Raw genomic sequence first — 115343 nt, 5'->3', positions numbered from 1 at the left:
TCGCGATCTCGCTGGGCCCGGACACGTTCCGCGAGCTGCTCGCGGGCTTCCACGCCGTCGACCGCCACGTCGCGGAGACCCCGCTCGAGAAGAACGTGCCCGTCCTCATGGGGCTGCTCAACGTCTGGTACGTCAACTTCCTGGGCGCCCAGTCGCACGCCGTGCTGCCCTACGCGCAGCAGCTGCACCGCTTCGCGGCGTACCTCCAGCAGCTCACCATGGAGTCCAACGGCAAGTCGGTGATGTGGGACGGCTCCCCCGTCACCACGGAGACCGGCGAGATCTTCTGGGGCGAGCCCGGCACCAACGGCCAGCACGCGTTCTACCAGCTGATCCACCAGGGCACCAAGCTGATCCCGGCGGACTTCATCGCCGTCGTGAACCCGGCCTACCCCCTCGAGGACGGCGGCCAGGACGTCCACGCGCTGTTCCTCGCGAACTACCTCGCGCAGACCAAGGCGCTCGCCTTCGGCAAGACCGCCGAGGAGGTCGAGGCCGAGGGCACCACGGGCGCGCTCGTCGCGGCGCGCACGTTCGCGGGCAACAAGCCGACCACGTCGATCTTCGCGCCGTCGCTCACCCCGTCGGTCCTCGGCCAGCTCATCGCGCTGTACGAGCACATCACCTTCACGCAGTCGGTGGTGTGGGGCATCAACGCCTTCGACCAGTGGGGCGTCGAGCTGGGCAAGAAGCTCGCGCTCGAGATCGCCCCGGCGATCGAGGGGGACGATGCGGCGCTGTCCGCGCAGGACGCGTCCACCCAGGCGCTCATCGCGTTCTACCGCGCGAACCGGGCCTGACCCGAGACAGCACGAAGGGGGCCGGCCCGCTGGGCCGGCCCCCTTCGTCGTCTGCGTCGACCGGGACGCGACCACCATCGACCACTGCGAGTTCGCGATCCCGAGAAAGCGACACTCACCTACCACTTCCGAGGGCGGGTGGGACCGTCAGGCGGGGGCGGCCGCCGCCTCGCGGGCCTCGCGGGCCTTGGTCAGCGCGAGCGCGAAGGTCTCGACCGGCTGAGCGCCCGAGACAGCGAAGGCCTCGTCGAACACGAAGAACGGGACGCCGGTCGCGCCGTACGCCGCGGCCTGCGCGATGTCCGCCTCGACGGCGTCGACGTAGGCGTCCGAGTCGAGCACCGACCGGACCTCGTCCTCCGCGATGCCGAGCTCGGCAGCCAGGCCCACCAGCACGCCGTGGTCGGACACGATCGCGCCGTCGATCATCTGCGCCTGCATGAGGCGCTCCTTCATCTGCGCACCGAGCCCGCGGGCGTGCGCGAGATGCAGCAGCCGATGCGCGTCACGGGTGTTCGCCGCCATGTAGCGGTCGAAGTCGTACGCGATCCCCACCTCGGAGCCGAGGTCGATGAGCCGCTGATTCATCTCACGCACCCGCTCGGGGGTGGTGTTGAACTTCGCGGCGAGCGCCTCGGCGTGCGGGATCGCGGAGTCGGCGGGGATGCTCGGGTCGAGCTGGAAGCTGCGGTATCGGACGGACACGTCCTCGCCCGAGGCGGCGACGGCCTCCTCGAGGCGGCGCTTGCCGAGGTAGCACCACGGGCAGGCGATGTCCGACCAGACGTCGATCTGGATTGTCATGGCGCAGAAAGGTACCGCATGCGGCGGCGCCCTCCTGACCGCTCAGCTCCCGCGGTAGGTGGAGTAGCCGAACGGGCTGAGCAGCAGCGGCACGTGATAGTGCGGGTCGCCGTCGACGCCGAAGGCGATGCGCACCTCGGGGTAGAAGGTCGCGATCCCGTGGTCGGCGAACCACGCGCCGGTCGCGAAGACCAGCTGGTACGTGCCCTCGTGGAGCACGTCCGGGCCGAGCGAGCCGACACGGCCGTCCGCGTCCGTCACGCCCGTGGCGATCTCGACGTCGCCGTGCAGCAGCCGCACGGGCAGCCCGACCGCGGGCCTCCCGTGCACCGAGTCCAGCACATGCGTGGTCACGTGGCTCATGCCGCCACCTCCCCGTAGGTCGCGCGGAGGCGCAGGAGCGCGATCCCCCGCAGCTGATCTGCCACCTCCGCAAGCTCGACCGCGTCCTCGTTGCGCAGCCGCCGCTCGAGCTCCCCGACGATCTCCTCGCGCGAGCGCCCGGCCGCGCGGATGAGGAACACCCGGTCGAAGCGCTGCTCGTACGCACGGTTGCCCTCCGCGAGACGCGCCGCGAGCGCCTCGTCGCCGGAGGCGGACGACGCCTGCTCGGACTGCGAGAAGCGCGACTCCGCGTCGTCGCCGTCGCGACGCTCGCCGATGCGCGGGTGCGCCGCGAGCGCCTCGTCGATCTCCTCGGGCGACAGCGGCGTCGCGGCCGAGACCGCGGCACGCTCGAGCTCGAGCAGCGTCCCGTAGGCGCGCGAGGACAGCTCCTCGGCCCAGCGGCTCACGCGCAGGCAGGTGAGAAGGTCCTCCGGGGTGGGTTCGATCATCGTCCCTCCTTACGATGTCCAGTATGGCGAACGGACTGGTCGGCGTGGTGCTCGCCGCGGGTGCGGGTTCGCGCTTCGGCGCGCCGAAGGCACTGGCACGGGACGATGACGGGGCGTGGCTCCCACGCGCCTGCGATCTGCTCGCGGGCGCGGGCTGCGGCACGGTGCTCGCCGTGCTCGGCGCGGAGGCCGAGGAGGCCAGGCACCTGCTCCCCAAGGGCGCGCACGCGATCATCGCGACGCGGTGGTCCGAGGGGATCGGCGAGAGCCTCCACGTCGCGCTCACCGCGGCGCAGTCGGTGCACGCCGAGGCGGTGCTGGTGACGCTCGTGGACCTGCCGACGCTGCAGCCCGAGGCGGTCGAGCGCGTCGCGGAGCGATGGACCGGCGATCAGAAGGTCCTCGCGCGCGCGGTCGACGGCGAGACCCCGGGACACCCGGTGCTCATCGGCGGCGCGCACCTGCGCCCGCTGCTCGCGACCGTCGGCGGCACGCGCGGCGCCTCGCACTACCTGGACGCGCACCGCGCGGAACCCGTCGACTGCACGGGGCTGGGCGTCGCCGCCGACGTCGACACGCGCTGACTCACACCTCGATCTCGCCGCGGACGCACACGTCCGTCGCGCCGCCGATCCACAGCTCCTCGTCGGCGGGCGTGACATGCACGCGCCCGCGTCGCCCCATCGCGGTGCCCTGCGCGGCGACGTAGGGCGCCTCGACCCGCCCGCTCGACACCAGCCACTGCCCCAGCGACGCGTTGAGCGAGCCGGTGACCGGGTCCTCGCGCAGGCCGCTGCCGTCCGAGGTGAAGAAGGCGCGCACCTCGACCGCGGTCTCCGACCCCTCCGGCTGAGGACCCACCACCCCGATGAACCAGTCGCCCGGGTGCCCCGCCGCGTCGGGCTCGAGCGCGAGCACCTCCTCGGCCGAGGCGAGCTCGATGCCCACCCAGCCCGGCCCGTTGTCCACCCACCGCGATGCGACCACGCGGTCGACGGAGGTGCCGAGCACCGCGCAGAAGCGCTCGAGGTCCTCGTCGGAGACCGGTCCTGAGCGCAGGGGCTCGGGAGCGGCGAAGGCGAGCCGCGTGCCGTCGTCCCACACGTCGACCAGTCCGATCCCGCACTCCTGGACGATCCGCCTCGCCTCGCGCGGCCGCCCGCCCGCGTCGAGCCACGCGCGGGCGGTGCCGAGCGTGGGGTGACCGGCGAACGGCAGCTCGGCGCTCAGAGTGAAGATGCGGACGCGGTAGTCCGCCTCGGGCGTGGTCGGCTCGAGCACGAACGTGCACTCGGACAGGTTGGTCCACACCGAGATCGCGGCCATCTGCGCGTCGGTGAGACCGTCGGCGCCGAGGATCACCGCGACGGGGTTGCCGGTGTAGGGCTCGGCACCGAAGACGTCGACCTGACGGAAGGCAAGAGAAGTCATGCCGTCGACCCTAGGCGCGGACGATGCGCCGGCACAGGTCCGCGGCGCGCGGAACTGGCACCCGGCGCCGGGCGCCGCCGCCTCAGAGAGGCGACCCGTCCGTCATCCGCTGCGCCACCGCCAGCACCGCGGCCTCCATCGCGTCGATCGCGAGCGCGACGTCCTCGACCGTGACGACCTCGTCGGGGTGGTGGCTCACTCCCCCGTTGCCGTTGCGCACGAAGAGCATCGCGTAGGACGTGAGCGACGCGATCGCCATCGCGTCGTGGCCCGCCTTCGACAGCAGCTCCATGGGGTCGCGTTCCCCCGTCGCGGCGCGCACGCCGTGCTCGATCGCCTCGCTCAGGCGGCGCTCGGTCGACGTCGCGCGCGCCTCGTGCCGCAGCCGCTCGGTGAACGTGAGCCGCCGCTCGCCCGCGGCGGCGAGGGCCTTCGCGCGGATGTCCTCCCACGCCTTGTCACGGTCGGCGTCGGTCGCGGCGCGGACGTCGAGCGAGAACTCGGCGCGTCCGGGGATGACGTTGGCGGCGCCCGGCGCCACCGTGAGCTCGCCGACCGTGCCCACCACGTCCCGCGCGAGCGCGACCTTCTCGACCGCGAGCGCGGTCTCCGCGGCGCCGAGCAGCGCGTCGCGGCGGTGGCGCATCGGCACCCCGCCGGCATGGCCGGCCTCCCCCTCCATCACGAGGTCGAAACGCTTGGCGCCCATGATCCCGGAGACCACGCCGAGCGGCCGCCCGGCGTCGAACAGCAGCGGACCCTGCTCGATGTGCGCCTCGAGGTAGCCGACCACGGTCGCGGGGTCGAGCGCCGCCTCGCCCACCGCGTCGGGGTCGAGGCCGAAGGCGGTGAGCGCGTCGCGCATCGTCACGCCGTCCGCGTCCTCGAGGTCGAGCCAGGCGGGATCCCACGTGCCGGCCACCGCGCACGAGCCCAGCAGCGTGCGCCCGTAGCGCACGCCCTCCTCGTCGGCGAAGCCCAGCACCTCGATCGCGAAGGGCAGGCGCGCGCCGTGCGCGGCGAGCCGGCGCACCACCGCGATCGCGATCATCACCCCGAGGATCCCGTCGTAGCGCCCGGCGTCCGGCACGGTGTCGAGGTGCGAGCCCAGCAGCAGCACGGGGGCATCGTCCGTCGCGCCCGGGTACGAGCCGCGCACGTTGCCCGCGGCGTCCTGCCACGCGCGCATGCCCGCCGCCTCGATCCACTCGGACGCCTGGGCGTTCGCGGCCGCGTGCTCGGGCGAGAGGTAGATGCGCTCGATGCCGCCCTCCATCGAGGAGATCCCAGCGAGCACGTCGCAGCGGCGCATCACCTCGCGGGCGTCCTCGAGCGAGGCGCCGGACGATGCGGCCCGACGCGCGCGCCTCATGCGGCCGTCCCGTAGACGTCGTAGGCGGCATCGACCCCGCCGCCCGAGGGCACCGCGACGCCGTGGCGGCGCAGCACCGACTCGAGCGCCGCGAGCGTCGCGAGCACGGCGTCCTTGCGGGCGTTGTAGCCCATGGTGCCGATGCGCCACACGCGCCCCGCGAGCGGGCCGAAGGACGTGCCGATCTCGATGCCGAAGTCGGCGAGCATCGCCGCGCGCACCGCCTCGCCGTCGACCTCGTCGGGGATCACCACCCCCACAACGTTGGCCATCTTGTAGGCGCGGTCGCCGTAGACCTCGAGCCCGAGGCCCTCGACACCGGCGAGCATCGCGTTGCCGTGGAGCAGGTGGCGCTCCTGGTTCGCGGCGAGGCCCGTCTCGAGGATGAGGCGCGCGCACTCGCGCGCGCCGTAGAGCATGGTGGTCGCCTCGGTGTGGTGGTTGAGGCGCCGCGGCGACCAGTAGTCGAAGATCATCGCGAGGTCGAAGTAGTTGGAGCGGATCGGGTGCGCGGTCACCGGGTCGCCGTCGGCACGGATGCCGGCCTCGATCGAGCGACGCGCCTCGATGACCTCGACCGCGCGCGGCGAGAACGTCGCGGGCGCGGAGCCCGAGGGCCCGCCGAGGCACTTCTGGAGCCCCGCGGTCGCGGCGTCGACCCCCCACTCGTCGGTGGGGAACGGGTTGCCACCGAGCGTCGCGGTGACGTCCGCGTACAGCAGGCACTCGTAGCGGTCGCACAGCTCGCGCAGCCCGTCGAAGGGCTGCATCATCGTGGTCGAGGTGTCGCCGTGGACCATCGCGAGCAGGTGCGGCCGGACCCGCTCCATCGCCGCGGCGATGTCCTCGAGCGGCACCACGGTGCCCCACGGCGCGTCGACGGTGTGGACCTCGGCTCCGCAGCGCTCCGCGATCTCGACGAGCAGGTGGCCGAAGCGCCCCATCACCGGCACGAGCACACGGTCGCCGGGCTCGAGCAGCGACACCAGCGCCGCCTCGATCGCGCCGCGCGACGTGGAGTCCACCAGCAGCGTCTGCTGGTTCGCGGTCGCGAAGATCTCGCGGTACAGGCCCATGACCTCGTTCATGGCCTCGGTCATGAACGGGTCGTACTGGCCCACCAGCTGCGCGGACATCGCGCGCAGCACGCGCGGGTCCGCGGAGATGGGTCCGGGCCCCATGAGCAGCCGCGCGGGCGGATCGATCGGGCCTGGCAGGGACATCGAAGCCTCCACGGAATGTTGATGAGACTTACACAGTGTGCCCGAACGATGTTTCGCCTGGATTGCGCAGGATCGCGGCGAGCGCGAGGCCCGCGTCGACGAGCGCGAGCTCGGATCCGCGGGGGCCGACGAGGCACAGCCCGACGGGTCCGTCCGGGGTGTCGAGCACCGGCACGGACAGCGCGGGCCGCCCCGTGAGCCCCGCGATCGCGGTGATGCTCAGCGTGGCGCGACGGCGCGATTCGAGCTCGGCCTCGTCGGCATCCAGTCGCGGCGCGGCCGAGGCGGTGGACGGCACCAGCAGGATCCGGTCGCCGAGCTCGAGGTCGAGGCGCGCCGCGAGCAGGCCCGCGTCAGCGAGCGCATCGGCCTCCTGCTCGGGGGTGACGTCGCGGGCGAAGTCGAAGCGCTCCTGCACGTCGGGCGCGAGCGCGCCCGGATGGGCCTCGACCCACGGCCCGTCGGCGCGCCACGCCTCGGCGGACTGCGTGAGGCGGAACGCGAGGAGCATGTCGTCGAGCGCGGGGACGTCGACGGGCAGCGGCCTCACTCCGGCGCCCGCGAGAGTCGCGAGCGCCGCGTCGAACGCGTCGCGCACGCCGCGGGCGCAGGACATCATCGCGGCCGGCGCGGCGAGGAAGCCCGGCGCGGGCGCGACCGCGTCGCGCCCGGCGAGGCCGACCGCGGCGACCCTGCGCATCGTCTCCCCGTCGCGCGTGAGCCATCCCGCGGTGTCGTAGCGGGGCGCGAGCGGCGCCACGCGCTCGAGGCTGACCGCGCCGTGCGTGGGGCGCAGCCCCCACAGCCCCTGGTACGAGGCGGGCACGCGGATCGATCCGGCCGTGTCGGAGCCGAGGCCGATGCTCGCCTGGCCGAGCGCGACCGCGGACGCGGGGCCCGAGCTCGAGCCGCCGGGGATCGCTCCGGGCACCACCGCGTTGGGCGGGGTGCCGTAGTCGGGGTTGAGGCCCGCGACCGAGTAAGCGAACTGGTCGGTCTGGGCGATGCCGAGCACGTCGGCCCCGGCGTCGAGCAGCGCCTGGACCGCTGGCGCGTTCTCGTCCTCGACCGGCGCCTCGGCAAGGTACGCCTTCACCCCGACGCCGATCCGCTGCCCCGCGATCGCGAAGAGGTCCTTGACCGCGACGGTCTCACCCGCGAGCGGGCCCTCGCCGGCCCCCGCGACCAGCGGCACGCCCAGGACGCGCCAGATGCGCGGGTCGAGCGCGGGCGAGGGCGCGGTCACGTGCGCGGCGACGATGCGCCAGGCGCCGTCCGCGCCGCGCCGCCACAGCTGGGTGACGAGGCCCCGGCCGCCGGACGAGGGCGCGTTGACCGTGGTGACGTGGGCCGCATCGTCCCCCGCGAGGTGGATGCGGAGCTCGAGCACGTCCCGCGGTCCGGCACCGCCGCGGCGCGAGCGGAAGCCGGTGATCCGCTCGTGGCCGATGAGGAGCCCGTTCCGGTCGCCGCGCAGCGGGTGCGGCCCGTGCTCGAAGGCGGAGGCGAGCGCGTCGAGGTCGTCGGCGGCGAGCGCCGACTCGTACGCCAGGACGGCGTCGACCAGACCCTCGGGCGCGGGTGCGCCCCCCTCGACGACGATGTTCATCGGACCCCCTCGAAGTCGGCGCGGCGGATGCGGGCGTGGACCCCGGTGACCAGGTCCACCACCTGCGAGATCTCGAAGTCGGTCGCGGCGGACAGGTACGCGTAGGCCAGGTGCGGCGCCATCCCGTACCGCGCGCCCAGGAGCGCGATCGCCTGGCGGACGCAGGCCCGCATCGCCTCGTCGAGGTCCTCGTCCATGCCTGTGGGCATGAGGTGCGTGGCATCGGCCGCGAGCGGTCCCGCGAGCTCGCCGAACTCCCGCGCGGCCTCGGTCGCGTCCATGACGTCGAGCCGGATCCGGACCCGCAGCGAGGCCTCGAGGGCGGTGAGCGCGACCTCGCCGTTGCCCTGCGCGAAGTGCGGATCGCCCACGTAGGCGAGCGCGCCGTCCACCTGGACGGGCAGGTGCAGCGTCGCGCCCGCGGTGAGGTGACGGATGTCGATGTTGCCGCCATGCGGCCCGGGCGGCACGGAGTGGGCGCGCTCGTCCGTGTCCGTCGCGACGCCCATGATCCCCAGGAACGGCGCGAGCGGGAAGCTCACGCTGCGCTCGCCGTCCGGCGTGAGCGGCAGGCGACCGTGCCAGACGCCGTCCGCATCGGGAGCGATCGGGGTGAAGACGGAGACGTCCTCGGGACCGGCGGGCATCTCACCCGGGAGCGCGCCGCGGCCGTGACGGTTGGAGATCACCCCGTACGGCACGCGCGGGGTCGCGTCGAGCAGCGTGATCGCGAGGAGGTCGCCCGGCCGCGCGCCGCGGACCTCGATCGGTCCGGTGACCACGTGCGGGCCGTCCGAGGCGTCGCGGGTGCGGGTGGCGGCGATCGCGATCGCGTCCTCGAGCACGTCCTCGGGAGCGACGCCGTGACCGCCGAAGAACGCGAGCGGGTCGCCTCCCTGATCCGGGAGGAGGCCCTCATGGCTGACCGTGTCGACGGTGAGCTCGGCGCCCGGGTCGACGGCGAGCACCGGCGCGTCGCCGCGTCGCGGCAGGCGTCCCCAGTGCACGAGACCCGGCTCGGCGGGGACGTACGGCGTGTCGTGGACGCGCGCGCCGGGCTGAAGCGTGCCCTGGTAGTCGCCCACACGGCCTCCCCTCCGTGGCCGATGCACGGTGTGCCCTAGTCTTGGGCCGAGACTACAGCCGCCCCGGGACGCGGTCTCGGAGCCTGACCGGGGCCGTCCCCCATCGGAGGTCCCGTGCTCGACCGCATGCGTCGCAACCCGTCGAACGCCCATCTGAGCCTCATGCTCGTGCTGACGTTCTCCACCGGCATCATCGACGCCGTCGGCTACCTCGGCCTCGATCGCGTGTTCACGGGCAACATGACGGGCAACGTCGTGATCCTCGGCATGGCGCTCGCCGGAGACACCGATCTGCCGGTGGTCGGCCCGCTCATCGCCCTAGTGGGATTCATGGGCGGCGCGGCCGCGGGCGGACGCGCGCTGCGCGGCGCGGCGGCGGCGTGGACGGCCCGGCACACGGTGCTCTTCGGCGCGGTCGGCGTCGCGATCGCGCTCGCCGCCGTTCCCGCATCGCTGCTCGACACGGAGCACGTCGCTCTCCAGTACGCGATCACCGCGACGCTCGGCATCGCGATGGGCTGTCAGGCCGCGGCCGCGCGCCATGTCGCGGTCAAGGACGTCACCACCGTGGTGGTGACCTCCACCATTACGGGCCTCGCCTCCGACTCGACGCTCGGCTCGGGCGGCGGCCAGCCGTGGAAGCGCCGCGCGGGCGCGATCGGCCTCATCGGCGCCGGCGCGCTCACGGGCGCGCTGCTGCTCGAGGTGCACATCGGCGCCGGCATGGCGCTCTCGGCGCTGCTCACGCTCGGCGTGGCCTGGCTGGGCCACATCACGCACCCGGGCCGCCTCGACCGGCTCGCCTACGACCAGGTCTGAGCCGCACCGCCCGCCGGCTCGCCAGGCGCCGGCGCGCCCTGCCGGGCCCGCCGGCGCATCGTCCGACATACGTGCTCGGACCCTCCCGCATGTCGGAACGGTCACCGCACGCTCCGCCATGCGTGCCGCCGCACGCCCATGACAGGACCCTAGCGGCGGCTATCTGCCAGGCTGGACATGGAGACTTGAGTCTTGCGCGCTCAAGTCTTATCCTGAACGTGGAGCGCCGAGAGCGCCCGCCCGAGAGGGCGCCAACCCTTCCGGGCCACCCATCCTTGAAGGAGGTCAGATCATGGCACGAGAGGTTCTTCGTCGTTCGGTTCCGGCCGCGGCCGCAGGTCCCTGGCCGGACGATTTCCAGCGCATCGTCCAGCAGTTCTTCGGCGACACCGGCACGTCGCTCGCGGGAGCCTTCTCCCCCGCCCTCGACGTCGAGGAGACCGAGGACGGCTTCACGATGCACATCGAGCTGCCGGGCGTGAAGCCCGAGGAGGTCGACGTCTCGCTCGAGGAGAACGTGCTCACCGTGTCCGGCAAGCGCGACTTCTACGACGAGAAGGACGCCGACGGCTTCCGGCGCGTCGAGCGCCGCTTCGGCAGCTTCCACCGCGCGGTGCGGCTGCCCGACCGCGTCGACCCTGACAAGGTCGGCGCGACGTACAAGGACGGCCTGCTCACGGTCACGGTCGCGAAGGCCGAGTCCGCGAAGCCCCGCCGGATCCAGGTCAGCACCGACCGATGACGTGACCGCGCGCCGGCAGATCGAGGCCGGCACTCGGCCCGCCCCCAGCTGACCGAGACCGGGGACGTCACGAGGCCCCGAGCAGCGACCCCTCCTCGGGGCCTCACGCGTGCCGTGGACGCACGGCGCGCAGCGCCGTGCGCGCGTGGGCTACGACCATGTCGAGGGGCAGCGACGCCCCGACGTCCGCGAGCCGCGCCGTCTCCTCGGGACCGAGCGCGCGATCGAGCGCCGAGCACGCCGCCGTCAGGTCGCACGCGACCGTGAGAGCCGGCTCCTCCTCGCGCTCACGCGCGACGCCGAGCAGCATGGCAGCCTCGACGGGAGCGGCTTCCGCCGCGAGCGCGACGGCGGTCCGCGTCGCCGCCCGCGTCGCCGACGACCACCCGGTGCTCGCCATCACGGCCCACGCCTCATCGAGGCATGCGACCGTCATCTCGGCCCGCCCCGCGATGAGGGCGACCCGGGCGACCGCGTTCAGGCCCGCCGCGAGCGGGAAGTCGGCGCTGATCTCCCTCCACCGCGCGAGCGCGGCGAGACAGGGCCCGAGCGCCGCCTCCGCATCACCGTGCGCGGCGACGACGACCCCATCCATGAAGTCCACGTACACCAGCGGGCTGACGAATCCGTGCGCCGTCGACACGGCCCGCGCACGCGCGAGGAGCGCGCTCGCCTCAGCGAGCGCGGGTGCCACCTCGACGCTTCCGCGCACCGCCTGCGCGAGTCTCAGCTCGGCGAGCTGGACCGCTCCGAACACGACGAGCTGAGGGTCCTCAGGATCCTGCTCGAAGACCTCGCGGGCGGCCTCGACGGCGTCGGCGAGGCGCCCCTCGTTGCCGAGGATGACTCCACGGGTGAACGGCAACCACGCCGCGCCCGGCACGTGTGGAGCTTGGGCGAACGCCGCCTCGGCACGCGCGAGCAGTGCACGCGCGCGCCCGAGCCGACAGTCGATCGCCGCGATGTGCGCCGCAGTGTGCAGGATCTGTGCGGCACGCTCGGCGGAGAGCTCGGCCAGGCGCGGATCATCGATGATCCGGTTCACCCAGTCTCGTTGGCGAGCGCCATAGCCGCGGTCGCCCCACGAGCTGCCGCCGCTCTGGGCGATGTCCGCCGCACTCGAGAGGTCCCCACGGTCGAGGGCTCTCTCGATGGCGGCCTGGGCATCGAGGATGACGCGGTCGAGCGGGATCGCCCATCCCTCGACCGCGTACCACCAGTCGTCCGACACCTGCTCGAGGACCCCGTACACCCACGCCGCATGGCGTCCGTCGAGCAGATCCCGCTCTGCCCCGACACGCTCCGATGCGAATTGCCGCACCGGAGCGAGCATGCGGTACCGGTCCTCGGTGCGCTCCACGACGCAGCTGTCGACCAGGTTCGCGACAAGCGTGGCCACACCGTCCCGCGCGAGCGGCTCGTAGCCGCACACCATCGCCGCCGCATCGAGATCGAACGACGCGGCGAAGACCGACAGCCGCGCGAGCAGGGTGCTCTCCTCAGGCGAGAGGAGGGCGTGGCTCCACGCGATCGTCGCCTCGATCGTCCGATGACGAGAAGTGGTCGCGCCTCCCGCCGTCAGCAGGCCGAGGCTCGACGTCAGCGCCTCGGAGAGCGATCGCAGCGGCAACCCGCTCGCGCGCGCTGCCGCGAGCTCGAGCGCGAGCGGGAGCCCGTCGAGCCGCGCGCAGATCGCCGCGACGCTGGCCGCCGCGTCGTCATCCATCTCGAACCCGGCGTCGACCAGCCTCGCCCGCTCGACGAAGAGCCTGCCCGCCTCGCTGCGAACGACGTCTTCCGGAGTCGCCGCGCTGGGCATGGTCATCGCGGGGATGCGCCATACCTGCTCGCCAGGGACGCGCAGCGGCGCGCGGCTCGTCGCGAGCACCCTCGACTCCGGGCCGCCCGAGGTCAGCGCGGCGACCACCGGCGCCACGGCCTCGGCGACATGCTCGCAATTGTCGAGGACCACGAGCACGCCACGGCTCCTCGCGTGCGCGGCGATCGCGTCGAGAGGGTCGCGCTCCTCCGTGTCCGCGAGGCCGAACGCGTGCAGCACCTCGACGGCGACATGCCGGCCGTCCGCGACCCCCGCCAGCCCCACCCACACCACTTCACGCGCCTGTACGGCCTCGTGCGCGACACGGAGCACGAGCCGGGTCTTGCCCGCTCCGCCGGCGCCGATGACCGTCACCACGTCGCGCCGCGCGATCAGCTCGGCCACCTCGCGGACCTCGCGCTCGCGTCCGATCAGGCGCGTCCGCTCGAGAGGGAGCGACGGCGCCTGCGCCGCCGCCTCGCTCCGACGTGCGGGCGGCGTGGACGCGACTGCGACGCCGCGCAGCAGTGCGAGATAGCGCCGCTCGATCTCCGGGTCCGGATCCACCCCGAGCTCGTCCGCGAGCGCGGCTCGCAGGCGCTCGTGGGCGCGCAGCGCGTCCGCGCGGCGACCCACCCGTCTGTACGCATCCATGAGCGCCGCACCGACGCGCTCATCCGCGGGCCTCTCGCTCGCGATCTCCTCGAGCGCCTGCACGGCCGCGTGGTCGCGGCGCACCTCGACACGCGCCGCGAGGAGGTCGACCTCGACCGCATCCCGGATGGCGGCGAGCCGCGCCGACTCGGCCTCCGCGAAGGGCAGTCGAATCCCCGCGAACGGTGTTCCCGTCCAGAGCGCGAGCGCACCCTCGAGCCTCGCGAGGCGCCCCGGGCCCTGCGTTCGCGTGGCCGACGCGGCCGCCCGCTCGAAGCGCCGCACATCGACGCTCTCGTCTGGAACCACGAGCGCATACCCGGCGGGACCGGTGCGCAGCACCTGCTTCGCCGACTCGCCGCCGCCGAGGAGCGCCCGAAGGTGGGAGACATAGGTGCGGACCACCTTGACCGCGCTGGGAGGCCTCCCCTCGGGCCACAGCGCCTCCTCGATGGACTCGACGGCGACGGGTTCGCCACGTCGAATGGCGAGCAGCGCGAGCAGCCCTCGACGACCAGAGCCTGCGACGGGGACGGTCGTGCCTCCCACGAGGATCGCGATGTCGCCGAATGCGCGGATCTCACACGCGCCTGTCCCACGGGAACCGGGCGTCAACGCCGCGTCAACCACGTGTCAACCTCCTCCCCCGAGGCTGGAACCGCATCCCGCACCGCGCCGGACCCGGTCGACGCACCAGGCACGACGCGGGGCGGCGCCGCTCTCAGCACCCTAGCGCGGCGGTCGGATGCCAGGGGAGGAATCGGGAGGAGAGATCATGACCACGCACCGCTACACGATCGCATGGCCGACGACGCTCACCGGCGTCACCAGCAGGTTCACCGGGACGAGCCGCAGCAGCGTGCGGGCCGGCTCGGCCGCACGCGGCGCCGGCCCTGCAGCCGCCGGCGACTCTCTGGCCGAGGCCCAGGCGAGGCTCGAGGCGACGCTGGCGAGCACGCGCGGCACCGAGATCGCCAGGCAGCCGACGTCGGAGCCCGCCGTGGCCCGCATGGTCGCGATGGTCCGAGCCCTGCAGCACCTGGGTCGCGGCTGAACCGCTGGCGCGGGCGGCGGGGTCAGCCGACCACCACGTCGTCGGCGTGCGCCGCGTAGAAGTCGCTCTGGCCGCGCACGATCTCGCGCATCGACGCCCCGCGCTCGACGCCGTACACCGTGCCGGTGAAGTCGAGGCCCTGCTGGATCGCCCAGACCTCCTCGTGCTGGTCCGGCGGCAGGGTGCTCGCGGGCGTCCCCACCGCGATCCACCCGATCGGCACCACCGTGCCCGCCGCGAGCGTGGTGTTGACCTGGACCACGCCGCGGATGCGCACCTCGCAGCCGTGCTCGAGCACGGCTCCCGGGAACAGCGCCGCGCCGGTCGCGATGAAGCACTCGTCCCCGACGTGGGCGCCGTTGAGGTGCACGTGCGGACCGATGACCACCGAGTCGCCGATCTCCACGTCGTGGCCCTTGCGCGCCTTCACCACGGCGTTCTCCATCACCACGACGTCGGCGCCGACGGCGATGCGGCCGTCCTCCGCCGTGAGCACGGCACCGTGGAGCACCCGCACCCCGGGGCCGAGCGTCACGTCCCCCGAGACCACCGCCGTGGGGGCGACGGTCGCGGTCGGGTCGATGGTCGGGGTGCATCCACGGTGTCTCACGATCATGCGGACCATCGTAGAGAGCCCCCCGGACGCGCGACAGGGGCCCGCGGAGGATGCCGCGGACCCCTGTCCTCGCGCGCGCCCCGGGTCGCGGGGCGCACGGCCCCCGTCAGGCGGCGGACCACCCGCCGTCCGACGGCAGGATCGCGCCGTTGAGGTTGACGCCGTCGTCCGAGAGCAGGAACGTGATCGACGCCGCGAGCTGCGCCGCCTCGACGGGAGCCGGCAGCACGGCCATGGCCGTGGTGATGCGCTCCTGCGCGAGCGGCGAGTCGAAGCGCGCCTCGATGTTGGTGATGACGGGACCCGGAGCGACCGCGTTGACGCGGATGCCCGACGGGCCGTAGAGGAACGCGCTCGACTTGGTCATGCCGACCACCGCGTGCTTCGACGCGGTGTAGGCGACGCCCGCCGCGGAGCCGCGCAGGCCCGCCTCGGACGCGACGTTGACCACCGAGCCGGCTCCCGCGGCGAGCATGCGCGGCAGGACCGCGCGTGACAGCCGCATGACGCCGTCGACGTTGACCGCGAAGACCCGCGACCAGACGTCGTCGGTGACCTCGTGGAGCGGGGTCATGTTGTCCATGATCCCGGCGACGTTCGCGAGCGCGTCGATGCGGTCGCCCGCGGCCTCGAGCACGCGCGCGATGTCCTCCTCCTTGGTGACGTCCGCGGTCACCACGGTGATGTCGAGGCCGTCGAGCTCGGCCTTGAAGTCGGCGAGGCGCTCCGCCGAGATGTCGAGCGCGATGACGCGGCCGCCCTCGCGCGCGACGCGGGACGCCGTGGCACGACCGATGCCGGAGCCTGCGCCGGTGACCACCACGGTCTTGCCGGTGAAGCGCCCCTCCGTGATCCGCTCCTCCCATTCCGGCGCCTCGACGGCGTCGGGAACCTCGGCGGCGGGCTCGACAGGGGCGGTGGACGATGCGGCGGGAGCGCCGCCGACGGCGCGGCGCTCGGTCTCGGCGACGAGCCCGTCGAGCATCTCCTGGCTGAAGCGCCCCCCGGAGATCTTGATGAGCTTGTTCATGGAGAACCGCTTGACGGGTCCGAGCGCACGCTCGGACTGACCGGACTCGGCGAGCATCTCGCGCATGACGTCGCCGGCGACGGGGTGCGCGAGCCAGTCGGCGACCTTGGTGTCGCCGTCGGGGATGGTGATGGACATGTCTACCTCTCGTGTGGAGATGGCGGGACTGCGCCCTGCACGCGCGAGCGTGCGGACGCGGATGGCCCCGGGGATGGCCAGGGAGGGATGCGTCGCGAGGCCGGCGCCCCTGGCACGGCCGCGAAGGCACGCGCGCGCGTCTCCGCCCCGCGGGACGGCCGGCATCGGTCGGACATCGTGCTCCCTCTGCTACCGGACAACGTTGTCCGGTAGCCCAACCCTATACATTCGACCCATGGCCACCAAGTCGAACCGGGGTCCGAGCGCAGCGGCGGAGAACCGCGCCGCGCTCGTCGCCGCGGCGCGCGACGTGTTCGCCGAGCAGGGCGTCGACGGCCCGATCTCCGCGGTCGCGCGCAGGGCCGGGGTCGGGCAGGCGAGCCTGTACCGCCACTTCCCCACCCGCGAGTCCCTCGCGTACGCGGTCTTCGAGGAGAACCTCGCGAGCATCGAGCGGCTCGCCGCGAGCCCCGAGGCGACGCTCCGCGACGTGACCGACCTCGTCACCCACCAGATCGAGGGGACGGCGGCGCTGATCGCCTACGCGAGCGGCTCCGAGCGGCAGGAGATGCGCGCGCTCGAGGAGCGCATGGAGGCCGCGATCGCGGGCAAGGTCGCCGCGGCGAAGGCCGACGGCACCATCGCCGACGAGACGACCGTCGAGGACGTCATGCTCGCGATCGGCATGCTCGCCGCCCTGGTGGTGCGGGCGCCCGCAGGGTCGCGGCACGCCCGTGTCGCGCAGGCCTGGGACCTGCTCATGCGCGGGCTCGGCGCCGCGGGCACCCCCTCGCGCATCGTCCCGTAGGCGGCCCTAGGCGGAGTCGCGCACCACCAGCTCGAGCGGCAGGATCAGCTCCCGCTCGCGCGAGGTGTTGCCGTGCAGGACGTCGATGAGCACGTCGGCCATGTGCCAGCCCATCGTCCGCGACGGCTGGCGCACGGTGGTGAGGGGCACCGAAGTCGCGATCGCCGCCGCGCTGTCGTCGAAGCCGACGACGGCGATGTCCTCGGGGATCCGGTAGCCGCGATCGAGCAGCACCGGGACGGCGCCTGAAGCCATGAGGTCGGACGCCACGAACACCCCGTCGACGGGCTCGCGCCAGTCGAGGATCTCGCGCATCGCCGCGGCCCCGCCGAGCATGGTGAAGTCGCCGTCGACCACCGGCCCGGCCGCGACGCCCGCGGCGTCGAGCGCCTGTCGCCACCCGGTGAGGCGGTCGATCGAGCCCTGCATGTTGAGCGGGCCGGCGATGGTGGCGATGCGCGTGCAGCCGCGGTCGATCAGCCGCTGCGTCGCGATCGCGCCGCCTGCGACGTTGTCGACGTCGACCACGTAGGTGTCGGCCCCCGCGACGGCGGACCGACCGCCGTAGACCACGGGGAGAGACTCGGTGATGCGGCGCAGGAAGCGGTCGCTCGTGTGGTGCGAGACCACGATCGCGCCGTCGACCGCGCCGCCGCCGAGGTAGCGCATCGTCTTCCCGCTCGGGTCGTGGTTGGCGATCATGAGGTTGAGGACGTAGTCGGAGTCCTCGAGCCGCGCGTCGATGCCCTTGACGATCTCGGCGAAGAAGAGATCGCCGAAGAACCGGTTGACGTCCTCGGGCGCGACGAGCGCGATCGCCTGGGACTGCTGGCTCACCAGCGAGCGTGCCGCACGGTTGGGGACGTAGCCGAGCTCCTGGACCGCGCGTCGCACCGCCTCGGCGATGGGCGGCGACACGGAGGTCGAGCCGTTCACCACGCGCGACACCGTCGCCCGTGAGACTCCTGCCAGCGCCGCGACCTGCTCGAGAGTCGGCGGCGGGGTCCGCCCGGGGGCGGTCACGGTCGGGTCCTTGCCTGCGGGCATGGGGCCATCCTTGCGGAGATCACCCCATGCCCGCGGCAGGTGCGCGTCATGTCGCGCCTAGCCCTTCACCGCCCCCGCCATGATGCCGGAGACCAGCTGACGTCCGGCGAACATGAACAGGAGGATGAGCGGCACCGTTGCCAGCAGCACGCCCGCGAGCACGAGCGAGTAGTCGACGAAGTAGTTCGCCTGGAGGATCGACAGCGACACCGGCAGCGTCGGGTTGGTCGAGTCGAGCACGATGTACGGCCACATGAAGTTGTTCCAGCTCGTCACGAAGGTGAAGAGGAACAGCATCGCCGCGGCCGGCCGTGCGGCGGGAAGGCCCACGTGCCAGAACGTCCGGATCATGGAGCAGCCGTCGACGCGCGCCGCCTCGATCAGCTCCGACGGCAGCGCCTGCGAGATGTACTGGGTCATCCAGAACACTCCGAAGGCCGTCACCAGCGTCGGGATGATGACCGCGCCGAGCGAGCCCGTCCAGCCGAACTTCTGCATGAGGATGTACAGCGGCACGATGCCCAGCTGGACCGGCACCGCCATGGTCGCGATCACGCCGACGAGCAGCGGGCCCGAGCCCTTGAAGCGCAGCTTCGCGAACGCGTAGCCGGCGAGCGTCGACAGCACCACCGTCGAGACGCCGACCGTGGTCGACACGATGATCGAGTTCGACAGCGCCTTCCAGAAGTTCACCGCCGGGTTGTTCATCACCGTGGCGGCGTTGTCGAAGAAGTTGCCGCCCGGCCACCACGACATGTTGGGGTCGTTGATGGTGAAGCGGTCGCCCGAGGCGATCAGGAACGACCAGTAGAACGGGAAGACGGAAGCGATGAGGAAGATCGCGAGGGCGGCGTATGTGAACCAGCCGGGGCGCATCGTCGACACGGCGCTCGCGCCGGTCTTCTTGCGCTTGAGGGGGTTGGCGATGGCGGTCACTTGGTCACCTTCTTCGGCTTCGCAGCCTTGCCGGCTGTCTCGCTCGCGATGAACCGCTGTGTGACGAAGAAGTTCAGCAGTCCGAAAGCGACGATGATGAGGAACAGGATCCACGCGACCGCTGCGGCGCGACCGAAGTTGAACTCGCCCCAACCCATGTTGTAGAGGTACAGCGTGATGGTCTCCCACTGATGGTTGGAGCCGCCGCGACCCACGGTGTCGTACATGCGCGGCTCGTCGAAGATCTGCAGGCCGCCGATGGTCGACGTGATGATGACGAAGATCATGGTCGGGCGGATCTGGGGCAGCGTCACGGAGAAGAACCGGCGCATCGTCCCGGCGCCGTCGATCGCGGCCGCCTCGTAGAGGTCGCGCGGGATCGCCTGCATCGCCGCGAGGAGGATCAGCGCGTTGTAGCCGGTCCAGCGGAAGTTGACCATGGTCGCGATGGCGAAGTGGCTGGGGATCACGTCGACGTGCCAGCGGATCGAGTCGATGCCGATGTCGTTGAGCAGCGAGTTGATGAGGCCGTACTTGTCGCCGAACATGTTCGAGAAGATCAGCGCGACCGCGACGGGCGCGACCACGTAGGGAAGCAGCACGCCCATGCGCCAGAAGGTCTTCGCGCGGATGTTCTTGTCGAGCATCGCGGCGATGAACGTGGCGACGATGATCTGCGGCACCGACGACAGCAGGAAGATCGAGAAGGTGTTGCGCAGCGAGAGCCAGAACTCGCGGTCCTGGAGGACGAACGCGAAGTTGTCGAAGCCCGTGAAGGTGCCGCTGTTGCGGACGAGGTCCCAGTCCTGGAACGCGATGAAGGCCGTGTAGACGATCGGGAAGAGCCCGACGAGGCCGAACACGATCCAGAACGGCGAGATGTACAGGTACGGCGAGAGCTTGACGTCCCAGCGCCCGAGGCGCTGACGCCAGGTGAGCGGGGTGCGCTTCCGGTCGGGTTCGCGCGGAGCGGGTGCCTCGGTCTGAGGCTGGGTGGTGGTCATGAGGCGGTTCCCCTGGTGGTGGTGACGATGCGGGCGAAGGGTGCGGGCCGCCTCCCGAGGGAGACGGCCCGCACCGGTCGTCCTGCTAGCCGATCGCCGTCACGTCGGACTCGAACTGCGCCCACGACTCGTCGGCGCTCATCGTGCCCTCGTCGACGCGACGGAGCGCGTTGACCATGGCGTCGTTCACCTGGAAGTAGAACTCGCCCTTGAACGGGGAGACCTCGACGGCAGCGGCGCGCTCGGCGAAGATCTCACCGGCCGGTGCGTCGTTGTAGTACGGGCGGACGTACGACGTCACCTCGTCCGAGGCGGCAGCCGACTCGGAGCTCGGGAAGGCGCCGACGTTCACGAACGCCTTGGCCTGCTGCTCGGGAGCGGTCAGCCACGCCGCGAGCTCGGTCGCAGCCTCGACGTTCTCGCCGCCGGCCGGGACGGTCAGGTACGCGCCGCCCCAGTTGCCGCCGCCGTTCGGGAACGCGTTCGCGATGCCCCAGTTGCCGTCGGGGGCGTTGCCCTCGATGATGCCGAGGAACCAGGCCGGGCAGAGCGTGACGGCGTAGTCGCCGTTGGCCATGCCGGCCGCCCAGTCGTCGCCCCACTGCTGGAGGCCGGACGAGAGGCCCGCCTCGGACGCGGCGGTGAGGGTGTCGTAGACGTCCTTCACCTCGGCGTTGTCGAGCGCGATGACCTCACCGGTCTCGGGGTCCTCGTAGGGCGCCTCGAGCTGGCCGATCATGCCCTGCAGGATCGCGGCGTTCTCCTCGTAGAAGGCGTTGCCCGTCGCGTCGACGTACTGCTGGCCCACCTCGAAGAAGGTGTCCCAGTCACCGTCGAACAGCGCGGCGACCTCGTCGGCGTCGGTCGGCAGTCCCGCCGCCTCGAAGGCGTCGGCGTTGTAGCAGATCGCCTCCGGGCCGATGTCGGTGCCGTAGCCGATCAGACGGCCGTCGGCGTCCGTCGCGGCGTCGACCTTCCACTGCAGCCAGTCGCCGTCGGGCGAGCCGCCGGTGAGGTCCGCGAGGAGGTCCGAGTACTGCATCGCCTCGGGCAGCCAGTCCACCTCGATCGCCTCGACGTCCGCGAGACCGCCGGGGCCGAGCTTGGTGAAGAAGTTCTCACGCGCGGTGTTGGAGGTGTCCGCCACGTTGTACGTGATCGTGACGTTGGGGTGCAGCTCCTGGTACTCCGCGATGAGGTCGTACATGTAGTCCGCGCCGCCCTCGGAGTCAGCCGAGTAGCCGAACTGGTTGAACGTCGCGAGCGTCAGGGTGACGGGCTCGTCGTTCGTCATGGTGTCTCCGCCGCCGGCAGAGTCGCTGGGCGCAGCCGACGAGTCCGTGTCGCCCGAGCTGGAGCAGCCGGCGAGGGCGAGGGCGAGGGTCGCAGCTCCCGCGGCGAACCCGAGGGCGGTCTTACGTCGTGAGAGGCTCACGTTCACTCCTTTGTGTCCGTACTGATGTGTGATCGTGAGAGCGCTCTCGCTGTGAGAGCGCTCTCTCGCATCGGCTTCAAAGTATTGCGGCGCGGGCGCCGTGTCAAACCGTTTCGATCGCGAGTTCGCGTTCGTAGCCGAAACGTTACGAAGGCGTGATCGATCCGCCGCGGCACGGTCGCCGCGGCATGCGCGGACACGAACTCGGGCGCCCGTCGGCACCCCGAGCGCGAGCGCCCGGATCCGTGACCGCTAGGCCGGGGCGCGCGTCAGGGTCGCCTGGCCGACCACGCGAGACCCCTGGTAGACCACCAGCGACTGGCCCGCGGCGACGCCGCGGATCGGCTCCTCCAGCGCGACCGTGAGCCGTGCATCGTCCCGCGTCGCGACTCCCTGCACGGGTGCGCCGTGCGCGCGGACCTGCACCTCGACGGGGGTGGGCTCGAGGGCGGGGACGTCGTCCGCGAGCCACACCACGTCCTCCCCGACCAGGGTGCGCACGCTCAGCAGCGTCTCGGGCCCGACGGTGACCACGTTGCGCGCGGTGTCGACGCCCGTGACGTAGCGCGGGGCCCCGTCCGCGGCCGGCCGCGGGAGCCGCAGCCCCTTGCGCTGGCCCACGGTGAACGCGTAGGCGCCCTCGTGCGCGCCGACGACCTCGCCCGTCTCGTCGACGATGTCGCCGGGCCGCTCCCCCAGCTCGCGGGCGAGGAATCCCTTGGTGTCGCCGTCGGCGACGAAGCAGATGTCGTACGAGTCGGGCTTGTTCGACACCCCGAGCCCGCGCGCGACGGCCTCGGCCCGCACCTCGGCCTTCGACGCGACGGTGCCGAGCGGGAACATCGCCCTCGCGAGGCGCTCCTGCCCCATCACCGCAAGAACGTAGCTCTGATCCTTGGCGATGTCCGCGGCGCGGTGGAGCTCGCGCGAGCCGTCGTCGTGCACGTCAATGCGCGCGTAGTGGCCCGTGCAGACCGCGTCGAAGCCGAGCGCGATGCCCCGCTCGAGGAGCGTGTCGAACTTGATGTGCTCGTTGCAGCGCACGCACGGGTTGGGCGTGCGGCCCGCGGCGTACTCGCTGAGGAAGTCCTGGACCACCGTGTCGTGGAACTCGTCGCTGAGGTCCCACACGTAGTACGGGATGCCCAGCCTGTCGGCGGCACGGCGCGCATCGTTCGCGTCCTCGATGCTGCAGCACCCGCGCGATCCGGTGCGGTGCTCCGCGCGGCTGCGCGAGAGGGCCATGTGGACCCCGACGACGTCGTGGCCGGCGTCCTTGGCGCGCGCGGCCGCGACGGCGGAGTCGACCCCGCCGGACAGGGCGGCGAGCACGCGCATGGGGACCTCCTGGGGATGGACCCCACAAGTGTACGGGGGCGCCTGTGCCGGCCGGCTGTCCGCGTCCTGGCGGGACGTGGGTGCAGGATCCGAGCCGGATCCGACCCTCATGTCCCGCTGGAGCGCGAGGCGGGCCTCACCTGCGGCCGATGCGGCGCTCCAGCTCCGCGCCGTCGCGCTCCAGCGCGGTCACGAGCCCCTCGCGCCGGGCCGCGTCGACCCGGTGCGCCGCGAACGTCACCGCGATGGCCGCGACCGGCCAGCCCGCGTGATCGCGCACCGCGACCGCGACCGAGGCGAGGCCGGGCGTCACCTCACCGTCCTCCTGCGCGTGGCCGCGCCCCCGCGTCTCGCGCACCAGCTCCTTGAGCGCCCGATAGCTCGACGGCAGCCCGGGGGCGACGCCGGCGAAGGCATCGCGGCCGGGGTAGGTCGCGCGGATCTGCGCGTCGGGCAGGGCCGCGAGGATCGCGCGGCCCGTCGCGGTCGCGAGCGCAGGCAGGCGCACCCCGACGTCGGTGATGAGCGGCGGCCTGCGCGGCGCGCGCTCCTCCACCAGGTAGACCACGTCGCGCCCGCTCAGCACCGCGAGGTGCGCCGACTCCCCCACGCGGTCCACGAGGGCCGCGAGCACGGGAGCGCCGAGCCGCGCGAGCGGCTGCTGGCGCGAGAAGCCCGAGCTCAGCTCGTAGGCCGCGACGCCGAGTCCGTAGCGCCCCTCCTCCGGCAGGTGCACCACGTAGCCGTGATCGGTGAGCGCGGCGAGCTGGCGGTACAGCGACGCGCGGGGGATGTCGAGCGCGGCCGCGAGGGCGCCGGCGGTCACCGGACCACGCTGGCGGGCGAGGAAGGTGAGCAGCGCGAGCGCCTGATCGACGGCGGGCGCCGCGGACCGGCGCGGGACGGACGTTTCGGGCACGAGTCCAGTCTCACATATGAGACACGGGCCGTCGTCAACGGGCGGCACGCGCCTTCGCGCGGCGGTTCCATGGAGGCATGAGCACGCTCGACACCCTCACCACCGTCCGCGTCGGTCGCGACGCCATCAGCCTCGCCGACGTGGTCGCCGTCGCCCGCCACGATGCGCGCATCGAGATCACGCCGGACGCCCTCGCCGCCATGGCCGAGTCCCGCGCCGTCATCGACGCGCTCGCCGCCGACCCCGAGCCCCACTACGGCGTCTCGACCGGCTTCGGCGCCCTCGCCACGACCTTCATCGACCGCGACCGCCGCGCGCAGCTCCAGCTCAGCCTGGTGCGCTCGCACGCCGCGGGATCCGGCCCCGAGGTCGAGCGCGAGGTGGTCCGCGCGCTCGCCCTCCTGCGCCTGTCCACCCTGCTCACGGGCCGCACCGGCGCCCGCCCCGTGGTCGCCGAGACCTACGCGGCGATCCTCAACGCGGGCATCACGCCCATCGTCCACGAGTACGGCTCGCTGGGCTGCAGCGGCGACCTCGCCCCGCTGAGCCACGTCGCGCTCGCCGTGATCGGCGAGGGCCCGGTCCGCGACGCCGCCGGCACCCCGATGAACGCGCGCCACGCGCTCGCGGCCGCGGACATCACCCCGCTGCAGCTCGAGGAGAAGGAGGGCCTCGCCCTCATCAACGGCACCGACGGCATGCTCGGTCAGCTCGCGCTCGCCCTCGCGGACCTCGAGGTGCTCGTGAGCACGGCCGACGTCACCGCCGCGATGAGCGTCGAGGCGCTGCTCGGCTCCGACTCCCCGTTCGCGGCGGACCTCCAGGCGCTGCGCCCCCACCCGGGCATCGCCGCGGCCGCGGAGAACATGCGCCGCGTGCTCGCCGGCTCGCTCATCGTCGCCAGCCACCAGACGCCCGAGTGCACGCGCGTCCAGGACGCCTACTCGCTGCGCTGCGCGCCTCAGGTGAGCGGCGCGGTGCGCGACACCCTCACGCACGCCCGCACCGTCGCCGAGCGTGAGCTCGCCGCCGCGGTCGACAACCCCGTCGTCACCATCGACGGGCGCGTCGAGTCGAACGGCTCGTTCCACGGCGCCCCCGTCGCGTACGCGCTCGACTTCCTCGCGATCGCCGTCGCGGACCTCGCGAGCATGTCCGAGCGCCGCATCGACCGCATGCTCGACCCGGCCCGCAGCCACGGGCTCCCGCCGTTCCTCGCGCACGAGGTGGGCGTCGACTCGGGCCTCATGATCGCCCAGTACACCGCCGCGGGCGTGGTGAGCGAGATGAAGCGGCTCGCCGCCCCGGCCACGGTGGACTCGATCCCGTCCTCCGCGATGCAGGAGGACCACGTGTCGATGGGCTGGCACGCGGCGCGCAAGCTGCGCACCGCGGTCGACGGCCTGTCCCGCGTGCTCGGCATCGAGCTCATGACGGCCTCCCGGGCCCTCGCGCTGCGCGCACCGCTCGAGCCCTCCCCGGCCACCGGCGCCGCCGCCGCGACCCTCGCGACCGGAGCCGTCCCCGGACCCGACCGCTTCCTCTCCCCCGACATCGACGAGGCCGTCGACGCCGTCCGCACGGGCACCGTGCTGCGCGCCGTCGAGGACCGCATCGGCACCCTCCACCACGCCTAAGGAGCCCCTCATGACCGAGACCCCCATCCGCACCGTCCGCGCCGCGCGCGGCAGCGAGATCACCGCGAAGTCCTGGCAGACCGAGGCGCCGATGCGCATGCTCATGAACAACCTCGACCCCGAGGTCGCGGAGCGCCCCGAGGACCTGGTGGTCTACGGCGGCACCGGCCGCGCCGCGCGTAGCTGGGAGGCCTACGACGCCATCGTCGCGACGCTGCGTGATCTGGAGGCCGACGAGACCCTGCTGGTCCAGTCGGGCAAGCCCGTGGGCGTGTTCCGCACCCACGAGTGGGCGCCGCGCGTGCTCATCGCCAACTCGAACCTCGTGGGCGACTGGGCCACCTGGCCCGAGTTCCGCCGCCTCGAGGCCCAGGGCCTCACCATGTACGGCCAGATGACCGCGGGCTCGTGGATCTACATCGGCACCCAGGGCATCCTCCAGGGCACGTACGAGACGTTCGCCGCGGCGGCCCGCCAGCGCGCCGAGCGCGAGGGACGCGACCCGCGCACCGCCTCGCTCCAGGGCACCCTCACCCTCACCGGCGGCGCCGGCGGCATGGGCGGCGCGCAGCCGCTCGCCGTCACGCTCAACGAGGGTGCGTGCCTCATCGTCGACGTCGACGCAAGCCGCCTCGAGCGCCGCGTCGCGCACGGCTACCTCGACGTGGTCGCCTCCGACCTGGACGATGCGGTGGCCCAGGCGGTCGCGGCTCGCACCGAGGGCCGGGCCCTGTCGGTGGGCGTGGTCGGCAACGCGGCCGAGGTCTTCCCCGAGCTGCTGAAGCGCGGCGTGCCGATCGACCTGGTCACCGACCAGACCTCGGCCCACGACCCGCTGTCGTACCTCCCCCTCGGGTACACCGTCGAGGAGTGGCAGGCCCGCGCCGAGGCCGACCCGGAGGGCTTCACGCGCGACGCCCGTGCGGCGATGGCGAAGCACGTCGAGGCGATGGTCGGCTTCATGGACGCCGGCGCCGACGTCTTCGACTACGGCAACTCGATCCGCGCCGAGGCGGAGCTGGGCGGCTACGACCGCGCCTTCGCCTTCCCCGGCTTCGTGCCCGCGTACATCCGCCCGCAGTTCGAGGAGGGCCGCGGCCCGTTCCGCTGGGCCGCGCTCTCGGGCGACCCCGAGGACATCGCGAAGACCGACCGCGCGCTCATGGAGCTGTTCCCCGAGCACGAGTCGCTGCACCGCTGGCTCACGGCCGCGGGCGAGAAGGTCCACTACGAGGGCCTGCCGGCGCGCATCTGCTGGCTCGGCTACCAGGAGCGTCACCTCGCGGGCCTCAAGTTCAACGAGATGGTCGCGAGCGGCGAGCTGTCCGCGCCGATCGTCATCGGCCGCGACCACCTCGACTCCGGCTCGGTGGCCTCGCCCTACCGCGAGACCGAGGCGATGAAGGACGGCTCGGACGCGATCGCGGACTGGCCCCTGCTCAACGCGCTGCTCAACACCGCCTCGGGCGCGACCTGGGTGTCGCTGCACCACGGCGGCGGCGTCGGCATCGGCCGCTCGATCCACGCCGGCCAGGTCATCGTCGCCGACGGCACCGACCTCGCCGCCGAGAAGATCGCGCGCGTGCTGGTCAACGACCCGGGCACCGGCGTGATGCGCCACGTCGACGCGGGCTACGAGCACGCGAAGGACGTCGCGCGCGAGCGCGGCCTCCGCGTCCCGATGCTGGAGGCCTGATGACGGAGGTCCAGGCGCCCGCCGCCCTCGACGCCGTCGCCGCGCTGGCCGAGCTCGCCCCCGTCGGGGCGGACCCGGTCCGCGGCGGTTGGTCGCGCCACCTGCTCGACGACGCGGACCGCGACATGCGCGCGTGGTTCGTGCGCACCGCCGAGTCCCTGGGGCTGAGCGTCGAGACGGACGCCAACGCGAACCAGTGGGCGACCTGGGCGCCCGAGGGCGCCGCGGGCCGGGCGATCGCGACCGGCAGCCACCTCGACTCCGTTCCCGGCGGCGGCCCGCTCGACGGCCCGCTCGGCGTGGTCTCGGCGCTCGCCGCCGTGTCGCGCCTCATGGCCGAGGGCCACGTCCCGTCGCGCCCGATCCGGGTCGCGAACTTCGCCGAGGAGGAGGGCGCGCGCTTCGGCGTGCCCTGCCTCGGCTCGCAGCTGCTCGCCGGCGAGCTCGACACCGATCGCGTGCGCAGGCTCACCGACGTCGCCGGCACCACGTACGCCGAGGCGATGACCGCGGCGGGCCACGACCCGCAGGCGATCGGACGCGACGAGGACCGCCTGAGCGACCTCGCGCTGTACGTCGAGCTCCACGTCGAGCAGGGACGTCAGCTCGAGCCGCTCGGCGCGCCGGTCGGTCTCGCGACGAGCATCCTCGCGCACGGCCGCTGGCGGCTGACAGTCGCCGGCCGCGGCGACCACGCCGGCGCGACCGAGCTCGACTCGCGTCACGACCCGATGCTCGTCGCCGCCGCGGTGGTGCAGGCCGCCCGCGCCCGCGCGCTCGAGGCCTCCCCCGAGACGCGGTCGCGCGCCACGGTCGGCAAGATGCGCATCGTCCCCGGCGGCTCCAACGCCATCGCGTCCGAGGTGGCGCTGTGGCTCGACGCACGCGCCGAGCACGACCCCGACGTGCGCGCGCTCGTGGAGGCTGTGCTCGCGGACGCCCGCGAGGCCGCCACGGCCGAGGGGTGCACGGTCGAGGTCGCCGAGGAGTCCTTCTCGACGCGCGTCGGATTCGACGTCCCCCTGACCGACCGGATGGCCGCCGCGCTCGAGCCTGGCTTCGGCGAGGTGCCGCGCATCCCCACGGGCGCGGGACACGATGCGGGCATCCTGTCCGCGCACCTGCCCGCCGCGATGCTCTTCGTGCGCAACCCCGACGGCGTCTCGCACTCGCCGCACGAGGGCGCGTCCGACGAGGACATCCGCGCCGGCGTGGACGCGCTCACCGCGGTGCTGCGCGACCTGACGGGGCCCTCCGCGTGAGGGTCGCGTGCGAGAGGCTCGTCACCCGTGACGAGGTGCTCGCGCATGCGGTGATCGACCTCGACGATGCCGGACGGGTGGTGAGCATCGAGCGGGACCGTCCCGGCGCCCGCGCCGACCGCACCCTCGCGCTCGCGATCCCCGGTCTCGCCAACACCCACAGCCATGCGTTCCACCGCCTGCTGCGCGGCCGCACGCATGCGGGCGGCGGCGATTTCTGGCGCTGGCGCGACACGATGTACCGGGTCGCGGAGTCGCTCGACCCCGACCGGATGCGCGCCGTGGCGACGGCCGTCTACTCCGAGATGGTCGCCGCCGGGTACACCGCGGTGGGCGAGTTCCACTACCTCCACCACGGCCCGGGCGGGCTGCCCTATGCGGGGCACGCGATGGAGGTCGCGCTCGCCGATGCCGCCGAGGCAGCCGGCATCCGCCTCACCCTGCTCGACACCGTGTACCTGCGCGCGGGCTTCGGGCGCGCCCCCGAGGGCGCCCAGATCCGCTACTCGGACGGCACCGCCGAGCGCTGGCTCGAGCGGTGGCACAGCGTGCGCGACGCGCTCGCGACCTCGCACCCCGAGGTCACGGTCGGCGCGGCCATCCACTCGGTGCGCGCCGTCGCCCCCGACGACCTGGGCCTCGCGGTCGGCGGGCTGCCCGCGGATGTCCCGCTCCACGTGCACCTGTCGGAGCAGCCGGCGGAGAACGCCGACTGCGTGGGCGCGACGGGCATGACGCCCACGGTGCTGCTCGACCTCAGCGGCGCTCTGTCGCCTCGGACCACCGTGGTCCACGCGACCCACCTCACCGACGCGGACGTCTCCCGCCTGGGCGCCGCGCGCGTGAGCGTGTCGATGTGCCCCACCACGGAGGCGGACCTGGGCGACGGGCTCGGGCACTCCGAGGAGCTCCACGCCGCGGGCGCCCGGCTCACCGTCGGCTCCGACCAGAACGTGGTGATCGACCCCTTCGACGAGCTCCGCAGGCTCGAGGGCGGCGCCAGGCTCGCCTCGGGCCGCCGCGGCGTGCTTCCGACGCCCGTGCTGTGGGACGCCGCGACCACGGCGGGCCACGCGTCGCTGCGGCCTGACGACCCGACGGGCATCAGGCCGGGCGACCAGCTCGACCTGCTCGCGATCGCGCCGCGCTCTCCGCGGCTCGCGGGCGCCCGACCGCAGGAGCTGCTCACCACGGCGGCGGCGGACGACGTGACCGCGAGCATCGTCCGCGGCAGCTACCAGGAGTCCTCCGCGCTGCGCGAGCGCGCGTGGGACGCGTTCGAGGAGGCCTCCCATGCCCGCTGAGGCGATCGTCAACATCGGCATGCTCGCGACGATGCACGACGGCGAGGGCGTCATGGGCGTCCTGCGAGACGCCGCCGTGGTCGTCGACGGCGGCCGCATCGCGTGGGTGGGACCGTCCACGGCGGCGCCCGCGGCCGACACCGTGACCGATGCGGGCGGCGCCGCGGTGATCCCCGGCTTCGTCGACTCGCACACGCACGCCGTGTTCGGCGGGGACCGGACCGCGGAGTTCGACGCGCGCATGTCCGGCGCTAAGTACACCGCGGGCGGGATCCGCTCGACCGTCGCGGCGACCCGGGCGGCGAGCACCGAGGAGCTCGCGGAGCGGACGCAGGCCCTTCTCACCGAGGCGCTGCGCCAGGGCACCACCACCGCCGAGATCAAGAGCGGCTACGGGCTCGACGTCGCCACCGAGCGCCGGCTGCTCGAGGTGGCCGCGCGCTTCACCGACGAGGTGACGTTCCTCGGCGCCCACGTGGTCGCGCCCGAGATGGCGGACCGCCGCGGCGAGTACGTCGACCTGGTCGCGGGGACGATGCTCGAGGCCGCCGCTCCCCTGTCCCGGTGGATCGACGTCTTCTGCGAGGAGGGCGCGTTCGACGTCGAGGAGACCCGGCGCATCCTCGCCGCGGGCCGCGACGCCGGGCTGGGTCTGCGCCTTCACGCGAACCAGCTGACGATGTCCGGCGCGGCCGCGCTGGGCGTCGAGATGGGCGCCGCGAGCATCGACCACTGCACGTTCCTCTCGGACGCGGACGTGGACGCGCTCGCCGGCTCGGACACCGTCGCGACCTTCGTGCCGGGCGCCGAGTTCTCGACGCGCCAGCCGTACCCGCGTATCGAGCGGCTGCGCGACGCGGGCGTCACCTGGGCGATCGCGTCCGACTGCAACCCTGGCTCCTCGTACACGACCAGCATGCCGTTCTGCATCGCGCTCGCCGTGCGGGACATGGGGATGACCCCGGGCGAGGCCGTGCGCGCCGCGACCCTCGGCGGCGCGCAGGCGCTGCGTCGCGAGGACGTCGGCCGCATCGCCGTGGGCGCCCGCGCGGACCTGGTGATGCTCGACGCCCCCGACCCGGTGCAGCTGTCCTACCGCCCGGGCGTGCCGCTGGTCGACCGCGTCTGGCGCGACGGCATCGAGACGCGGGAGTGGGCACCGCTCGGCTGACCCCGGCTCTCGCCCTCGCCTCCGACCGCCCTCCCGACCGTCCTCCACACAAAGGCGGCCGATCTGCGTGCAGATGGTGCAACTCTCGGCACATCACCCCTGGTGACGTGCCGAGAGTTGCAGAATCCGTGTGGAGCAGGGCAACGCGTGCACCGCGGCGGCGGCGCGGGGAGGCGCCGGGACGCACTCAGCCGAGCAGACGCTCCTTGAGCGCCTCGATGTCCTCCGCGGTGCCGCCGTGCGCGAGGAACCAGGCCTCCGCTCCCCCGGCGGCGGCCCACGTGTCCAGCACCGACCCGATCGCGGGCGCCGGAGCGGTGATCATCTCCGCGGGGATCTGCGTCGGGTCGACGCCCTCGGGCAGCCCGGGCGTCGCGCCGCCCCACGCGGCCGCCATGCGGGCCAGGACGCCGCGCATGTTGGCGGACGTCGCGACGTAGTCCGCGACGATGTGCTCGCGCTCGACGCCCACGAGGCTCAGCACCAGCGCGACCGAGACGCCCGTGCGGTCCTTGCCCGCCGAGCAGTGCACCAGCACAGGCCCCGGCTCGGTGGCCATCGCGGCCACCACGCGGGCGACGGTGCGACCCGGCTCGCCGGTGATCATGCCCTGGTAGAGCTCCACGAGCGTCACGCCCGCGTGCGAGGCGTCGAGCGCCGCCTCGGCGAGCACCGGCATCGCGTGGACGCGCGCCGACTCCGCGAACGGATGCCCGCCCCGGGACTCGCGCGCGTCGCGGAGGTCCACGACGGTGGCGGGCGGCCACGGGGAGAGCCCCTCGGGCGCATCGTCCCCCGCGAGCGGCGCGTCCGAGCGGAACAGCCGCCCCGGGCGCAGCCCCGGAGCCGCGTGGGCGACATCGCGGGCGTTGGCGAGCGCGGTGAGCGTCTCGGCGGTCATGCGAACCTCTTTCCTCCGCGGGGATCTCGAGCGCGGCGATCACGTCGAGAGCGCCCCGCAGGTCGTCTAGATGAATCAGGTGCGATGCACGCTAGGGAGCCCGGCGGAACATCCGGTGACGCCCAGGTGAACTCCCGGTGACGCGCAACATTCATCTAGATGAATACTGCCGCGCCTGCCTACGCTGAGGCTATGCCGGTCGACCGTTCGCTGCCCATCCCCCTGCATGTGCAGGTCGAGGAGCTGCTGCTGTCCGACCTCGACGCGGGGACGTGGCAGCCGGGAGAGCGCCTCCCCGCCGAGCCCGTGCTGGCGGCGCGCTTCGGAGTCAACCGCCTCACCGTGCGCGAGGCGATCGCGTCGCTGCGGCGCACCGGCCGCGTGGTCGCACGCCAGGGCTCGGGCACGTTCGTCGCCACGCCGCCGCTGCGGATCGACCTCGACGCGGCCGGGCGCCCCGCGGGCGATGCCGCGCGCACGGCGATGGCCACGTTCCGAGAGCCCGTGCTCGACGTCCGCCGGACGCGCCTGACCGGAGAGGCGCGCACCGAGCTGGGCGTCGACGAGGGCCTGGAGATCGAGACGCTCGCGCTGCTCTCGGACGCTCCCGTGATGCACACCGTCTACTCCATCGCGAGCGCCGCGACCGCGGATGAGGCGAGGGCGCAGCTCGACGGCCCGTGGCTGCCGGATCGCTTCGAGGCGCTCGTCGGCACCTCGCTGCGCAGCGCCTGGCGGGCCTTCGACGCGGTCCCGGCGCGTCGGCACGAGGCCGCGCTGCTCGACGTCGAACCCGGGTCCCCGATCCTGCGCCGCAGCGGCGTCAACGTCGATGCGGACGGCGTCGCACGCACCTTCCATGTGCGCGCCTACCGCTCGGACCGGCTGCGGATCGTCCTTCGCGACTAGCGCGCCGACGCCGCGCGCGCCCGCGCGACGGCGTCGGGCAGGGCCGCCACCAGCGCGTCGACGTCCTCGGCCGTCGACGTGCGCCCGAGGCTGAGGCGCAGAGTGCATGCCGCATCGTCCTCGCTCCAGCCCATCGCGATCGCGACGTGGCTCGACTGCACCACGCCGGCGGTGCAGGCGGAGCCCGAGCTCGCGGCGATGCCGGCAGCGTCGAGGAGGAACAGCAGCGGCTCGGCGCGGACCTCCGGGATCACCAGGTGGACGATGCCCGGGAGGCGCTGCGCGGGGTCGCGCGGCCCGGTAGCGGTCGCCCCCGGCACGGCGTCCAACGCCGCGGCCCGCACGCGGGCGACGAGCCTGTCGCGCAGCGCCTCGAGACGCGTGCGCTCGGCGGCGCGCTCCTCGACCGTCTCCGCGAGCGCCGCCGCGAAGGCCGCCGCCCCGGGCGCGTCGAGCGTGCCCGAACGGACCGAGCGCTGCTGCCCTCCCCCGTGCGCGACGGGCGCGAGCGGCAGCCCGCGACGCGCGACGAGCGCGCCGACCCCGACGGGACCGCCCAGCTTGTGCGCGGACACGGTCATGGCGTCGACGCCGGAGCGGTGGAAGTGCACGTCGAGGTACGGGACGGCCTGCACGGCGTCGGTGTGGACCGGCACGCCGAGCGCCGCGGCCGCGTCGACCGCCGCGCCGAGCGGCTGGACCGCGCCGACCTCGTTGTTCGCCCACATGAGGCTCACCAGCGACGTCTCCGCGGTGATCGCGTCCGCGAGCGCGGACGTCTCCACCCGGCCCGCGGGGTCCACTGGCAGCTCGACCAGGTCCGCGTCCTCGTGCGCCGCGAGCCAGCGCGCCGGGTCGAGCACGGCGTGGTGCTCGACCGCCGACACCACGAGGCGACGCCGCTCGGGATCCTCGGCGACGCGACCCCAGTGCAGCCCCTTGACCGCGAGGTTGTCGGCCTCCGTCCCTCCCGAGGTGAGGATCACCTCGGGGGCGTCCGCGCCGAGCGCGGCGGCGATGCTCTCGCGCGCGTCCTCGACGATGGCGCGGGCGCGCCTGCCGGCCGCGTGAAGCGATGAGGGGTTGCCGACCTCCTCGCTCGCGGCGAGCCACGCGTCGCGGGCGCTCGCGCGCAGCGGCGTGGTCGCCGCATGGTCGAGGTAGGTCACGCGCCCAGTCTAAGAACGGGGCGCGACACGACCGAGCGGCCCCCGGGCGCGTCGCGCGGGGGCCGCCGGGTGCGTGGCGGATCAGCCGACCGAGCAGCGCTCACCGTTGAGGGTGAAGGCCGTGACGTCCTCGGGGCCCGCCTGCGACGTGCCCAGGAAGCCGAGCGTGGTGCCGAGGCTCTTCTTCTTGCCCTTGACCTCGCTCACCGGCGCGAGGACCGAGTTCCACGGCATCGCGTCGACCGTCACCGCGGCGCCGTCCTGCGCCACCGTGCCGCCCCAGAGGGAGGACACCTCCTCGTCGCCGGCGAAGTCCCAGCCGAGCTGCCAGCCGTCGATGGGCTCGTCGGAGACGTTGCGGATCCACAGCTGCGAGATGAACCCGCCGGGCCACGTCCCGTTCACCGCGTAGCTCACCTCGCACACGGGCGTGTCGAGGTCGAGCCCGAGCACCACCGGGTCGTGGTCCGAGGTGCGGTACCAGTCGGGCGCGTACAGCGACTCGACCAGGGCGGAGGGCTTGTAGCGGGTGGTGTAGTCGAGGATGCTCGGCTCGTCCGCGTTGATGTGGACATGCGCCGAACCGGTCACCTGCGCCGCGAGCGACGGCGACGCGAAGGTGTAGTCGAGCGAGCCCCACTGGCCGGAGAAGACGTACGAGTAGTCGCCGCCGCCCAGCTCGACGTAGCCCGCCTCGCGGAGCACGTCGATCGGGTCCTCCATGCCGTAGGAGTTGAGGTCGCCGATGACCAGCGCATCGGCGTCGTGCGCGTCGGTCGGGTCGGAGGCCAGCCAGTCGACCAGCGCCTCGGCCGCGAGGGTCCGGGACTCGTTCCAGCAGCCCGCGCCGTCGCCCTGGTCCGCGTCGGCCCCGCTCGACTCCGAGCAGCCCTTCGACTTGAGGTGGTTGGTCACCACCGTGAACGCCGCATCGTCCTCGGTCACGAACGTCTGCGCGAGCGACGGGCGGTTGCGGGTGTCGTCGAAGCGCGCGTCGACGGTCGAGTCGAGGACCGCGAAGTCGCCCAGCTCGCTCACCACCGCGGAGTCGTAGAGGATGCCGACGCGGATGACGTCGGTGCCGATGGTGCCGGTGTCGACGTACGACCACGTGTCGGTGCCGAGGTACGCGTTGAGCTGCTCCGCGAGGTACGCGAGCGGCTCGACCCCCGTGGTGTTCTCCATCTCCATGATCCCGATGACGTCCGCGTCGAGGCCCGCGAGCGCCGCGACGAGCTTGTCGGTCTGACGCTCGAGCTCGGTGGCGTTCCAGGCACCGCGGCAGTCGTTCTCGGATCCCACCGGCCCGCACTGGTTGTCGCCGGCGTCGAGGGTGAGGAAGTAGTTGAGGACGTTGAAGCTCGCGACCTGGACGTCGCCGCCCACGTCGGGGACCTCGGTCGGCCGCGCGTTGACCGCCTCGAAGGCGGGGAGCGCGTCGACGGGGCGCACGCGCCACGCGTTCGAGCTCGAGTAGTAGCCGTCGTAGCCGAACGTCATCACGCCGGTGAGGCCGGTGATGGTGTCGCCGCCGCGCAGGGTGTTCTCCGCGCTGAGCGGGTCGCCTCCGCGCCCCATGAGCACGTCGGGGTTCTGGGCGTTCGTGGCGTCGTCGACGATGACCGTGCGGAGGTTGTTGGCCTCCTGAAGGGCGATCGCGTCCGCGCCGGGCTCGACCACCGCGGTGGGCTGGTCGAGGCGTCCGCCCGAGGAGACCGTGACCTCGCCGAAGCGACCCAGCTCGTACAGCTCGGTGACGGTGAGGGTCTGCGCGAACTCGACGAGCATGCCCTCGTAGCGCTCGGCCTCGTCGGCGTCCGCGAAGGGCAGGGAGACCGCCGCCGGGGTGACGGTCAGGCCCGAATCCAGGACCGTCAGCGCCGAGGGGTAGCCCAGCTGGGTCTGGCCGAAGCGCTCGGCCACCGTGCCGGTCACGGAGACGAGGTCGCCGACCTCCACCGTGTCGGAGCTGCCGTGGTAGACGAAGATCGCCTCGGAGGTGGACGGATCGGCGTCCGCGTCAGCGTCCTCCTCCTGGACGTAGAAGCCGCGCAGCGTCGGGCTGGGACCCTCGTAGTCGCCGACCACGACGCCCTCGATGGTCACCGTCTCGCCGACCATGGCGGCCGTGTCCTCGGTGCCCTGGACGTCGTGGATGAGCGTGGGGCCGTCCGCGACCGTGAAGCCGATGACCGCATCGGCCTCCATGGCGTCCGGCGGGTCGGTCTCGTCGAGGTCGGTGACCGCGGCCGCGGTCACCGTGAGGACGCAGACGGCGCCCGCGGCGAGCTCCGTCTCCGGCGCGACCGTCCACGTGGTCGGTCCGCCCGTGACGGCGGCCGGCACCGTGGCGTCGTCGCACACGAGGGCGAAGGCGCCCTCGGCCGCGACGGGCTCGGTGAAGGTGACGGTGAGCTCCGCGGCGGCGTTGACGCCCGTGGCACCGTCCTCCGGGGAGGACGAGGCGAGCGCGGGCGCCGCATCGTCCACCGGACCGCCGTCGCAGCTCGCGGTGTGCGTGCCGAGGCCGTCGACCGTGTTGCTCGCGTAGGAGTCCCAGTCGCCGGCGGAGTACGCGGCGGCGCCCGCGCAGATGCTCTCGAGGCGGCGCAGGGTGACGTTCGCGCCCCAGTTCGAGTCGTCCCCGACGGTGCCGAGGACGTCGATCGTGGCGCCGTCGTGCGTGAGGAGGACGGCGTCGTTGCCGTTCCAGGCCACCGAGCCGGTGGTGAGGTCCGCGAGCGCCGCGACGTCGTTGGTGCTGCTGGTGGTGCTGCTCGCGACCACGAAGACGTCGCCGGGCTCGAGCGTGCCGCTGAGCTCGATCGTCGTATAGGGGTCCGTGCTGCCGTTGTGGTACGGCACGACCGCGTAGTCGGCGAGGTCCACCGCGGCTCCGGTGCCGTTGAAGATCTCGACCGCCTTGTTGAAGCCGGAGCCCTCGACGTACTCCGAGATGAAGAGGTCCGGCGCGGCCGCGGAGGCCGGCGCGGAGACGACGGCCGTCGCGGCGAGCGCGAGGACCAGCGGCGGGACGATGGTGCGGCGTTGCATGGGGGCTCCCTGGTGCGGTGACGTGACCCTGCCACCGTAGGGAATGCACACCTTTGTCCAGTTTGCCGCGCTGTGAACATCCCGTGAAGCGTCGGTTACCTGGGGGACGATGCGCGCCGGACGCACGACGGGGCCGGGCCTCGCGGCCCGGCCCCGTCGCAGCTGCGTCAGCCCAGCGTGAACCGGCGGCGCGCGCCGGTCACCAGCGCGGCTCCCGCCAGCACCAGGGCGAGCGTGCCCGCGAGCCTGCCCTCGACGCCGTCGGCGCCCGTGGCGGCGAGCAGGTCGTCGTCGCTGTCCGCGACGGCGGGACCGACCGGATCGACGATCACGCCGTTGGCCTCGCCGTCGGCGTCGAACGCGCCGCCGTCGGTGAGCACGAAGGTCATGGTGGTGACCCCGCCGGCGACGCCGAACTCGACCTCGGGCCCATCGACGTACGTGCCGCCGATGAGCTTGCGCAGCACCCACGACTCGGTGTCGTAGAGGTCGTCGAGCGCGATGGTCACCTCGACGCTGGCACCCTCGGCGAGCTCCGCGATGCGGAAGCCGAACAGCCCCACGGGGAAGCTGTGGTCGGGGTCCTGGACGCTGAGCTCGGACTCCTCGTACCGCGCGAACGCCGTGATCGAGCCGTCCGAGACGGTGAGCGTGGCGCCGCCCGCGGTCGCCTCGTCTCCCGACGTGCCCTCCGCGTCGTCGATCGTCCCGCCTTCGGCCTCCTCCGCGGCGAGCGTGAGCCCGACGAGCACCGGGTCGTGATCCGAGGAGCGGTAGGCCGTCCCCTCCTCCCACGCGGCGAGGTCGCCGTAGTACTGGAGGTCGGAGACCTCGTCGGCGTTGATGTGCAGGTGCTCCGCACCCGTGACGTGGTCGACCAGCGCCGCGGACGCGAAGGCGTAGTCGAGCTGGCCCCACGCCGCGTAGTAGACGTACGAGTAGTCGTCACCCGACACCAGGCTGGTGTAGCCGCCCGCGAGGATCGCGTCGATCGGGTCCTCCTTCTCGTACGCGTTGTAGTCGCCGATCATCAGCGTGCGGTCCTCGCCGGTGCCGGTGGGGTCCGCGTTCGCCCACTCGACCAGCGCCTCGGCCGCCGAGGTGCGGGACGTGTTGTAGCAGCCGGCGCCGTCCTCGAGGTCGAGGTCGCCGCCGGTCGCGGACGAGTAGCAGTTCTTCGACTTGAGGTGGTTGACGATCGCGGTGAACGACTCGCCCGAGGCGAGCTCGGTGAACGTCTGCGCGAGCGCCGGCCGCGAGAGCGTGTCGTCGAAGTTCGGATCGACGCTCGAGTCGAGGATCGCGAAGTCGCCGGTGGGCGCGACGGTGGTCTGGTCGTAGATCAGGCCGACCTTGATGACGTCGGTGCCGATGAGCCCGGTGTCGAGCACCGCGTAGCGCTCGCTCCCCAGCTCCTCGTTCACCGCGGCGACCAGCCCGTCGAGCGCCTCGACGTCGACGGTGTTCTCGACCTCCATGAGGCCCACGACGTCCGCGTCGAGCATCGTCACCGTCTCGACGTGCTTGCCGAGCTGGAGCGCGTACTCGTCCTCGGTGGACGCGCCGCGGCAGTCGGAGTCGGCCGTCGGTCCGCAGTACGGCTCGCCGTAGCCGAGGGTCTCGAAGAAGTTGAGCATGTTGAAGCTCGCGACGGTGAGGTCCCCGCCCACCGCAGGCGCCGAGGTCGGGCGCGCGTTGGCGTCGACGAAGGCGGCGGTGTTGTCCTCGCCCGCGGCTGCGAGAGAGCCGTTCGAGTACAGGCGCCAGTCGTTGTAGCCGTAGCCGACCACGCCGGTGAGCCCCTCGACGGTCGAGCCCGCGCGCAGCGGGTTGTCGGCCGTGGTCGGCTCGCCGCCGATGCCGTAGGGGATCTCCTCGATGTCGTCGTAGGTCTTCGCCGAGGCATCGTCGAGCACGAGCATGTTGAGCGCGTTCGCGTCGGCGACAGCGTTCGCGTCCTCACCCGGCTCCGCGACCGAGGTCGGGTTCATCAGGCGACCGTTCGCGGACAGCGTCGCCTCGCCGAAGTTGAAGAGGTCGTAGACGTCCGAGACGGTCAGCTCCTGCGCGAAGGTCACGAGCATGCCCTCGACGCGCTCGAGCTGGTCCTCGGTCGCCTGCGGAAGCGCGGCCGCCGCGGGCTCGACGGTCGCCGTGCCCTCGATCTCGACGGAGCTCACGGACTTGATCTGGGTGAGGCCGTAGTACTCGTTCACCAGGCCGGTGACGGTGACCACGTCGCCGACGGAGACGGCGTTGCGGTAGTCGTAGACGAACACGCCCTCGGAGGTCGCGTCGTCGCCGTCCTCGTCCCCGGCGAGCGACTGCACGAAGTACCCGGAGAGCTGGTAGTCGCCGCTCACGCCCTGGTAGTCGCCGACCACGACGCCCGTGATGGTGACGGTGCTGCCGGCGAGCGGTGAGGCGCTGCCCGAGCCCTGCACCGCGGAGATCGGCGTGACCACGACCTCCTCGACCGGCTCCTCGCCGGCCTCGGCGGGGACGTAGGCGCCCGCGGCGCACGTGGTGGTGTGCGAGCCGAGGTACGCGGACGTGTTCTGCGGATGCACGTCCCAGTCGTCGTCGGTGGGTGCGTACGCGTCGGTCGCGTCGGTGTCGCCCTCGCAGACCGCGGCGTCGCGCACGAGCGTGTGCTCGCCCGTGGCGCCGGCGGTGCCGACCGCCCAGCTGCTGCCGGGGTCGGTGCCGACCTGCCCGATGGAGTCCACCACGGTGGCGCCGTACTTCAGCACGAGCGCGTCGTCACCGTTGTAGTAGGTCGTGGTGCTCGAGATGCCGCCGGCGATCTTGAACTCCGTCCACGCCGAGGAGTTGTACACCACGAGGGTGGCGCCCGCCGCGATCGTCTCGTCGCTGAAGGTCAGCGTGTTGTTGGGCGACGTGGCGCCGTTCGCGTACAGCTCGACGGAGTAGCCCGCGAGGGGGATCTCGTCGGTGGTGCCGTTGTACAGCTCGTACGCCTTGTTGCTGTTGGACCCCTCGACGTACTCGGAGATCAGCAGGTCGGTGATCGCCACGTCGGCGACGGCCGGGACGGCGGCGAGGACGGAGACGCTCAGGGCGCCCAGGAGGGAGGCTGCGCCTGCGCGATACAGGCCTTTAGGTGGGGTGATAGTCACCCGAGTCAGGCTATTGAGGGTTCTGACACCCGGTGCGTCCGCGCGGTTAAGCCTCGGTTGCGGCGCGATGAACAATGCGGCGAGCACCCCGCGGCGAGAGGTCACGAACCGGGACCTTTCCGCGCTAGCGTGACGAGCAGGACACGACAGCGAAGGAGCCCCTCATGGCCACCTGGTTCATCACCGGCTGCTCGACCGGCATCGGCCGCGCGACCGCCGAGAAGGCCGCGGAGGCCGGCCACCACGTCGTCGCGACGGCGCGTCGCCCCGAGACCCTCGACGACCTCGTCGCCCGCTTCGCCGACACCGTCCTCGCGCTCCCCCTCGAGGTGAGGGACGATGCGGCGATCGCGGCGGCCGTCGAGGCGGCGATCGCCCGTTTCGGCAGCGTCGACGTGCTGGTCAACAACGCGGGCATCGGCTTCTTCTCGACAATCGAGGAGTCCGGCGCGGAGGACGCTCAGGAGGTCATGGACGCCAACTTCTGGGGCGCCGCGAAGGTCACGACGGCGCTGCTGCCCCACCTGCGCGCGCAGCGCTCGGGCCACATCTTCACCATCTCGTCGATCGCGGGCGTACGCGGCTCGGCCGGGCTCGGCTACTACTGCGCATCCAAGTTCGCGGTGTCGGGCTTCATGGAGGCGCTCGCGGCCGAGGTCGGGCACCTCGGGATCCGGGTCACGCTGCTCGAGCCGGGCCCGATCCGGACCCTGTGGATCCCCTCGGGCGCGAAGAACGAGGAGACGCTCCCCGACTACGAGGACGTGATGCGCCCGTTCTGGGAGCGCATCCACGCGCTGCCGGGCAACCAGCCCGGCTCCCCCGCCGCGGCCGCCGAGGCGATGCTGCGCCTCGCGGACGAGCCCGAGCCTCCGATGCACCTCATCTGCGGTCAGCACGCGGTCACGCAGACACGCGCGAAGCTCGCACGGCTCGGCGCCGAGGTCGATCGATGGGAGGATCTCTCCCTCAGCATCGACAGGGAGGACTGATCATGGCGGGGATCCCGGGCGGCAACGCCCTGCACGCGCTGGTGCTCGCCGTGCTCGAGCACGGCATGCGTTCGCTGCCCAAGCCGGAGGGGCTCCCGGTCTCGCTGGCTCAGGAGACCGGCACCGGCGAGCGCACGATGACCACCTTCACGGGCGTCGGACTCGAGGCAGCGGTCAAGGCCGCGCGCACCAAGGCCGGCACCAGCACCGCCGAGCGGGTCGCGATCGTGTGGGACGGGAGCCTGCGCGGCCCCGAGGGCGACGAGACCGCGATCATGGTCCTCGCGCAGGAGCGCGGGCAGCCGACCACGCTGGTCTTCGCGCAGCGCTACTCCGCGAAGGGCAGCCAGATCGAGACGATCGGCGGCCCGGGCTTCGTCGGGGACCGCAAGCCGCTGCTCGGCTGACCCGGACGGGCCGCCCACCCCGCCATCGTGGGCCCAGGCCCCCGGACGCACGTCGCGCCCGGGGGCCTTCGCGTACCCCGCCGCGCCCGGATGTCGACCCCTTGCGCGACGACCCCGCGGGCGATACATTTCAATCGTGGTTGATTCAACACCTCTTGAACTGACGTCGCGCGACGACGCCGCGCCGCTCGCGACCGAGAACGCCGCGCTGCTCGCGGCGATCGCGGATCCGCTGCGGTACAGCGTGCTGCGCTTCCTCGACCGCGAGGGCGAGCAGTGCGTCTGCGACATCCAGGCGGTGATCCCCATCGCGGGGAACCTGCTCAGCTACCACCTCAAGACGCTGCGCGACGCGGGTCTGGTGACGTCGGAGCGGCGCGGGCGGTGGGTCCACTACCGCGTCGCCGAGGACGCCGCCGCCCGGCTGACCGCGGCCCTGCCGCTCGACCTCGGGAGCCCCTCATGACCTCTCCGTCCGACCTGGCCTGCTGCACGCCCGCATCGGCCCCGACCCCTGTGTCCCTGCCGGTGCTGGGCTCCGACCAGTCGGCCGCGTGCTGCGCGCCCGCGACCGCCGCGGACTCCTGCTGCACGTCCGCGCCCGCCTCCGCCGCGTCCTGCTGCGGCGAGGAGGGCGACCAGGACGACCCCTCCGATCCACGCAGGCTCCGGGCCGGCCTGGCGGCGGCCGGCCTCGGGGCGATCCTCCTGCTCACCGTCGCCGACGAGGCCTGGGCGCGCCTGCTCACGGCGTTCGGGCTCGACCTCGACACCGCCGCCGGCGGCGCGGTCCACTTCGCGCTGTACGAGTCCGGCAAGATCCTGTCGCTCATCGCGCTCATCGTCTTCGCGGTCGGCTTCCTGGGCACGTGGCTCACGCCGGCCCGCGTCCAGAGGCTGCTGAGCGGACGCCGCCGCGGCGTCGGGCATGTGCTCGCCGCCGGCCTCGGGGCGGTGACCCCGTTCTGCTCGTGCTCGTCGGTGCCGCTGTACGTGGGGATGACCCGCGCCGGCGTGCCGATCGGCGTCGGGATGTCCTTCCTCGTCGCGAGCCCCCTGGTCAACGAGGTCGCGCTCGTGATGCTGGCGGCGATGGTGGGGCCCGCGATCGCCGTCACGTACCTCGTGGTCGGGATCGCGATCGCGCTCGGCACGGGCGCGCTCGTCGGCGCGACCGCACCTCGCGACGACGCGCCTGCGAGGACGATGCTCACGATGGCGACCACCGTGCGCCGCCCGTCGCTCGACGACCGCCTGCGCGCGGGCCTCGCCGAGACCCGCACCACGCTGCGCAAGCTGTGGCCCTACGTGCTGATCGCGATCGCGCTCGGCGCGGTGGTCCACGGCTGGGTCCCCACCGAGCTCATCGCCGAGATCGGCGGACAGTGGTGGGGCGTGCCCGCCGCCGTCGTCATCGGCATCCCGCTGTACTCCGCGACCGCGACGGCCGTGCCCTTGGTCGCGCCGCTCTACGCCGCGGGCGTGCCGATCGGGACCCTGATCGCGATGATCATGGCGGTCGTCGGGCTGTCCGCCCCCGAGCTGCTCATGCTGCGCAAGGTGATGGACCGGCGCACGCTGGTCACGTTCGTCGCCGCGGTCGCCCTCGGCATCGTCGGCGCCGGCTACCTGCTCAACGCCGTGACCTGAGGCCGCGCCGCGTCAGCCCGCGCGGTGCTTCTCGATGTGCGCGATGGCCTGCGGCAGCACGTCACCGAGGTCGCCCACCACGCCGAAGTCCGCGATCTCGAAGATCGGGGCGTCCGGGTCGATGTTGACGGCGACGATGGTGCCGGAGGCCTGCATGCCGCCGCGGTGGTGGACCGCGCCCGAGATGCCGCACGCAACGTAGAGCGCGGGCGTCACGGTGGTGCCGGTCTGGCCCACCATGTGCTCGTGCGAGATCCAGCCCTCGTCGGTCGCGTCGCGCGACGCCCCCACGGCACCGCCGAGCAGGTCGGCGAGCTCGCGCACCAGCGTGTAGTCGCCGTTGGTGCCGCGACCGCCGGAGACGACCACGGGCGCCTCCGCGAGCGGCACGCCCTCGGGCGCGGGCACGGGCTCGACCGAGGCGATGACCTCGGGGACCTCAGGCAGCTCCGCGTCGACCACGACGGTGGTCGCGGCGCCGGTCTCCTCGGCGGGGGACGCGAGCGTCGTGTTGGGCCGGATCGCGACGATCGCCTTCTCCGCCGCGATGCGCGTGCGCACGTTCCAGGTCGCCGCGAACACCGTCTGGAGGGTCTCGACGTGACCGTCGACCAGCTCCACCCCGGCGGCGTCGACCACCACGCCGGCCCCGGTGAGCAGCGCGAGCCGCGTCGCGATCTCCTTGTTCACGAACGTCGAGATCATCAGCACGATGTCGGCGTCGGCCGTGGCCGCCGCGAGCGCCGCCGCGGCGCGCGCGGGCTGGCGCGCATCCTCCGCCGCGGGCACCACGCGCACCTCGGTGGCGCCGTGGATCCCCAGCCGGGCGTTCTGGGCGGGGTCGGGTGCGGCGCCGAGCCAGACGGCGACGGGGGTGCCGAGCGTGCGCGCGAGCGTGATGGCCTCGTGCGTGGGCTGGGTGGCCTCTCCCCCGCGGGACTCGACCAGGACGGCGACGGTGGTCATGCGAGGCCCCTCTCGATGAGGAAGTCGGCGAGGGCGACGCCGCCCTCCCCCGTGTCGGTGACGGTCACGCGGTTCTCGCGCGGCGGCCGCGGCGAGGCGTCGACCACGACGGTGCGGGCCGCGCCCGCGCCCACGGACGACGGGTCGACCCCGAGGTCCTCGAGCGTCCACGTCGCGACGGGCTTCGAGCGCGCCGCCATGATGAGCTTGAAGTTGGGGTAGCGCGGCGTGTTCGCCTCGTCCGTGACCGAGACGACGGCGGGCAGCGGAGCCGAGACGGTCTCGTGCGCGTCGGGCAGGTGGCGCACGATGCTCGCCGCGCCGCCCTCCACGGTGAGGCCCGAGGCGAGCGTGAGCTGCGACCAGCCGAGCTCCGCCGCGAGCGCGGTCGGGAGCATCGACGTGAGCCCGTCGAGGGCCGCCATGCCCGTGATGACGAGGTCGAGCGGGTCCTCCTCGTGGACCTTGCGGACCGCCGCGGCGATCACCTTCGCGGTGCCGAACACGTCCGAGCCCGCGACGCCCGCGTCGGAGACGTGGATCGCGTGGTCGACGCCCAGCTGGAGCGCCTTGCGCACCGCCGCCACCGCATCGTCCCCGCCGACGGTGAGGGCGTAGACCTCGCCCTCGCCCGCGGCCTCCTTGAGCTGGAGAGCCGCCTCGACGGCGTTCTCGTCCAGCTCGTTCATCGTGCCATCGTCCCCGGTACGCGTCACCGCGCCGTCCGTGAAGGACCGCTGCGACTGCAGGTCGGGGACGAACTTCACCGTCACCAGGATGCGCATACGGGACAGCGTAGCGGCGGACGATGCGGGCGCCACCTCCATCCCGCGACAGGCCCCTCGCGCGGGGCTACGTTCGAGGGAGGTCCCCGGTCGAATCCAAGGAGAGGCCATGAGCTCCGCACCCACACCTCAGGGCCGCGAGCCCGAGGGTCTCGACATCAACCCGATCTTCGCGCGCGAGGGCGAGACGGCCGAGATCCCGCGCTTCACGCTGCCCGACCGCGGCCTCATCCCCTGGACCGCGTATCAGCTGGTCCACGACGAGGCGATGCTCGACGGCAACGCCCGGCTCAACCTCGCGACCTTCGTCACCACGTGGATGGACGAGAAGGCGCGCGAGCTCTACGCCGAGACCGTCGACAAGAACATGATCGACAAGGACGAGTACCCCAAGACCGCGGAGATCGAGACGCGGTGCTGGCGGATCCTCGCCGACCTCTGGCACGCGCCCGATCCGCAGAAGGCGATCGGCACGTCCACCGTGGGCTCGTCCGAGGCGGCGATGCTCGCCGGCCTCGCGATGATGCGGCATTGGCGGAACCGGCGCCGCGCGGCGGGGCACGACATCGACCGCCCGAACCTGGTGATGAGCTCCGCGGTCCAGGTGTGCTGGGAGAAGTTCTGCAACTACTGGGACATCGAGATGCGGCTGGTGCCTGTCTCGGCCGACCATCCGTCGCTCGACGGCGAGACCGTGATCCCCTACGTCGACGAGCGCACCATCGGCGTGATCGCGATCATGGGCGTCACCTACACCGGGATCTACGAGCCGGTCGCGGAGATCTGCGCCGCGCTCGACTCGCTCCAGGCGGAGAGCGGGCTGGACGTGCCGGTCCACGTCGACGGCGCGTCGGGCGCCTTCGTCGCGCCGTTCGTCCATCGCAGCCTCCCGTGGGACTTCCGGCTGCCGCGCGTCGTGTCGATCAACGCCTCAGGGCACAAGTATGGCCTCGTGTACCCCGGGCTGGGCTGGGTGGTGTGGCGCGACGAGTCGCGCCTGCCCGAGGACATGATCTTCCGCGTGAGCTACCTGGGCGGTGACATGCCCACGCTCGCGCTCAACTTCTCGCGACCCGGCGCGCAGGTGCTGCTGCAGTACTACCTGTTCCTGCGGCTGGGCCACGCGGGCTACACCGCGGTGCAGTCGGCGACGCGCGACGTGGCGATGCACCTGGCCAAGCACATCGGCGAGATGGCGCCGTTCGAGCTCGTGAGCGACGGCGGCGACATCCCGGTCTTCGCGTGGCGCCTCAAGGAGGGCTACACCGAGAACTGGACGCTGTACCACCTCTCGGACCGGCTCCGCGGGAAGGGCTGGCTCATCCCCGCCTACCCGCTGCCCGAGGACCTTCAGGACATCGTCGTGCAGCGCATCGTGGTCCGCAACGGCTTCGGCTACTCGCTCGCCTCGGACCTGCTCGACGACATCGACGAGTGCGTGGCGTGGCTCGACAACCTCGACGGCCCGATCCCGACCGAGCACGAGGGGCCGGGCTTCACCCACTGATCCCGGCGCGCTCCTCGGGCGCCGTCACCGACGGCCGGGTGAGCACCGCCGCGACGAGGAAGCACAGCGCGCCCAGCCACGTGCCGAACAGCGTCCACCACAGGCTCAGCAGCTCGTCGGTCGCGGGCACCACGTACGCCCCGGCTGCGGACGCGCCGAACGCGACCGAGCCGGCCGCGTTGAGCCACACCGCGCCGGGGGTGCGCGCGAGCACGTCCCAGAGTTCGTGGCGCCGGCTCAGCGCCGCGAGCGCGAGCGCGCTCGAGACGAGGAACGCCAGGGACCCCCAGGCATCGGCCGTCCACCCCACGCCCACCTCGTCGGGCCGTGCGACCGCGGCCCGCCACGCGCGGAACGTCGAGACGTTGAACAGCACGGTACCGCCGAGCTGGATCGCGGCGGCCCACCAGTCGTAGGCGTCGGCGCGGGACGATGCGGCACGCGGCGGGCGCCGACCCGACAAGAGGAGCTGGAGGAGGGCCGCGCCGGTGAAGAGGACCGAGCCGACGGCGAAGGTGGCGTTCGCGACGACCGCCCCCACCGCATCGGCGTAGAGCGGGGTCGCTCCGACCAGGAAGCACAGGGACCCGAGCGCGAAGCCGTACGCCTCACGCCTCATCTGGAGGAACCGCGCGGTCCGCATCCTCCCAGCATAGGAAGGCGGACGATGCCGTGTCCGAGGGACGCATCGCGCCTGGACGCGCGGAATGTCCTGCGAACGTTCACAGTTGTCGACTAACAATATGGACATGAGCCAGCCGTCGGTCGAGCCCTCCCCCAACCCCCATCGCCTCGGGGTCCATCTGGTGGAGGGCGGCGCGACGGTCGCGGTGGTCGCGCCGCATGCGACCGCCGTGCACCTGTGCCTGTTCTCGGACGACGACCGCACCGAGACGCGCATCGCGCTGCGCGGCCCGCGCAACGGCATCTGGCACGGCTTCATCCGCGGGATCGAGGCGGGCCAGCGCTACGGCTTCCGCGCCTCGGGACCGTGGGCCCCCAAGCAGGGTCACCGCTACAACCCGGCCAAGCTGCTGCTCGACCCGTACGGCCGCGGCATCGAGGGCCGCATCGCGCCCATGACCGACCCGGGCTCCCGCGCGCTGCTGAGCTCCCGCGATGCGACGGACTCCGCGCCGCTCATGCCGCGCTCGGTGGTGACCCACAAGCCGTCGGGCCCGTGGCAGACGCCGCACCCGCACGTGCGGTGGACGGACACCGTCATCTACGAGACCCACGTCAAGGGCTTCACCAAGACCATGCCCGGCGTCCCCGAGGAGCTGCGCGGCACGTACGCGGGCCTCGCGCACCCGGCGGCGATCGAGTACCTCACGAACCTGGGCGTGACCGCGGTCGAGCTGCTGCCGGTCCACGCCTTCGCGCCCGAGCCGCACCTCGAGCACAGCGGGCTCGACTCGTACTGGGGCTACTCGTCGCTCGGCTTCTTCGCGCCGCACGCGGGCTACGCGACCGAGGCCGCGCAGGCCGCGGGCGCGCAGGCCGTCCAGGACGAGTTCTGCGGCATGGTGGACCTCCTCCACCAGGGCGGTCTCGAGGTCATCCTCGACGTGGTCTACAACCACACCTGCGAGGGGTCGAGCTCGGACCGCGTGCTGTCGTGGAAGGGCCTCGACAACCGCGTCTACTACCGCAGCCAGATGCATGCGCCGCAGCACTACGACGACACCACGGGCACCGGCAACACGCTCGACTTCTCGCACCCGATGGTCTCCAAGATGGCGCTCGACTCGCTCCGCTACTGGGCCACCGAGATGCACATCGACGGCTTCCGCTTCGACCTCGCCGCGACCCTCGGCCGCACGATGCAGGGCTTCTCGAGCGACCACCCGTTCCTGGTGGGCCTCATCACCGACCCGGTGCTGAGCGGCCTCAAGCTCATCGCCGAGCCGTGGGACGTGGGCCTCGGCGGCTGGCAGGTGGGCAACTTCCCGCAGCCCATGGCCGAGTGGAACGACCGCTTCCGCGACTACGCGCGCGCGTTCTGGCTCCAGTGGGGCGCCGCATCGTCCGGGCAGCGCCACCACCCGACCGCGCCCGAGCTCGCGACCCGCATCGCCGGGTCGTCGGACCTCTTCGGGCACTCGGAGCCGTACGGCATGCGCGGCCCCATCGCCTCGGTCAACTTCATCACCGCGCACGACGGCTTCACCGCGCACGACCTCACGTCCTACAACCACAAGCACAACGAGGCCAACGGCGAGGACAACCGCGACGGCACCGACAACAACCGGTCGTTCAACCACGGCGCCGAGGGTCCGACCGACGACCCGGACATCCTCCACGCCCGCCGCCGGTCGATGCGGAACATGCTGGGCACGCTGCTGATCTCCGCGGGCACGCCGATGCTGCTCGGCGGCGACGAGTTCGGACGCTCCCAGGGCGGCAACAACAACGCGTACTGCCAGGACAACGAGATCTCGTGGTTCGACTGGGACCACGAGCCGTGGCAGGTCGAGATGCGCGAGTCGGTCGCCGAGCTGCTGCGCCTCAGGCGCGAGCACCGCGTGCTGCGCCCCGGGCGCTTCTACGACGGCGTCGACTACAACCCCGTCGACGCGCTCTTCCGCGCCGACTCCGCGTGGTTCCGCCGGGACGGCGAGCACGAGGACGAGGAGTGGTGGGAGGACCCCGAGACCCGGGTGGTGCAGTTCATGCGGTCCCTGTCCGACGAGGCCGAGGCCGATGCGCTGGTGGTCATCAACGGCAACGGGCACGCGGTCGACGTCCGCGTGCCCGAGGACCAGGGCGCGCCGTGGAGGCTCGCCTGGGACAGCGCCTGGGACTCGCTGGCGTCACGCACCGACTCGCTCGTCGAGCCGGGCGCGACCCAGTCGATGGAGGCGCTGTCGCTGCGCCTCTACCTCACCGTCCCCGGCGGCTGACCTTCCCTGCGTTCCTCGCCTTCCCGAGCGACTCCGCGGTCGCGCACTCCTCGCCGTTGAGCGTGAAGGACTCGACCGCCGCCGCGCCGGACTCCGTGGTGCCCGCGAGGCGCACGGTCACCGCGCGACCGGGTCGCAGCTCGTCCGTGCGGCTCGAGTCGACCAGGACCACGCTCGACCCGGCCTGGAGGTAGTCCCCCGGCTCGGCGGAGGTGAGCCGCTCATCGCCCGCGAAGTCCCACGCGAGCCACCAGCCGCGGATGGTCGCGTCGGTGTCGTTGCGGAGCTGCACGGTGGCCCGGAAGCCGTCCGCGGTGTCCGTCGCGCGGTAGGCCACGGTGCACGCCGCCGGCAGCTCGCCGAGCGCGGCGAGGGCCTCCTCGAGGAGCGCCGTCGCCTCGTCCGCCTGCTCCTGCGTGGGCCGGTCCGCCGCGAGCACGATGCGCGCCTTCTCGAGCGCATCGTCCACCGCCGCGAGCGCGTCGCCGTCGTAGGCGTCGCGGTCGAGCCCCTCGGCCTCGTCCACCGCGGCCTCGAGCGCCGCCGTGTCCACGGCCGTCGCGACCGGCGTGATCGCGAAGTCGTCGATCCACACGTAGTCGCCCGCGCCGCCGGAGCCCTGGGCCCCGACGGTCACCGCGGCGCCGTCGGCCACCTCGAGCATGAGCTCGGGGTAGTCCCACGCGCCCCAGCCGGTGAGGGAGAACGGCGCCGCCTGCTCGACGCCGTCGACCGTGGCCGTCAGCTCCACCGCGAGATCCGCCTCGGCGACGTCCTCGCCGTGCGCGCCCGCGGTGAGCGTGTAGGTGCCGGCGGGCAGGGCCACGTCCTGGGCGATCGAGAACGCCCACGGCTCGTCGTCCCAGACGTTGGCGCCCTGCTCGCCGATCACGCTCCAGTCGTCCGCGAACACCCAGAAGGTCTCGGGCCACGGGTCGGCGCTGAACACCCACGGGGTGACGTCGGGCTCACCCGCATCGTCCACCGATTCGAAGCCAGGGTTGGCGAGCAGCGGCCCGTCCGTCACGGTGACCGTGGCCGTCGCGGTCCAGCCGCCCGCGGTGACGCCGGTGACGATGTACTCCCCCGGCGACGTGATCCACGCGACCGAGTCGGACCACGTGACCGGCTCGGACGATGCGGTGCCGTCGTACGCGGTGACCGTGACCTCGGCGGGCAGCGGGATCTCCTCGCCCAGCACCGCCTCGACGACCACCGGGGTGACGGTCGGGTCGGGAGGCGTCGCGCCGTCCTCGAGCGTGAGGCCGTCGAGCGCGGCCTGCAGCGCGAGCGTCACGGAGTCGACGTCCTCCTGCGCGGGACGGGACGAGGCGAGCACGTTCGACGCCGCCTCGAGGGCCGCATCGAGCATCGCGAGCGACTCGTCCGTGTAGACGTCGCGGTCGATCGCCTCGGCACGGTGCGCGAGCGTCGCGAGCGCGGACGTGTCCACATCGGAGGCGACGGCGCGCACCAGCGTGACGTCGTCGATCCAGCCCCACGCCCCGGCCTCGCCGGAGCCCCAGATCCCGATGTTGAGGACGCCGGAGTCGCCGACGGTGACGTCGAAGCCCGGCTCGTCCCAGGCCGCCCAGCCGGTGAGCGCGAAGTCCGCGCTCCCGCCTGCCGAGTCGTCCGCCCAGGCGTAGAGGTTGAGGCTCAACGCCGCGACCCCGTGTGCGGCGGCGGACAGGTGGTACTCGCCCGGCGCGAGGCCGCTGACGGTCTGCTTCATCTCGAACTCGTAGGCCGCCGCGTCGTAGACGTTGACCGCCCACTCGCCCCGCAGGTTCTGCGAGTCGATCTCCTGCTTGACCCAGAACTGCGAGGGCCAGGGGTCGGCCTCGAAGGACCACGGCGAGACGTCGTCGCCGTTCTCGAAGTCGCCGTTCACCACGAGGTTCTCCGCCTCGACCGTCACGGTCGCGACCGTCGCGTAGCCGCCCTCCGTGGTGCCGGACACCGTGTAGACGCCGGGGCCCGAGATGAAGGCCTCGGAGCCGGACCAGGTGACCGCCTCGTCCACGGTGCTGCCGTCGTTGAAGCTGACCTCGACGGTCGCGGGCATCACCACGGTCTCACCGTCCTGGAAGGTCAGCTCGGGGTTCCCGACCGCCTCCATCGCGAGCTCGGTGACGGCGCCCGTGTCGACGTACTTGAACACGTTGAGCGAGGCCAGCGGGTTGCCGTCGAAGTCGAACATCGCCTGGTTGTCCCACGCGGATCCGCCGTACCAGACCCCCGCATCGTGCGGGTCGTACTCCCCCGCGAAGCTCGACGCCCAGCCCGAGCCGTGGGTCTCCCACAGAACCTTGTTGCGCGTCAGCTGCGCGGGCGTGCCGACCGGCAGCCACGCGTTCTCCCAGTAGAAGACGCCGATGCCGGCCTCGCCCACGTCCGCGACCGCCTGGATGACGTCCGCGACCTCGCGCGCCTGACCCTGGACGCTCACCGGGTAGGCGGTCGCCTCGGAGGGCAGGTCGATGACGTTGGGGTGGCCGTCGCCGTCCTCGAGCGTGTACGCCCACGAGGTCTCGGCGACGAGGACCTGCTTGCCGTAGTCCTCCGCGACGTCCGAGAGCACCGAGGTGAGGTTCTCGAGGCTGCCGTGCCAGAACGGGTAGTACGAGCTCGCGAACACGTCGTAGTCGACGCCGCGCTCATCGAGCGCCGCGGCGTAGCCCGCGTAGCGTCCGGCGGTCTCGGGGTTGGTGAAGTGGAGCGCGACCAGGGCGTCCGGGAAGACGTCGCGCACGGTCGCCGAGCCGGCGCTGAAGATCTGCGCCATCCCGTCCCAGCCGGTGACGCCCGCGACGCCGTTGTTGGTCTCGTTGCCCACCTGGACCATCGTCACGTCGACCTTGGCGGCCTTCATGGCCTCGAGGGTCTCCGCGGTGTACTCCTCGACCGCGGCAGCCTTCTCCTCGACGGTGTAGTCGGCCCAGGCCTTGGGCGCCTGCTGCTTGCCCGGGTCCGCCCAGAAGTCCGAGTAGTGGAAGTCGACCGTCACGTCGAGCCCCGCCTTGGTGGCGCGCTCGCCGATCTCGACGGCCCGCTCGGCGTCGACGGCGCCGCCGCCGTAGCCGTTGCCGTCCGCGTCGAACGGGTCGTTCCACACGCGGATGCGGACGTCGGTCACGCCGGCGTCCGCGAGCAGCCGGAAGAGGTCGCGCGGCTTGCCCTTCTCGTCGCGGAACACCACTCCCGACTCCTCGAGCGCGATGACGGACGAGACGTCGACGCCCTTCATGAAGCCGTCGGGCAGGTTCTCGACCTTGTCGACGAAGATCTCGGCGTCGACGGGGCCGTCGTCCTGATGGGGCTTGGCGCCGGCAGGTGCGGCCAGGACCAGCGCGAGCGCGGCGACGGCGGCGGCCGTCACGCCGGCACGAACGGTGTGCAGCATGGTTCATCCCTCGGATCGTCGTTGATCGGGCGGGAAGCCCGTGGTGGCTGGGACCGCTCTCAGACTGGCACAGGACGCCGCGGAGCGCGAGGCGAATCGCGAAGATCGTGACACTTCTGTGACCGGTCCCGGCCAGCGATTCCCAATGACACACGTGCACCGTGGGGCGGATGTTCCGAAGGCGACCGCCGCATCGTCCCCGCGAACCTCACGCGTCACATGTGTCATTGGGAATCGGACGGGGGGACGCAGAGAAGCCCGGGGCGGTCTCCCGCCCCGGGCCCCTCTCTGGAAGGAGAGCCTGTCAGCCCTTCACGGACCCGGACGTGAGGCCTCCCACGATGTAGCGCTGGAGCGTGAGGAACAGCACAAGCACCGGCAGCGCCGCGATCACGGTGCCGGCGGAGAAGATGCCCCAGCGCGCGGTCAGCTGGTCGGATACCCACGCGTACATGCCGATGGCCAACGTCCAGTTGTCGTTCGACACGAGGATGATCTTCGCGAGGATGAAGTCGCCGAACGCCGCGACGAAGGCGAGCAGCCCGACCACCGCGAGGATGGGCGTCACGAGCGGCATGATGAGCTTCCAGAAGATCTGCGCGTGCGTCGCGCCGTCGATCTTGGCCGCCTCGTCCATCTCCGACGGGATCGAGTTGAAGAAGCCGTACATGAGGAACGTGTTCGCCCCGAGCGCGGTGCCCCAGTAGACGCAGATGAGCGCGATCTTCGAGTCGATGCCGAGCGACGGCACCACCTCGCCGAGCGCGAGCAGCAGCAGGAACACCGCGACGAACGCGACCGTCTGCGGGAACATCTGGAGGATGAGCAGACCGGTGAGCGAGAACCGCCGGCCCTGGAAGCGGAACCGCGAGAAGGCGTAGGCCGCGCAGGCGCCCATGAGCACCGCGCCCACGGCCGCCGCGGCGCCGATGATGAGCGTGTTGCCCACCCACGTCCAGAACAGCGTGTCGTTGAGGTTCGCGTAGTTCTCGAAGCTGATCGAGCTGAACAGGCTCTCCGTGCCGCGGAGGTTGCCGCCCTCGTCGAGCGACGCGGAGAGGACGAACACCAGCGGGAACGCGGCGTAGAAGATGATGAGGACGGCGAGCGGGTACTTCCACCCGACCTCGAGCCACCAGCGGGAGCGGCGGGTGGGCTGACGACGGCTCGTCGACGGCGCGGACGGCGCGGTGGTGGCCATCAGAACTCCTCCAGCTTCTTGGTCTGACGGAAGGCGATCGCGGACACGATGCCGACGACCACGAACACGACGATCGACAGCGCGGAGGCGAGACCGTAGTCGGCGCGGCCGCCCGCGACACCGGAGATCTGATAGATCGCGGTGATGAGGATGTCGGTGGAGCCCAACGGCACGGACGTGTCGGTGAAGCGTGGACCGCCGTTGGTCAGCATGTAGATGATCGTGAAGTTGTTGAAGTTGAAGGCGAAGGACGCGATCGCGAGGGGCGCCGTCGACACCATCAGCAGCGGGAAGGTGATGGACCGGAACTGGCGCCAGCGTCCGGCGCCGTCGATCTTGGCCGCCTCGGTGGTCTCGGACGGCAGCGACTGGAGCGCGCCGGTGCAGACCAGGAACCAGTACGGGTAGCTGAGCCACAGGTTGACGAAGAGGATCGAGAACTTCGCGAGCCACGGGTCGCCGAGCCAGTTGATGTTGGCCCCGAAGAAGAACCAGTCGTTGATGACGCCGAACTCGGCGTTGAGCATGCCGCGCCACAGCAGCGCGGTGAGGAAGGCCGGGAACGCGTACGGGAGGATGAAGAGCGTGCGCAGCGTCTTCTTGCCCTTGAGCCTGTCGTCGTTGTAGATCAGCGCGAAGAACAGGCCCAGCAGGAAGCTCGTGGCCACCGTGAGGAACGCGAACGCGAACGTCCACGCCGCGACCTTGAGCAGCGGGGCCGCGAGGTCGGGGTCGGTGACCGCCTTGACGAAGTTCTCGGCGCCGATGCCCACGCGGTAGCCGACCGGCAGGGTCGAGCCGTCGTCGCCCACGAACGTGCCGTACTCGTTCGCGGTGTAGGTCACGCCCGAGTCGGAGTCGACCAGCGCATCGGCCTCCTCGTCCCACGTGAGCGACGAGCGGTAGACCGCGGCCGTGGATCCCTCGCGGGTGCGCAGCGAGCCCTCGTCGGCCTCGTCCGAGACCGGCACGCGGAGCTGCGTGACCTCCTGCGCGAGCGCCTGGTCCGACAGCAGCTCGTTGAGGGAGACGACCTCCCAGCCGGGCACCTCTGTCGGCCGGCCGGAGCCGTCGGCGGTGGCGCCGTCGACGGCGGCAAGGGGCTCCTCCTCCGTGCCCACTTGGACGGCGCCGGAGGCGGAGGTCACGGCGAAGCCGATGGTGTCCCCGTCGCGCACCACGGTGAGCGGGTAGGTGGCCGAGTCCTCGACGCGGCGCTCGGCGTTGATGAGGGCGGCGTCGATCGCCTGGCCCTTGTCGACGTTGTGGCCGGCGCCGTAGTTGGTGGTCGCCACGTAGGCCGTGTAGCCCATGACGAACACCTGGAAGATCAGGAGGAAGACCAGTCCGGGGAAGATGTACTTGAGCGGCAGGGTGCGCCGCGCGAAGTAGACCCAGTTCGCGGCGACGAGCAGCAGGGCCGATGCGGCGAGGACCGCCCAGGCCTCGACGGCCCATGCCGACATGATGATCGACAGCCCGACGGCGTTGACGATCATCATCAGCAGCAGCTTCACGAGGAAGCCCCAGCCGAGGCCTCTCCAACTGCGTGCGGGCGCCTCCGGCCTCGTCACCGGTGTCGCTGTCTCCGTGGACATCTGGTCTCCTGGTTCCGCGTTCTCTCAGTATGTCGGCGATGACCCGCCGACGTGGGGCGGGACGCTCGCGCGCCCCGCCCCACGGGGGTGGATCCTCTTAGCCCTCGAGAGAGGCGGTGAGGTCGGTGATCATCTTGTTCCAGGTCTCGACCGGGTCGGCACCCTTGATGATGGCCGACTCAGCCGCGTTCCAGAAGTCCCACACCGAGCCCATCTCGGGGATCGACGGCATCGGGACGCCGCCCTCCGCCGAGGCCTGGAAGCCCGCGATCGCGTCCGGGTACGGGGCCGACGCGGTGTCGACGCCCTCGAACGCGGGGAGACGCGGGTCGGCGTCGTAGAGCGCCTGCATCGCCTCGGGCGTCGCGACGTAGTTGGTGAGGAACGTGTTCGCGAGGAGCGCGTTCTCCGACTGCGACGAGACGTAGAAGCCCTGGACGCCCACGAACGGCGAGGCGGTCTCGCCGCCGGCCGACGGCACCGGGTTCACGGTGAAGTTGACGTCCGTGAACGAGCCCAGCGCCCACGGGCCCTGGATGGTGTACGCGCACTCGCCGGAGTTGAAGAGCTGGTTGTTGATGTCGTAGTCGACGGTGGTCGAGATGTAGCCCTCGCCCTTCTCGCCGTTCTCGCCGAGCCACGTCGCGAAGGCCTCGCCGGCCTCGCCGCCCATGCCGACCTCGGAGGTGTACGAGCCGTTCTCCTGGACGAACACCGGGGCGCCGAACGAGGTCTGGAACGGGTACATGGTGTAGCCGTCGCCGGTCTCGCCGTTGGTGTTGATGCAGAACGGACGGTCCGCGCCGGAGTCGATGCCGGCCTGGATCATGTCGTCCCACGTGGCGGGGGCGTCCTCGCCGACGAGGTCGGTGTTCTGGATGAGCGCGATGGTCTCGGTCGAGTACGGCATGCCGTAGAGCTGGCCGTCGTAGGTCATCGCGTCGACCGCGACCTGGGCGAAGCTCGAGGCGTTCTCGCCGAGGTCGACGGTGTTCACCACACCGCCCTCGATGAGCGCGCCCAGCCAGTCGTGCGCGCCGATGGTGATGTCCGGGCCCTCACCGGTGGGGACCTGGGCGAGGAAGTCCGCGCGGATGTCCTCGAAGTTCTTCTGGACGAGCTCGACGGTGGCGCCGGTCTCCTCCATGAAGGTCTCGGCCGCAGCCGCGACGGCGGGCTCGCGGTTCTCGTCGACCCAGATGGTCAGCGAGAGGCCCGTGGCGTCGATGGCGTCCGAGGTCTCGGAGGCGGCGGGGGTGGGCTCCTCGGACATCGCGTCCGAGGGCTCGTCGTCGGTGGTGCCCGACGAGCAGGCGGCCAGGAGTGCGACCGACGTCGCCGCGATGACGACCTTTCCGATCGTGTTACGCATCTTTCTTTCCTTCCAGAGTGGTGCCACATTGCGCGCCTCTGGTGAGCTCGCGTCTCTGCGACAGGTTAATCCGATCGAGGCCCCCGGGCGGGAGCCCCGTGTCTTCATCCTTGCCATGGGATCTGGGATCGAGGTCGGCGCAGCCCGACCCCTCCCCACGGGTCAGACCCCGTCACCTCCGGTTCCCCGCGAGGTCCGGATCACGGCGACACCGCCGCCAGGAACCTCGAGCTCTCCATCGGTCTCGGCACCCGAGAGCAGGTCCTTCCCTGCCACCGGGAGCCGAGCTGCGTCGTCGCCGTGGTTGACGGCGATGACGAAGTCCTCAGCCGCGCCGCGCCGCGTCACGACCTCGAGGTCCTCGGGCAGCCCCGAGACCTCGATGCCGGCGTCGGCGTAGACCGCGTCGACCACGGTCCTCAGCGCCTCCACGGAGAGCTTGGTGCCGACGTACCAGCCGACCCCCTCCCCGTGGGTGTTGCGGGTGATCGCGGGCTTGCCCGCGCCGGGCCCGGAGATGTTCTCCGCGACCACCTCGGCGCCCGCCAGAACGATGTCGTCCTGCCACACGTCCGAGGGCAGCTCGACCTCGGCGCCGCGCGTCCAGCGCACCGCCGCGGTGTCGCCCTCGCGCATCGGCAGGAACTCCTCGACCGTGAGGCCCAGGGCGTCGCGCAGCGGCGCGACGAACCCGCCCTCGTGGACCGCGTCGTTCTCGTTCACGATCGCGGAGAAGAAGTTGACCAGCAGCGTCCCGCCGCCCTCGACGTAGCGCGTGAGGTTCGCGGCGGACGATGCGGTGAGCAGGTACGAGGCGGGAGCCACCACGAGCTTGTAGCGCGACAGGTCCTGGTCGGGGTGCGCGAAGTCGACGGTGACGCCGTCGCGCCACAGGCGCTCGTAGAACGTGCGCATCCGCTCGCGGAACTGCACGTCGTCCGAGGGCCGCCACTCGAGGTCCTGCGCCCACAGCGACTCCCAGTCGTAGAGTACCGCGACCTCGGCCTCGACCTCGGAGCCGCGCACCTCCGCGGCGTCCTTGAGGTGACCGCCCAGCTCGACGACCTCGCGGAACACGCGGGAGCTCTCGCCTGCGTGCGGCAGCATCGCCGAGTGGAACTTCTCCGCGCCGGAGCGCGAGGCGCGCCACTGGAAGAACATGATCGCGTCGGCCCCGCGGCCCAGGTGGGTGAGCGCGTTGCGGCGCATCTCCCCCGGCCGCTTGGCGATGTTGCGGCCCTGCCAGTTCACGGCGGACGTCGAGTGCTCCATGAGGATCCACGGCTTGCCGCCGGCGACCGAGCGCGTGAGGTCCGCGGACAGCGCGAGGCCCACGTGGGCGTCCGGGTCGGGCGACCAGAGGTAGTGGTCGTCGGAGACCACGTCGACCAGCTCGGCCCACTTCCACAGGTCCGTGTTCCATGCCTGGTGCGCCATGAAGTTGGTGGTGATGGGCTGCGAGGCGTGCGCGCGGATCGCGTCGCGCTCCACCACGTAGCACTCGCGCAGCTGGTCGTCGGTGAACCGCGCCCAGTCGAGCTTCATCGCCGGGTTGGTGATGGTCGCGGTCGCGGCCGGCGCGACCACGTGCTCCCAGGCGCCGTAGCGCTGACCCCAGAAGGCCGTGCCCCATGCCGCGTTGAGCCCGTCGAGCGTGCCGTACCGCTCCTCGAGCCAACGTCGCCACGACACGACGGCGCGCGGGCCGAAGTCCTCCGCGATCGGCACGCCGTACTCGTTGTGGATGTGCCACATCACCACGGCCGGGTGCTCGCCGTACCGCTCCGCGAGCGCGCCGGCCATGCGGGCGATCGCCTCCCGGTACTCGGGCGCCGCGTGCGAGGCCATGCCGCGGCCGCCGAAGCCCATGACCGTGCCGTTCTTGTCCGTGACGCGTGCGTCCGGGTAGCGGTGGAAGAACCATGCCGGCGGCGAGACCGAGGGGGTGCCGAGGTCCGCGGCGATGCCGTGGGAGTGGAGGAGGTCGAGCAGGTCGTCCATCCACGCGAAGTCGTAGCGGCCCTCCTCGGGCTCGAGCATCGCCCAGGAGAAGATGCCGACGGAGACGAGGTTCACACCCGCCTCGCGCATGAGACGCATGTCCTCGTCCCACGTCTCGCGCGGCCACTGCTCGGGGTTGTAGTCGCCTCCGTAGGCGAGACCCTCGACGCTGGGCCAGCTCGCTGCTGCCGTCATGACACTCCTCGCGGCCCCCGGAGGAGCCTTGCTGCTGCGGCGGCCATCATCGGCCGCCCCGACTGGGACCGTTCACAGTTCTACTCCCCGGGCAGATGCCCGCGCAAGTCGACAGGCGCTCCGTGACTCTTACGGAAGCACTCCGTTATCGAACTGTGACCGCGCACAACCTCCTTTGGATGCAAGCGGTTACATCAACCGTGGCCCACACCCTACATCGTCGCGCGGGGAGCGCAAGTCACCGAGGTCCCGGACCTCGGCTCCCGGGGCCCGAGGAGCGTGAAGCCGCTGGCACGCGCCTCGGCGCGCCCTGCGCGCCTCAGGTACACATCGCCGCGCAATCCGAGTAGGTTCGGGGCATGGCCCGCTCCCCTGAGACGTCCATCGGTCGCATCCCCATCGTGGGGGTCCAACCCTCGCTCGAGGAGGGCAGGTGGCCCGCTCGCGCGGTCGTGGGCGAGGCGGTCCCCATCACCGCGACGATCTTCCGCGAGGGGCACGACTCCGAGGGCGCGACCGTCGTCATCACCAAGCCGGACGGGCGCCACGAGCGCATGCCCATGCCTCTCGACGACTGGGGCACCAGCCGCTACCGCGCGGCGTTCATCCCGAAGCACGAGGGGCTCCACTCGTTCCGTGTCGAGGCATGGTCGGACCCGTTCTCGACCTGGCTCCACGCGGCCGAGGTGAAGATCCACGCCGGCGTCGACGTCCAGCTCATGCTCGACGAGGGCGTGCTGGTCCTCACGCGTGCGCTCACCGAGGTCCGCCACACTCCGGCGCGCAAGGCGCTGCTCGAGAAGGCGATCGCCTCTCTCGAGGACGGCTCGCTCGACCCCGAGGCCCGCCTGGCGCCGGCATCGTCCCCCGAGCTGCGGGCGGCCATGACGGCGGCCCCGCTGCGCGACTCGGTGAGCACCTCCCCGGAGTACCCGCTGCTGGTGCAGCGCGAGAAGGCGCTCGTGTCCGCCTGGTACGAGATCTTCCCGCGCTCCGAGGGCGCGCGCCTCAACAAGCGCACCGGCGAGTGGCACTCGGGCACGTTCACCACCGCCGCGAAGCGGCTCCCCGCGATCGCGGACATGGGCTTCGACGTCGTCTACCTCACCCCGATCCACCCGATCGGCACCACCCACCGCAAGGGGCGCAACAACTCGCTCAAGGCGGAGCCCGGCGACCCCGGCAGCCCGTACGCGATCGGCGCGGCCGAGGGCGGCCACGACGCGATCCACCCCGACCTGGGGACGATGCGCGGCTTCCGGGCCTTCGTCAAGGCGGCCAGGAGCGTGGGCCTCGAGGTCGCGATGGACGTCGCGCTCCAGTGCTCCCCCGACCACCCGTGGGTGACGGAGCACCCCGAGTGGTTCACGCAGCGCCTCGACGGCACCATCGCGTACGCGGAGAACCCGCCCAAGAAGTACCAGGACATCTATCCGCTCAACTTCGACAACGACCCCGAGGGCATCTATCACGCCATCCGGGACATGCTGCAGGTGTGGATCGACGCGGGCGTCACGCTCTTCCGCGTCGACAACCCGCACACCAAGGCGCTGATGTTCTGGGAGCGGCTGCTCGGCGAGATCGCCGAGGCCCATCCGGACGTCATCTTCCTGTCGGAGGCGTTCACGCGCCCCGCGATGATGCACACCCTCGCGAAGATCGGCTTCCACCAGAGCTACACCTACTTCACGTGGCGGCAGAACGCCGAGGAGATGGGCGAGTACCTCGAGGAGCTCGCCGGGGACTCGTCGTTCTACATGCGCCCGAACTTCTGGCCCACCACGCACGACATCCTCACGCCAGACATGCAGCACGGCGGACCGCCGCTGTGGCGCATGCGCGCCGTGCTCGCGGCGACGGGCTCCCCCTCGTACGGCATCTACACGGGGTACGAGTTCGTCGAGGACGTGCCGCGGCCCGGCGTCGAGGAGCAGATCGACAACGAGAAGTACGAGTACAAGCCGCGCGACTGGTCCGATGCGGACCGCCACGGGATCGCGACGCTGCTCACCACGCTCAACGCGGCGCGGCGCAGGCACCCCGCGCTGCGACGCCTGCGCGGGCTGCGCGTCCACGAGACGACCAACCCCGAGATCCTGTGCTTCACCCGGCACGTACCCGCGGCCGAGTCCCCCACCGGCAAGGCGGACACCGTGATCGTGGTCGCGAGCTTCGACCCGCACCACGTGCAGTCCGGCGTCGTGACGCTCGACATGGAGGCGCTCGGGCTCGCGGACGACGCCCGCCTCGTGGTCGACGACGTGGTGGGCGGCGGCACCTACACGTGGAGCCGTGACTTCTACGTGCGCCTCGATCCCGCGGTCTCGCTCACCCACGTCGCGGTGGTGAAGCCCGCATGACCCCTCGTCTCCTTCGACCGACTGGACGGTGCTGATGCCTCGACGCCTGGACCCCGCCGTGCTCGCGGACATCGCGCGCGGCATGCACCACGATCCGCACGCGATCCTGGGACCCCACCCGGGCGCGGACGGCGTGGTCGTCCGCGTGCTGCGCCCGCTCGCCGACGCGGTCGAGATCGAGACGCTGGCAGGGCGCTTCCCCGCGGTGCACGAGCACCACGGCGTCTGGAGCGTGCTGCTGCCCGAGGCCGAGGTGCCCGACTACCGGGTCCACGCCGCGTACGGCGACTCCGCCGCGGTGTCGGACGACCCGTACCGGTTCATGCCGCTGCTGGGCGAGCTCGATCTCCACCTCATCCGCGAGGGCCGGCACGAGAAGCTCTGGGAGGCGCTGGGCGCCAACGTGCGACGCTTCGACTCGGTGCTCGGCGCCGTCGAGGGCACGGAGTTCGCCGTCTGGGCGCCCAACGCGCGCGCCGTGCGCGTCGTCGGGGAGTTCAACAGCTGGCAGGGCGCGACGCACGCGATGCGCACGCTCGGCTCGTCCGGCATCTGGGAGCTGTTCATCCCGGGCGTCGCGGCCGGGACCAAGTACAAGTTCGAGATCCTCGACAAGAACGGGCACTGGCGCCAGAAGGCGGACCCGATGGCCCGCCGCACCGAGAACCCGCCCGCGACCGCCTCGGTGGTCGACGAGACCGGCTACGCGTGGGGCGACGACGAGTGGCTCGCGCAGCGTGCGGCGTCCGAGCCCCACCGCGCGCCCATGAGCGTCTACGAGGTCCACCTCGGCTCGTGGCGTCAGGGCCTCAGCTACCTCGAGCTGGCGGACCAGCTCACCGCGTACGTGTCCGAGATGGGCTTCACCCACGTCGAGTTCCTGCCCGTGATGGAGCACCCCTTCGGCGGCTCGTGGGGCTACCAGGTCTCGGGCTACTACGCGCCGACGGCGCGCTTCGGCACGCCCGACGAGCTCCGCCACCTCATCGACACGCTCCACCAGGCCGGCATCGGCGTGCTCCTCGACTGGGTCCCGGGCCACTTCCCCAAGGACGAGTGGGCCCTCGGCCGCTTCGACGGCACCCCGCTGTACGAGCACCCCGACCCGCTGCGCGGCGAGCAGCCCGACTGGGGCACGTTCATCTTCGACTTCGGCCGCGCCGAGGTGCGCAACTTCCTCGTCGCGAACGCCGTGTACTGGCTCGAGGAGTTCCACGCCGACGGCCTCCGCGTCGACGCTGTGGCCTCGATGCTCTACCTCGACTACTCGCGCGAGGCCGGCCAGTGGCGGCCCAACGTCCACGGCGGCCGCGAGAACCTCGACGCGATCGCCTTCCTGCAGGAGGCCAACGCCACCGCGTACCGCACCTCTCCCGGCATCGTCATGATCGCCGAGGAGTCGACCGCGTGGCCGGGCGTCACGGCGCCCACGAGCCAGGGCGGCCTGGGCTTCGGGCTCAAGTGGAACATGGGTTGGATGAACGACACGCTCCGGTACGTGAGCGAGGAGCCCGTCCACCGGTCGTACCACCACCACACGGTGACCTTCTCGCTCATGTACGCGTTCTCCGAGCACTTCATGCTGCCGCTCTCGCACGATGAGGTGGTGCACGGCAAGGGCTCGCTGGTCGACCGGCTGCCCGGCGACCACTGGAACAAGATGGCGGGTCTGCGGGCGCTGCTCGCGTACCAGTGGACCCATCCGGGCAAGCAGCTGCTCTTCATGGGCTGCGAGTTCGGCCAGTACGCCGAGTGGTCCGAGGGACGCTCGCTCGACTGGTGGCACCTCGAGGACCACCTCCACGAGGGAGTCCGCCGCATGGTCGCGGACCTCAACCACCTCTACCGCGACGCTCCCGAGCTCTTCGAGCGCGACTCGGACTCGAGCGGCTTCCGCTGGATCGACGCCGACGACTCGCGCCGCAACACGCTCGCCTACCTGCGGATGGACGATGCGGGCAACCCGCTCGCCGTCGTCGTGAACTTCGCGGGCGTGCCCCACGAGCGCTACGCGCTGCCCCTGCCGCTCGCGGGCGGATGGGACGAGGTCTTCAACTCGGACGCCGAGCACTACGGCGGCTCCGGGGTGGGCAACCTCGGGCACGTCGAGGCGCGCGCCCGCGCGATGCACGGCTACCCGGCGGTGGCCGAGATCAGGGTGCCGCCGCTGGGCGCCGTGGTCCTGCGCCCCTCGCGCTGAGCCGAGGACGACGATGCCCCCGCTCGGCGAGCGGGGGCATCGTGACGTCCAGCGTCAGTAGAGCGCGGAGGCGAGCGCCTGGCGGGCGCGGAGCACCCGCGGATCCGCGGCGTCGACCACGTCGAAGAGCTCGAGCAGGCGCGCACGGGCCTTCTCGCGGTCGTCGCCGACCGTGACGCGGACCAGGTCGACCAGGCGTCCGAACGCATCGTCCAGCTGCCCGCCCAGCACGTCCATGTCGGCCACCGCGAGCTGCGCGTCGACGTCGTCCGGCGCGTCCGCCGCGGCCTTGCGCACCGCTCCCAGGTCCGCGGTCCGCGAGCGCGCCATGAGGCGCACCTGGGAGCGGCCGGCGCGGGCATCGGCGTCCTTGGGGTTCTCGCGGAGGGCGCGGTCGTACGCCGCCTCGGCGGCCTCGAGGTCGCCCCGCTCGATCGCGTCGTACGCCTCCTGGTGGAGCGGCGGGAGCGGCGGCTCGGGCTCGGGCGCGGGGGCGGCCGATCCCTCGGTCAGCCCCTCCGCCGCGCCCATCTGACGGGCGGCGGCGACCACCTGGCCGAGCACCTCGTCGATCTGCTCGCGGGTCGCGGCACCCTGGAACAGCGGCGCGGGGCGGCCGCCGATGATCGCGACCGCCGCGGGCACGCCGCGGATCTGGAAGGCCTGCGCGATCGCGGGCTGCGCGTCGACGTCGCAGGCGGCGGCCGTCACGCCGAGCGCGGCGGCGGCCTCCTCGACCGTGCGGGCGAGCTCCTCGCTCTGCGGCGAGGCGCTCGAGACGAACGCGATCACCACGGGGCGCTGCATCGACTGCTGCGCGAGCTCCTGGAACGCCTCCTCGTCGATGGTCGCGAGGCCGGTGTCCGCGCGACGGGACTGCGCCGCGAGCGCCGCCAGATCGACGGCGCCGCGCATGGCGCCGGGGATGTCAGTCATGAGTCTCCTCTGTCCTTCGGTCCGGCTACTTGGCCTCGACCTTGACCAGGTGGTGGTCGGCCGCGACGACGGCGGGCTTGGCGTCCTCCGCGTCCGCCGGCGGGATGTGGATCACCACGAGGTCGCGATACGTGTGGGTCACGCGGTCCGTGAGCTTGCCCTTGACGAGCGCCTTGTCCGTGTCCGAGATGGAGACGGTCGCGTCGCCCTCGACCCGCAGCGACGACTTCACGAGGAGCGGCGCGAAGACCAGCGCTCCGCCGTCGGCCGTCGCGAGCGCGTAGGTGCCGTCCTCGTCGGGCTCGATGGTGTCGACGTACTTCCCGTCGCCCTTCTTCGCCGCGGTGTTGAGCACCTTCCGCGCGGCGAACAGCTGCTCGCGGAACGTGTCGTCCTCGAACTCGTCCGCCAGGTCGCTCTTGGCGCCCTCCTGCAGAAGCGTGACGTAGTCCTGAACCACCTGCTGGGGCGACGGCGACACCTCGGCGCCGTCGAGGGCGAGCTGGTCCGAGCCGACCGCGATGCCGGGCATGGCCGGGAGCGTCGCCCCCGGGATCATGTGCGCCCAGTTCTGGAGCTGGTACTCCGAGTCGATGTCGTCCTGGAGCCACAGCAGCACCAGCGGGGTGTTGCCCTCGGGCGCCTCGGTGACGCCGACCATCATCCGCGGGAACTCACCCTCCGCGGAGACGTAGACCGCCTGCATCGTGTCGGGGATCTCCTCGAGAGCAGCGTCGTCACCCGCCTCGACCTTGACGTACTCGGCCGCACGGATGCGCGGCACCATGCCGCCGACGCGCTCGCCGAGGAGGTCGGCGTCCGCGGCCTCGTCGGCCGCCGCCAGCTCCGCGAAGGTCGCGGGGACGATGCGGTCGATCTGGGTCTGGGTGATCGCGGAGGTCTCCTGCGCGTCCGGCGCGGTGACCGCCGGCGGGACGTCGGGCGTGCAGCCCGCGAGCACGGCGAGTCCCAGCGCGACCGCTCCGGCGATGGCTGCCTGGCGCCTCATGCGCGATCCTCCCGCTCGTCGTCGTCCCCCACGGGGGCATCGTCCTCCGTCGCGCCGTCCACGCGAACCTCGGGCTCGCTGTCGGGCTCGGCCTCGGTCCCGACCGGCTCCCACGTGGGCTCGAACGGCTCCTCGGACGCCTCGTCGGAGTCCTGCTCGGGGGCCTCGTGCTCGGGGGCCCCCTGCTCGGAGTCCTCCTCGTCGTCGGACGCCACCACCGGGATGCCCTCACCCGCGGTGAGCGCCTCGCGGCGCTCGCGCCTGCCGCCGGGGGTGGCCGGCGGCGCCTGACGGCGGCTCGCGACGGCCGTCTCGACCTTGGAGCCCGCGCCGCGGTGATCGATGAACACGAAGATCAGCGCCACGAGCCCGACCGCGGCGAGGAACGCGCCCCACCACTTGAGGGGCGTGACCCAGCCGTCGTTCACCACGCGGTCGATCCGCATCGTCACCGAGGACAGCGGTGAGCCGTCCTCGGACTCGACGACGATCGCGAGGCCCACGGGCAGCGCGTCGTTCTCCAGCTCGAGCGTGCCGGCGTCGGCGCTCCACGAGTCGCGCCAGATGTCGGCGATCTCCTGCTGCGCCGCGGGGCTCGCGGATGCGGACGGGGAGGCCGACGCCTCGGCCGAGGCCGAGGGCGAGGACGACTCCGAGGCCGACGTCGAGGCGGAGGCCGATGCGGAGGGCTCCGCGCTCGGCTCGGTCGAGGGGGCGGGCGCCGTCTGGGTCTCCGTCGACAGCTCCTCCCACGTCGGCACGCCGGTGAGCGTGGTGACGTCGCGCGACGCGGCCCACTCGTCGGCGTCGTCGACGCGGCCGGAGTAGGCGGTGATGGTGCCGGATCCCTCGATGGTGATGGTGCCTCCCGGTGCCATCGCGACCATGTCCGGGTCGATGACCAGGACGGGGGTCTCAAGCGAGGCGGAAGGGGTGCCGAAGGCCGCCGGGCGCATCGCATCGGCGATCAGTCCGCCGATGAGGAGGAGCAGCCCGAGCGCGCCCGCGATCAGCGCGGTGGTGCGCAAAGTCACGTGTGTCTCCGTTCGTCTCGCTGTTCACTCTACGAGACATGCGGCGAACATCACCCCTCACGACTTTGTTCCCCGCACCGCACCGGCACTACCCTGAGGGTCGAATGCGAGACCTGCACGGACCAGCCCGTGCGATCGAGGAGAGTCATGGCCGAAGAGAACCTGCCGTTCCCGCTTGCGATGCGCGGCTACGACCGGGAGGCGGTCGCCGCCCACATCGCACGCCTGGAGGACGCGGCGCGCGAGCAGGCTGCAGCCGCGGAGCAGGCACGACGCGAGGCTCAGCAGGCGCGCGGCTCCCTCGACGAGGCCCAGAAGGCCCTCCGCGAGTCCGAGCAGCCGACGTACAAGGGGCTCGGCGCGCGCGTCGAGCAGCTCCTGCGTTCGGCCGAGGAGCAGTCCTCCGACGTGATCGCGCGGGCCAACACCCACGCGCAGGACACGGTCGCCCGTGCGAACGTCGCCGCGCAGCAGCTGCGCGCCCGCGCCGACAACGAGGTCGCGGAGATCCTCGCCCAGAGCCGCCGCGAGGCCGATGAGATCAAGACGCAGGCCGAGCACCTCGCCGCGGGCGTCCGCGAGGCCGCGGAGCGCCAGTCGGGCGAGGCCGTCGACCGCGCCCAGCGCGAGGCCGACCGCATCCGCTCCGCCGCCGAGACCGAGGCCGCCGAGGTCCGCGCGGCAGGCGAGCGCGAGGCGCACACCGTCCGCGCCACCGTCGAGCGCGAGACCACCGAGCTGCGCGTCACCAGCCAGCGCGAGGCCGCCGACCTCGTCGACGCCGCGCGCGCCGACGCCGAGCAGAAGCTCGCGCACGCCCACCAGGAGTCGAGCCGCCTTCGCGACGAGGCCGCCGCGTTCCTCGCCGCCTCCCACACGGAGGCCGACGAGCTGACCGAGGCCGCCCGCGTCGAGACCGAGTCGCTCAAGGCCGAGGCCACGCGCATCGTCGCCGAGGCGAGGGACGAGGCCGGTGCGACGCGCAAGGCCGCCGAGCAGGCCGCGGGCCACTCGATCGCGGAGGCGGAGCGCGAGGCCGCGAACCTGCGCGCCGTGGCCGAGGCCGAGGCCTCGGACATGCGCATCTCCGCCGAGAGCGACGCCTCGACCATGCGCAACGACGCCGAGGCCGCGCTCGCGCGCGCCGCGGAGGAGGCGCAGGAGGCCAGGGAGGCCGCCGAGGCTGCGGCCGCCGAGATGCGCCGGGTCGCCGGCGAGGAGACCGCTCAGCTGCGTGCGCTCGCCGAGCGTGAGACCGGTCACCAGCGCCGCGAGGCGGACGCCTACGTGGCCGAGCTGCGCCACGCGGCCCAGGAGGAGGTCGCGCAGCTGCGCCACGCGGCCGACCAGGACACCGCCGAGCTGCGTGCCGCGGCCGCCCGCGAGGCGGCCGAGCTGCGGACCGCGGCCCAGACCGAGTCCACCGAGCTGCGCGACAGCGCGGCCGCCTACGCCGCCGAGCTCCGCCAGGAGACCGAGGCGTGGGTCGCGCACCTGCGCCAGGAGACCGAGGCCGAGACCACCGCGGAGCGCCGCGACGCCGAGTCCTTCGCCGCGGCCCTGCGCAAGGAGACCGAGGCCGCCGTGACGGCGGAGCGCCGCGACGCCGAGTCCTACGCCGCCGGGGTCCGCAAGGACGCCGAGACCGCGGCCACCGCGCTGCGCCAGGACGCCGAGGCCTACGCCGCCACGGTCCGCCACGAGGCCGAGTCCTTCGCCGCGGCCCTGCGCAAGGAGACCGAGACCTGGGACATGGACCTGCGCCAGGCCACCGAGGCCTGGGCCGCGGACCTGCGCCACGACACCGAGACGTGGGACGTCGACCTGCGCCAGGCCACCACCGACGAGCTCGCGGCCGAGCGCCTCGCCGTCGCGACCTGGGTCGCGGCTCAGCGCCAGGAGACCGAGGCCTTCGACACCGACACGCGTCGCGAGGCCGAGGCCTACGCGGGCGAGGCGCGCCGCACGGCGGACGCCTACGCCGCCAAGGAGCGCCAGGCCGCCGAGGCCTACGTCGCGGAGCAGCACCGCGCCGCGGACGCCTACGCCGCCCAGCAGCGCCGCGAGGCCGACGCCTACGCCGCCCAGCAGCGCCGCGACGCCGATGCGTACGCGACCCGCGAGCGCGAGGCCGCCGACGAGGAGGTCACGGAGCTGCGCGACACCGTCGCGGCCGAGCTCGCCGAGCTCCGCCAGAGCGCCGAGGCCGAGGCCGAGAGCCTGCGCGCGAACGCCGAGGCCCACGCCAAGGACGTCCGTCGCGCCGCGAAGGACGCGCGCCGTGCCGCCGACGAGGAGATCGGCGCGCTGCGCGCCGCCGCGACCACCGAGACGCTGCAGCTGCGTCAGGCCGCCGACGCCGAGACCGCGGACCTCCGCGCGACGGTCAACGCCGAGCTCGCCGAGCTCCGCTCCGCCGCGGACGCGGACGCCACGCGTCTCACGCGCGAGGCCGAGGCGGCGCTGGGCAGCGCGCAGCAGCAGGCCTCCGACCTCCGCGCCACCACGGAGCGCGAGTCGAAGGACGCCCTCGCCGCGGCGCAGGCCGAGGCGCAGCGCCTCGTGCAGTCCGCGCAGGCCGAGGCCGCGCAGCTGCGCGACGAGGCCCAGGCGGAGGCCGAGGCCGCCCACGAGGAGGCCCGCCGCACCCGCGAGGACCTCGAGCTCGACGTCGCCACCAAGCGCGAGCAGGCCGAGCGCGAGCTCTCGCAGCGCCACGACGAGGCCACCGCCGAGACGGCCGCCATGGTCGACGACGCGAAGCGCCGCACCGCCGAGGCGGAGGACCGTCTCAGCGCGACCCTCGAGCGCGCGGAGGCCGTGCGCCGCGAGGCCGAGGTCCACTCGCAGACCCTGCTCACGAACGCGCGCAACAACGCCGACGAGATCGTGTCGGAGGCGCGCGAGCACGCCGAGGCGATCATCTCGGAGGCCGTGAGCGACGCCGAGCGCGAGCGCACCATGGCGACGCGGGAGGTCGACGAGCTCAACCGTCAGCGCGAGTCCATCACCACGTACCTCGACGACCTGCGCGGGCTGCTCTCGTCCGACCCCGTGGGCAACCTCGCCCGCGCGTCGCGTCTGCAGGCCGAGCACGACGCCAAGGCAGAGCCCTCGGAGGCGTGACCGTGGACGCCCGCGACGACCGCCTCGAGATGGCGGACGCGCTCGCGCGCCAGCGTCAGGCGGAGTCGCGTGCCGCCTCGGCGCTGATCCAGGCCTTCGTGAGCGACGCGGTCGCGGCCGGCCTCGCGCCGGAGACCCTCACGGCGCGGACCTACGACGGGCGCTCGCGCGTGCGGACCTCGGTGACCGGCTGGTACCTCAAGCGGGACCGGTCCGTCGGGGTCGGGACCGACGGGAGCTTCTACGTGCTGTCGACGCCGGGAGGGCTGCGCGAGCGCCTGCGCGGCGCCCACCTCTCCCCGGCGGACCCGCCGCTCGAGCTCGGGCGCGGCGCCCGCGACGGCGAGTCGCTGCCCCTCGACGAGGCGCTCCGCAAGCGGCTCGCCGGCGGCGATTCCTGGGGCTGAGCCGCGCGCCCCGCGCGAGCATCGTCCCTGATCCCACGGCCATGATGGCGGGGGCACCTCACGCCCCCCTCGTGGTGAGGTGCCCCCGCACCAGCATGGTGGCATGGCGTCGCGGCGCGCGCTACACCCTTCGGGCAAATTTCACATATCGGTAACGCAGGACGTCCCGGGAGCCTCGCCCGGTCAGCCCTCCGCGCCGTCGAGCAGCCCCGCGACGAGCGGCGCCACGGCGCCCGGCGCCTCGAACGCGGACAGGTGCCCGACCCCCGGCAGCACCACGGGCTCGACCCCGAGCGCGGCGGCCATGGCGCGCGCGGCTTCCTCGCCGGCGATCGCATCGTGCTCCCCCACCGCCACGACGGCCGGCACGTCGAGCGCCGCGAGCACCTCGGTACGATCGGGCCTCGCCGCCATCGCGCGCTGGCCCCAGGCGATCCCGTCGCCCCCGTGCCGCGCGATGTTGGACTCGATCGCGGCGACGAGCGCCTCGCGCGCCTCTCCCGTGGTGCCGATCAGCCCCTCCGCGGCGCCGCGGGGGTCGGGATGCCCCTCCGCCCCCTCCACGCTCTCCGCGAGCGCGAGCCGCGCCTCCCTGGCCTCCTCGGTGTCCGCCTCGGCCTTGGTGCCCAGCAGCCCCAGGCCCGCGACCGCACCCGGGTGGCGCTCGGCCACCGCCATCGCGATGTAGCCGCCCATCGAGCAGCCGACCCAGACGGCCTTGTCGTGACCGGTGACCTCGCGCATCGCGAGCACCGCGGCATCGGCGATGAGCTCGAGCGACGGCTCCTCGTCGGGCAGCGGCATGTCGCCGATGCCGGGCACGTCGAAGGTGATGATGTCGCCGGGGATCCCGGGAAGAGCCTCGAGCAGCGGATCCCATTGGGACCGGTCGACCGGGAAGGCGTTGAGCAGGACCAGGGGCGTGCCGTCGGGTACGAGGCTCACGGGGGAACTCCTTCGCGTCGTGCCAGGTCTTATCCCACGCTCATTCCACCATGGACGCGGGCACCTCGCCCGGCAGCGGCGCGCGCTCCGGGGCGACGCGCTCGACGATCGCGTCGTGGACGATGCGCACGTACCTCTCCCCGACCCACAGGTGCTTGGCGTCGGGGACCGCGATGAGCTCGAGCTGCGTGAGCGGGGCGAAGCGCTCGCGCGCCTCGTCGGGCTTGAGGAAGTCGTCGTGCTCGGGGACCAGCGCGGTCACGGGGCGCCCGGTCGCGGCCCAGCGGCGCATGTCGTCCTCGGTGGCACGATGCAGCGGCGGGGACAGCAGTATCGCCCCCTCGACGTCGAGATCGGCGCCGTGCATGAGCGTGAGCTCGGTGCCGAAGCTCCAGCCCACGAGCCAGCGGTTCGGGAGGCCGCGGCTCACCGCGAAGTCCACCGCGGCGCGGACGTCGGCCGCCTCGGCGATCCCCTCGCCGAACTCGCCGTCGGAGGTCCCGCGCGGCGACGACGTGCCGCGCGTGTTGAAGCGCAGCACCGCGAGCCCGGCGAGCGCGGGCAGGCGCCACGCGGCCTTGCGGTAGACGTGCGAGTCCATGAAGCCGCCGTGCGTCGGCAGCGGGTGCAGCGTGATGAGCGTGCCGGTGACGGGTCCCTCGGCGGGCAGAGCGAGCTCGCCGACGAGCGTGAGCCCGTCCTCGGTGCGCAGCTCGATCTCCTCGCGGTCGGCGGGGAGCACCGTCATCGAGCGCAGCTCGACCAGGTCGTCGGTCATAGGTCCTCTCTCAGCGTGCGCGCCCGAAGCTCTGCCAGCAGCCCGTGTGCCAGTGGCGGCGCGAGTCCGCGGCCGCCTCGGCGCCCATGATGCTCTCGACCGGCCACGCCACCACGTGCGGCAGCTCGCCCGAGATCTCGCCCTGGCAGCCCGGGCACACGAAGGTGCGATCGGTCGGCCGCGGGGTCGCGACGTAGAAGTCCTCGCCGCGGGGCCCGCGCTCGATGCGGGCGCGGTTGCCCCACACCCGACCGACGTCGAGCTCCTCATGGGGCCGGCCGTACGGGCGCTTGGAGGAGCGACGACCGGAGGGCATGCGGACCAGTCTACGGAGTGATTCCCAATGGAAGATGTGACAGGTGCGACCGCCGGCACCGGGCGCCGTCGGCCATGGCTGTCACATCTGCCACATCTGTCATTGGCAGTCGTCTCAGTAGGTGCGGGCCGGGGTCTCGACCTGCTCCTCGAGGTCCTCGACGGGCAGCGGCGCGCGGCGCGCGAGCGTCGCCCGGTACCAGTACGCCGAGTCCTTCCAGCGGCGCTCCTGCGTCGCGTAGTCCACCCGCACGAGCCCGAAGCGCTTGGCGTAGCCCTGCGCCCACTCGAAGTTGTCCATGAGGCTCCAGGCCATGTAGCCCCGGACATCCGCGCCCTCGTCGATCGCGGCGAGCACGGCGCCAAGGTGATCGTGGAGGTAGGAGACGCGGTCGGCGTCGCGCACGCGGCCGTCGGCGTCCAGCACGTCGTCCCAGGCGCCGCCGTTCTCGGTGACGTAGATGGGGCGGCCGGTCTCGCGGTGGACCTTGAGGAGGTGCGCGTGCAGGGCACCGGGGTCGATGTTCCAGCCCATCGCGGTGAGGCGTCCCGGCGGGGTCATGAACTCGATCTCCTCGTCGCCGGGCCACGGCGAGTTGCCGCCCGCCTTGTGGCCATCGGCCAGGGTCGCGACCTCGGACACGGCCGCGGCCTTGCGCGGGTTGTGGCGCACCACGTGCGAGGCGTAGTAGTTCACGCCGAACCAGTCGACGGAGTCCTTCATCTCCGCGAGGTCGCCCTCGTGCACGAAGGACCAGTCGGTGAGGTGCGCCGTGTTGGGCTTGAGGATCGCGGGATAGGCGCCCTCCACCAGCGGCTGGTGGAACATCGTGTTGGCGAGCGCGTCGATGTGCTCCGCGGCCGCGCGGTCGGCGGGGTTGGACGGGTCGAACGGGCGCGGCGTGTGGGAGTTGTTGACGATGCCCACCTGGAGCTCGGGTCGCACCGCCTTGATCGCGCGGTAGGCCCGCGAGTGCGCGAGCAGAAGGTGATGCGCGGCGGTGAGGCCCTCGACATCGTCCGTGTGCCCGGGCGCATGCGCGCCGGCGCCGTACCCCACGAAGGAGCTCACCCAGGGCTCGTTGAAGGTCGCCCACGTCACCACGTCGTCGCCGAGCGCCTCGACCATGCGGACCGCGTAGGTCACGAAGGCGTCGACCGTGGCGCGGCTGAGCCAGCCTCCCTCGTCCTCGAGGGCCTGGGGGAGGTCCCAGTGGTAGAGGGTCGCCATGGGGACGATGCCCTTCTCGCGCAGGCGCGCGACCAGGGCCTGGTAGAAGGCGATGCCCTCGTCGTTGAAGTCGCCGGACCCGGTGGGCTGCACGCGGGGCCACGAGATCGAGAACCGGTACGCCTGGAGTCCCAGGTCGACCATCATGTCGACGTCGCTCTCCCAGCGGTGATAGTGGTCGCAGGCCACGTCGCCGGTGTCGCCGCCGGTGACGGCTCCCGGCGTGTGGGAGAAGGTGTCCCAGATCGACGGGCCGCGACCTCCCTCGGTCGCCGCACCCTCGATCTGGTAGGCGGCCGTGGCCGCGCCGAGCAGGAAGCCGTCAGGGAACGTCGTCGTCATGCGGCGAGCCTATCCGAAACGATTCGACAACTCGTCACGCGGTCTCGGACCGCACCGCCATCATCTACTGGGCGCTTGAGCAGTGCTGTTCGGCCCGATCCCACTGCTCAGGCGCCCACGTGAGGCGATGTCGCGAGCGAACAGGCTCAGAAAAGCCGATCGCTCAGGTCGATGTCGCCCTTCATGGCCTCGTAGTCGAGGAGCACGCAGCGGATGCCGCGGTCCTCGGCGAGGACGCGTGCCTGGGGCTTGATCTCCTGCGCCGCGAACACGCCCTGGACGGGCGCGAGCAGCGGGTCGCGGTTCATCAGCTCGAGGTATCGGGTGAGCTGCTCGACGCCGTCGATCTCGCCGCGGCGCTTGATCTCCACGGCGACCGACGCGCCGCCGCCATCCTTCGCGAGGATGTCGACGGGCCCGATCGCGGTCATGTACTCGCGGCGGACCAGCGTGTGCCCGTCGCCGAGGATGGTGATCTGCGCGGCGAGGAGCTCCTGGAGGTGCGCCTCGACGCCGTCCTTGATGAGGCCGGGGTCCACCCCGAGCTCATGCTCCGTGTCGGAGAGCACCTCGTGGAGCTCGATCTCGAGACGGTCGTCGGTCTTGTCGTGCTGGACCACCCAGACCTCGGTGACGCCGCGCTCCGCGGCCTCCTCCGTGACGGAGGAGGACCGCAGAGTGCACGGCGGGCTCATCCAGTTGAGCGGCTTGTACGAGCCGCCGTCCGAATGCAGCAGGACCGAGCCATCGGCCTTGACCATGATGGCGCGGGTCGCGAGCGGAAGGTGCGCCGAGAGCCGCCCGGTGTACCGGGCCGCGCAGCGCGCGATCACCACTCGCATCAGGAGGCGGCCGGAGCCTTCTCCTCGGCGGGCGCGACGGGCTCGACCACGACCGTGACCACGTCACGGTCGAAGGACACGAAGCCCGAGGCGATGGGGAACTCGGCGTCGCCGTCCGCACCGCCGCGGACCCGCACGGTGCCCGCGCGCAGCACGGACAGCACGGGCTCGTGGCCGGTGAGGAGGCCGATCTCGCCCTCCACGGTGGGCGCGACGAGACGCTCCGCCGACCCCGACCAGAGGACCCGGTCGGGGGCGACGACGTCGACGGTGAGAGGACCGGCCATGATCAGCCGATCTCCTTCTGGATGCGGGCCCAGTTGCGCTCGAGGTCCTCGAGGCCGCCGATGTTGAAGAACGCCTGCTCCGAGATGTGGTCGTACTTGCCGTTGACCAGGCCCGAGAAGGCCTCGACGGTCTCGGTCAGCGGGACCGTGGAGCCCTCGACACCGGTGAACTGGGTCGCCATGTACGTGTTCTGCGAGAGGAACTGCTGGATCTTGCGCGCACGCGCGACGATGATCTTGTCCTCCTCGGAGAGCTCGTCCACACCGAGGATCGCGATGATGTCCTGCAGCTCCTTGTTGCGCTGGAGGATCGACTTCACGGCGTTGGCGGTCTCGTAGTGGTCGCGGCCCACGTAGCGCGGGTCGAGGATGCGCGAGGTCGACGTCAGCGGGTCCACCGCCGGGTAAAGACCGCGCGACGCGATCTCACGCGACAGCTCGGTGGTCGCGTCGAGGTGCGCGAACGTGGTCGCCGGCGCCGGGTCGGTGTAGTCGTCCGCGGGCACGTAGATCGCCTGCAGCGAGGTGATCGAGTGGCCACGGGTCGAGGTGATGCGCTCCTGGAGCTGACCCATCTCGTCCGCCAGGTTGGGCTGGTAGCCCACTGCGGAGGGCATGCGGCCGAGCAGCGTCGACACCTCGGAGCCCGCCTGCGTGAAGCGGAAGATGTTGTCGATGAACAGCAGCACGTCCTGCTTCTGGACGTCGCGGAAGTACTCCGCCATGGTCAGCGCCGACAGGGCGACGCGGAGACGCGTGCCCGGCGGCTCGTCCATCTGGCCGAAGACCAGGGCCGTCTGCTTGATGACGCCCGACTCGGTCATCTCCTCGATGAGGTCGTTGCCCTCACGGGTGCGCTCACCGACGCCCGCGAACACCGACACACCGTTGTGGTTGTTGGCGACGCGGTAGATCATCTCCTGGATGAGGACGGTCTTGCCGACGCCCGCACCACCGAAGAGGCCGATCTTTCCACCCTGCACGTACGGGGTGAGGAGATCGATGACCTTGATGCCGGTCTCGAACATCTGGGTCTTGGACTCGAGCTGGTCGAAGGCCGGCGCCTTGCGGTGGATGGGCCAGGTCTCGGTGACCTCGACCTTCTCCCCCTCCTTGGCGTTGAGGACCTCGCCGGTCACGTTGAACACGTGGCCCTTGGTGACGTCGCCGACGGGCACCGAGATCGGCGCGCCGGTGTCGGTGACCTCGGCGCCGCGGACGAGGCCGTCCGTGGGCTTCAGCGCGATGGCGCGCACCATGTTGTCGCCCAGGTGCTGCGCGACCTCGAGGGTCATGTGCAGCACGCCCTCGTCCTCGCCCTGCGCGGACAGGTCGATGTCGACCGTGAGCGCGTTGTAGATGTCGGGGATGGCGTCGGCCGGGAACTCGATGTCGACGACCGGGCCGACGACGCGCGACACGCGACCGACGACGGGCGCGTCCGCGGCGTTGGCCGGGGTGGTCTCTGCGGTGGTGGTCATTGAAGTCTCGCTTCCGGTCACGAGGCCGCGAGCGCATCGGCGCCCGAGACGATCTCGCTGATTTCCTGGGTGATCTCGGCCTGACGCGCCTGGTTGGCGAGTCGGGTGTAGTTGCGGATGATGTCCTCGGCGTTCGAGGTGGCGGTGTTCATCGCGCGCTGGCGGCTCGCGAGCTCGGAGGCCGCGCAGTGCAGGAGGCTGCTGAAGATGCGCGACTCGATGTAGCGCGGCAGCAGCGCGTCGAGCACCAGCTCGGGCGACGGCTCGAAGTCGTACAGCGGCTCGATCTCGCCCTCCTCGGTCTCCTCGACGCCCTCGACGATCTCCAGCGGCAGCAGCCGCAGGACCATCGCCTGCTGGGTCACCATGGAGACGAAGCGGGTGCCGACGATGTAGATCTCATCGACGCCGCCGTCCTCCTTGGACGCCTGGAAGCGCTCGAACAGCGCCTTGGCCATCTCCCGGGCGGTCTCGCGGTCCGGGGCGTCCGACGCGCCGGTCCACTGGCCCGCGATCTCGCGCCGACGGAACGAGTAGTACGAGACCGCACGGCGACCGGCGGCGAACTGCACGATCTCCTTGCCGTCCGCCTGGAGGCGGCCGCGAAGGCGCTCGGCCTCACGGATGACGTTCGCCGAGTAGGCGCCCGCCATGCCGCGGTCCGCGCTGATGACCAGCACGGCCGCACGGCCGGTGTCCGTCCGCGGCGTCGTCAGCGGGTGGTCGACGCTCGAGTGCGCCGCCACCGCGCTGATCGAGCGCGTGATGGCCCGCGCGTACGGGGTGGCCTGCTCCACACGGAGGCGGGCCTTCCCGATACGCGAGGCCGCGATGAGCTCCATCGCGCGGAAGATCTTCTTGAGCGAGCTGGTCGCCCTGATCCTCTGCCGATAGACGCGCTGCTGTCCGGCCATCGGTTACTTCTTCTCCGCGACGATGCGCTCCTGCTCGACCGCCACGCCCTCGCCGTCGTCGACCGTCGAGTCGGTGGTGAGGGCGACGCCCTCGCCCTCGAGGAAGGTCGAGACGAAGTCGTCGACGTGCGTGTGCAGCGCGGACTCGTTGTCGTCCGAGAGCTGGCCCGTCGAGGCGATGTCGTCGAGGATCGAGGTGTTGCGACGCAGGTGGTCGAGCAGCTCGCGCTCGAAGCGCAGGACGTCGCCCACGGCGATCTTGTCGAGCTTGCCCTTGGTGCCGGCCCACACGGACACGACCTGCTCCTCGACCGGGAACGGCGAGTACTGGGGCTGCTTGAGCAGCTCCATGAGGCGCGCGCCACGGGTCAGCTGCTGGCGCGAGGCCGCGTCGAGGTCCGACGCGAACATCGCGAAGGCCTCGAGCGAGCGGTACTGCGCGAGCTCGAGCTTGAGCGTGCCGGAGACCTTCTTCATGGCCTTGACCTGCGCCGAGCCACCCACGCGGGAGACCGAGATGCCGACGTCCACGGCGGGACGCTGGTTGGCGTTGAACAGGTCCGACTGGAGGAAGATCTGGCCGTCGGTGATCGAGATGACGTTGGTCGGAATGTATGCCGAGACGTCGTTGGCCTTGGTCTCGATGACCGGGAGACCCGTCATCGAGCCCGCGCCCATCTCATCCGACAGCTTCGCGCAACGCTCGAGCAGGCGGGAGTGCAGGTAGAAGACGTCGCCGGGGTACGCCTCGCGGCCCGGCGGGCGGCGCAGCAGCAGCGACACGGCACGGTAGGCCTCGGCCTGCTTCGACAGGTCGTCGAAGATGATGAGGACGTGCTTGCCGTCGTACATCCAGTGCTGGCCGATGGCCGAGCCGGTGTAGGGCGCGAGGTACTTGAAGCCGGCCGGGTCGGACGCGGGGGCCGCGACGATGGTCGTGTACTCGAGCGCGCCGGCCTCCTCGAGGGCGCCACGCACGGAGGCGATGGTCGAGCCCTTCTGGCCGATGGCGACGTAGATGCAGCGGACCTGCTTGGTCGGGTCGCCGGTCTCCCAGTTCGCCTTCTGGTTGATGATCGTGTCGATCGCGATCGCGGTCTTGCCGGTCTGGCGGTCGCCGATGATCAGCTGGCGCTGGCCGCGGCCGATCGGGATCATGGCGTCGATCGCCTTGAGACCGGTCTGCAGGGGCTCGTGCACCGACTTGCGCTGCATGACGCCGGGCGCCTGGAGCTCGAGGGCGCGACGCGCCTCGGTCTCGATGTCGCCGAGGCCGTCGATCGGGTTGCCCAGCGGGTCGACGACGCGACCCAGGTAGCCGTCGCCCACCGCGACCGAGAGGACCTCGCCCGTGCGCTGGACCGTCTGGCCCTCCTCGATGCCGGTGAACTCACCGAGCACCACGACGCCGATCTCGCGGACGTCGAGGTTGAGCGCGAGGCCGAGCGTGCCGTCCTCGAAGCGCAGCAGCTCGTTGGCCATGCAGCCCGGGAGCCCCTCGACCTGCGCGATGCCGTCGGCCGCAAGCGTCACGCGGCCGACCTCGTCGACCACGGCGCCCTTCGGCTCGTAGGACTTCACGTAGCTGTCGAGTGCAGCCCGGATCTCGTCGGGGCTGATCGTCAACTCTGCCATGCCATCTCTCCTGTCAGTGCCGCCGGGGCGGCCGGTGGTGCGTCGGTTCAACCGACAAGTCGTCGTCGTGCTTCGTCGAGCCGGGACAGGACGGTGCCGTCCACCACCTCGTGCCCGACCTGGACTCGGATGCCGCCCAGGACCTCGGGGTCCACGGCGACGTTGATCGTGACCTCGCGGCCGTACGCCTCGGTCAGCAGCGCCGCGAGCCGCGTGCGCTGCGCCGCGCTGAGCTCGACGGCGGCCGTGACGTGGGCGAGGACCTTGTCGCGGTGCTCCGCGGCGGCCTCGAGCAGACGCTCGATCGCCGGCAGCAGGCGGTGCCCGCGGGGCACCCCCACCACGCGACGCAGCAGCGCCTCGGTGGTCGGGAGCAGCTTGCCCCCGAGCACGCCCTCGAGCAGCGCGAGACGGGCCTCCTTGGTCGCGGAGCGGTTGCCCAGCGCGGTGAGCAGCTCGCGGTCGCCCGCGATCGCCCGCTCCACGCGGAACAGCTGCTCCTCGACGTCGTCGAGGGTGCCCGCATCGTGGGCGTACGCGAAGATCGCACGCTCGCCCGCATCGTCGATCGCGTCGGAGAGGTCGTCCTCGTCCGACCACCGCGCGCCGCAGAACGCCGCGAGGGCGTCCACCACGCGGGGGTCGTACGCGCCGAAGAGCTGACGCGCGAGCGCGCCCTTCGCCTCGGACGACCGCGCCGGGTCCGTCAGCGCACGGCGGAGCGAGGCCGACGCGTCGAGCACGTCGACCGCCGCGAAGAGCTGCTCCGCGAGGACGATGCCGTCCTTGCGGTTCGCCGCCATCATCGGGGCGAGCTCACGCAGCACCGCGTCACGCGACACCTGGCTCGTTCCACGCATGCGATCAGCCCTCCGCCTTGACCGTCGACTCGAGGTCGTCGAGGAAGCTGTCGATCACGCGCTGCTGACGAGCGTCGTCGGCGAGCGACTCGCCCACGATGCGCGACGCGAGCTCGGTGGCCAGCGAACCGACCTCCGTGCGCAGCGAGACGACCGCCTGGTGGCGCTCGGCGTCGATCTGGCGCTGGGCCGTCTCGACGATGCGCTCCGCGTCGGTCCCGGCGCGACGACGGGCGTCGGCCAGGATCTGGGCGGCCTCGACGCGCGCGTCCTCACGGATGCGCGCGGCCTCGGCACGGGCCTCGGTGAGCTGAGCCGTGTACTCCTCGAGAGCGGCGGCGGCCTCGGCCTGAGCCTTCTCCGCCTTCTCGATGCCGCCCTGGATGAGCTCGGCGCGCTCGTCGAGCACCGTCTGCAGCTTGGGGAGGATCACCCGCGTGAACACCACCGCGATGATCGTGAAGATCACGATCGACCACAGCAGGTCGTACGGCGCGGGCAGGATCAGGTCCGCACCCTCCACCTCGGTGGCGTGCGCCTCCTCCGCGAGAAGCAGAGTCTGGGCGAGCATCATCAGAAGATGAAGCCGGTGACCAGGCCGAGCAGCGCGAGCACCTCGACGAACGCGACACCGATGAACATCGTGGCACGGAGCTGGCCGGCGACCTCAGGCTGGCGAGCCATGCCCTCGATGGTCTTGCCGATCAGGATGCCCAGACCGATGCCGGGGCCGATCGCCGCGAGGCCGTAACCGATGGTCGCGAGGTTGCCCTCGACGGCGGCAAGAGTGGTGACGTCCACTTGTGTTTCCTTCCGTTGTGACGAGGCCGGGGCTTCCGACCACGCAGGCTTGGTTTTAGTGCTCTTCCTCGAGCGCCATGTTGAGGTACACGGCCGCGAGCATGGTGAAGACGTACGCCTGAAGCAGGGCGACGAAGATCTCGAACAGGGTGAAGGCGAAGCCCGCGGCGAAGGTCACCGCGCCGGTCGCCTTCATCGCGCCGGAGGCGGCGAAGAAGAAGTACTGCGTGGCCGAGAAGCACAGGACCAGGAGCAGGTGGCCGGCGATCATGTTCGCCGCGAGTCGCAGCGCGAGCGTCGCCGGACGCAGGATGAAGACCTGGAGGAACTCGATCGGGGTAAGGAGCAGGTAGATCGCCTTCGGCACGCCCGGGGGGAACAGCGAGTTCTTGAGGTATCCGCCCAGTCCGTGCTTCTTCACGCCGTGGACCAGGTACAGCACGTAGACCCACAGCGCCATGATGATCGGCAGGCCGATGAGCGAGGTGCTCGCGATGTTGAGGAACGGGATCACGCCCGTGATGTTGAAGAACACGATCGCGAGGAAGATCGTCGTGAGGATCGGGAGGAAGCGCTTGCCCTCGTGACCCATGACGGGCTCGACGATCTGGTCCTTGACGAAGTCGAGCAGGAACTCGATCGAGGCCTGGAAGCGTCCCGGGACCACCTTCGCGCGGTTCGCCACGATCGCGAAGACCACGATCAGGGCGATGGCCGCGATGAGGCGGACCATCATGATCCGGTTGAACTCGAAGATGGTGCCGTCGCCGAAGATGGCGGGCGGGAAGAAGTCGGTGATCGACGGGGCATGGAAGCCGTCCGAGCTGAACATCTGCTCGAAGTAGCTCTTCGACTCTCCCGAGTCGGCGGCTTCAGCGCTGACAACCGCTGCCAGTAGGTTCCCCACGAAGTCTCCTGTGCGAATGGCTTCTTGGGCGCGGACCATCGTCCGACGCCGTTGACTGGCCCAAAGCCTAGCCCATGATCAGCGGGACTAAGGACCCGGCTCGACGTACGGAATGCGTGCTTTGCGGAGCGTCAGCACATCGACCACGAGCGACGCCACGATCCCGGTCATCGCGGTCGCCGCGAACGAGGCGCGATGGAACGATTCGACCTGTCCGAGCACCAGCAGCGCGACGATGATGACCGCCATCTTGCCGAGCCACGAGAAGGCGACGATGCCCGCCATCACGTGCGGCGGCTTGCGGTGACCGACGAGCATCGACACCTGCGTCGGGATCGCGCCGATCGCCGCGACGACGGCGCCGACCAGCGCGGCCACCGCGCCCGCGGGGCCCACGACCACCCACGCGATCGCGGCGCCGACCACGGCGATCGCGGCGAGCACGACGATCGTCAGGCGGATCGCCTGCCGGTAGACGGCTTCCTCTGGGGTCACTTCTCCTCCTCGGGAGCGCTGGGGACGGACGATGCGCCGGTGAGGCCGTGCGCGGCCGCGGGCGCGGCATCGTGCCGGGCGGAGGCGGGGTGGCGGCCCTCGGGCGTGACGCGCTGGAGCGCGAAGAGCGCGTGGCCCAGCCGTCGCCACTGACGCGAGAAGAACCGGGCGAGCCTGGGCGAGAACGTGATCGCGGCGGCCGCGGCGACGCCGACGGCCGTGAACGCGATCGCGCCCGCCGGGCTGAGGAACACGACCGACACGGTGCCGAAGGACAGCACCGCGGTCCAGATGTAGAGGACGGTCACGGCCCACCGGTGGGAGTGCCCGCGGCGCAGCAGCAGGTGGTGGAGGTGGTGCTTGTCGGGCGAGAACGGCGACGAGCCGCGCAGCCCGCGCCTGATGACGGCGGCGGTCATGTCCACCAGCGGCACCGCGAGCACCATGATCGGCAGCAGGATCGGGATGAACGCCGGGATGGACTCGCGCTCGGAGATCACGGCGGGGTCGATCTGCCCGGTGACGATGATCGCGGCGGCGGCGAGCATGAGGCCCAGCACCATCGACCCCGAGTCGCCCATGAAGATGCGCGCCGGATGGACGTTGTGCGGAAGGAAGCCCAGGCATGCGCCCACGAGCAGCGCGACCACGATGGTCGCGAGGGACGAGTAGTCGCCCGGGGATGCCGAGCGTGCGAGCAGATACGTGTACGTGAAGAACGCCATGCCGCCGATCGCGATCATCCCGGCGGCGAGGCCGTCGAGCCCGTCGACGAAGTTGACGGCGTTCATCGCGATCACCACCACGAACACTGTCGCGATGAGAGAGACGTACGAGCTGCCGATGGTGACGCCGCCGATCGGCACGGTCACCAGCTGCACGCCGCCCGAGGCGACCACGACCCCGGCGAGGAACTGCCCGGCGAGCTTCGCCATCCAGTCGAGGTCCCAGATGTCGTCCACCATGCCGAGCGCGCAGACGATGGCGGCGCCGCCGAGCACCGCCCAGGCCTCGCGGCCCGCCTCGAAGACGGGGAAGAGGAAGGGCACGGCGGATGCCACGACGCCCGCGACCGCGAGCCCGAGGAAGATCGCGACGCCTCCGAGGCGCGGGATCGGGGTGGTGTGGACGTCACGCGCGCGCACGGCGGTGATCGCGCCGACGCGGAAGGCGAGGTGGCGCATCGCGGGGGTGGCGACGTAGGCGACCAGGGCCGCGATCGCCATGAGGGTCAGGTAGACCTTCACCCGTCGTCACCTGCGACGGCGTCCTCCCCCACGATCTCGACGATGCGGGCGCGGGAGATCCCGCCCTGGCGCACGATGCGCAGGTGCTCCCCCGTCGCGTCGACGATGGTGGAGGCGACGCCGAGCGGGCTGTCCCCCGCGTCGAGGTAGACGGCGACTGACTCGCCCAGCTGCGACTCCGCATCGGCCGCCGTGGTGGCGGCGGGCTCCCCGGTGCGGTTCGCGCTCGTGACCGCGAGCGGTCCCGTGCGCGACAGCAGCGCGAGGGCGGCGGGGTGGTCGGGCACGCGGAGCGCGACCGTCCCGTGCGTGTCGCCGAGGTCCCACGCGAGCGAGAGCTGGGCGTTGACGATGACGGTGAGGGCGCCGGGCCAGCACGCCTCCATGAGGGCGCGCGCGGCGTCGGGGACCTCGCGGGCGAGGCCGTCGACGGTGCGCACGTCGGGGATGAGCACGGGCGGCGGCATCTGACGTCCGCGGCCCTTGACCGCGAGCAGGCCGGCGACGGCGGGCGGGCTGAAGGCGTCGGCGCCGACGCCGTAGACGGTGTCGGTGGGCAGGACGATGACGGCGCCGCGGTTGACGGCGTCGACGGCGGCGTCGAGCGACGGCCCCCAGGCGGCGGGGTCGTGGACGGGCAGGATCACGCCGTCAGTCTCTCAGACGCCCACGCGGGTCGCGACGAGCATGCGGTCGCGTCCCGTGAGATCGGTGAGCGTGCGGACGTCTCCCCACCACTCGGAGGACTCCGCGTACGCGCGCAGGGCGGGTCCCTGCTCGTCGCCGTGCTCCATCACGACGGTGCCGCCGACGCGCAGCAGGCGCTGCGCCTCGTCGAGGATCGCGCGCGGCACATCCAGGCCGTCGTCGCCCAGGCCGTACAGCGCCTGGGGCGGATCGTGCTGCGCGACCTCGGGGTCGCGCGGGACGGCGGCGGTGGGCACATACGGAGGGTTGGTCACCACCACATCGGCGCACTCGTCGAACTGCCGCAGGCAGTTGCGGGCGTCGCCGTAGACGGAGCGCAGCCGGGTGCGGACGTCCGCCGGCTGCGCGCGGGCGTTGAGCCGGAGATAGACGAGCGCCTCCTCGGAGGCCTCGACCATGGAGACGTGCGCCTCGGGGATCTCCGTCGCGATGGAGATGCCGATCGCGCCGGAGCCCGCGCACAGGTCCGTCACGCGGACCGTGCCGCGCATCTCGAGCGCCTCGCGGGCTGCGGCCATGGCGACGCCGGCCACAACCTCGGTCTCGGGGCGCGGGATGAACACGCCCGGCCCGACCTGGAGCTCGAGCGAGCGGAAGTAGGCCTTGCCGGTGATGTGCTGGAGCGGCTCGCGGTCGACACGCCGCGTGACGCGCGCCTCGAGCAGGTCGAGGTCGGCGCCGTCGGGCCACTCGTCGTCACGCGCGGCCGCGGTGCGGATGTAGCTGGGCTCGAGCCCGAGCGTGTGCGCGATGAGCACGATCGCGTCGTGGCGGGGCGAGGGGACGCCGGCATCGGCGAGGCGTCGGGTGGTGTCGCGCAGGCGCGCGCCTACGGTGGGCACGGTCGGAGTCTACGGCTTCCGGGGCTCAGTCGGCTGCGGACAGGCGTGCCGCCTCGTCCGCGTCGATCGCCGACTGGATGACCGGCTGCAGGTCGCCCTGGAGCACCTGGTCGAGGTTGTAGGCCTTGTAGCCGGTGCGGTGATCCGCGATGCGGTTCTCCGGGAAGTTGTACGTGCGGATGCGCTCCGAGCGGTCGACCGTGCGGATCTGCGACTTGCGCATGTCCTGGGCCTCGGCCTCGGCGGCCTCCTTCTGCGCGGCGAGCAGGCGCGCGCGCAGGATGCGCAGCGCGGACTCCTTGTTCTGGAGCTGGCTCTTCTCGTTCTGGCAGCTCACGACGATGCCGGTGGGCAGGTGCGTGAGGCGCACCGCCGAGTCCGTGGTGTTGACCGACTGGCCGCCGGGGCCCGACGAGCGGTACACGTCGACGCGCACCTCGTTCATGTCGATCTCGACCTCGGAGACCTCCTCGACCTCCGGGTAGACCAGCACGCCCGCGGCGGAGGTGTGGATGCGGCCCTGCGACTCGGTGGCCGGCACGCGCTGAACGCGGTGCACGCCGCCCTCGTACTTCAGCTGGGCCCAGACGCCGTCCTCGGGCTCGACGGAGCCGCGCGCCTTGACGGCGACGGAGACGTCCTTGTACCCGCCCATGTCGGTGTGGACGGCCTCGAGCACCTCGGCCTTCCAGCCCTTGGACTCCGCGAACTTGAGGTACATCTTCAGCAGGTCGCCCGCGAACAGCGCGGATTCCTCGCCGCCCTCGCCGGACTTGATCTCGAGGATCACGTCGCGCGCGTCGTCGGGGTCGCGCGGGATGAGGATGCGTCGCAGGTGCTCGGTCGCGTCCTCCGCGGCGGTCTCGAGGGCCGGGATCTCCTCGGCCATCTCGGGGTCGAGGTCCGCGAGCTCGCGCGCGGCCTCGAGATCGTCCTGGGCGCTGGTCCAGGCACGATGCGCGGCGACGACGCGGCCGAGCTCCGCGAAGCGACGCCCGAGCGTGCGTGCGCGACCACCGTCCGCGTGAACGGCAGGGTCGGCGAGCTGCTGCTCGATGTCGGCGTACTCGTCCAGCATCGGCTGGACGGCTGCGAAGGCTTCGGCCACGTCGTCGCGCGGGTGAAGCGGGTTACTTCTTGTTGCCGTAGCGGCGCTCGAAGCGCGCCACGCGACCACCGGTGTCCATGATCTTCTGCTTGCCCGTGTAGAACGGGTGGCAGGCCGAGCAGACCTCGACGCTGATCGCGCCGGACTTCACGGTGGACTTGGTCTCGAACGTGTTACCGCAGGTGCACGTGACAGTGGTGGCCACGTACTCGGGGTGGATGTCCTTCTTCATGATCTCCCTTAGGTTCGCCACCGGGTCCGACGCGTATCTCACGACGGTGAACCGGCGACCATGAGTCCCGTCAGCAGACGGGGCCAACGCACTATTCTGCCATGCCTGTCAAGCGGGCCCGGCCGCTCCCCCTCCCGCGCGCTGGCAGCCGTGGAGTGGTGGGATTCCACGGATTCCCGGCTGTCATCGACTGCCAGGGCGCGTGAGCCTGCCCGCGACGACGGTGAGGAGCCGCTCGCGGCACCATTCGGGCCGGTCCACGACGTCCCGCCAGCCGAACCGCACCACCGCGTAGCCTGCCGCCACCAGATCGGTCTGCCGGTTGCGATCCTCGTCACGCGCCTTCCGGGTCGAGTGGTAGGCGTCACCGTCCAGCTCCACGACCACCCTCGCGCGCCGGTGGAGCATGTCGACGGTCGCCCGTCGCGACGGGAGCACCAGATCGACCTGCCGCTCGAACGCGTCGAAGCGTGCGCCCGTGAACACCTCGTGCTTCGCAAGGACCTCGAGCGGCGTGGTCGCGCCCTCGGCGAACCAGCCCAGCACGCGCTCGAGATCTCGGCGGCCCGCCACCCTGGGAGCGCGCTCCAGCTCGCGCTCGACCTGTCGCCACGTGCACGCTCGCGCCCACAGCGCCTCCCACAGGAGGTTGCGACGCTCGTGCTCCGGCGCATACCTCCAGGCGTCGAGCAACGCGCGCTCGGGGGTGACGCAATTGACGCCTCCGAGGCACGACGACACGAGCGGCACCCCCGCCTGATGCACGCGCACCCATGCTGGCGGGTGCAGCCGATCCCCGTTGCGAGCGGCGAGGTCCGCCACGCGCGGAGCGGCGAGAGCGGGGGTGCAGAGGTGGAGCGCCAGAGCTCCCGTGACGAGCGTCCGCGGCGCCCACAGGTTGAGCGCCTCGCCTCTCGTCGACGGCGAGTCGCGATGAGCGGCACCGCAGTACACGCCGGGCAGCACCCGCGCCACCGTCCCGGCACGCACCGCGGCGTCGAGCGCGTGACGGGTCCAGGGACCGAGCAGCTCGGCTCGGGTGAAGGCGTGCGCGTTCGCGCCGAGGAAGCTGGTCAGAGGTCGATCGAGGTCGGTGATGCCGGCGAGCAGACGCATGCGCGCATCCGACCGCCCGCACGCGCCCGCCGCATCCCTGGGCGGCACGGCTGTGGATGGAGGTGCCGGGCCGATCGGGTGTGGAGACGCACCCGATAGCGCCCTGGCAGCCTCTGAGTGCTGCGAATCGGCAGAATCTCAGCACTCAGAGGCTGCCAGAGCGGAAGCAGGAGAGACGCGGAAGGGCTACTTCTCCTCGTCCATCCCCGGCGTGGTCTTGGCGACCTGCATGAGGAACTCGGCGTTGGTCTTGTTCTCCTTGAGGCGGCCCAGGAGCAGCTCGATCGCCTGCTGCTGCTCGAGCGCGGTGAGCACGCGACGCAGCTTCCACATGATCTTGAGCTCCTCCTGGCTCATGAGGATCTCCTCACGGCGCGTGCCCGACGCGTTGACGTCGACGGCCGGGAAGATGCGGCGGTCGGCGAGCGTGCGCGAGAGCTTGAGCTCCATGTTGCCGGTGCCCTTGAACTCCTCGAAGATCACCTCGTCGGCCTTCGAGCCGGTCTCCACCAGCGCGGTCGCGAGGATGGTGAGCGAGCCGCCGTTCTCGATGTTGCGCGCGGCGCCGAAGAAGCGCTTGGGCGGGTACAGCGCCGACGAGTCGACGCCGCCCGAGAGGATGCGGCCCGAGGCCGGCGCGGAGATGTTGTAGGCGCGGCCCAGGCGCGTGATCGAGTCGAGGAGCACGACGACGTCGTGGCCCATTTCGACGAGGCGCTTGGCGCGCTCGATCGCGAGCTCCGCGACCGTCGTGTGGTCGTCGGCGGGGCGGTCGAAGGTCGAGGCGATGACCTCGCCCTTGACCGTGCGCTGCATGTCGGTGACCTCCTCGGGGCGCTCGTCGACGAGCACGACCATGAGGTGGACCTCGGGGTTGTTGGTGACGATCGCGTTGGCGATCGACTGCAGCACCAGGGTCTTGCCGGCCTTCGGCGGCGAGACGATGAGGCCGCGCTGGCCCTTGCCGATGGGCGCCACGAGGTCGATCACGCGGTTGGTCATGTTGCGCGGCTCGGTCTCGAGGTGCAGGCGCTGCTGCGGGTACAGCGGCGTGAGGTCGCCGAAGGCGGGGCGGCCCTGCGCCTCCTCGGTCGAGAGGCCGTTGACCTTGTCGACGTCCGCGAGCGCGTTGAACTTCTGGCGCTGGCCGCGCTCGCCCGGGCGGGGCGGGCGCACGGTGCCGGTGATGGCGTCGCCCTTGCGCAGGCCGTACTTCTTGATCTGGTTCATCGACACGTACACGTCCGACTTGCCCGGCAGGTAGCCGGTGGTGCGGATGAACGCGTAGTTGTCGAGGATGTCGACGATGCCGCCGACGGGGGTCAGCTCCTCGTCGTCACGGATGTCGTCCTCGTCGTGCTGCGGGGCCGGAGCCGGGGCCGCGCCCTCGACGCCCTCGCGCTCGCGACCGCGGCCACGACCGCGACCGCGACCGCGGCGACGGCGACCGCCGCGCTCGTCGTCGTCCTGGGCCTGCTGCTGGGGGCGCTGGCCCTGCTGGCGGCGCTCGCCGCCCTGCTGCTCGCCGTCCTCCTGCTCGCGCTCGCCGCGGGGAAGGTCGAGGCTCACGGCCTCCTTCGCGCGGCGGGCGCGGTCGTCCTCGCCCTCGCGCTGCGCGGGGCGCTCGCCGCCGCGCTCGGTGCCGCGGGCGAGATCGAGCGCGACGGCCTCCTTGGCGCGACGGGCGCGGGTCTCCGCGTCCTCGTCGGCGGCGGGCTCGTCGGTGCGCGTCTCGGCCGACTGCGGCGAGGACTGCGGGGACGAGGCGCGGCGCGAGCGCGCGGGGCGCTGCGCCTTGGGCGCCTCGGACGCGGGCGCGTCCTGCTGAGGCGCCTCCGCCTCGGCGTCCGTGGTGCTCTTCGACGTGCGGGGAGCGGCCTTCGCCGGCTTCTCCTTGGCGGGCACGACGCCGCCGTTCTTGATGGCCTCGACCAGGTCCTTCTTGCGCATCCGCGCGGTTCCCGAGACTCCGAGCTCGGCGGCGAGCGCCTGGAGCTGGGGAAGCTTCATCGCGGTGAGGGTGGCGGTCTGGTCGGGCGCCACGGTCGTGTCTGTCACGTAAATTCCCTTCGTCGCACGAGCCCCTGTGGCTCCAGAAGTGCGAGATCATCCACGTGGGTACGGCTGACCAAGACATCATCGTCAGACGCCTGCAACGTGGATTGCGCTCCCCGGGGCGACGTGCGCCTTCCGGTGGAAGCGGGACCAGGCTACCATCGCGCCTGCTCGCGACACAATCACCCCTGATGAGCCCGGGTGTCGCCGCTCCTGTTGCCGGGCGCCGCCCTGGGGCCTAGCCTGCCGAAAGGGACGCATTCCTCGCGTTCCGGACGTCCCGCGACCCAAGGAGCAGCGCCGTGATCGGACCAGTCGAGATCGTCACCATCGCGTTCCCCGAGGACAGGTTCGACGGCAGCATCCTCCCGGAGCTCACGCGGCTCGTCGAGACCGGCACCATCTCGCTCGTCGATGCCGTGATCGTGCGCAAGGACACGGACGAGAACGTCGAGATCATCGAGCTGTCAGAGGTCACCGACGACCCCGACGTGACGGCGCTGAGCGGCCTGCTCGCCCGCATGGACGGGCTCCTCAGCGACGAGGACGCCGAGATCGTGGTCGAGGCGCTCCCCCCGGGCGGGACGGCCGCGATCCTGTGCTTCGAGCACTCGTGGGTGGTGCCGCTGCGCGATGCGATCGCCGCCAACGGAGGCGAGCTGCTCGACACGGTCCGCGTGCCGGGCACGGTGGTCCAGGAGGTCCTCGACGCCGTGGGCGCCGAGGCCTGACGCAGGTCTGACGAGAAGGAGAGCACGATGGTGCGCAGGGTAGGCAGGCCGGGTCTCATCGGGACGATGGCACGCACGGCGGTCATCAGCGGCACCGCGCAGGCGGTGGGCGGCAACATGGCGCGCCGCCAGAACCGGAAGTGGGCGGCGAAGGACCAGCAGGCGCAGGCGGCCGAGTTCGAGGCGCAGCAGCAGGTGTACCAGCAGCAGCAGTCGCAGGCGCAGATGGCCGCGATGCAGGCGGAGCTCGCGCAGCTGCAGCAGGCTCAGCCGGCCCCGCAGGTGACGGCGGCGGCAGCCGGCGGCGACGACCTCATGGCGAAGCTGGGCCAGCTCGCGCAGATGAAGGACGCGGGGGTGCTGTCCGACGCGGAGTTCGCGGCGGCCAAGGCGAAGCTGCTCGGGTGAGCACCCCGGCGTCGGCGCCGCGGGAGTCTCGGCACGGCGCGAAGCTCAACACCGTCGACTACATGCGGGAGGCCGTGCTCTTCGACGGCGAGCGCGTGCGTGCGCAGCACACCCGCTTCTGGCTGCTGCTGATCCTGGCCTCGATCATCGCCACGGCCGGCGTGGTCGCGGACTCCACGGCGACGGTGATCGGCGCGATGATCGTCGCCCCGCTCATGCGGCCCATCCAGGGCACGATGCTCTCGACCGTCCTCGGCGACCGGCGCAACCTCATCCGGTCCGTGCTCATCATGCTCGCGGGCGTCGCCGCCGTGATCGGCATCGGCCTGCTGTTCGGTCTCGTGCTGATCCAGGACATGTCCGCGAGCACCAACGCGCAGATCGCGGGCCGCGTCTCCCCGAAGTTCGTCGATCTGCTCGCGGCCCTCGCCACCGGCGTCGTCGGCTCCGTGGCGCTGCTGCGGTCCGACATCTCGGACGCGCTGCCCGGGGTCGCGATCGCGATCTCCCTGGTGCCGCCGCTGGCGGTGGTGGGTCTCACGCTCGAGTCGGGGCACTGGGCGCAGGCGGCGGGCGCGATGCTGCTCTTCACCACCAACGTCGCCGCGATCCTCGCCACCGGGGCCGTCGTCATGGCGATCTACGGCTACGCGCGACTCCGCATCGAGCAGGCGGAGGACAAGGAGGCCGAGCGCCGCCGGCGCGCCCGCTCGTACCTCACCACCCTGATCCTGCTGCTCGTCGTGTCGGTCCCGCTCACCTACTCGTCGCTCAAGACCATCGACGATCGCGTGCGCATGGCGCAGGTCACGTCCTTCGTCCAGGACGCGACCGAGGGCAGCCGGTGGGAGATCGTGTCGATCGACCCGCGCGAGTCGAGCCGGATCCTCGTGATCGTCAAGGGCGAGCCGCCCCTGCCCGACGTCGCCGCGGTCTACCAGGCGATGGAGGACGACGGGCTGGACGTCTCGCTCATCGACCTCGAGTTCATCCCCGCGTACGGCTTCGACTCCGAGCACCTCGAGGCGCCCACGGGCTAGCGGCGCAGGATCGCCGCGTCCCGCGGACCCACCTCCACCGCGCGGCCGTCGACCGCGACCGTGCACGATGCGGTGGCGTGGTTGAGCACGAACGTCCGGTCGCCGCGCGTCACCACCTCGACGCCCGCGGGCAGCCGCGCGAAGTCGACGTCCGCCTCGGCGAGCACGTGCTCGACGAGGTCGCCCAGGGCGGCGGGCGCCGTCGCGACGTAGTACGCCGCGCCGTCGCCGCTCGCCTTGCGCGTGATCGCGGGCAGCCCGTCGAGGTCGTCGGATCCGACGAAGGTCGCGAGCGCCTCGGCGTCGACTGTGCGCACGATCTCGCCCCACTCGGTCACCGCTCCCCCGGCGAGGCCGTCGATGCGTCCGGCGCGCAGCGGCCACAGCTCCTCGACGCGGACGCCCAGCGCGCCCTGCAGCGCACCGAGGTAGCCGTCGAGGCGCGCGTGCGCCCTCTCGTCGAGCACCGCGGTCTGGTAGCCGACCACGAGCCTGCCGCCGCGCTCGGGCACCGTCGCGAGGTTCTCGAGCGCCGCATCGTCCAACGCCAGCGCGCCGGCGGCGATGACGACGTCGTAGCCGTCGAGGTCCCCGGAGGCCGGCACGAAGTCCACGAGCACGCCGCGGCTCCACAGCTCGCGGTACCAGCGGGTGAGCTGGTCGAGGTAGGACAGCGTCGACGGCATCGACCCCTGCTCGAGCGCCCACCACGACGGCCAGTCCATCACCATCGCGACCCGGGCCTCGCATCGCGTCCCGCGGAGGTCCGCGAGCGACGCGAGCTCGGCGCCCAGCGCCTCGGTGTCGCGGTAGATCCGCGAGTCCTCGCCCGCGTGCGGGACCATCGCGGCGTGGAACTTCTCCGAGCCCGCCTTGGACTGGCGCCACTGGAACTGCATGATCCCGTCCGCGCCGCGCGCGACGCACTGCAGCGACAGCAGACGATGCATGCCCGCGGGCTTGGGCGCGTTGAACTCGCGCCAGTTGACCGCGCTGGTCGCCTGCTCCATCAGCATCCACGGGGCGCCGCCGCCGAGCGAGCGCATGAGGTCGCGCGCCATCGCCGCCGTCATGGGCGAGTCGGGGTCCTCGGGGTCGGGGTAGAGGTCGTCGGAGATGAAGTCGAGGTCGTCCGCCCACGTCCAGTAGTCGATGTTCTTGAACAGGCCCATGAAGTTGGTGGTGATCGGGATGCCGGGCGTGACCTCGCGCAGGACGGCGATCTCGGCGCGCAGGCATGCGCGGAGCTCGTCCGAGCTGTAGCGGTCGAAGTCGAGCGTCTGCGTCGGGTTGGTGCCCGCGGGCGTCACGCGCGGCGGGTCCACCTGGGCGAACTCCGTGTACCGCTGCGACCAGAAGGCGGTCCCCCACGCCTCGTTGAGCGCGTCGATGTCACCGTAGCGCTCGCGCAGCCAGACGCGGAAGCCCACGGCCGCCTCGTCGGAGTAGTCGCGCGAGACGTGGCAGCCGTACTCGTTGTTGACGTGCCACGCCTCGAGTGCGGGGTGGTCGCCGTAGCGCTCGGCCATGGCGCGCACCAGGCGCGTCGCGTGCGTGCGGTACGCGGCCGAGGACGGCCGGTAGTGCTGGCGGCCGCCGAAGCTCAGCACGGTGCCGTCCTGCGTCACGGGCAGGATCTCCGGGTGCTTGTCGACGAGCCACTTGGGCGGCGACGCGGTCGCGGTCGCGAGGTCCGCGCGCACCCCGTTGGCGTGCAGCAGGTCCATGAGCTCGTCGAGCCACGCGAAGTCGTACTCGCCCTCGCGCGGCTCGAGCCGCGCCCACGAGAACACGCCGACCGTCGCCACCGTCACGCCCGCGCGGCGCATGAGCCGCATGTCGTCGTCCCAGACCTCGCGCGGCCACTGCTCGGGGTTGTAGTCGCCGCCGTACCAGAGGGCGGACATGCCGGAGGGGGACTTGAGAGCGTCGTCGGTCATCCCAGCATCGTAGGGGCGCCGCGACCGGGACCGCGCGCCCGCGGTCCCGGCCCTGATCACCCCGCGACGGGGAACTCGATGCGCGTGCGCAGCTCCGGCTCGGGGGTGGTGTCGGGGTCGTCGAGGTAGATCTCGCGGGGTCCGCCGGTCACCTCGAGACCGCGCTCGTCGATCGCCGCCATCAGCTGCGAGTAGGCCGCGCCCAGACCCGCGTACGGGCCCATATGGGTCCCCGTCGCGACCCGTCCGCCCGGCAGCACCTGCACGTCCGCGCCGTCGAGGGACTCCACCCCCGGCGCGATCGGCACCGCGACGACCATGAGCAGCGGCTCGCCCTCGATCATCGACTCGGGGTACCACGTGAGCGGCGGACCGGCGGGGGTGAGCCCCGCGCCGTCGATCGCCGTCATGACGGCGCCGAAGCCCTCCGCCATGGCCGGACCGATCTCCTCCATGGGCGTCCGGCGGGTCGCGGATGCCACCGGCATCGGGTCGACCGCCACGATCTCGACCTCCATGATCGCCTCCCTCGCGGGCGGCCCACGGCGGTCCGTACCCGCCCCACCACGGTACGGCGGCGGGGCGGGAGGCGCGCGTCAGATCCGGTCGACCTCCGCATCGTCCAGCTCCTCGCCGCGGTGCGGCGGGGCGCCAGGATGCGGGACCGACGGGTCGTCGAAGACCGTCGCGAGCTCGCCCGTCGCGGGGTCCACCGGGTCGATGGGGGGCTCGACCTCCTCGAGGGGCGCCGCGAACTGCGCCTCGTAGAGCCGCGCGTACGCGCCCTTGGCCTCGAGGAGCTGCGCGTGGTTCCCCTGCTCGACGATCGACCCGTTCTCCATCACGAGGATGAGGTCCGCGTCGCGGATGGTCGACAGGCGGTGGGCGATCACGAAGGCGGTGCGGTCCTGGCGGAGCTTGGCCATCGCGCGCTGCACCAGCAGCTCGGTGCGGGTGTCGACCGAGGAGGTCGCCTCGTCGAGGATGAGCACCTGCGGCTGCGCGACGAACGCGCGGGCGATGGTGACGAGCTGCCGCTCGCCGGCGGAGAGGTTGGTCGCGTCGTCGTCGAGGACCGTGTCGTAGCCGTCGGGCAGCGAGTGCACGAAGCGGTCGACGTACGCGGCCTTCGCGGCGGCGAGGATCTCCTCCTCCGTGGCGTCGGTGCGCCCGTACGCGATGTTGTCGCGGATGGTGCCGCCGAACAGCCACGTGTCCTGCAGCACCATGCCGGTCCTCGCCCGCAGGTCCGCGCGGGTCATGGCCGCGGTGTCGGTGCCGTCGAGCGTGATGCGCCCGCCGCTGAGCTCGTAGAAGCGCATCACCAGGTTGACCAGCGTGGTCTTGCCCGCGCCCGTGGGGCCGACGATCGCGACCGTGCGGCCCGGCTCGACCACGAGGTCGAGGTTGTCGATGAGCGGCTTGTCCTCGACGTACCGGAAGGACACGTCCTCGAACACGAGCCGCCCATGGTCGTCCGTGGGGCTCTCGGCGGGCTCGGGGTCCGCGCCCTGCTCCTCGGCGTCGAGCAGCTCGAACACACGCTCGGCGCTGGCCACGCCCGACTGCAGCAGGTTGGCCATCGAGCCGAGCTGGCTCACGGGCTGCTGGAACTGGCGCGAGTACTGGATGAAGGCCTGGACGTCGCCGAGCGTCATGGTGCCGCTCGCGACGCGCAGCCCGCCGACCACGGCGATCGCGACGTAGACGAGGTTCCCGATGAACATCGCGGACGGCATGATGATGCCGGAGATGAACTGCGCGCCGAAGCTCGCCTCGTAGAGCTCCTCGTTCTTGGCCGCGAACTCCTCGCGCGACTGCTTCCCGCGACCGAAGACCTTCACCAGCGCGTGACCGGTGTAGCCCTCCTCGATCTGCGAGTTGAGGTCGCCCGTGTGCTTCCACTGGGCCACGAACTTGGGCTGCGAGCGCTTGGCGATCTGAGCGACCACGATCGCGGTGAGCGGGATCGACACGAGCGCGACCAGCGCGAGCTCCCACGAGATCGAGAACATCATGATGAGGATGCCGATCACGGTGAGCACGGACGTGAAGATCTGGCTCAGCGTCTGCTGCAGCGTCTGCGAGATGTTGTCGATGTCGTTGGTGACGCGGCTGAGCAGGTCGCCGCGCTGGTGGCGGTCGAAGTAGCTGAGCGGCAGGCGGTGGATCTTGTCCTCGACGCTCTGGCGCAGCCGGTAGACCGTGCGCTGGGTCACCCCGTTGAGGATGAAGCCCTGCAGGAGGCCCAGGATCGCCGATCCGATGTAGATGAGGACCACCTGGAGGAGGATCTCGTGGAGCCGGGGGAAGTCGACCCCGCCCGCGAGGAAGCCCTCGAAGATCACGGTGGTGGCGTTGCCCAGGATCTTGGGGCCCACCACCGACAGGGTGACGGAGCCGATGCCGAGCACGATGACCACGGCGACGAGCGCGAGCTCGGGCGTGAGCAGCCCGACCAGGCGCTTGCCCGACTCCTTGAAGTTGCCGGCCTTCTCGGTCGGCGCGCCCATGCCGGGGCCGCCCGGGCCGTGCTGGCGCTGCTGAGGGGGACGGGGCGCGTCCTGCTTCTCCTCGGTGACGTTGTCGCTCATCCGGCCACCTCCTCGGCTCGCAGCTGGGTACTGACGATCTCCTGGTAGGTCGGCGAGGTCTGCAGCAGCTCGCTGTGCGTGCCGCGGTCGACGATGCGCCCGTCCTCCATCACGAGGATCTGGTCCGCGTCGACGATGCTCGAGACGCGCTGCGCGACGACGATGACCGTCGCGTCGGTCACCTCACGGTCGAGCGCGGCGCGCAGCCGCGCGTCGGTCGCGGTGTCGAGCGCCGAGAACGAGTCGTCGAAGATCAGCACGTCCGGCTGGCGGACGAGCGCGCGGGCGATGCTGAGACGCTGGCGCTGACCGCCCGACACGGTGGTGCCGCCCTGCGCGATGGGGCTGTCGAGGGTCTCGGGCATCGCGCGCACGAAGTCCTCGCCCTGCGCGATCGCGAGCGCGTCCCACAGCTCCTCGTCGGTCGCCTCCTCGCGCCCGTAGCGGAGGTTGCTGCCGACGGTGCCGGCGAACAGGTACGGACGCTGGGGGACCAGGCCGATGCGCGCCCACAGGGACTCGAGCTGCGCCTCGCGGACGTCGACGCCGCCCACGCTGACCGTGCCGGACGTCGCGTCGTGCAGGCGCGGGATGAGGCTGATGAGCGTGGTCTTGCCCGCGCCCGTCGAGCCGATGATCGCGGTCGTGGTGCCGCGACGCGCGGTGAACGAGATGTCCGCGAGCACCGGCTGCTCCGCACCCGGGTACGTGAAGGTCACCTTGTCGAAGACCACCTCGCCGGTGCGGGGCACCTCGACCGCCGCATCGTCCTCGCGCACCGAGCTGTCGGTGTCGAGCACCGCGCCGATGCGGTCCGCCGAGACGGCGGCGCGCGGCACGAGCACGAAGAGGAAGGTCGCCATGAGGACCGAGAAGAGGATCTGGATGAGGTAGCTGAGGAACGCGGTGAGCGCGCCGACCTGCATGTCGCCGGCGTCGATGCGGTAGCCGCCGAACCAGATCACGGCCGCGGATCCCGTGTTCACCACGAGGAGCACCAGCGGGAACATCGCGGCCATGAGCCGGCCCGCCTTCACCGCGGACTCGGTCACCAGCGCGTTGGCATCCGCGAAACGGGCCTCCTCGACGGGCTCGCGCACGAAGGCGCGGACCACGCGGATGCCGGTGAGCTGCTCTCGGAGCACGCGGTTGATGCCGTCGATGCGCACCTGCATGCGGCGGAAGTGCGGCACCATCCGCCACACGATGAGGAGCACGATGACGAGCAGCAGCGGGATCGCGACGGCCATGATCCAGCTGAGGGCCGGATCCTGCTCGATCGCGAGGATCACGCCGCCGATGAGGGTGAAGGGCGTGGTCATGAGCAGCGTGCAGGTCATCAGCACGAGCATCTGGACCTGCTGGACGTCGTTGCTGGTGCGGGTGATGAGCGAGGGGGCGCCGAAGCGCTGGACCTCGGCCTCGGAGAACGAGGCGACCTTGCCGAAGATGTCGCGGCGCAGGTCGGCACCCACGCGCATCGCGATCTTGGCGCCGAAGTACACGGCCGTGATGGTGCAGACGATGCCCGCGAGCGAGAGGAGCAGCATCCAGCCGCCCATGCGCCAGATGTAGTCGGTGTCACCCGTCGCGACGCCCTTGTCGATGATGTCGGCGTTCAGCGTCGGCAGGTACAGGTTGACGATGGCCTGCGCGCACTGGAAGACGATCACCCCGACGAGGAGCCTCCAGTACGGCCGGACCGAGGCGACGAGCAGCCTCCAGAGCATGGGATCAGTCCCCTTCCTTGGCGATACCGCGCAGGATGAAGTCGGCGAGCTCGGACGGATCCGAGGCACCACCGGTGGTGAGGAACGGCATCGTGGTGCCGAACACCAGGATGCGCAGGTAATCGACGGCTGTCGCGACGGGCACCCGGATCCGGTCCTTGTCCGGCTCGAGCAGGCGCTCGACCACGCCGGTGACCTCGCCGAGCGGCGGCTTGCGATGGCCGTGCCCCTCGGGTCCCGCATGCCGGGCGTGATCGCGCGGACCGAGCGCCGTCATGAAGCGCACGACGCCCGAGACGCGGCTGTGGAGCACGCTCACGATGAGCTCGATCTTGGCCTCGAGGCTGAGCGTGGGGTCGACGTCCTCGAGGAACGCGAGGATCTCGGACGGGTCCATGACCTTCACGATGGCGGCGTCGATGAGCGCCTCCTTGTCGGCGAAGGCGCGGAACACGGTGCCCTCGGCGATGCCGGCGGCCTCCGCGATCTCGCGGGTGGTGACCTCGACCCCCCGCTCGAGGATGAGCGGGATCACGGCGTCGACGATGTGCGCGCGCCGCTCCTCGACAGGCATCGGGGCCGCGCGTCGCGCCTTGGTGGTCACCGGCTCACACTAAGTGAGTGAGCACTCACTCCGCAACTTGAGCGCCTCCGAGACGACGCGCGAAGGTGACCCCCGCCTCGTCCCCGCCCACCTCGGCGAAGCCCACCCGCGGGTAGAACGCCAGCGCGCCCGCGTTGGCGCGCGAGGCGCCCAGGTGCACGCCCGCGACACCGCGCTCGGCCAGCAGCGCGCATGCCGCCTCGATCAGCGCGCGCCCGGCTCCCCTGCCCTGCGCCTCGGGCAGCAGATCGACGTGGAGGTGCGCGGGATAGGCGCCGAGATCCGCGTCGAGCATCCGCCTCGGATCTGCAGCCTCCTCAGCCAGCGCGGCGCCCGTCTCGTTGACGCGTGTGTGCGTGGGCGCGACGCGCGGCCACCACTCGCCGCTGAACCACCGCTGGAAGGACGCGGTGTCCGACGTGCCGAGGACGTAGCCGACCGCACCGTCGCCCTGGTCCCAGACCAGCCCGAACCCGCCGGGCCCGTCGAGGTACGGGAGCGCATAGACGTCGGCGAGGAGCGCATCGTCCCCGTGGACGCCGGTCGCGTCGGCGCCGTGCGCCCCGGTGAGGAGGCAGATCCGCGCGATCGCGGCGCGGTCCCGTGCGGTCGCGGGACGGATCACGGGCGCTCGCCCATCCGCTCGAGCCGCGCGAGCCCGAGCGCGAGCAGCACCGCGAGCGCGACGCCGACGACCGTGAGTTCGACGCGCTGGACCGCCGCGTCCCAGGCGCCCGCCGTCGAGGCCACGCCCGCGACGAGCACGAGCGCCGCCGCGGTGAAGGCCGCGCCGCGCACCTCGTCGCGCGCGAGCGCCCAACCGGTGCCGACGACGGCGGCGAGCACCGCCAGCGCCCCCGCGAGCCAGGACACCAGGAGCGACGCGAGCACCGCGCCCGCGAGCGTCCCGATCACGGTGCCGACGACGCGCCGGCGGGCCCGGGCGGAGGTCTCGCCGCGCACGGGGATGAGCACCGCGCTGAGCGCGATCACCACCCACATCGCATGGGAGACGTCGAGGGCGCGCGCCACCCCGATCGCGGCTCCGCCGCCGAGCGCGAGGGCCGCCACGTACGGCCACGCGATCCTCGCCGGGAGAGGCGTCGGATCGAGCTTCGCGAGCCCCATCGCGGCGGCGATCGCCGGCAGCGCGGCCGCGCCGGCGGCCACCCCGATGAACGCCGCGCCTGGACCGATGGTCGCGACGTCCGTCCCCGCGGCGGCGACCACGACGGGAGCGATGCCGACCACCGGGCCGTAGCGCAGCACCACGGGAGCCGAGACGAGCGCCGCCGCGGCCGTGAGCAGGCCGACCCCGAGCGGCGAGTCGTCGAGCGTGGTCGCCCCCGCCGCGAGCCCGGCGACGGCGAGCCCGAACGCCACCGGATGCCACACCGGACCGCGCTGGAGCGCCATCACGAGCACCATGAGGCCACCGAGCGCGGCACCGACGCCCGCGCCGAGACCCAGGACGAGGCCGACCGTCACCGCGACGCCCAGCAGGATCACGATGAGCACGGCGGCCAGACGGAGCGCCGGTCCGGGCGGGAGCAGGCGGGACGATGACGCTGTCATGCGCTGAGCCTAGGGCGACGGACGTACCCTCGTGTAGTGACGGTCCTGCCCGAGCTCCTCGAGCTCCCCCTCGCCATCAATCTGCTCGCGGTGTTCTTCGGGGCGCTCGGCGGCACCATCCGCGCCGGAGAGGACGAGCACACCGACATCGTCGGGGTCTTCACCCTCGCGGCGGCGATGGGGTTCGGCGGCGGCATCATCCGCGACGTGCTGCTCGGCAACCTCCCGCCGGCCGCGATCCGCGATCCCCTGTACTTCGTCGCGGCCTTCGTCGCGGCGGCGATCGGCATGGGCTTCCTCTACTACCTCCACAAGCTGGGCCGCTTCCTGTGGTGGCTGGACTCGATCATCATCGGCCTGTTCGCGTGCGTCGGCGTCAACACCGCGCTGCTCGCGGGGGTGAAGATCCTGCCGGCCGTCGTGATCGGCATGATCGCCTCGGTCGGCGGCCTCATGCTCACCGACATCCTCCAGGGCCGCCCCTCGTCGATCATGTACCTCGGCCCGCCGAACGCGGTCTCGGGCCTCGCCGGCGCGATCACGTACGGCGTCCTCATCTCCTTCGTCGACCCGATCCTCACCACCGTGCTCGCCACCGCCGCGACCATCGGCGTGCGCCTGACCGGGCCGCTGTTCCACACCCGCGTCCCGCAGCCGCGCAAGCACGCCTACGAGCTCAAGGTCCGCACCGCGTTCAAGCGGGCCCGCAAGGAGGGCACCCTCCCCGAGGGCCTCGGCGATCTCGCCCCCGGCACGGGCGCGCTGGCGGCGGTCTCCGGGCTCGGCGCGGTCCCCGCGCTGGCCGAGGATCCCGAGTCGATCTCCGCGCTCGCGCCGCAGGACGAGCCCGTGGCGGCCGAGCCGGAGGCGGAGACCATCTACATCGACGAGTACTCGCCCGGCCTGGGCTCGTCCTCGGCGGCCGAGGAGTGGATCGCGTCGCTCGAGGACGAGGAGACCGGGGAGTCCGGCGAGGCCGAGGAGCAGCAGCCGGCGTAACGGCGCGCGCGCAGCCGCGCACGCGGATCCGCGCCCCGGCCAGTCGGCAGGGAGGCTAGAGCCTCACGCCGGTCGCGCCGGGGACCCGCTCGACGGTGTGGACGCACGCCCACGAGTCGCCGCCGATGCCGTCCGCCCACGCGAGGCGTCCCGTGCCGAGGCCTGCCGCCTCGAGGCCCGTGCCGAGCACCAGCACCGACGGTCCGGCGCCGGAGACCACCGCGGCGAGGCCGCGACGGCGCAGCTCGCGCACCATGTGCGTCGCGGGGCCGAGCACGTCGGCGCGATAGCCCTGGTGGAGCTTGTCCTCCGTCGCCGCGAAGAGGTCCTCGGGGCGTCCGGCGAGCGCGTTCACCAGCAGGGCGGCGCGGCCGACGTTGAAGGCCGCGTCGACGTGCGGCACCTTGGCCGGCAGGACCGCGCGGGCCTCCTTGGTGGGCAGGGTCGAGGAGGGCACCAGCACGGCCGTCTCGATCTCGGAGGCCACCACGAGCGGGCGCGCGTGCGCACCCTCGGTGTCCTTCCACGCGACGGTCGCGCCGCCGTAGATGGCCGGAGCGGCGTTGTCGGGGTGCCCCTCGAACGCGTTGGCGAGGTAGAGCGTCTGCGCCGCGTCGAGCGCCTCGGGCTCGGCGATCAGGGCCCGGGCGGCGACGATGCCGGCGACCACCGCCGCGGCCGACGAGCCGAGGCCCCTGCCGTGGGGGATGCGGTTGACGGCGCGGATCTCGAGCCCGGTCTGGGACGCGCCCACGTGGTCGAGCGCGGCGCGCAGCGCCTGCACCACCAGGTGGGACTCGTCGCGCGGCAGCGATGCGGCGCCCTCGCCCTCGATCTCGACGCTCACCGAGGCGGAGGCCACGGCCCGCACCTCGAGGTCGTCGATCACGCCGAGGGCCATGCCGAGCGAGTCGAAGCCCGGACCGAGGTTCCCCGCGGTCGCGGGCACCGAGACGCGGACGTGGTCCGCCGCGAGCCGCATCGCCATGGCGGGCCCCGCTAGAGCCCGAGCGCCGCGGCGGCGGCCTCGACGTCGACGGGGATGACGGTCGGCTCGACCGAGCGGTCGCCGAGCGCCGTCGCGGTGTCCTTGAGACCGTTGCCCGTGACGGTGCAGGTGATGGTCGCGCCGCGCGGCACCTCGCCGAGGGCGGCCGCCGCGAGCAGGCCCGCGATCGGCGCCGCGGAGGCGGGCTCGACGAACACGCCGACGTCCGCCGCGAGGCGGGCCTGGGCGTTGAGGATCTGCGCGTCGGAGACGGCCCGGATCCAGCCGCCGGACTCGTCCCGCGCGGCGATCGCGAGGTCCCACGACGCGGGCTTGCCGATGCGGATCGCGGTCGCGACCGTCTCGGGGTCCTTGATCGGGTGGCCGGCCACGAAGGGCGCGGCACCCGCGGCCTGGACGCCCCAGACGCGCGGCGCGCGGGTGGCGGCGCCGCTCTCGAGCGCCTCGGTGAAGCCCATCCAGTACGCGGAGATGTTGCCGGCGTTGCCCACCGGGAGCATGTGGATGTCGGGAGCGTCGCCCAGCTGGTCGACGATCTCGAATGCCGCGGTCTTCTGACCCTGGAGGCGGTACGGGTTGACCGAGTTCACCAGCGCGATCGGGTACTTCTCGGAGAGGTCCCGGACGATGTCGAGGCACTCGTCGAAGTTGCCGTCCACCTGCACCAGGTCGGCGCCGTGGACGATGGCCTGCGCCATCTTCCCCGCGGCGATCTTGCCCTGGGGGATCATGACGACGCAGCGGAGGCCCGCGTGGGCCGCGTAGGCGGCGGCCGAGGCGGAGGTGTTGCCGGTCGACGCGCACACGACCGTGTGGGCGCCCTCCTTCACCACCTGGGTCACGGCCGAGGTCATGCCGCGGTCCTTGAACGAGCCGGTCGGGTTCATGCCCTCGACCTTGACGAAGACCTCGGCGCCGACCTCGGAGGAGATCGACGGGGCGTGGACCAGCGGGGTGCCGCCCTCGCCGAGGGAGACGATGCGGTCGCCCTCGTCGAACGGCAGACGGTCCAGGTACTCGCGGATGATCCCGCGCCAGACGTGCGCCACTTACTCCCCCTCGATCCTCAGGACGGACTTGATCTCGGCCACGGCGTCCGACGCGCGCAGCCCCTCGACGGTCGCGCGCAGGTCGCGCTCGGGCGCCGCGTAGGTCGACAGGATCAGGCCCGCGTGGGTCTGCCCCGGCACCTGCCGGACGATCTCGATGCCCACGCCGTGCTCCTGGAACACCGCGGCGACCGCGGCGAGCACGCCCGGGCGGTCCTCGACGGCCATGCGGATGCAGTAGCGCGTCTGCGCGGCGTCGATCGGCAGCACCTCGTGCACCGCGTAGTTCGACTCGAGCGGACCCTTGCCGCCGGTCGCCTTGTGACGCGCGACGGAGACGATGTCGCCGAGCACGGCGGACGCGGTCGGCGTGCCGCCCGCCCCCTGGCCGTAGAACATGAGCCCGCCGGCGGACTCGGCCTCGATGAAGACGGCGTTGAACGCGCCGTGGACCCCCGCGAGCGGGTGGTCCTCGCCCACGAGCGCGGGGTGCACGCGCACCGTCACGCCGCCGCCGGTGCGCTCCGCGATGGCGAGCAGCTTGATGACCTGGCGCGTCTCGCGCGCCGCGATGACGTCGTCCGCGGTGATCGCCGAGATGCCCTCGCAGTAGACGTCGTCGAGCGCGACCCGCTGGTGGAAGGCGAGGGAGGCGAGGATCGCGGCCTTGGCCGCCGCATCGTGCCCCTCGACGTCGGCGGTCGGGTCCGCCTCCGCGTAGCCGAGCTCCTGCGCCTGCTTCAGCGCGACGTCGTAGTCGAGGCCGCGGCGCGTCATCTCGTCGAGGATGTAGTTGGTGGTGCCGTTGACGATGCCCAGGATCCGGGTGATGTGGTCGCCGGCGAGGGACTCGCGCACGGGACGGACCAGGGGGATCGCGCCGGCGACCGCGGCCTCGAAGTAGAGGTCGACGTTCGCGGCGTCGGCGGCCTCGTAGAGCTCGGGGCCGTGCGCGGCGACGAGCGCCTTGTTGGCCGTCACCACGCTCGCGCCCGAGGCGATGGCCTCGAGGATGAGCGTGCGGGCGGGCTCGATGCCGCCCATGAGCTCGACGACCACGTCGGCCTGCGCGACGAGCGCGGAGGCGTCCGAGGTCAGCAGCGCGGGGGGCAGGTGCGGGCCGCGGTCCTTGGACGTGTCGCGGACGTAGACGCCGATGATCTCGAGCGGGGCACCGACGCGGGCCGCGAGGTCGCCGGCCTCCTGCGTGAGGAGGCGCACCACCTCCGAGCCGACGGTTCCAGGGCCGAGGATGGCGACCTTCACTGGGGCGAGAGGGGTGGACACGGCCACCAGCCTAGCCGAGCGCTCACCCGCCCGATCCCACATGTCGGGCAGGATGGTCCGCGTGATGGAACGGGACGTGCTCGATCCGGAGCGCTGGCGGTGGGGGCGCCTCTGGCGGTTCGGCGTGGGCTTCGTCCGGCTCGAGCTGCAGTCGCTGGTCTTCGCCTTCGCGATCTTCGCGGCGCTCGCGCTCACCTCCGTGATCGAGCTGCCGATCCCCCGCTACGACGCGCTGCTGCTCTTCGCGCTCGTGCTCACCGCGGTGCTGTGGGCGACCGGATGGGAGACGACGCGCGAGGTGGGCGTGATCCTCGTGTTCCACGTCACGGGGCTCGCCCTCGAGCTGTTCAAGGTGCATGTCGGCTCCTGGGTCTACCCCGACGAGGCATGGTCGAAGGTCGCGGGGGTGCCGCTGTACGCCGGGTTCATGTACGCCGCGGTCGGCTCGTACCTGGTGCAGGCCTGGCGGCGCTTCGAGCTGCGCGCCACCGGCTTCCGTCTGTGGCCGATGACGGTCCTGGCCCTCGCGGCGTACGCCAACTTCTTCACCCATCACTGGATCCCCGACCTGCGCTGGCTCATCGCGGCGGGCTTCCTCCTCGAGCTCCGGGGCACGCGCGTCCACTTCGGCGTGCGGGGCCGTCGCTACCGGATGCCGCTGGCGCTGTCGTTCGTCGCGATCGGGCTCGCGCTGTGGTGCGCCGAGAACGCGGCGACGCTGCTGGGCGCGTGGAGGTACCCCGACCAGCTGGTGTCGTGGACGATGGTGCATGTCGGCAAGGTCGGGTCGTGGGCGCTGCTGGTGTCGCTGAGCTTCGTCATCGTCGCCGCGCTCAAGCACCTCGAGGGCGTGCTCGACGGGCTGCCCGAGGACGTGCCGAGCGCGGTCACGCGCCGTCGCGCGGCACGTCGCGCAGGTCAGCGGCGCTAGAGGTAGCGGGTCTCGGGCGCGCCCTCGGTCGGATCGGGGTCGAGCGGCTCCAACGGGCCGTCCGCGGGGGCCTCGTCGTCGACGGCCTCCGCCTCGTCCTCCTCGACGATGTCGAACTCGGGGCGACCCTCGTCGCGCTCGTGCTCGACCTCCTCGGCGAGCTTCTTGAGCGCCTCGGTGCCGTCGTCGTACGTGTCGCTCATCTCAGGACCTCCTCGTCCTCATCGGCGTGCCGCGCGGTCGCCCTGCTCTGTCAACGCCGTGCGCCGACCGCGGCGTTCCCTCGGCGCTCGGATGAGCCCCCTACCTCGACCGTCGTCGCATCATCCGGAGTGGCGCTCGACCGGGTGCAGGATCTCCATGTCGACCGCGACCGGAGGGATCACGTCGCCCGGATCGTCGTCCGGCTCGTCCCACTGCTCCTCGGGCAACGGATCGAAGATGCTCCGCTTCTTCGCGCCGTCGGCTTCCTCGCCCATGATGACTCCCTTCGCTGACCGGGGGCTCCCCACCAGTCAACCCCGGCGAGGCACCTCGCGCGCGGCGAGAGACGGTGCCGGGCTCAGTCGGGCGCGACGTCCCAGGAGAAGAGGTCCTCGAGCGTGTCGCGGCGGATGTGGACGGAGGCCTCGCCGTCGCGCACCGAGACCACCGCCGGACGGAGCGCGGCGTTGTAGTTGTTCGCCATCGACCGGCCGTACGCGCCCGTCGCGGGCACCGCGAGCAGGTCCCCGCGCGCGACGTCGTGAGGCAGGTCCACGTCACGCACCACGATGTCTCCGCTCTCGCAGTGCTTGCCCACCACGCGGCTGAGCGCGGGCTCGGCGTCCGACAGGCGGGAGGCCACCGTCGCCGTGTACTCGGCGCCGTACGTGACCGTGCGCATGTTGTCGCTCATGCCGCCGTCGACCGCGACGTACTGCCGCTCGCCGCCCTCGTCGAGGTTCACGTGCTTGACCACGCCGACGCGGTACACCGTCATCCCGGCGGGACCGGCGATCGCGCGCCCGGGCTCGATGCTGAGGTGCGGCCACGTGCCGCCGACCTTCGCGAGGGCCGCGGCGACGGCCTCCGCCATCCCGTACGCCGCATCGCGCGGCGTGAGCTCCTCGCCGTGCGGCGTGTAGCGGATCGCGTAGCCGCCGCCCAGGTCCACCTCGGGGAGGTCGACGCCGAGCTCCGCGAAGAACGCCGCCCGGAGGCCGAGCATGCGCTCGGCGCTCTCCTGGAAGGCCTCGAGCGAGAGGATCTGGCTCCCGATGTGGGTGTGGATGCCGCGCAGGTCCAGGCCCTCGGCGTCCTGGCACGCGACCAGCGCCTCGAACGCGGCGCCCGAGGCGAGCGAGAGCCCGAACTTCTGGTCCTCGTGCGAGGTGGCGATGTACTCGTGGCCGCCGGCGTGAACGCCCGTGGTGACACGCACCAGCACCGGGGCGACGGCGCCGAGCTCGCGCGCGATCGCGTCGAGCGTCTCGATCTCGGTGAACGAGTCGACGATGATGCGCCCCACGCCCACCTCGAGCGCGCGGCGCAGCTCCGCGTCGGACTTGTTGTTGCCGTGGAGGCCGATGCGCGCCGCGGGCATCCCGCCGCGCAGCGCGAGCTCGAGCTCGCCGCCGCTCGCGACGTCCATGCAGAGGTCGTCGGCCCGCATCCACCGCGCGACCTTCGAGGACAGGAAGGCCTTGGACGCGTAGTAGACGTCCACCTTCGCCCCGTGGCGGCCGAAGGCGGCGGTGAACTCGTCGCGGAACGCGCAGGCGCGGGCCCGCATGTCCACCTCGTCGATGACGTACAGCGGCGTGCCGTGCGCGCCGGCGAGCTCGCGGACGTCGGCGCCGCCGACGCTGAGCGCGCCGTCGTCGCCGCGCGTGACGGTGCGGGAGAAGACGGCTGCGCTCACGGTCACATCCTCTCGGGAGCCGAGACGCCCAGCAGGCGCAGGCCGTTGCGCAGCACCTGGCCCGTCGCATCGTTCACCCACAGGCGGGTGCGGTGGAGGTCCGTGATCTCCTCGTCGCCCTGCGGGGTGACGCGCGTGCGGTCGTACCACTGGTTGAAGGCGGCGGCGACGTCCTCGAGGTACCGCGCGATGCGGTGCTGCTCGCGGAACTCGACCGCCTGGGCGACGATGCGCGGGAACTCGCCGAGGACGCCCAGGAGCGCGGCCTCCGACTCGTGCGTGAGCAGCGACGGGTCGAAGCCGTCCTCGCGGCGGATGCCGTACTCGGCGGCGTTGCGGGCCACGCCGGCGGTGCGGGCGTGCGCGTACTGCACGTAGAACACCGGGTTGGCGTTCGACGCGGAGGCGAGCAGGTCGAGGTCGATGTCGATGGTCGAGTCGGCGCTCGAACGGGCGAGCGCGTAGCGGGCCGCGTCGACGGAGGTCGCGTCGACCAGGTCGGCCATCGTCACGACGTTGCCCGCGCGCTTCGACATGCGCACCGGCTCGCCGTCCTTCACCAGGTTGACCAGCTGGCCGATGATGACCTCGACCGAGTCGGCGTCGTAGCCGAGCGCCGCGGCCGCGGCCTTGAGGCGCGCGATGTAGCCGTGGTGGTCCGCGCCCAGCAGGTAGATGAAGCGGTCGGCGCCGCGCTCGTGCTTGTCGCGGATGTAGGCGATGTCGCCGGCGATGTAGGCCGGGTTGCCGTCCGACTTGATGACCACGCGGTCCTTGTCGTCGCCGTACTCGGTCGACCGCAGCCACCAGGCGCCGTCGGCCTCGTACAGGACGCCCGACTCCTTGAGCTCGGTGACGGCCTTCTCGACCTTGCCGGACTTGTGCAGCGAGTCCTCGTGGAAGAACACGTCGAAGTCGACGCCGAAGTCGTGCAGCGAGCTCTTCACCTCGTCGAACATGAGGTGCACGCCGCGGGCGCGGAAGAACTCCTGCATCTCCTCGCGCGGGAGCTCGAGCGGATCCTTGTCGCCGGCCTCCATCGCCTCGATGAGGACGCGGTTGGCGGTCTCCTGGATGTAGGCGCCGCCGTAGCCGTTCTCAGGGGTGTCCTCGCCCAAGATGGCCGCGACCAGGGACTTCGCGAAGTTGTCGATCTGCACGCCGTGGTCGTTGAAGTAGTACTCGCGGATCACGGTCGCGCCGTGGAACTCGAGCAGACGCGCGAGCGAGTCGCCGACGGCGGCCCAGCGGGCGCCGCCCAGGTGCACCGGACCGGTGGGGTTCGCGGACACGAACTCGAGGTTGACGGTGTGGCCCGTGAGCGACTCGCCGCTGCCGTAGCCGTCGCCGAAGTCGACGATGCCCTTGGCGAGCAGGCCGGCCGCATCGGCGTCGAGACGGATGTTGATGAAGCCCGGTCCCGCGACCTCGGCGGTCGCGATGCCGTCGATCACGGCGAGGCGCTCGACCAGCGTCTCGGCGAACTCGCGCGGGTTGGTGCCCGCCTTCTTGGCGAGCTGCATCGCGACGTTGGTCGCCCAGTCGCCGTGGTCGCGCTGGCGGGGTCGCTCGACCCTCACCTCCGGGACGTCGAACGGGGACAGCTGGAAGTCGCTGTCGTCGATGCCTGCCAGGAGGGCGGCGCGGATGGTCGCGGAGAGCTCTTCGGGGGTCACCAGGCCATTCTAGGCGCGCGCGAGAGCCCTTCACGCGCGCGGAAGGCCCGCCTCCCGCGACCGCGGCGCGACGTCCTTCCGCTACTCGCCCAGCCGCCCGATCGGGTCGGGGCACTGGACGGGGAAGGACTCCGCGCACATCTCGACCCACACCTCGAGGTGGTCCCCGACGGCGACGTCCGCGGCGGTCGCCGCCTCGCCGTCGGCGGTCGCGAGCGTGCCGTGGTCGGCGAACTCGAAGACCGTGCCCTCGAAGTACTCGTAGCCGGGGTCGGGCGCGAAGCCGAGCGCGACCGTGTCGCCGTCGCCCTCGACGCTGGTCACCGTCCCGATCGCATCGGCCTCGCGGGCCTCCCGGACGTCGTCGCCGCGGGACTCGCACGCCGCCAGGGACAGGGCGAGGAGGGCCGTCGCGAGGCCGGAGACGATGCGCACGCCTCAGCATCCCACGCGGTCGCCTCGAAGCCGAGGGACGCGGCGGCTCCCGCCTGGGTTCAGGGCGGCGTGCGCTGCTGATATCCTCATTCGGCCCGGCCAGTCCGGGCGGGCCCCCGTAGCTCAGCGGATAGAGCGCCGGTTTCCGGTACCGTAGGTCGCAGGTTCGATTCCTGTCGGGGGCGCTTCTCGTTCGAGGCCCGGTGCATGCACCGGGCCTTCGTCGTGTCCGGGCGCCCGACGCCGTGGCCGCCGCGCGCGCTAGGGTCGGGCGAGACCCCATCGACGCGAAGGAGCGCCCATGCCCACTCTCGCCATCGTCGGCGCCGGTCCCGGTCTGGGAGCCGCCGTCGCCCGCAGGTTCGGCCGCGAGGGGTTCGCGATCGCGCTGATCTCACGCGACCAGGCCAGGCTCGACGCCCTCGCCGCCGACCTCGAGCGCGAGGGCCTGACCGCGCGCGGCTACGCCGCGGACGTCCGCGACGGCGCGGGCCTCGAGGCCGCGCTCGCGCGGGCCGCGGCGGACCTCGGCCCGGTGGCCGCGCTCCAGTACAGCCCGCTGCCGTCCCGCGACTACCTCCACCCGGTGCTGGACCTCACCCCGGAGCTGGCGCTCGAGGCGCTGCGGTTCTCCGCGCTCGGGCTGATCCACGCGGCGCGCGCCGTCCTGCCCGCCATGCGCGAGGCCGGCGACGGCAGCATCGTGCTCATCAACGGCGGCACCTCGGCGCAGGCGCGCGCGGGCTTCGCCGGGACGTCGGTCGCGTTCCCCGCCGAGAGCGCCTACGGCGAGATGCTGCACGAGTCGCTCGCGGGAGAGGGCGTCCGCGTGGTCCAGCTGGTCATCCCCGGCGCGATCCCGAAGCTCCGCTACACGCTCGAGGAGGTCGCGGAGCGGATCTGGGAGATCCAGGCGGCGCCCGGCGCCTTCCGGACGATGCTCATCCCGCTCGAGGACGGGCGGGAGTAGCGCTCAGGCGGGCGACCCGGGCGTGGCGAGCGACTCGAGCGACCGCAGCACCACGGTCTCGACGTCGGCCGTCTCGCCCGTGACGTCCACCGTGCACGCGAGGTGCGCGTCCGAGTCGAGCCACCACACCACCGTGATGCGATCGGTCCCCGCCGACGCGAGCGACGCGGCCTCGGCGTCGCGCGCCTCGGCATCGTCCGTGGGCACGTCGGCGTCGTCGATCACGCCCTGCTCGAGCAGCAGCTCCCGCAGGTCGCGCCACTCCCCCGCGCCGTAGACGTCGCCGCCCACGATCGCGGCGGGCTGCCCGCCCTCCCCGGTCGCGGCGTAGGCCGCCTCGCAGGCCTCGACTCCGGCCGCCTTCGCCGCGCTCATGCCCGACCGCAGGCCCGCCGCCACGAACGCGCCGATCACCATGACCGCCGCGATGCTCAGCGCGACGACGAGCGGAAGCCAGGTGCGCGGCGCGGTCTCGCCGTCGGGGGTCTCGGACATGGGCTCAGCCTAGGCGTCGCCGCGCACCGCCCCGAGCGCCTGGGCGACCGCCGGGTGGACGATGCGCCCGTCCCGCACGTTCACGCCGTGCGCCAGCGCCGGGTCCGCGTCGAAGGCGGCCGCGCCCGCATCGGCGAGGCGGAGCACGTACGGCAGCGTCGCCTGGGTCAGCGCGAGCGTGGCCGTGACGCCGACCGCCGCGGGCATGTTCGCCACCGAGTACACGAGCGCGTCGCCGACCGCGCGCACCGGGTCGTCGTGCGTGGTCGGCACGGAGCCCTCGATGCACCCGCCCTGGTCGATCGCGATGTCGACCAGCACGCCGCCGGACGCCATCGAGTCCACCATGGCGCGCGTCACCACGCGCGGCGCCTCGCGCCCGGGCACCAGCACGGCGCCGATGACGAGGTCCGCGCCCGCCACCGCCTCGGCCACCGCGTAGCCGGTCGACGTCATGGTCCGGATGCGCCCGCCGTGACGCGCGTCGAGCCGGCGCAGCGCCGGCAGCGAGACGTCGAGCACGGTGACGTCCGCGCCCAGCCCCACGGCCTGCGCGACCGCCTGCGCGCCCGCGACCCCTGCCCCGATCACCACCACCCGCGCACCGGGCACCCCGGGAACGCCGCCGAGCAGCACCCCGCGACCGCCGTAAGGGCTCAGCAGGTGATGCGCGCCCGCGAGGACCGACAGCCTCCCGGCGATCTCGCTCATCGGTGCGAGGAGCGGCAGCGTGCCGTCGTCCAGCCGGACGGTGTCGTACGAGACGGCCGTGGTGCGGGCCGCGCACAGCGCGTCCGCCAGCGCGGGGTCGGCGGCGAGGTGGAGGAACGTGAAGAGCATGCCGGGTCCGAGCCGTCGCAGCTCGCCGGACTGCGGCTCCTTGACCTTGACGACCAGGTCCGCGCCCCAGGCCTCGTCCGCATCGACGAGGCTTGCGCCCGCCTCGCGCAGCGCATCGTCCCCGATGCCCGCCCGCCGGCCCGCGCCGGCCTCGACCGCCACGGCGTGACCGCGCGCGACGAGCGCATGGACCCCCGCGGGCGCGAGACCGATGCGCGTCTCGCCCGGCTTGGTCTCCGCCGGGACCCCGATGATCACGGGCTCCTCCTGGGACGGTGGACGGCTCCGTCCCCTCCAGTCCTACACCGCGGATGCCGCCGCGGACATGACGACGCCCGCGGCCGGAAGCGCGCGGGCGTTCACGTGAGCGGGACGGCTCAGTACTGGTCCTGCGTCTGGTACTCCCAGTGCCAGGGCTCGTACTTGCTCGTCTTCGCCCAGTCGGGGTTCATGAAGCCGTAGTTGCCGGCGTTGATCGACAGCCACGAGAAGTAGACGCCCGAGGCGTGCGAGCGGCACAGGTCGACCGCGAGGCCGAGGCCGTGCATCGACGTGCCCGGCGTCGCCGCGAGATACCCGCGCGAGGCCTTGGTCGCGTACTGGCTGTAGATGTCGCGGTAGGTGTCGGCGATGCAGATGTCGGTGCCGAACTGAGCGCGGAAGCGCTCGTTGAGCGCGGCAAGGGCGAGCGCCGCATCGGGACGCATCGACTCGCCCGCGACCCACAGGTCGCAGAGCTGGTCGCTCGAGAGGCGCCCGTTCGACATGTCGGGGTCGTAGTCGGGATCGCAGTCCGGCAGCAGGTTCGACGCCACCGGCACGTCCGCGGAGGTGAGGATCGCCCCCGCCTGCTCGTCGACCGACGGCAGCGGGAGGTCCGACGACTCGAACTGGGGCGCCGCGCCGAGGATCGCCGTCGCCGTGGTGGGCGACTCGCCCTTGACCACGCCGGGGATCTGCTCGGCGGCGTTCGCGTACGGCGCGATGGTGCCCATCACGGGGTAGACGACCATCGCGGCGAGGAAGCCGAAGAGCACGCCGCCGCGCGTGAGCACGCGCTGGCGTCGCTTGCTGGTGCGCACCTGGATCTCCTGCGTGCGCTCGATCCGACGCTCTTTGCGGGAGCGGTGCGTCGAGCGCGGTGCGTGGAGTGCGCCGCGCATGCTCACCATGTGCTCCCGGGGTCGTGTCGGATAGGACAGCACCCCGGGAGAGCGTTCTCAGCCGGGGGGCCGAGTCAATTATTACCAAACGGTAACGGTCATTCCAAGCCCCGCTTCTGCGAGGTGCATCACACCGTTACGTCAAGCGGCATCTACCCTGGTAGATGGGCGATCGCACAACGTCGTTATCGCTGCCGCTGGCGGCGCGCGAGGGAGTCGCGCACCTCCCCGACCAGCTCCTCGAGGATGTCCTCGAGGAACACGACGCCGACCGTGGCGCCGTCCTGCGCCACCGCGGCCACGTGCGCGCCCGAGCGACGCATGAGGGCCAGCGCGGTCTCCACCTCGGCATCGAAGCCGACCGACGGCAGGTCGCGGACGCGCCACGCCTGGATGGGCTCCTCGCGCTCGCCCGGACGCGCGAACAGGCCGTCCTTGATGTGGAGGTAGCCGACGTAGACGCCCCCGTCGGTGACGGGGAACCGCGAGAAGCCGGTGTCGGTCGCGACGCGCTCGAGATCGTCGACCGTGACGCCGAGCTCGACCGCGGTGACGCCCGTGGCGGGCACCATGACCTCGCCCACGGACCGCTCCGAGAACTCGATCGCCGTGGTGAGCAGCCCCGACGGGTCGGAGATGGTCCCCTCGGCGGAGGAGCGCTCGACGATGCTCTGCACCTCGTCCGCGGTGAACGCGCTGGTGACCTCGTCCTTCGGCTCGAAGCCGAGCAGGCGCACGATGCCGTTGGCGACCCAGTTGAGCGCGCCGATGATGGGGCGGGCGACGCGGGCGATCGCGACGAGCGGGGGCCCGAAGACCATGGCCGCGCGGTCGGGGCTCGACACCGCGGCGTTCTTGGGCACCATCTCGCCCACCACGACGTGCAGGCCCACGATCACGAGCAGCGCGATCGCGACGGCGACCGCGTGCGCGCTGCCCTCGGGCAGGCCGAGCGAGTGGAGCACCGGCTCGAGGGCGTGCGCGAGCGCCGGCTCGGCGACCACGCCGAGCGCGACCGAGCACACGGTGATGCCCAGCTGCGCGGTGGCGAGCATGAGCGACACGTTCTCCATCGCCCACAGCACCGTGCGGGCGGCGCGCGACCCCTCGGCCGCGCGCGGCTCGATCGAGCTGCGGCGCGCGGAGATGATCGCGAACTCGGCGCCCACGAAGAACGCGTTGGCGAGCAGCAGCCCGATGATCGCGAGCGTCATGCCGGGGCTCATGCGTGCTCCTCCGTCGCGACGGGGGTGAGGCGGACGCGGTCGATGCGACGACCCTCCATGCGTTCGACGCGTGCGCGCACGCCGGGCGCCTCGACCTCGTCGCCGGCGGCGGCGACGCGGCCCAGCCGGGCCATGACGAAGCCTCCCAAGGTCTCGTACGCCGGGGACTCCGGGATGACGAGGGCGGTGCGCTCCTCGACCTCGTCGGGTCGCAGGTCGCCCGGCACGATCCATGCGCCGCCGGGCGCGCGGTGGACCGCGGCGCGGCGACGGTCGTGCTCGTCCGCGACGTCGCCGACGAGCTCCTCGACCACGTCCTCGAGGGTGACGAAGCCGGCGGTGCCGCCGTACTCGTCGACCACGATCGCGCACTGGTACCCGAGCCCGCGCAGCTCGACGAGGAGCGGACCCATCTGCATCGTCTCCGGGATGCGCGGCGCATCGGCCATGAGCGCGCCCGCGGGCACCTCGCCGCGGCGGTGCGCGGGCACGGCGATCGCCGCGCGGAGGTGGACGATGCCGACGATGTCGTCGGTGCCCTCGCCCACGATCGGGAAGCGGGAGTGGCCCGTGGCGCGCGACGCGGCGATGACGTCCCAGGCGGTCGCGTCGCGCCCGAGCGTGTGGAGGCGCGTGCGGTCCGTCATGACGTCGATGGCCGCGAGGTCGTCGAGCTCGATGGAGTTCTTGAGCAGCAGCGCGGTCGCCGGCGCGAGCGTGCCCGCCTCGGCGCTGCGGCTCACCAGCGCCGCGAGCTCCTGGCGCGAGCGCCCGCCGGCGAGCTCCTCCTTCGGCTCGATCCCCATGAGCCGGAGGATCGCGTTCGCGGCGGCGTTGAGGGTCGCGATGACCGGGCGCAGCGCCGTGGTGAAGGCCATGTTGAGGGGCGCGGCGACCCGCGCGGTCCGCATCGCGTCCGCGAGCGCGACGTTCTTGGGCACCAGCTCGCCCACGATCATCGAGAACGCGTTGACGAGCACCAGCGAGAGCGTGCCCGCGAGCCCCGCGACCGCGGCGCGCGACAGCGCGCTCGAGGACAGCGGCACCGAGAGCAGCTCGACCAGCGCGGGCTGCGCGGTGTAGCCGAGCAGGATGGTGGTGATGGTGATGCCGACCTGCGCGCCGGAGAGCTGCGTCGAGAGGTGCCGGAGCGCGGAGCGCACGCGCCTCGCGCGCGGACCGTCGTCGACGTGCGACGGGTCGAGAGCGACGAGGGAGAACTCTGCGGCGACGAACACCGCGGTGCCGAGCGTGAGGAGCACGCCGACGCCCACGAGGATCCAGGCGGTCATGAGGGGCTGGAACTGTCAGGGTCCATGGTGTCGCAAGGATACAGCGGCGCCGCGACCTCGGCGAGAGTCTGCGTACTCCCTGGGAACCGTCAGGGTCTTCCGTCGGTGCCGTAAAAGTTTGCCCAAATGACGGCCCGGTGGTTTCACCAGTCCCGAAGTTCCGACGATGATAGGAGCACTTATCACCATCGACGCTGATGCGCCAAGAAAGCGAGCGGCTACAACCGTGTCCCCAGACACCTCTGCGCCCGATACCGACCGCGTCTCCATCGCCCGTGCTGCAGGTGCCCCGTCCGTTGCGTCGCTCATCCTGGGCGGCGCGCACGGGGCCGATGCGACACCGGGCGAGGCCGCCGCGCCCCAGGAGACCCCTGGCACCGGGCAGTCCCCCACCCCCGCCACGCCCCCGCAGCCCTCCGGGACGGTTCCTCCGCCCCCGCCGCCGCCCCCGTCCCAGCGCGCGGACGCGCCGCAGGCCTCCGCCCCGG

At 72.2% G+C, this 115343-nt stretch carries 101 protein-coding genes and 1 tRNA gene (1 of these 102 running past the window's edge); 29 read left to right on the top strand and 73 right to left on the bottom strand.

Annotated elements, in window-relative coordinates; all coding sequences use genetic code 11:
- On the top strand, positions 1–800 hold the 3' portion of the coding sequence (gene pgi, locus TR42_RS06195) for a glucose-6-phosphate isomerase (RefSeq protein ID WP_042214061.1). It extends 880 nt beyond the left edge of the window; the window shows 800 of its 1680 coding nt (coding positions 881–1680); its start codon lies beyond the left edge, outside the window; it ends in the stop codon at positions 798–800.
- 147 nt (positions 801–947) lie between these two features.
- Here the strand turns inward: pgi and TR42_RS06190 are convergent, their stop codons facing one another.
- From TR42_RS06190 to uraD, 3 genes are read right to left on the bottom strand one after another with little or no spacing between them, the layout of a single operon-like run.
- The gene (locus tag TR42_RS06190) at positions 948–1604 is read right to left on the bottom strand and encodes a DsbA family oxidoreductase (protein WP_201770782.1); all 657 of its coding nucleotides are present in this window, start codon (positions 1602–1604) and stop codon (positions 948–950) included.
- 42 nt (positions 1605–1646) lie between these two features.
- Complete coding sequence (uraH, locus tag TR42_RS06185) at positions 1647–1967, bottom strand: hydroxyisourate hydrolase (protein ID WP_042214059.1); 321 nt, start codon at positions 1965–1967, stop codon at positions 1647–1649.
- Positions 1964–2440, bottom strand: coding sequence for a 2-oxo-4-hydroxy-4-carboxy-5-ureidoimidazoline decarboxylase (gene uraD / locus TR42_RS06180; RefSeq protein WP_042214058.1), 477 nt, complete (start codon positions 2438–2440; stop codon positions 1964–1966). The genes uraH and uraD overlap by 4 nt, the downstream gene beginning before the upstream one ends.
- Positions 2441–2463: 23 nt before the next feature.
- Here uraD and TR42_RS06175 point away from each other — a divergent pair, with 23 nt between their 5' ends.
- Entirely contained in the window at positions 2464–3024 is a 561-nt protein-coding gene (locus TR42_RS06175; RefSeq protein ID WP_042214055.1) for a nucleotidyltransferase family protein, read from the top strand.
- Between the two features lies 1 nt (position 3025).
- Here the strand turns inward: TR42_RS06175 and TR42_RS06170 are convergent, their stop codons facing one another.
- The 5 genes from TR42_RS06170 to TR42_RS06150 form a co-directional block, all read right to left on the bottom strand.
- Entirely contained in the window at positions 3026–3871 is an 846-nt protein-coding gene (locus TR42_RS06170; protein WP_042214054.1) for a PhzF family phenazine biosynthesis protein, read from the bottom strand.
- An 82-nt stretch (positions 3872–3953) separates the two neighbouring features.
- Positions 3954–5243 carry an allantoate amidohydrolase gene (locus TR42_RS06165; protein WP_042214052.1) on the bottom strand — a complete coding sequence of 430 codons (1290 nt, stop codon included), beginning with the start codon at positions 5241–5243 and terminating at the stop codon, positions 3954–3956.
- On the bottom strand, positions 5240–6466 hold the full coding sequence (locus tag TR42_RS06160; protein ID WP_042214050.1) for a pyridoxal-phosphate-dependent aminotransferase family protein: 1227 nt from the start codon (positions 6464–6466) through the stop codon (positions 5240–5242). Before TR42_RS06160 ends, TR42_RS06165 begins: the two co-directional genes overlap by 4 nt.
- Before the next feature lie 28 nt (positions 6467–6494).
- Positions 6495–8075: an AtzH-like domain-containing protein gene (locus TR42_RS06155; protein ID WP_042214049.1), complete on the bottom strand. Its 1581-nt coding sequence runs from the start codon at positions 8073–8075 to the stop codon at positions 6495–6497.
- Positions 8072–9160 (bottom strand): acetamidase/formamidase family protein, encoded by a 1089-nt coding sequence (locus TR42_RS06150; RefSeq protein ID WP_042214046.1) that lies wholly within the window; start codon positions 9158–9160, stop codon positions 8072–8074. Before TR42_RS06150 ends, TR42_RS06155 begins: the two co-directional genes overlap by 4 nt.
- Positions 9161–9274: 114 nt before the next feature.
- Between TR42_RS06150 and TR42_RS06145 the strand changes: the two genes are divergently transcribed.
- A complete protein-coding gene (locus TR42_RS06145; RefSeq protein WP_236623374.1) occupies positions 9275–9979 on the top strand; it encodes a YoaK family protein in 705 nt (234 codons plus the stop codon).
- Positions 9980–10271: 292 nt separating this feature from the next.
- Positions 10272–10721 carry an Hsp20/alpha crystallin family protein gene (locus TR42_RS06140; protein WP_052405692.1) on the top strand — a complete coding sequence of 150 codons (450 nt, stop codon included), beginning with the start codon at positions 10272–10274 and terminating at the stop codon, positions 10719–10721.
- A 103-nt stretch (positions 10722–10824) separates the two neighbouring features.
- Here TR42_RS06140 and TR42_RS14215 read toward each other — a convergent pair whose 3' ends face one another.
- Positions 10825–13743: an AfsR/SARP family transcriptional regulator gene (locus tag TR42_RS14215; RefSeq protein ID WP_052405690.1), complete on the bottom strand. Its 2919-nt coding sequence runs from the start codon at positions 13741–13743 to the stop codon at positions 10825–10827.
- Between the two features lie 226 nt (positions 13744–13969).
- Between TR42_RS14215 and TR42_RS06130 the strand changes: the two genes are divergently transcribed.
- The gene (locus TR42_RS06130) at positions 13970–14248 is read left to right on the top strand and encodes a hypothetical protein (RefSeq protein WP_042214044.1); all 279 of its coding nucleotides are present in this window, start codon (positions 13970–13972) and stop codon (positions 14246–14248) included.
- Positions 14249–14270: 22 nt separating this feature from the next.
- Here TR42_RS06130 and TR42_RS06125 read toward each other — a convergent pair whose 3' ends face one another.
- Positions 14271–14864 (bottom strand): gamma carbonic anhydrase family protein, encoded by a 594-nt coding sequence (locus TR42_RS06125; protein ID WP_042214042.1) that lies wholly within the window; start codon positions 14862–14864, stop codon positions 14271–14273.
- 106 nt (positions 14865–14970) lie between these two features.
- Complete coding sequence (locus TR42_RS06120; protein ID WP_042214041.1) at positions 14971–16032, bottom strand: SDR family NAD(P)-dependent oxidoreductase; 1062 nt, start codon at positions 16030–16032, stop codon at positions 14971–14973.
- A gap of 235 nt (positions 16033–16267) precedes the next feature.
- Here TR42_RS06120 and TR42_RS15190 point away from each other — a divergent pair, with 235 nt between their 5' ends.
- The gene (locus tag TR42_RS15190; RefSeq protein ID WP_042214039.1) at positions 16268–16840 is read left to right on the top strand and encodes a TetR/AcrR family transcriptional regulator; all 573 of its coding nucleotides are present in this window, start codon (positions 16268–16270) and stop codon (positions 16838–16840) included.
- A 6-nt stretch (positions 16841–16846) separates the two neighbouring features.
- Here the strand turns inward: TR42_RS15190 and TR42_RS06110 are convergent, their stop codons facing one another.
- The 6 genes from TR42_RS06110 to TR42_RS06085 all read right to left on the bottom strand — a co-directional run bounded on the left by TR42_RS06110 (position 16847) and on the right by TR42_RS06085 (position 23519).
- Positions 16847–17887: a LacI family DNA-binding transcriptional regulator gene (locus TR42_RS06110; protein WP_042214037.1), complete on the bottom strand. Its 1041-nt coding sequence runs from the start codon at positions 17885–17887 to the stop codon at positions 16847–16849.
- Between the two features lie 57 nt (positions 17888–17944).
- Positions 17945–18763, bottom strand: coding sequence for a carbohydrate ABC transporter permease (locus TR42_RS06105; protein WP_081953225.1), 819 nt, complete (start codon positions 18761–18763; stop codon positions 17945–17947).
- Positions 18764–18819: 56 nt separating this feature from the next.
- Entirely contained in the window at positions 18820–19827 is a 1008-nt protein-coding gene (locus TR42_RS06100; RefSeq protein WP_042214035.1) for a carbohydrate ABC transporter permease, read from the bottom strand.
- Between the two features lie 85 nt (positions 19828–19912).
- The gene (locus tag TR42_RS06095) at positions 19913–21262 is read right to left on the bottom strand and encodes an ABC transporter substrate-binding protein (protein WP_143058918.1); all 1350 of its coding nucleotides are present in this window, start codon (positions 21260–21262) and stop codon (positions 19913–19915) included.
- 252 nt (positions 21263–21514) lie between these two features.
- Positions 21515–22600 (bottom strand): tRNA 2-thiouridine(34) synthase MnmA, encoded by a 1086-nt coding sequence (gene mnmA, locus TR42_RS06090; protein WP_042214032.1) that lies wholly within the window; start codon positions 22598–22600, stop codon positions 21515–21517.
- A 136-nt stretch (positions 22601–22736) separates the two neighbouring features.
- Positions 22737–23519, bottom strand: coding sequence for an IclR family transcriptional regulator (locus TR42_RS06085; protein WP_042214030.1), 783 nt, complete (start codon positions 23517–23519; stop codon positions 22737–22739).
- Positions 23520–23596: 77 nt separating this feature from the next.
- Between TR42_RS06085 and hutH the strand changes: the two genes are divergently transcribed.
- The 5 genes from hutH to hutI are packed head-to-tail and all read left to right on the top strand — an operon-like array spanning position 23597 to position 30589.
- Entirely contained in the window at positions 23597–25156 is a 1560-nt protein-coding gene (gene hutH / locus TR42_RS06080) for a histidine ammonia-lyase (RefSeq protein WP_042214029.1), read from the top strand.
- A gap of 10 nt (positions 25157–25166) precedes the next feature.
- Positions 25167–26852, top strand: a complete 1686-nt coding sequence (gene hutU, locus TR42_RS06075) for a urocanate hydratase (RefSeq protein WP_042214027.1) — start codon at positions 25167–25169, stop codon at positions 26850–26852.
- A complete protein-coding gene (locus TR42_RS06070) occupies positions 26852–28114 on the top strand; it encodes an allantoate amidohydrolase (RefSeq protein ID WP_042214025.1) in 1263 nt (420 codons plus the stop codon). Before hutU ends, TR42_RS06070 begins: the two co-directional genes overlap by 1 nt.
- Complete coding sequence (locus tag TR42_RS06065) at positions 28111–29418, top strand: formimidoylglutamate deiminase (protein ID WP_052405686.1); 1308 nt, start codon at positions 28111–28113, stop codon at positions 29416–29418. The genes TR42_RS06070 and TR42_RS06065 overlap by 4 nt, the downstream gene beginning before the upstream one ends.
- On the top strand, positions 29408–30589 hold the full coding sequence (gene hutI / locus TR42_RS06060; protein ID WP_042214023.1) for an imidazolonepropionase: 1182 nt from the start codon (positions 29408–29410) through the stop codon (positions 30587–30589). The genes TR42_RS06065 and hutI overlap by 11 nt, the downstream gene beginning before the upstream one ends.
- Positions 30590–30776: 187 nt before the next feature.
- Here the strand turns inward: hutI and TR42_RS06055 are convergent, their stop codons facing one another.
- Positions 30777–31490: a tyrosine-protein phosphatase gene (locus TR42_RS06055; protein ID WP_042214021.1), complete on the bottom strand. Its 714-nt coding sequence runs from the start codon at positions 31488–31490 to the stop codon at positions 30777–30779.
- A gap of 192 nt (positions 31491–31682) precedes the next feature.
- Between TR42_RS06055 and TR42_RS06050 the strand changes: the two genes are divergently transcribed.
- On the top strand, positions 31683–32399 hold the full coding sequence (locus TR42_RS06050; protein ID WP_042214019.1) for a GntR family transcriptional regulator: 717 nt from the start codon (positions 31683–31685) through the stop codon (positions 32397–32399).
- Here TR42_RS06050 and TR42_RS06045 read toward each other — a convergent pair.
- The 3 genes from TR42_RS06045 to TR42_RS06035 form a co-directional block, all read right to left on the bottom strand.
- Positions 32396–33568: a cysteine desulfurase family protein gene (locus TR42_RS06045; protein WP_042214018.1), complete on the bottom strand. Its 1173-nt coding sequence runs from the start codon at positions 33566–33568 to the stop codon at positions 32396–32398. The genes TR42_RS06050 and TR42_RS06045 overlap by 4 nt on opposite strands.
- An 81-nt stretch (positions 33569–33649) precedes the next feature.
- Positions 33650–36622 carry an ExeM/NucH family extracellular endonuclease gene (locus TR42_RS14595; RefSeq protein WP_074789241.1) on the bottom strand — a complete coding sequence of 991 codons (2973 nt, stop codon included), beginning with the start codon at positions 36620–36622 and terminating at the stop codon, positions 33650–33652.
- A 167-nt stretch (positions 36623–36789) separates the two neighbouring features.
- Positions 36790–39762 (bottom strand): ExeM/NucH family extracellular endonuclease, encoded by a 2973-nt coding sequence (locus TR42_RS06035; RefSeq protein WP_143058917.1) that lies wholly within the window; start codon positions 39760–39762, stop codon positions 36790–36792.
- 164 nt (positions 39763–39926) lie between these two features.
- Here TR42_RS06035 and TR42_RS06030 point away from each other — a divergent pair, with 164 nt between their 5' ends.
- The 4 genes from TR42_RS06030 to TR42_RS06015 all read left to right on the top strand — a co-directional run bounded on the left by TR42_RS06030 (position 39927) and on the right by TR42_RS06015 (position 42811).
- Positions 39927–40754 carry an oxidoreductase gene (locus tag TR42_RS06030; RefSeq protein ID WP_042214016.1) on the top strand — a complete coding sequence of 276 codons (828 nt, stop codon included), beginning with the start codon at positions 39927–39929 and terminating at the stop codon, positions 40752–40754.
- A gap of 2 nt (positions 40755–40756) precedes the next feature.
- Positions 40757–41161 (top strand): hypothetical protein, encoded by a 405-nt coding sequence (locus tag TR42_RS06025; RefSeq protein WP_042214014.1) that lies wholly within the window; start codon positions 40757–40759, stop codon positions 41159–41161.
- Between the two features lie 136 nt (positions 41162–41297).
- Positions 41298–41627, top strand: a complete 330-nt coding sequence (locus TR42_RS06020) for an ArsR/SmtB family transcription factor (protein ID WP_042214013.1) — start codon at positions 41298–41300, stop codon at positions 41625–41627.
- Positions 41624–42811: a permease gene (locus tag TR42_RS06015; RefSeq protein ID WP_081953209.1), complete on the top strand. Its 1188-nt coding sequence runs from the start codon at positions 41624–41626 to the stop codon at positions 42809–42811. Before TR42_RS06020 ends, TR42_RS06015 begins: the two co-directional genes overlap by 4 nt.
- Before the next feature lie 12 nt (positions 42812–42823).
- Here the strand turns inward: TR42_RS06015 and TR42_RS06010 are convergent, their stop codons facing one another.
- Positions 42824–43777 carry an electron transfer flavoprotein subunit alpha/FixB family protein gene (locus TR42_RS06010; RefSeq protein ID WP_042214011.1) on the bottom strand — a complete coding sequence of 318 codons (954 nt, stop codon included), beginning with the start codon at positions 43775–43777 and terminating at the stop codon, positions 42824–42826.
- A complete protein-coding gene (locus TR42_RS06005; protein ID WP_042214010.1) occupies positions 43774–44562 on the bottom strand; it encodes an electron transfer flavoprotein subunit beta/FixA family protein in 789 nt (262 codons plus the stop codon). Before TR42_RS06005 ends, TR42_RS06010 begins: the two co-directional genes overlap by 4 nt.
- 109 nt (positions 44563–44671) lie before the next feature.
- On the opposite strand from TR42_RS06005, the gene gad reads away from it, so the two are divergent.
- Positions 44672–46069: a glutamate decarboxylase gene (gad, locus tag TR42_RS06000; RefSeq protein ID WP_042214007.1), complete on the top strand. Its 1398-nt coding sequence runs from the start codon at positions 44672–44674 to the stop codon at positions 46067–46069.
- Here the strand turns inward: gad and TR42_RS05995 are convergent.
- On the bottom strand, positions 46059–46712 hold the full coding sequence (locus TR42_RS05995; protein WP_042214005.1) for a YrhK family protein: 654 nt from the start codon (positions 46710–46712) through the stop codon (positions 46059–46061). The two genes, gad and TR42_RS05995, sit on opposite strands and share 11 nt — an antisense overlap.
- A gap of 106 nt (positions 46713–46818) precedes the next feature.
- Between TR42_RS05995 and glgX the strand changes: the two genes are divergently transcribed.
- Positions 46819–48972, top strand: coding sequence for a glycogen debranching protein GlgX (gene glgX / locus TR42_RS05990; RefSeq protein ID WP_042214003.1), 2154 nt, complete (start codon positions 46819–46821; stop codon positions 48970–48972).
- Here the strand turns inward: glgX and TR42_RS15400 are convergent.
- The 5 genes from TR42_RS15400 to TR42_RS05965 all read right to left on the bottom strand — a co-directional run bounded on the left by TR42_RS15400 (position 48953) and on the right by TR42_RS05965 (position 58745).
- The gene (locus tag TR42_RS15400) at positions 48953–52378 is read right to left on the bottom strand and encodes a glycosyl hydrolase 53 family protein (RefSeq protein ID WP_074789238.1); all 3426 of its coding nucleotides are present in this window, start codon (positions 52376–52378) and stop codon (positions 48953–48955) included. The genes glgX and TR42_RS15400 overlap by 20 nt on opposite strands.
- Positions 52379–52682: 304 nt before the next feature.
- Positions 52683–53579 carry a sugar ABC transporter permease gene (locus TR42_RS05980; RefSeq protein WP_042214002.1) on the bottom strand — a complete coding sequence of 299 codons (897 nt, stop codon included), beginning with the start codon at positions 53577–53579 and terminating at the stop codon, positions 52683–52685.
- Positions 53579–55177 carry an ABC transporter permease subunit gene (locus TR42_RS05975; RefSeq protein WP_042214000.1) on the bottom strand — a complete coding sequence of 533 codons (1599 nt, stop codon included), beginning with the start codon at positions 55175–55177 and terminating at the stop codon, positions 53579–53581. Before TR42_RS05975 ends, TR42_RS05980 begins: the two co-directional genes overlap by 1 nt.
- Positions 55178–55274: 97 nt before the next feature.
- Positions 55275–56549 carry a sugar ABC transporter substrate-binding protein gene (locus TR42_RS05970; protein WP_042213998.1) on the bottom strand — a complete coding sequence of 425 codons (1275 nt, stop codon included), beginning with the start codon at positions 56547–56549 and terminating at the stop codon, positions 55275–55277.
- Between the two features lie 162 nt (positions 56550–56711).
- Positions 56712–58745: a beta-galactosidase gene (locus TR42_RS05965; protein WP_042213996.1), complete on the bottom strand. Its 2034-nt coding sequence runs from the start codon at positions 58743–58745 to the stop codon at positions 56712–56714.
- 359 nt (positions 58746–59104) lie between these two features.
- Here TR42_RS05965 and TR42_RS05960 point away from each other — a divergent pair, with 359 nt between their 5' ends.
- Both TR42_RS05960 and glgB read left to right on the top strand, forming a co-directional pair.
- Positions 59105–61105, top strand: coding sequence for an alpha-1,4-glucan--maltose-1-phosphate maltosyltransferase (locus TR42_RS05960; RefSeq protein ID WP_042213994.1), 2001 nt, complete (start codon positions 59105–59107; stop codon positions 61103–61105).
- Positions 61106–61139: 34 nt separating this feature from the next.
- Positions 61140–63305 carry a 1,4-alpha-glucan branching protein GlgB gene (gene glgB, locus TR42_RS05955; protein WP_042213992.1) on the top strand — a complete coding sequence of 722 codons (2166 nt, stop codon included), beginning with the start codon at positions 61140–61142 and terminating at the stop codon, positions 63303–63305.
- Positions 63306–63359: 54 nt separating this feature from the next.
- Here glgB and TR42_RS05950 read toward each other — a convergent pair whose 3' ends face one another.
- The 3 genes from TR42_RS05950 to TR42_RS15185 are packed head-to-tail and all read right to left on the bottom strand — an operon-like array spanning position 63360 to position 66284.
- Positions 63360–64241: a co-chaperone YbbN gene (locus TR42_RS05950; RefSeq protein ID WP_042213990.1), complete on the bottom strand. Its 882-nt coding sequence runs from the start codon at positions 64239–64241 to the stop codon at positions 63360–63362.
- A 25-nt stretch (positions 64242–64266) separates the two neighbouring features.
- A complete protein-coding gene (locus TR42_RS05945; protein WP_042213988.1) occupies positions 64267–65250 on the bottom strand; it encodes a DUF8094 domain-containing protein in 984 nt (327 codons plus the stop codon).
- Entirely contained in the window at positions 65247–66284 is a 1038-nt protein-coding gene (locus TR42_RS15185) for a hypothetical protein (protein ID WP_176564286.1), read from the bottom strand. The genes TR42_RS05945 and TR42_RS15185 overlap by 4 nt, the downstream gene beginning before the upstream one ends.
- A 147-nt stretch (positions 66285–66431) precedes the next feature.
- On the opposite strand from TR42_RS15185, the gene TR42_RS14200 reads away from it, so the two are divergent.
- Positions 66432–69410 carry a hypothetical protein gene (locus tag TR42_RS14200; protein ID WP_052405679.1) on the top strand — a complete coding sequence of 993 codons (2979 nt, stop codon included), beginning with the start codon at positions 66432–66434 and terminating at the stop codon, positions 69408–69410.
- The gene (locus tag TR42_RS05925; RefSeq protein WP_236623373.1) at positions 69407–69817 is read left to right on the top strand and encodes a hypothetical protein; all 411 of its coding nucleotides are present in this window, start codon (positions 69407–69409) and stop codon (positions 69815–69817) included. The genes TR42_RS14200 and TR42_RS05925 overlap by 4 nt, the downstream gene beginning before the upstream one ends.
- A gap of 183 nt (positions 69818–70000) precedes the next feature.
- On the opposite strand, the gene TR42_RS05920 is transcribed toward TR42_RS05925, so the two are convergent.
- From TR42_RS05920 to rho, 21 genes are all read right to left on the bottom strand, one after another.
- Entirely contained in the window at positions 70001–70762 is a 762-nt protein-coding gene (locus TR42_RS05920) for an alpha/beta fold hydrolase (RefSeq protein WP_052405677.1), read from the bottom strand.
- A 40-nt stretch (positions 70763–70802) separates the two neighbouring features.
- Positions 70803–71540, bottom strand: a complete 738-nt coding sequence (locus TR42_RS05915) for an alpha/beta hydrolase (RefSeq protein WP_042213983.1) — start codon at positions 71538–71540, stop codon at positions 70803–70805.
- Between the two features lie 10 nt (positions 71541–71550).
- Complete coding sequence (locus tag TR42_RS05910) at positions 71551–71856, bottom strand: Rv1322 family protein (protein ID WP_042213981.1); 306 nt, start codon at positions 71854–71856, stop codon at positions 71551–71553.
- 114 nt (positions 71857–71970) lie between these two features.
- The gene (locus TR42_RS05905; protein ID WP_042213979.1) at positions 71971–73428 is read right to left on the bottom strand and encodes a glycoside hydrolase family 1 protein; all 1458 of its coding nucleotides are present in this window, start codon (positions 73426–73428) and stop codon (positions 71971–71973) included.
- A gap of 146 nt (positions 73429–73574) precedes the next feature.
- Positions 73575–74270 (bottom strand): endonuclease NucS, encoded by a 696-nt coding sequence (nucS, locus tag TR42_RS05900; protein ID WP_042213978.1) that lies wholly within the window; start codon positions 74268–74270, stop codon positions 73575–73577.
- Positions 74270–74557, bottom strand: a complete 288-nt coding sequence (locus TR42_RS05895; RefSeq protein WP_042213976.1) for a F0F1 ATP synthase subunit epsilon — start codon at positions 74555–74557, stop codon at positions 74270–74272. The genes nucS and TR42_RS05895 overlap by 1 nt, the downstream gene beginning before the upstream one ends.
- 2 nt (positions 74558–74559) lie before the next feature.
- Entirely contained in the window at positions 74560–76038 is a 1479-nt protein-coding gene (gene atpD / locus TR42_RS05890) for a F0F1 ATP synthase subunit beta (protein ID WP_042213974.1), read from the bottom strand.
- 17 nt (positions 76039–76055) lie between these two features.
- Positions 76056–76952: a F0F1 ATP synthase subunit gamma gene (locus TR42_RS05885; RefSeq protein WP_042213972.1), complete on the bottom strand. Its 897-nt coding sequence runs from the start codon at positions 76950–76952 to the stop codon at positions 76056–76058.
- Between the two features lie 3 nt (positions 76953–76955).
- Positions 76956–78587, bottom strand: a complete 1632-nt coding sequence (gene atpA, locus TR42_RS05880; RefSeq protein ID WP_042213969.1) for a F0F1 ATP synthase subunit alpha — start codon at positions 78585–78587, stop codon at positions 76956–76958.
- A gap of 47 nt (positions 78588–78634) precedes the next feature.
- Positions 78635–79447 carry a F0F1 ATP synthase subunit delta gene (locus tag TR42_RS05875; protein ID WP_042213967.1) on the bottom strand — a complete coding sequence of 271 codons (813 nt, stop codon included), beginning with the start codon at positions 79445–79447 and terminating at the stop codon, positions 78635–78637.
- Positions 79448–79451: 4 nt separating this feature from the next.
- The gene (locus TR42_RS05870; protein WP_042213965.1) at positions 79452–80021 is read right to left on the bottom strand and encodes a F0F1 ATP synthase subunit B; all 570 of its coding nucleotides are present in this window, start codon (positions 80019–80021) and stop codon (positions 79452–79454) included.
- Positions 80021–80248, bottom strand: a complete 228-nt coding sequence (locus TR42_RS05865) for an ATP synthase F0 subunit C (protein WP_042213963.1) — start codon at positions 80246–80248, stop codon at positions 80021–80023. The genes TR42_RS05870 and TR42_RS05865 overlap by 1 nt, the downstream gene beginning before the upstream one ends.
- Positions 80249–80303: 55 nt before the next feature.
- On the bottom strand, positions 80304–81080 hold the full coding sequence (atpB, locus tag TR42_RS05860) for a F0F1 ATP synthase subunit A (RefSeq protein ID WP_042213960.1): 777 nt from the start codon (positions 81078–81080) through the stop codon (positions 80304–80306).
- Positions 81081–81242: 162 nt separating this feature from the next.
- Positions 81243–81650 carry a Cg1360 family ATP-synthase-associated protein gene (locus TR42_RS05855; protein WP_042213957.1) on the bottom strand — a complete coding sequence of 136 codons (408 nt, stop codon included), beginning with the start codon at positions 81648–81650 and terminating at the stop codon, positions 81243–81245.
- Positions 81647–82897, bottom strand: coding sequence for an MraY family glycosyltransferase (locus TR42_RS05850; RefSeq protein WP_074789235.1), 1251 nt, complete (start codon positions 82895–82897; stop codon positions 81647–81649). The genes TR42_RS05855 and TR42_RS05850 overlap by 4 nt, the downstream gene beginning before the upstream one ends.
- Positions 82894–83541, bottom strand: coding sequence for an L-threonylcarbamoyladenylate synthase (locus TR42_RS05845; protein ID WP_143058922.1), 648 nt, complete (start codon positions 83539–83541; stop codon positions 82894–82896). The genes TR42_RS05850 and TR42_RS05845 overlap by 4 nt, the downstream gene beginning before the upstream one ends.
- Positions 83542–83556: 15 nt before the next feature.
- The gene (gene prmC / locus TR42_RS05840; RefSeq protein WP_042213953.1) at positions 83557–84447 is read right to left on the bottom strand and encodes a peptide chain release factor N(5)-glutamine methyltransferase; all 891 of its coding nucleotides are present in this window, start codon (positions 84445–84447) and stop codon (positions 83557–83559) included.
- Positions 84448–84472: 25 nt separating this feature from the next.
- Complete coding sequence (gene prfA / locus TR42_RS05835; RefSeq protein WP_052405674.1) at positions 84473–85555, bottom strand: peptide chain release factor 1; 1083 nt, start codon at positions 85553–85555, stop codon at positions 84473–84475.
- A gap of 22 nt (positions 85556–85577) precedes the next feature.
- A complete protein-coding gene (rpmE, locus tag TR42_RS05830; protein ID WP_042213950.1) occupies positions 85578–85787 on the bottom strand; it encodes a 50S ribosomal protein L31 in 210 nt (69 codons plus the stop codon).
- Positions 85788–85970: 183 nt separating this feature from the next.
- A complete protein-coding gene (locus TR42_RS05825) occupies positions 85971–86903 on the bottom strand; it encodes a PDDEXK-like endonuclease domain-containing protein (RefSeq protein ID WP_042213947.1) in 933 nt (310 codons plus the stop codon).
- A 186-nt stretch (positions 86904–87089) separates the two neighbouring features.
- The gene (gene rho / locus TR42_RS05820; RefSeq protein ID WP_081953223.1) at positions 87090–88913 is read right to left on the bottom strand and encodes a transcription termination factor Rho; all 1824 of its coding nucleotides are present in this window, start codon (positions 88911–88913) and stop codon (positions 87090–87092) included.
- Positions 88914–89260: 347 nt separating this feature from the next.
- Here rho and TR42_RS05815 point away from each other — a divergent pair, with 347 nt between their 5' ends.
- From TR42_RS05815 to TR42_RS05805, 3 genes are read left to right on the top strand one after another with little or no spacing between them, the layout of a single operon-like run.
- Entirely contained in the window at positions 89261–89689 is a 429-nt protein-coding gene (locus TR42_RS05815; RefSeq protein ID WP_042213944.1) for a DUF6325 family protein, read from the top strand.
- A gap of 27 nt (positions 89690–89716) precedes the next feature.
- Positions 89717–90097 (top strand): SHOCT domain-containing protein, encoded by a 381-nt coding sequence (locus TR42_RS05810; RefSeq protein WP_042213941.1) that lies wholly within the window; start codon positions 89717–89719, stop codon positions 90095–90097.
- The gene (locus tag TR42_RS05805; RefSeq protein ID WP_201770781.1) at positions 90094–91137 is read left to right on the top strand and encodes a TIGR00341 family protein; all 1044 of its coding nucleotides are present in this window, start codon (positions 90094–90096) and stop codon (positions 91135–91137) included. The genes TR42_RS05810 and TR42_RS05805 overlap by 4 nt, the downstream gene beginning before the upstream one ends.
- On the opposite strand, the gene TR42_RS05800 is transcribed toward TR42_RS05805, so the two are convergent.
- The 7 genes from TR42_RS05800 to TR42_RS05770 all read right to left on the bottom strand — a co-directional run bounded on the left by TR42_RS05800 (position 91134) and on the right by TR42_RS05770 (position 99580).
- On the bottom strand, positions 91134–93077 hold the full coding sequence (locus TR42_RS05800) for a beta-galactosidase (protein ID WP_052405671.1): 1944 nt from the start codon (positions 93075–93077) through the stop codon (positions 91134–91136). The genes TR42_RS05805 and TR42_RS05800 overlap by 4 nt on opposite strands.
- A 56-nt stretch (positions 93078–93133) precedes the next feature.
- Positions 93134–93595, bottom strand: coding sequence for a GyrI-like domain-containing protein (locus tag TR42_RS05795; protein WP_052405670.1), 462 nt, complete (start codon positions 93593–93595; stop codon positions 93134–93136).
- Between the two features lie 78 nt (positions 93596–93673).
- Positions 93674–95671, bottom strand: a complete 1998-nt coding sequence (locus TR42_RS05790; protein WP_081953207.1) for an ABC transporter ATP-binding protein — start codon at positions 95669–95671, stop codon at positions 93674–93676.
- Positions 95668–97401: an ABC transporter ATP-binding protein gene (locus TR42_RS05785; protein ID WP_042213938.1), complete on the bottom strand. Its 1734-nt coding sequence runs from the start codon at positions 97399–97401 to the stop codon at positions 95668–95670. The genes TR42_RS05790 and TR42_RS05785 overlap by 4 nt, the downstream gene beginning before the upstream one ends.
- A gap of 4 nt (positions 97402–97405) precedes the next feature.
- Positions 97406–98005, bottom strand: a complete 600-nt coding sequence (locus TR42_RS15165) for a TetR/AcrR family transcriptional regulator (protein ID WP_052405668.1) — start codon at positions 98003–98005, stop codon at positions 97406–97408.
- Positions 98006–98030: 25 nt separating this feature from the next.
- Entirely contained in the window at positions 98031–98630 is a 600-nt protein-coding gene (locus TR42_RS05775; protein WP_042213937.1) for a GNAT family N-acetyltransferase, read from the bottom strand.
- Positions 98627–99580, bottom strand: coding sequence for an FUSC family protein (locus TR42_RS05770; RefSeq protein ID WP_042213935.1), 954 nt, complete (start codon positions 99578–99580; stop codon positions 98627–98629). The genes TR42_RS05775 and TR42_RS05770 overlap by 4 nt, the downstream gene beginning before the upstream one ends.
- Positions 99581–99616: 36 nt before the next feature.
- Here TR42_RS05770 and TR42_RS05765 point away from each other — a divergent pair, with 36 nt between their 5' ends.
- Entirely contained in the window at positions 99617–100579 is a 963-nt protein-coding gene (locus TR42_RS05765) for a trimeric intracellular cation channel family protein (RefSeq protein WP_042213933.1), read from the top strand.
- 55 nt (positions 100580–100634) lie between these two features.
- Here the strand turns inward: TR42_RS05765 and thrB are convergent, their stop codons facing one another.
- Genes thrB through TR42_RS05750 form a run of 3 tightly spaced genes read right to left on the bottom strand, consistent with a single transcriptional unit; the run spans position 100635 to position 103933 of the window.
- Entirely contained in the window at positions 100635–101567 is a 933-nt protein-coding gene (gene thrB, locus TR42_RS05760; protein ID WP_052405667.1) for a homoserine kinase, read from the bottom strand.
- An 11-nt stretch (positions 101568–101578) separates the two neighbouring features.
- The gene (gene thrC / locus TR42_RS05755; RefSeq protein ID WP_042213931.1) at positions 101579–102637 is read right to left on the bottom strand and encodes a threonine synthase; all 1059 of its coding nucleotides are present in this window, start codon (positions 102635–102637) and stop codon (positions 101579–101581) included.
- Positions 102638–103933, bottom strand: coding sequence for a homoserine dehydrogenase (locus TR42_RS05750; protein WP_042214199.1), 1296 nt, complete (start codon positions 103931–103933; stop codon positions 102638–102640).
- Positions 103934–103988: 55 nt separating this feature from the next.
- Between TR42_RS05750 and TR42_RS14770 the strand changes: the two genes are divergently transcribed.
- The gene (locus TR42_RS14770; RefSeq protein WP_042214197.1) at positions 103989–104855 is read left to right on the top strand and encodes a DUF817 domain-containing protein; all 867 of its coding nucleotides are present in this window, start codon (positions 103989–103991) and stop codon (positions 104853–104855) included.
- Here TR42_RS14770 and TR42_RS14765 read toward each other — a convergent pair.
- From TR42_RS14765 to TR42_RS05725, 5 genes are all read right to left on the bottom strand, one after another.
- Positions 104852–105058 (bottom strand): hypothetical protein, encoded by a 207-nt coding sequence (locus TR42_RS14765; protein WP_042213929.1) that lies wholly within the window; start codon positions 105056–105058, stop codon positions 104852–104854. The two genes, TR42_RS14770 and TR42_RS14765, sit on opposite strands and share 4 nt — an antisense overlap.
- A 120-nt stretch (positions 105059–105178) precedes the next feature.
- Positions 105179–105334 carry a diiron oxygenase gene (locus TR42_RS15000; protein WP_143058916.1) on the bottom strand — a complete coding sequence of 52 codons (156 nt, stop codon included), beginning with the start codon at positions 105332–105334 and terminating at the stop codon, positions 105179–105181.
- An 83-nt stretch (positions 105335–105417) separates the two neighbouring features.
- The gene (gene lysA / locus TR42_RS05735) at positions 105418–106758 is read right to left on the bottom strand and encodes a diaminopimelate decarboxylase (RefSeq protein ID WP_201770780.1); all 1341 of its coding nucleotides are present in this window, start codon (positions 106756–106758) and stop codon (positions 105418–105420) included.
- A 2-nt stretch (positions 106759–106760) separates the two neighbouring features.
- Positions 106761–108434 carry an arginine--tRNA ligase gene (gene argS, locus TR42_RS05730; protein WP_042213925.1) on the bottom strand — a complete coding sequence of 558 codons (1674 nt, stop codon included), beginning with the start codon at positions 108432–108434 and terminating at the stop codon, positions 106761–106763.
- 81 nt (positions 108435–108515) lie between these two features.
- Positions 108516–108869, bottom strand: coding sequence for a hypothetical protein (locus tag TR42_RS05725; RefSeq protein WP_042213924.1), 354 nt, complete (start codon positions 108867–108869; stop codon positions 108516–108518).
- 112 nt (positions 108870–108981) lie between these two features.
- Here TR42_RS05725 and TR42_RS05720 point away from each other — a divergent pair.
- Together TR42_RS05720 and TR42_RS05715 are read left to right on the top strand one after the other, a co-directional pair.
- Positions 108982–109054 (top strand) — tRNA-Arg (locus TR42_RS05720).
- Between the two features lie 116 nt (positions 109055–109170).
- On the top strand, positions 109171–109839 hold the full coding sequence (locus tag TR42_RS05715; RefSeq protein ID WP_042213922.1) for an SDR family NAD(P)-dependent oxidoreductase: 669 nt from the start codon (positions 109171–109173) through the stop codon (positions 109837–109839).
- Positions 109840–109842: 3 nt separating this feature from the next.
- Here TR42_RS05715 and TR42_RS05710 read toward each other — a convergent pair whose 3' ends face one another.
- From TR42_RS05710 to TR42_RS05690, 5 genes are all read right to left on the bottom strand, one after another.
- Positions 109843–110334, bottom strand: coding sequence for a hypothetical protein (locus TR42_RS05710; protein ID WP_042213920.1), 492 nt, complete (start codon positions 110332–110334; stop codon positions 109843–109845).
- 9 nt (positions 110335–110343) lie between these two features.
- Positions 110344–111432: an alanine dehydrogenase gene (gene ald, locus TR42_RS05705; RefSeq protein ID WP_042213918.1), complete on the bottom strand. Its 1089-nt coding sequence runs from the start codon at positions 111430–111432 to the stop codon at positions 110344–110346.
- Positions 111433–111551: 119 nt separating this feature from the next.
- On the bottom strand, positions 111552–112256 hold the full coding sequence (locus tag TR42_RS14195; RefSeq protein WP_236623372.1) for a M15 family metallopeptidase: 705 nt from the start codon (positions 112254–112256) through the stop codon (positions 111552–111554).
- Positions 112257–112522: 266 nt separating this feature from the next.
- On the bottom strand, positions 112523–113563 hold the full coding sequence (locus TR42_RS05695) for a hemolysin family protein (protein ID WP_042213917.1): 1041 nt from the start codon (positions 113561–113563) through the stop codon (positions 112523–112525).
- Positions 113560–114855, bottom strand: a complete 1296-nt coding sequence (locus tag TR42_RS05690) for a hemolysin family protein (protein WP_042213915.1) — start codon at positions 114853–114855, stop codon at positions 113560–113562. Before TR42_RS05690 ends, TR42_RS05695 begins: the two co-directional genes overlap by 4 nt.
- Between the last annotated feature and the right edge of the window lie 488 nt (positions 114856–115343).

This window comes from Demequina mangrovi, from assembly GCF_000759715.1.
In the GTDB taxonomy this organism is placed as follows: Bacteria; Actinomycetota; Actinomycetes; order Actinomycetales; family Demequinaceae; genus Demequina; species Demequina mangrovi.
This window is presented reverse-complemented; position numbering and strand designations above follow the sequence as displayed.

Coding starts and splice junctions, on each gene's coding strand:
- uraH (WP_042214059.1), bottom strand. CDS start 1,967: ATGAGCCACGTGACCACGCATGTGCTGGACTCGGTGCACGGGAGGCCC.
- thrB (WP_052405667.1), bottom strand. CDS start 101,567: ATGGCGATGCGGCTCGCGGCGGACCACGTCCGCGTCTCGGTGCCCGCG.
- atpB (WP_042213960.1), bottom strand. CDS start 81,080: ATGTTCAGCTCGGACGGCTTCCATGCCCCGTCGATCACCGACTTCTTC.
- TR42_RS06120 (WP_042214041.1), bottom strand. CDS start 16,032: ATGTCCATCACCATCCCCGACGGCGACACCAAGGTCGCCGACTGGCTC.
- TR42_RS05770 (WP_042213935.1), bottom strand. CDS start 99,580: ATGACAGCGTCATCGTCCCGCCTGCTCCCGCCCGGACCGGCGCTCCGT.
- TR42_RS05950 (WP_042213990.1), bottom strand. CDS start 64,241: ATGACTGACATCCCCGGCGCCATGCGCGGCGCCGTCGATCTGGCGGCG.
- atpA (WP_042213969.1), bottom strand. CDS start 78,587: ATGGCAGAGTTGACGATCAGCCCCGACGAGATCCGGGCTGCACTCGAC.
- uraD (WP_042214058.1), bottom strand. CDS start 2,440: ATGATCGAACCCACCCCGGAGGACCTTCTCACCTGCCTGCGCGTGAGC.
- TR42_RS05785 (WP_042213938.1), bottom strand. CDS start 97,401: ATGCTCTGGAGGCTGCTCGTCGCCTCGGTCCGGCCGTACTGGAGGCTC.
- TR42_RS05915 (WP_042213983.1), bottom strand. CDS start 71,540: ATGACCGACGACCTGGTCGAGCTGCGCTCGATGACGGTGCTCCCCGCC.
- TR42_RS06050 (WP_042214019.1), top strand. CDS start 31,683: ATGCCGGTCGACCGTTCGCTGCCCATCCCCCTGCATGTGCAGGTCGAG.
- TR42_RS05975 (WP_042214000.1), bottom strand. CDS start 55,177: ATGTCCACGGAGACAGCGACACCGGTGACGAGGCCGGAGGCGCCCGCA.
- TR42_RS05715 (WP_042213922.1), top strand. CDS start 109,171: ATGCCCACTCTCGCCATCGTCGGCGCCGGTCCCGGTCTGGGAGCCGCC.
- TR42_RS05895 (WP_042213976.1), bottom strand. CDS start 74,557: ATGGCCGGTCCTCTCACCGTCGACGTCGTCGCCCCCGACCGGGTCCTC.
- glgB (WP_042213992.1), top strand. CDS start 61,140: ATGCCTCGACGCCTGGACCCCGCCGTGCTCGCGGACATCGCGCGCGGC.
- TR42_RS05995 (WP_042214005.1), bottom strand. CDS start 46,712: ATGCGGACCGCGCGGTTCCTCCAGATGAGGCGTGAGGCGTACGGCTTC.
- TR42_RS06005 (WP_042214010.1), bottom strand. CDS start 44,562: ATGCGCATCCTGGTGACGGTGAAGTTCGTCCCCGACCTGCAGTCGCAG.
- TR42_RS05970 (WP_042213998.1), bottom strand. CDS start 56,549: ATGCGTAACACGATCGGAAAGGTCGTCATCGCGGCGACGTCGGTCGCA.
- TR42_RS05790 (WP_081953207.1), bottom strand. CDS start 95,671: ATGAGCGACAACGTCACCGAGGAGAAGCAGGACGCGCCCCGTCCCCCT.
- rpmE (WP_042213950.1), bottom strand. CDS start 85,787: ATGAAGAAGGACATCCACCCCGAGTACGTGGCCACCACTGTCACGTGC.
- TR42_RS14595 (WP_074789241.1), bottom strand. CDS start 36,622: ATGCAACGCCGCACCATCGTCCCGCCGCTGGTCCTCGCGCTCGCCGCG.
- TR42_RS06155 (WP_042214049.1), bottom strand. CDS start 8,075: ATGAACATCGTCGTCGAGGGGGGCGCACCCGCGCCCGAGGGTCTGGTC.
- TR42_RS14765 (WP_042213929.1), bottom strand. CDS start 105,058: ATGAGCGACACGTACGACGACGGCACCGAGGCGCTCAAGAAGCTCGCC.
- TR42_RS06100 (WP_042214035.1), bottom strand. CDS start 19,827: ATGACCACCACCCAGCCTCAGACCGAGGCACCCGCTCCGCGCGAACCC.
- TR42_RS06055 (WP_042214021.1), bottom strand. CDS start 31,490: ATGACCGCCGAGACGCTCACCGCGCTCGCCAACGCCCGCGATGTCGCC.
- TR42_RS06015 (WP_081953209.1), top strand. CDS start 41,624: ATGACCTCTCCGTCCGACCTGGCCTGCTGCACGCCCGCATCGGCCCCG.
- TR42_RS15000 (WP_143058916.1), bottom strand. CDS start 105,334: ATGGGCGAGGAAGCCGACGGCGCGAAGAAGCGGAGCATCTTCGATCCG.
- TR42_RS06160 (WP_042214050.1), bottom strand. CDS start 6,466: ATGTCCCTGCCAGGCCCGATCGATCCGCCCGCGCGGCTGCTCATGGGG.
- TR42_RS15190 (WP_042214039.1), top strand. CDS start 16,268: ATGGCCACCAAGTCGAACCGGGGTCCGAGCGCAGCGGCGGAGAACCGC.
- nucS (WP_042213978.1), bottom strand. CDS start 74,270: ATGCGAGTGGTGATCGCGCGCTGCGCGGCCCGGTACACCGGGCGGCTC.
- mnmA (WP_042214032.1), bottom strand. CDS start 22,600: ATGCGCGTGCTCGCCGCCCTGTCCGGCGGGGTCGACTCCGCCGTCGCG.
- TR42_RS05870 (WP_042213965.1), bottom strand. CDS start 80,021: ATGATGCTCGCCCAGACTCTGCTTCTCGCGGAGGAGGCGCACGCCACC.
- TR42_RS05885 (WP_042213972.1), bottom strand. CDS start 76,952: ATGGCCGGACAGCAGCGCGTCTATCGGCAGAGGATCAGGGCGACCAGC.
- TR42_RS06140 (WP_052405692.1), top strand. CDS start 10,272: ATGGCACGAGAGGTTCTTCGTCGTTCGGTTCCGGCCGCGGCCGCAGGT.
- TR42_RS15400 (WP_074789238.1), bottom strand. CDS start 52,378: ATGCTGCACACCGTTCGTGCCGGCGTGACGGCCGCCGCCGTCGCCGCG.
- TR42_RS14200 (WP_052405679.1), top strand. CDS start 66,432: ATGGCCGAAGAGAACCTGCCGTTCCCGCTTGCGATGCGCGGCTACGAC.
- TR42_RS05905 (WP_042213979.1), bottom strand. CDS start 73,428: ATGACGACGACGTTCCCTGACGGCTTCCTGCTCGGCGCGGCCACGGCC.
- hutU (WP_042214027.1), top strand. CDS start 25,167: ATGACCGAGACCCCCATCCGCACCGTCCGCGCCGCGCGCGGCAGCGAG.
- glgX (WP_042214003.1), top strand. CDS start 46,819: ATGAGCCAGCCGTCGGTCGAGCCCTCCCCCAACCCCCATCGCCTCGGG.
- TR42_RS05875 (WP_042213967.1), bottom strand. CDS start 79,447: ATGCGTGGAACGAGCCAGGTGTCGCGTGACGCGGTGCTGCGTGAGCTC.
- TR42_RS06110 (WP_042214037.1), bottom strand. CDS start 17,887: ATGCCCGCAGGCAAGGACCCGACCGTGACCGCCCCCGGGCGGACCCCG.
- TR42_RS06190 (WP_201770782.1), bottom strand. CDS start 1,604: ATGACAATCCAGATCGACGTCTGGTCGGACATCGCCTGCCCGTGGTGC.
- TR42_RS06010 (WP_042214011.1), bottom strand. CDS start 43,777: ATGACCACCGTCGCCGTCCTGGTCGAGTCCCGCGGGGGAGAGGCCACC.
- TR42_RS06175 (WP_042214055.1), top strand. CDS start 2,464: ATGGCGAACGGACTGGTCGGCGTGGTGCTCGCCGCGGGTGCGGGTTCG.
- TR42_RS06130 (WP_042214044.1), top strand. CDS start 13,970: ATGACCACGCACCGCTACACGATCGCATGGCCGACGACGCTCACCGGC.
- TR42_RS06125 (WP_042214042.1), bottom strand. CDS start 14,864: ATGATCGTGAGACACCGTGGATGCACCCCGACCATCGACCCGACCGCG.
- TR42_RS05910 (WP_042213981.1), bottom strand. CDS start 71,856: ATGCCCTCCGGTCGTCGCTCCTCCAAGCGCCCGTACGGCCGGCCCCAT.
- TR42_RS06030 (WP_042214016.1), top strand. CDS start 39,927: ATGGCCACCTGGTTCATCACCGGCTGCTCGACCGGCATCGGCCGCGCG.
- TR42_RS06165 (WP_042214052.1), bottom strand. CDS start 5,243: ATGAGGCGCGCGCGTCGGGCCGCATCGTCCGGCGCCTCGCTCGAGGAC.
- TR42_RS05965 (WP_042213996.1), bottom strand. CDS start 58,745: ATGACGGCAGCAGCGAGCTGGCCCAGCGTCGAGGGTCTCGCCTACGGA.
- TR42_RS06170 (WP_042214054.1), bottom strand. CDS start 3,871: ATGACTTCTCTTGCCTTCCGTCAGGTCGACGTCTTCGGTGCCGAGCCC.
- atpD (WP_042213974.1), bottom strand. CDS start 76,038: ATGACCACCACCGCAGAGACCACCCCGGCCAACGCCGCGGACGCGCCC.
- TR42_RS06070 (WP_042214025.1), top strand. CDS start 26,852: ATGACGGAGGTCCAGGCGCCCGCCGCCCTCGACGCCGTCGCCGCGCTG.
- TR42_RS05980 (WP_042214002.1), bottom strand. CDS start 53,579: ATGGCCACCACCGCGCCGTCCGCGCCGTCGACGAGCCGTCGTCAGCCC.
- TR42_RS05810 (WP_042213941.1), top strand. CDS start 89,717: ATGGTGCGCAGGGTAGGCAGGCCGGGTCTCATCGGGACGATGGCACGC.
- TR42_RS05710 (WP_042213920.1), bottom strand. CDS start 110,334: ATGTCCGAGACCCCCGACGGCGAGACCGCGCCGCGCACCTGGCTTCCG.
- rho (WP_081953223.1), bottom strand. CDS start 88,913: ATGAAGCTTCCCCAGCTCCAGGCGCTCGCCGCCGAGCTCGGAGTCTCG.
- TR42_RS05695 (WP_042213917.1), bottom strand. CDS start 113,563: ATGAGCCCCGGCATGACGCTCGCGATCATCGGGCTGCTGCTCGCCAAC.
- hutH (WP_042214029.1), top strand. CDS start 23,597: ATGAGCACGCTCGACACCCTCACCACCGTCCGCGTCGGTCGCGACGCC.
- TR42_RS05800 (WP_052405671.1), bottom strand. CDS start 93,077: ATGACCGACGACGCTCTCAAGTCCCCCTCCGGCATGTCCGCCCTCTGG.
- gad (WP_042214007.1), top strand. CDS start 44,672: ATGAGCTCCGCACCCACACCTCAGGGCCGCGAGCCCGAGGGTCTCGAC.
- TR42_RS06105 (WP_081953225.1), bottom strand. CDS start 18,763: ATGCGCCCCGGCTGGTTCACATACGCCGCCCTCGCGATCTTCCTCATC.
- hutI (WP_042214023.1), top strand. CDS start 29,408: ATGCCCGCTGAGGCGATCGTCAACATCGGCATGCTCGCGACGATGCAC.
- TR42_RS05960 (WP_042213994.1), top strand. CDS start 59,105: ATGGCCCGCTCCCCTGAGACGTCCATCGGTCGCATCCCCATCGTGGGG.
- TR42_RS05825 (WP_042213947.1), bottom strand. CDS start 86,903: ATGCGTCTGCTCGCCGGCATCACCGACCTCGATCGACCTCTGACCAGC.
- TR42_RS05690 (WP_042213915.1), bottom strand. CDS start 114,855: ATGACCGCCTGGATCCTCGTGGGCGTCGGCGTGCTCCTCACGCTCGGC.
- TR42_RS05795 (WP_052405670.1), bottom strand. CDS start 93,595: ATGGAGGTCGAGATCGTGGCGGTCGACCCGATGCCGGTGGCATCCGCG.
- TR42_RS14770 (WP_042214197.1), top strand. CDS start 103,989: ATGGAACGGGACGTGCTCGATCCGGAGCGCTGGCGGTGGGGGCGCCTC.
- TR42_RS05945 (WP_042213988.1), bottom strand. CDS start 65,250: ATGAGGCGCCAGGCAGCCATCGCCGGAGCGGTCGCGCTGGGACTCGCC.
- TR42_RS06025 (WP_042214014.1), top strand. CDS start 40,757: ATGGCGGGGATCCCGGGCGGCAACGCCCTGCACGCGCTGGTGCTCGCC.